Genomic DNA, 112,520 nt, shown 5'->3' on the forward strand with positions numbered 1-112,520 from the left:
CAGCGCGTTGCGCTCGATGCAGGGAACCTGAACGAGGCCGCCCACCGGGTCGCAGGTCATGCCGAGGTGATGTTCCAGCGCGATTTCGGCGGCGTTCTCGATCTGCTCGGGCGTGCCGCCCATGACCGCCGCGAGGCCCGCCGCCGCCATCGCGGAGGCCGAGCCGACCTCGCCCTGGCAGCCGACCTCGGCGCCGGAGATCGAGGCGTTGTGCTTGATGATTCCGCCGATCGCGGCCGAGGTGAGCAGGAACTCGCGCACGTCGTCCTGGTCCGCGTCGGGGAAGAAATGCTGCCAGTAGCGGATGACGGCCGGTATCACGCCGGCGGCGCCGTTCGTCGGCGCTGTGACCACGCGGCCGCCCGCCGCGTTCTCCTCGTTGACCGCCATGGCGTAGACCGACAGCCAGTCATTGGCGAGCAGCGGGTTCGGCCGGTTCTCCTTCCAGTCGTTCTGCATGCGCTCGAACAGCATTTTGGCGCGGCGGCGAACCTTCAGGCCGCCGGGCATGATGCCGTCCTTGTTCAGTCCGCGCTCGATACAGGCGTTCATGGCATTCCAGATGCCGTCCAGCCCGGCATCGAGTTCGTCGCGCCCGCGATGCGCCTCCTCGTTGGCGCGCTTCATCTCGGCAATGGAAAGACCGCTCTTCTTGGCCATCGTCAGCATTTCGGCCGCTGTCCGGAAAGGGTGCGGCACCGCCGCTCCGGCTTCCGGCTCGCTGCGCGTCTGCAGGCGCTGCAGTTCCTCCTCCGAGACCACGAACCCACCGCCTACGGAATAGTAGATGCGCCGCAAGAGCAGCCGGTCGTCGCCATCATAGCCGGCGAAGGCCATGCCGTTGGCGTGGCCCGGCAGCGGCGAGGACTTGTCGAACACGAGATCGACTGCGGGATCAAAGAGATAGGACTTCCGACCTTCCGGATGGACGGCCTTCTCCGCAGCTATCCTGCCCAGGATCTCGTCGATCCGATCGGGATCGATGGTGGTGGGCTTCTCGCCGGCAAGACCAAGGATCACCGCCCGGTCGGTCCCGTGCCCGACGCCGGTGAAGGCCAGCGAGCCGTGAAGGCTGACGCCGATGCGCACCACCTCGGCACCACTCGGCCGCGGCCAGTCGCCGCTCTCGATCTCGTCCAGGAAGCGCGCGGCTGCCGTCATCGGTCCCATCGTGTGGGAGCTCGAGGGCCCTATGCCGATCTTGTAGAGGTCGAAGACCGAGAGAAACATTCGCGAGGTCCGATGCTGCTGGCCGCATTCTTCGGCATTTCACCGCGTCGAGGACGTATCTGGGCCGACCAGCCCTGCTCCGCAAGCGACACGCGCATGCGCGGCTCTCCAAAATGAAGAGGGCGCGGCATTGCCTGCCGCGCCCTCGAAAGTCCGTCATGTTCCGGCTGTCAGTTCGCCGCGATGACCGCTACGGTCTCGGCCCCACCGATCAGCCACGCAAGGAGGATCACTCCCGCAAATCCCAAAATCGCCTTGGCGGTCACGCCCCAGCACGATTTCTGAACAGTATCGTCCATGATTTTCCGTTGTTTGATTGCCCCCGGCGCGCCGTCTTCTTGTTACCGTCCGCGCCGCATTCACGTCCCGCATGTAACCTCTCCGTCCCCCCTTCGCAACAGCAAAAAAGGCCGGATCAGGGCGCGCGGGAGATGCCCACCCTGCGGACCAGCATACCCCTGCAAGGTAAAACAAGCACTTAACGGAACGAATGAGAGGTAACATTTTTAATCGATTTGACCAAACTATGGCGGAGGCGCATGGCAGCCGTGAACTTTTGCCGATGCCGGAGTATTCTCGGTCCCATGGATGCTGATTCCCTGCACTGGCACGACGCCTTCGCACTCGGCGTATTCGTCGTGGCGTGGGCGATGTTCTCGCAGGCCGCGTCGGGCCGGTTCGTGCGCCGCATGTCGTTGACGAAGCTCATGAATCTCCAGCGCGAGGAATGGATGCGGACGATGGCGCAGCGCGAGTTGCGCATGATCGACACCGGCATCATGACCGGGCTTCAGCAAGGGACCGCCTTCTTCGCCTCGAGCGCCCTGATCGCGCTTGGCAGCTGCTTCGCCCTGCTCCAGTCGTCCGAGGAAGTCCTTTCGCTTCTGCGAGACATTCCTTTCGCCGGGCCGCCGGACAGGGCGGTCTATGAAATGAAGGTCCTCGGGCTGATGGTGATTCTCGCCTACACCTTCTTCAAGTTTGGCTGGGCCTACCGGCTGTTCAATTATTGCTCGATCCTGATCGGGGCCGTCCCGATGGCCAGGGACGCCGAGCCGGGTTCGATGGAGTCCGGCCTGTTGCACGCGGCGCGGATGAACGTGATCGCCGGCAAACACTTCAATTCCGGGCTGAGAGGGCTGTTCTTCTCCATCGGCTATCTCGGCTGGTTCGTCGGTCCCCTGGTCTTGGTCGCGACGACGATGCTCATCCTGTTCGTCCTGGTCCGGCGCCAGTTCTTCTCCGACGCACGCGCGGCCCTGCTGGCGGCATGAGGCCCTGACTCGGCGGGCCGCTCAACCGGGAGCGGGAAGCAGCACCTTCGTCCTCCCGGTCAGCCGGTAGGCGATGAGGCCGATCCACTCGCGCATGGCGATGGCGGTGTTCTGCAGCGAATCGAAGGCGTTGTCGCGCGCCAGCCCGAAACCCTCGTCGCCGGCCGTGCGGTAGTCGGCCGGCCAGGGCACGACGGGAAAGCCGGCTTCGCGGAAGAGCCCAACCGAGCGCGGCATGTGGAACGCCGATGTCACCAGGAGCCACGTCTCCCCTTCCTGCGGGTCGGCGAGTTGCCTGGAAAAGACCGCGTTCTCGTAGGTGTCGCGTGACTGCCCCTCCAGAACGAGACGCTCGCCATCGACACCCAGCGCTTCGAGAAGCCTCGGAGCGGTCTCGGCATCGGCCTCGCCCTTCAGCAACAGCGCGCCCGTTCCGCCCGACACCAGTACCGTCGCCTGCGGATAGCGCCGCGCCAGGATAGCCGTCTCGACGAAACGATCAGCCGCTGAATTCAGCTCGTACCCGCCCCTCGCCCGGTTCACGCCTCCCTCGAAGCCGCCGCCGAGCACTACGATGCCGTCGACCCGTTCCGGCATCTCGGCGGGCCGCGCGAACCGATCCTCGAGCGGATGCAGCATGACGGCGCCCAGCGTCGTCCAGCCCGAGAGGCCGAGGACCAGAAGCGCGAGGCCGGTGGCCATCGCGGAGAGCCGCTTGAAACCTCCGATCGCCAGCAAAATGCCTGCCAGGACGAGAAGAGCCGTCAGGCTCAGCGGATTGGCGACCGCCCAAAACACTTTCGAAGCGATGAAGAACAAGTCGCGGTGCTCCTGTGGAAACCGGGCAGCGGCGGCCGATCCGGAATCAGGCCGTGGCGGCGGCCTCGCCGGGCTCGTCTGCGGGCGAAGCTTCTACCGTGTGCCGTTCGATGAAGCGGCGCATGAGGTCGACGACCTGCCCGGCCTCCTTGTCGTCGAGCTCGATGCCGAAACCTGCCGGCTTGCCGTCGACCATGAACTTCACTTTTCCGCGCGACAGGAAACCGTCGGCGGCGCTTTTCGCGGCAGGCGGGGCGTACCCGACCTCCGTCACCTTTTCGACGGGAAAGACCTTCCGACGCGTGAAAGGTCCGAAGCCGCGCTCGGTGACGATCGCCCCGCCATCGATCAGGAACAGCTTTTCGACACCGAACAATTGCCAGGCGACCACCGACCATACGACGAGGCCGCCGAAGGTCCAGGCGGTCACCCACACCAGCAGGAACAGGTCGACCGCGAACGGGCTGCTGCTGCCGAATAGCCCCCAGAGGGCAAAGAATTCGCCGACCGACCAGCCCGCCAGCCACACGATCAGGAACAGCACCAGCGCGATCTTGCGCCGGGTGGGATTGTAGACGCCGATGCCGTCGGCGGTCTTGCGGATGGTCATGCGCGCCGGGCCGCCCGCCGGCCGATCGCTCAAGTTCTGCAAGTCGTCGACCGCCATCCGCCTCTCCCCTCCAGCAATGGCCGCAGGCTAGCAACTGCACCGGTGCCGCGCAAACCTGTCAACGCGCAGCGGCGTCACCGCCGGGCGATGGCCAGGTAGTTCATCGGCATTCCGCCGCGATTGTAGCGCGATTTCGCCGCCGCGCGCGCCGCCAGTCCCGCCATCATGCGGGCGAGCAGGCGAAAAGGCGTGAAGGCCAGCATGAAAAGGACGCCCGCAATGCCCGGTGCATAGTCCGTCGGTTTCCACGGCAGGCGGCGCGAGACGAAGCGCAATTGATGCGCCACCGTCGACAGCGTCCCGTCGAGGGGCCGCAACTCCTCCACCGAGAATCCAGCGCCGGTCAGCAGGTGGCGCACGCCGAACTGGGTATAGCGATAGAAATCATAGGGAACCTCGTGTTCCTCGTAGACGAGCGGGCCAGTGTAGAACAGAACGCCACCCGGCTTGGTCACCCGGTAGAGTTCGCGTAGCACCGCGGCCGGGTCGGGTAGGTGCTCCATCACTTGCGTGAACACCACCGCGTCGAACCGGCCGTCCTCGACGGGAATGGCAGCGAGATCGCAGACATAAGTGCTGGACGCGTAGGTCTTGTCGACCTGCTCGAAGTCCGTCGATTCGTAGGTGCAGTGCGCGAACAGGCCGCGATAGGGTTGCCGCCCCGCGCCGGCGTCCAGCACCATCGAACCGGCCGGCAGCGTGCCCGCGAACCGCTCCAGTTCGCGCTCCAGCCAAAGGCGCGGGGCGTTGATCAATGTCGGAACCTCGCGCCGGAAATCGCTACCACCACTTCTCCGGCTCGAACCGGCCGGCCGCCTGCTCGATGACGTGCGCGGTGCGGAACAGGGTCTCCTCGTCGAAAGGCTTGCCGATGAGCTGGAGCCCGAGCGGAAGGCCCTTGGCGTCGAGGCCCGCTGGGACCGCGATACCCGGCAGTCCTGCCATGTTCACCGTCACGGTGAAGATGTCGTTCAGGTACATCTTCACCGGATCCGCCGCCATGTCCTGATCGGCGATACCGAAGGCGGCGGACGGCGTGGCCGGCGTCAGGATCGCATCGACGCCCGCTGCGAAGACCTCCTCGAAGTCGCGCTTGATCAGCGTGCGCACCTTCTGCGCCTTCAGGTAGTAGGCATCGTAGTATCCTGCCGAAAGCACGTAGGTGCCGATCATGATACGCCGCTTCACCTCGCGGCCGAAGCCTTCCGCGCGGGTCTTCTCGTACATGTCGGAAATGTCCTTGCCGGGCACGCGCAGGCCGTAGCGCACGCCGTCGTACCGGGCGAGGTTCGAGGAGGCTTCCGCTGGCGCGACGATGTAATAGGCCGGCAGGGCATACTTCGTGTGCGGCAGCGAGATGTCGACGATCTCCGCGCCCGCGTCGCGCATCCAGGCGATGCCCTTCTGCCACAGCGTCTCGATCTCTTCCGGCATGCCGTCGACGCGGTATTCCCGAGGAATGCCGATCCGCATGCCCTTGATGGACTGGCCGAGCGCCGCTTCGTAATCCGGCACCGGCCGGTCGACCGAGGTGGTGTCCTTCGGATCGACCGAGGCCATCGACTTCAGGAGGATCGCCGCGTCGCGCACGTCGCGGGCGATCGGGCCGGCCTGGTCGAGCGACGAGGCGAAGGCCACGATGCCCCAGCGCGAGCAGCGGCCGTAGGTCGGCTTGATGCCGACCGTGCCCGTCAGGGCCGCCGGCTGGCGGATCGAGCCGCCCGTGTCGGTCGCGGTCGCGCCGGCACAGAGCCATGCCGAGACGGACGCCGCCGATCCGCCGGACGAGCCTCCGGGCACCAGGTCGAGATTCGATCCCTGCGCCCGCCACGGGTTCTTCACCGGGCCGTAGTAGGACGTCTCGTTGGACGAGCCCATGGCGAACTCGTCCATGTTGAGCTTGCCCAGCATCACCGCACCGTCGGCCCACAGGTTCGACGTCACGGTCGATTCGTAGCGTGGCTGGAACCCGTCGAGCACGTGGCTGCAGGCCTGCGTGTGCACGCCCTCGGTGCCGAAGAGATCCTTGATGCCGAGCGGAATGCCTTCGAGCGCACCGCCCTCGCCCTTCCCCAGCCGCTGGTCCGAGGCTTTCGCCATCCCGCGTGCCTTCTCGGGAGTGACCGCCACATAGGCGTTGAGCTGCGGATTGGCCGCGTCGATCGCCGCGAGATAGGCGTCCGTCAGCTCGGCCGCCTTGATCTCCTTGCCGCGCAGCTTCTCGCGCGCCTGCGAAATCGTCAGTCTGGTCAGATCGGTCATCGGATGAGGTTCTTCTCGTAGAATCGGGAATAGCCGGAATCGGGGTAGTCGAGAACGGCGCCGCAGACCTTGAAGCCGCCGCGCTCGTAGACGCGCCATGCAGGCTCGAAACCCGGCGCCTCGCCGGTCTCGAGCACGAGCCGGTTCAGCCCCTTCTCGCGGGCGAGCGCCTCGATCCGCCGCAGGAGCAGCGAGCCGACGCGCTGTCCGCGCACCTCCGGCATGGTGTACATGCGCTTGACCTCGCCCAATCCCCCGCCGTGGTCCTTGAGCGAGGCCATGCCGACGGCCCGACCGTCCGCGTCCCGCGCGATTAGAACGGTCACCGTCGGCTCCGCCATCTGCTCGACGGTCAGCTGAAACTGGAACTCGCGCGGCGTGAGCGGCATCATGTACGCGTTGAGTTCGGCGACCATCACGCGCACCGCGTCCTGCAGCGGGCTCTCCACGGAAATCGCGATCGCCATGCCGGCTACTCGACCACCTTCGGCACGAGGAAGAAATTCTCGTCGGTGGCGGGCGCGTTGGCGACGATGTCGTTCGCCTTGTCGCCATCGGTCACGACATCCTCGCGCTTCTTCATATCCATCGGGATGACCGACGTCATCGGCTCCACGCCCGAGACATCGACCTCGTTCAGCTGCTCGACGAAGCCTAGAATGGCATTGAGTTCGCCCGTCATGCGCTGGGCGTCCTCGTCGGTGACGGCGATGCGGGCCAGATGCGCGACGCGCTTCACGGTGGCGATATCGACGGACATGGAACTCTCCGGAACGGCTGGAAACGGCCGCTCCGGGCTATAACGGTAGGGCGGGCGCCGCGCAACGCCCGACAAGCACCGCAAGCCCCGGACGCGAAGCCCGCCGCGTAGCCGGGGCTCCTTCTCGTCGGCCGCGGGAGGCTATGCTTCGAACGCCTCCCCGACCTTCGGCGTCAGGACCTTCGTGCCCGATCCCTCCATGCCCGAGATGAACTTGTCTGCGCTCTGGTCGACAATCGGGAAGGATGCGTAGTGGCAGGGGATCACCGTCTCGAACTTGAAGAAGCGGCGGCAGGCGAGCGCGGCCACCGCGCCGCCCATGGTGAAGCGGTCGCCGATCGGAACCAGTCCGATCTTCGGCTCGTGCAGTTCGTTGATCAGCCCCATGTCGGAAAAGATATCCGTATCGCCCATGTGGTAGAGGGTCTTGTCGGCCGGGAAATGCAGCACCAGGCCGAGCGGGTTGCCTAGATACGTGTTCTGTCCACCCTCGCCGCCGAAGGACGAGGAATGCAGCGCCTGAACGAAGGTCGTGGTGAAGCCGCCGCAATCCACCGTGCCGCCGGTGTTGCCGGGGTTGATCTTGTTCTGGTCGACGCCCTTGCCGACCAGGAACATGCAGATCTCGAAGCTGGCGACCAGCATCGCCCCCGTCTTCTTCAGGATTGCCTCCGCGTCCCCGACGTGATCGTTGTGCCCGTGAGTCAGGAGCACATGCGTCACGCCTTCCGATATCTGCTCCCAGCCCTTGTCCCAGGACGGATTTCCGGTGAGAAACGGGTCGATCAGGATCTTGGCTTCGCCCGCCTCGATGCGGAATGCCGAATGTCCGAGCCAGGTGATCTTCATTCTGGTCCTCCTTGAGAATGGCTGCCGTCAGGATAGAACGCGACGGCGCCGAAACGAAAGAGCCCATCGTGCCGATCATCTCTGTCGAGGAACTTCCCGGCCTGCTCACGGGCGGAGCGACGCTGGCCGCGCTCGATCTGGGGGAAAAGACGATCGGCCTCGCCGTCTCCGACAGGGGGCTGCTCTTCGCCCATCCTCGCCCCGTCATCCTGCGCAAGAAGTTCGGGGTGGATGCGCAGCGCCTGCTGCTCGCCCTCGGCAAGGAAGGCTGCGCGGCCGTCGTCATGGGATTGCCGGTAAACATGGACGGCAGCGAGGGGCCCCGCGTTCAGGCAAGCCGCGCATTCGTGCGCAACATGCAGCCCCTGACCGACCTGCCGTTCCTCTTCTGGGACGAGCGCCTGTCCACCGTGGCCGCCGAACGCGTGCTGATCTCGATGGACGTGTCGCGGCGCAAGCGGGGGGACCGAATCGATTCGGCGGCCGCCGCCTTCATTCTCCAGGGCGTTCTCGACCGGCTTCAGGCGCTCGGCGCGGAGCCTTCGAGATAGCGCAGGCGCAGCGACCGCGCCCAACCGATGATCTCGCGCCGGCGGCGCAAGGCCAGGATGCCGAAGATGATCGCCGTGTCGACCACGCACGCACGCGCGACAAGCGGCGGAAGCGAGGCCGGATCCATACCGAGCACATGACCGTACAGGTCGAAGACCTGGTCGTGGATCTGGCGGCTGAAGAAGAGCATGCCGAAATTCATGTCGTTGACCGACAGGAAGTACCAGGCCCAGAAAGTGCCCATCGGCAGGCCCCAGAAGAGCAGGATGTAGCGCATCAGAATGCCTCGTTCCTGTTGCCTGGCCGACGCGAGAAGCGTGTCAGCATGGAATTGTGCGCCGCCCCGATCGCCATCAGGCGTGCGGTGATCTCCGCCGCGTCGCCGACCTCGCGCGGCGCATCGGCGGTCCGGCGCTGCTCGGCCTGCAGGGCCATGTAGGAAACGAGCAACGCGAGCAGCTGCAGCGACGCCGAGGCGAACAGCCCCCGCACGAGGAAGATTGCCCCGATCGCGAGCAGGACCGTCATCATGGCCGTCGCCACGCCGAACGCCGTGCGCGCGATCTCGTCGCTCTCCCGCTGGGAGCCGCGGATCTGCGCGATCGCGGTGACGATCATCCAAAGGAACAGAACGGAGGTGAGCGAAAAGCCGAAGGCGAGCGCGGTCGAAAGCACCGGACCCGCCGGGATCTCGTTGCCGAGGAAACCGCCCGGGAAGCTGAGCGCCTGGAAGATCGCGAAGACCTCCCCGGTCGCCTCGGCCATGGCGGCGAGCGCCAGGAGGCCGAAGAAGGCCATCCAGTAGGCCGGTACGAATATGCCGATAATCCGTCGCATCGCTCTTCCGTTTCACTGACAACGATGGAGCGGTGGGCGGGTCAGGGCAAACGAAACCATTCGTTAAGGTTAACGAAATCCCTGCGATCTGGATAAAACTTGAGGCGCGCCGGATCGGTCTTCCTCCCCGGCGCCGCTGTCGGCAGGACCGATCAGAGCGCTTCGGGGTAGAGCGTGTCGATGATCATGCGACTGTCGTGGCGCGAATCGAGCATGCCGTAGGTCGTGCGCCACTGCCCGGCGAGCCGGGTTTCCATGAAGGCATCGGCGATGCGCCCAGCTCCCAGCCGCTTCAGTTCGGCCGCCGCGGCCGCAAGCGCAAGCTGCTCGGTCAGGATGCGCGCCGACCCCTCGTCCGACTGCGCCACTTCCAGTGCCGCCCGCAATACTCCGGACGTCCCCTTGCCGTTGGGGCCGAGATCCCGCTCGATCGTGCCCATCACCTCGTTGAAGAGGCTCGGCGCCTGCACCAGCACCCTCAGCACGTCGAGCGCCATGACGTTGCCCGAACCCTCCCAGATCGCGTTCAGCGGCGACTCGCGGAAGTATCGTGCCAGCGGCGCTTCCTCGACGTAGCCGTTGCCGCCGAGGCACTCCATGGCCTCGTAGACGACGCTCGGACAGATCTTGCAAACCCAGTATTTGACGACCGGCGTCATGGCGCGCGCGAACGCCGCCTCCGCCCGGTCCTCGGCGGCTTGGTCGAAGGCGCGCGCCAGGCGGAAGGCCAGCGCGGTGGCGGCCGCGACGTCCAGCGCCAGGTCCGCCAGCACGCGCTGCATGATCGGCTGGTCGACCAGAACGTTGCCGAAGACCATGCGATGCCGCGTATGATGGACCGCCTCCGCAAGCGCCGCCCGCATGATGCCCGCGGACGCCAGCGCGCAGTCGAGCCTTGTCAGCGTTACCATGTCCATGATCGTCTTGACCCCGGCGCCCGGCGCCCCGACCATCTCCGCCATCGCACCGGCGAACTCCACCTCCGAAGAGGCGTTGGAGCGGTTCCCGAGCTTGTCCTTCAGCCGCTGGAAACGGAACCCGTTATTGTCGCCGTTGGAAAGAATGCGCGGCAGCAGGAAGCACGATAGCCCCTCGGGCGCCTGCGCAAGAACCAGGAACGCGTCGCACATCGGCGCCGACATGAACCATTTGTGGCCGGTGATCCGATAGAAGCCGCTTTCCGTGCGCTCGGCGCGCGTCGTGTTGGCGCGCACGTCGGTGCCGCCCTGCTTCTCGGTCATCCCCATGCCAAGCGTCAGGCCGGCCTTCTCGACCGGCGGCTTCTGCGCCGGATCGTACTTGCGCGTGGTGATCCGCGGCGCCCACTCGCGAAACAGCTTCGGCGCCGCCATCAGCGCCGCGAGCGAAGCGTTCGTCATCGTGATCGGGCAGAGATGGCCACATTCCAGTTCGGCCGTCATGTAGAAGCGCGCCGCCCTCACCTGGTGGCGGCGGCCGGCTTCGTGCTCGCCGTTCTCCCACACCGATGAATGGAGGCCCGTCGTGACCGACCGCCGCATGAGCGCGTGGTAGGCGGGGTGAAACTCGACCAGGTCGGCCCGGTGGCCCTGCCGGTCGTGCGTCCTGAGCTTGGGCGTTTCGGTATTGGCGAGCCGGGCGAGATCCTGCGCTTCGGCCGACATGACGAAGCGGCCGACCGAATCCAGCTCCTTGCGCACTTCCGGGGAGAAGTCTTCCGACAGTTGCACCAGGAGAGGATCGCCGCGCCATGCATTCGTGCCCGACAGCAGCGGCGGCTGGTTGGTTACGTCATGCGTCAACTGCGATACCCCGTCGGCCCTGATTTGCCCGTTTATAGCGCATCGCAGGGCCGGTGCGCGACGAAATCACCGTTTTCCTCATGCAATCCAGGCACGACGCGACGAAGCCCGGCCAAGGCCAGGCTTCACGATCTTCTCGAAAAGCTGGTGCCGGAACTTACCGGTAGGGCGACCGGCAATAACGGCGCGGGCCGTGATACGGCTGGAACGTGTCGGAGTGGACGTCGTAGGACCGGTACCGGCGCAGGCACCAGTCGGCATGGGCGTCGTAGCCGCGGTAGTACCGCTGGCGATAGACCGGCGCCGGTTGCTGGCTCGCAATGATGCCGGAGATGATCGCGCCTGCAACCAGCTTGCCGACGATCGGCCCGAAATCATTGTGCCGATGCCGGTAGTAATGCCGCGGACCGTGGTTGCGCCAGTGGCGACGCTGACCGTAACGCCTGTAGTCGACCTTAACGACGCCGTCCGACGCGCCTACGGTCGAAACGCTCGGCTTCGAAGGCACGGACATGGCGGAAGCAGGCGACATCGCTCCCATGGTGAGCGTGATCGCCGCGACGCACATCGCCGACAGTATCCTGTTCATCCCTACCTCCTCGGGTTCGTGAACGGAACCATACTATCAAGCAACAGCACCTCGCGGAAGCAACGGAAGAAAGAATATCCTCTGCCGCAAGAGCCCTCTTAGAACTGCGTTCAACTGAGCCTAATCGGCCGGGACCACGCCGGCTGCCGGATGTTTAGGGGAGCAAAACTCCACCGACCGAACCTGCACGTTTTATTCCCGTGAATTCTCCGCCGACCAATGGAAAAAGGGCCGCGACATGCGGCCCCTTCTCGATCCGGATAAGACTGCAATTACAGCGTAATACGGTACTTCGCAAATCCGTCGGCGCCCTCGCCCGCCGGCTCGATGTTCACGCCCTTGACGTCGCTCAGGTACTCCTTGGCGCGCGGTCCCGTCTCGAAGACCACGGTCGTGTTCTCCAACGGGGCGAAATGCCAGTTGGCGTCGGCCGACGGATTGATGGTGCCCTGATCGATGATGTACCGCACGATCACGTCGCGGTTGGTGTCGGGTGCGGCGAAGACGACCTTTTCGCTGGTGATGCCCGGGAAGTTTCCGCCGCCGCCGGCGCGGTAGTTGTTAGAAGCGACCACGAACTTCTGCTCCGGATCGATCGGCTTGCCGTCGAACTCGAGGTTCTTGATGCGGTTGGCGTCCGCGTTGATGACCGCGCCGGTCTTGTCGTACTTCATCGGCTCCGACAGGTCGATCTCGTAGGTCACGCCGTCGATGATGTCGAAATTGTAGGACGGGAAGTCGGTGTTGAGCAGCGGGGCGTCCGTCGCGCCGGGCTCGACCTGGTTGAACATGCCGGCCGACATCTCCAGCCAGTTCTTCACGTCCGCGCCGGTGATCACCACAGCCTGGACCGTGTTAGGGTAGAGGTAGAGGTCGGCGACGTTCTTGATCGCCACGTCCCCCGCCTTCACCTCGGTGAAATACTCCGGACCGCCGCGGCCGCCGGCCTTGAAGGGCGCCGCCGCCGAAAGCACCGGCAGGTCCTTGTACTCGGTCTCCTTCAGCATGTCCTTGATGTACCAGGTCTGCGCCTGGCTCACGATCTGTACCGACGGATCGTCGGCAACCAGCGCGAAGAAGGAATGCAGCGGCGCCGAGGTCTGGCCGACCGAGGTGCGGACGTATTCGAGCGTCGCCTCGTGCTCGTCCTTGGCCGCGGCGAGGACCGCCTCCTTACTCTCGACCAGCGGGACGATCTTGCGGTCCTCGGTACGCTCGTAGATCGGCCGCGCCTCGGTGGTGAAGTCGGCGATGCGCCAGCTATTGCCGTCCTTTTCGAGCAGGAGGTCGATGAGGCCCATGTGCGACCCCCAGAATCCGCCCATCACGGCCGGCTTGCCCTGCAGCGTGCCCTTGACGGGATCAACGCCCTCGATCGCGTCCCAGGATTTCGGTCCGGGGAAGACGAGGTGCTGGTGGCCGGTCATGACGGCATCGATGCCCTCGACGCCCGCGAGATAGAGCGAGGCGTTCTCCATCCGCTCCACCGGGCCGCTGCCGTCGATACCGGAGTGCGAGAGCGCGATGACGATGTCGGCGCCCTCCTCCTTCATCGCCGGCACCCAGGCCTTGGCGGCCTCGACGATGTCGCGGGTCTGCGCCTTGCCTTCTAGGTGGCGGACGTCCCACACCATGATCTGCGGCGGCACGAAGCCGATGAAGCCGACCTTGACCGGGCTTTCGTTGCCTGCGCCATCCTTCACCATCTTCTCGAGGATGACGTAGGGCTTGAAGAACAGTTCGTCGTCCTTCGGATCGGAGGCCAGCTGGCCCTTGGTGAGGTTGGCGCAAACCCATGGGAAACCCGCGCCGTTCACGACGTTGAACATGAAGTCCAGGCCGTAGTTGAACTCGTGGTTGCCGAGCGTGCCGACGTCGTAGCCCAGCACGTTCATCGCCGCGATCACCGGGTGCGTGTCGCCTTCCTTCATGCCCCGCTCGTACGCGATGTAGTCGCCCATCGGGTTGCCCTGCAGGAAGTCGCCATTGTCCACCAGCATCGAGTTGCCCGCCTCGGCGCGGACCGCGTCGATGAGCGATGCCGTGCGGGCAAGGCCCATCGTGTCGTTCGGTTTGTCGGCGTAATAGTCGTAGGGATAGACGTGGACGTGGATGTCGGTCGTTTCCATGATGCGCAGGTGCGCCTGGTTGGCCTGGGCGCGCGCCGCGAACGGGTGCAGCACGACGAGGCCGCCGACGGCGGCCGCGCCCGAGAGGAAGGATCGCCGCGACATGCGATGGATGAGGGTGGACATGGTTGCCTCCTGGAAGCGCTCTACATTCCGATGATGAGCCGGCTTTGCGAGCGGAAATTGTCGCGCCGGTAGCATTCCGAGTCCAGCAGATTCAAACGACACGTTCATGACGATGCGGCAGCGCCGGTTTGTCGCGCCGCCGGGCGCGCGCTAAGTATCTCAGGGCGGCGGCAGAGCAGGCCCGCCGCGGTTGCGGCAGGAACGGGACCACGAATGGATCTGGACGTCGGGGCCATCGCCGAACGAATTGCCGCCTACCTCGATCGGTGGGCGGTGTATGCGACCGACCCTTGGCTCGCGTATCAGGTCGCGCTGATCGTTGTCCTCTTCATCGCCGCGAAGGTATTCGGCCGGAAGATCGAATCCCGTCTCGAGAGCCGGGCACGCTCCATCCGCGGTCATCCCGGTCTGCTCCGCGTCGTCGTGGCGACCATGCGCCGATCCGACTGGATCCTGTTCGTCGTTTTCATGTTCGTGGCGATCACGGTCATGCGCGCCGCGACGTGGCCGAGCCGCAGTTGGCTTCTGGCCATCGCGCTGTGGCTGGCGCTCACCTGGGTCGTTGTCGCCATCCTCTCGCGGGTGATCCGCAATCGCCTCGCCGCGCGCGCCGTCGCGTGGATGGTCTGGATCTACGCCGCCCTCGCCATCCTCGGGCTCCACGATCGCGCCGCGCTCTTCCTCGACAGCCTCGCCATGCCGGTCGGCGAGGCCCGGATCTCGGTGCTCACTGTCGTCAAGGTCACGGTCCTTCTGACCGCCGCCATCTGGATCGCCACCGTGGTCGGCAACTACTTCGACGAGCGGGTCCAGAAATCGGCCGATCTGACGCCCTCCATCCGGGTGCTGATCGGCAAGGTCGCCAAGTTCGGCCTGATCATCATCGCCGGCCTCGGTGCGCTGACCGCCGTCGGCGTCGACCTGACGGCGCTGACGGTTTTTTCCGGCGCGGTCGGTGTCGGCCTGGGCTTCGGCCTCCAGAAGGTGGTGTCGAACTTCATCTCGGGCGTCATCATGCTCATGGACAAGTCGATCAAGCCCGGCGACACCATCTCGCTCGGCGAGACCTTCGGCTGGATCAGGGAGCTTCGCGCCCGCTTCGTCTCCGTCGTGACGCGCGACGGGCGCGAATACCTCATCCCAAACGAGGACTTCGTCACCCAGCAGGTCATCAACTGGTCCTTCAGCGACGAACTCGTCCGCCTCGACGTGGCGTTTGGCGTTTCCTACGACGCCGACCCGCACGTGGTGTCCGAACTCGCCATCAACGCGGCGATGACCGTCGGCCGCGTCGAGGCCGCGAGGCGCCCGGTCTGCTGGCTCACCGGCTTCGGCGAATCCTCCCTCGATTTCGTCCTGCGCTTTTGGATCCACGATCCCCAGCAGGGCCTCACCAACGTCAGGGGCAAGGTGCTGCTTGCCCTGTGGGACGCGTTCAAGGAGAACGGCGTCCAGATCCCCTACCCCCACCGCGAAGTCATCCTGACGCGACGCGGCGCCGGACGGACGGGCGACGGAAATTTGCCGAACGATTGAGAACTGCCTGGCGACCCAGGGAGACGGCACAAGCGGCGCGCGCCCGTTCGATCGGCGCGCAGATGCCATTTTTCTGTGCAATTTCCGCAACATAAAGGCAGTCGTGCTGCGCTGCGATACACCCTTGGTTAATCCGAATCCGCTAATCTTGCCGCGGGTGGCATGGGGCAAGGGCAATGACGGTTGGCGCTTCTGCGGTCGCGGGTTTCCGCACGGTCTCCACGATGATCTTTATGCTGGCGGCGGCTGCCCCGGCGTCGGCGGCGGAGCTGACGCTGGAAACGCTCCAGAAGAATCTCGATCTCGTCTGGACGCTGCTGGCAGCCAGTCTCGTCCTGATGATGCAGCTCGGCTTCCTGCTCCTCGAAGCCGGGATGGTCCGCTCGAAAAACTCCATCAACGTCGCGCAGAAGAACCTTCTGGACTTCGCCGTTTCGGTCATAGCCTTCAGCGCCGTCGGTTTCATGATCGCCTTCGCTTCCGGCAATGGTTGGCCCTTCGGTATCGATGGCGACTTCCTCTTCCTCGGATCGCTCGATACCTGGCACGTCGGCTTCTTCGTCTTCCAGGTCATGTTTTGTGGAACGGCGGCCACGATCGTCTCGGGCGCGGTCGCCGAGCGGATGCGCCTCGTCTCCTACCTGCTCTGCGCAGCGGTCGTCGCGGGGGTCATCTATCCGGTTTTCGTCCACTGGGCCTGGGGCAATGCCGTCACCCCCAATTCATCCGCGTTCCTGGCGAACATGGGCTTCGTGGATTTCGCCGGCTCCACCGTCGTTCATGCGACCGGTGGCTGGGTGGCGCTGGCGGCATGTCTCGTGCTGGGACCCCGGCTCGGCCGGTTCGACAGTGCCGGAAAGCCGATACGCATTGCCGGGCACAGCCCCGTCTTGGCGGCTGCCGGTGCGTTTGTCCTGTTCGTGGGATGGATCGGCTTCAACGGCGGCTCGACGATCGGGGTAAAGCCGGCGATCGCCCATATCATCGCCAACACCGTCCTGGCCGCCGGCACGGGCGGTCTCGCCGGCTATGTCGTCGGCTGGTACAAGGACGGCGTCGTGCTTCCGGAGCAGACGCTCTCCGGGATGCTCGGCGGGCTCGTCGCAGTCACCGCCGGCTGCATGGTGCTCGATCCTTTCGGTGCGCTGGCGATAGGTCTCATCGGCGGACTGGCGGCCATATGGGGCAACAGCGTCCTCGAGAACGAACTCGGGATTGACGACGCTGTCGGCGCGATTGGCGTCCATGGCTTTGCCGGAATGGCCGGAACCATCGGCCTCGCGCTCTTGGCGCCGCTCGAGAACCTGCCGCTGGCCTCCCGGTGGGACCAGTTGCAGGTTCAGGTGACGGCGGTGACGGTCAACTTCTTCTGGACCTTCGGAACCGGCTACGCCTTCTTCTGGACTCTGAACCGCTACTTCCCCATCCGCGTCACGCGGGAAGCCGAGCTGATCGGGCTCAACGAGGCCGAGCACGGCACGCGCATGGGGGTCGTGCACGTCGAACGCGCGCTCCAGACGCTGGTCAGCGGCAATGCGGATCTTAACATGCGGCTCGAACTGAAGCCCGGCGACGAGTCCGAAACCCTGACCCGCCTGTTCAACGACCTCATGGAAAACATTCAGGCCGAGGAAGCCGCGCGCGCCCGAGCCAAGTCGATGATGCGCGACGCCGAGGAAGCGGAGCGCCTGTCCGCGCTGGCCGCCGCGACCTTCGAGGCGATCTGGATCCTCCAGGACGGCCGGATCGTCGACGGAAACGTCAAGCTCGAGGAACTTCTTGGCGAACCTATCGCCACGCTGCGCGGTCGCCCCGTCATCGAACTCTTCGCTCCGCAACATCGTGCATCCGTGCGCGAAGCGATGCTGAAGCCGGTCGCCGATCCCTACGAGGCCGAGATTGTAATGGCCGACGGCACCTCGATTCCAATGGAACTGCGCGGTCGCGAGATCGTCTATCGCGGCGAGCCCTCCCGCATCGGCTGCCTTGTAGATCTGCGCGAGCGCAAGAACGCGGAAGCCCGCATCCGCCACCTCGCCCTGCACGATCCCTTGACCGGTCTGCCGAACCGCGCCCTGTTCAACGAACGGCTCGCCTCGATGGCGAAACGCGCCAGCGACGCCAACGGCCAGGGCGCCGTCGTGCTCATCGACCTCGACCGCTTCAAGGACATCAACGACATCTACGGCCATCCCGCCGGCGATCTCGTGATCAAGACGTCCGCCGACCGTATCTTGGCCCTGGCGGGGAACGACGGCGTCACGGTGGCGCGACTGGGCGGCGACGAGTTTGCCGTGCTGATGTCCGGCCTGGCATTCGGAAACCTGGCGGCGGACTTCGCCTTCCGCGTCGTTACGCAACTGATCCAGCCGATCACGCTGGAGGACGGCCGCCCGGTTCGTGTCGGCGCCAGCGTCGGCGTCGCCCTGTGTCCCCGCGATGGCAACGACCCCGCGCTGCTCGTCTCGCGCGCCGACACCGCCCTCTACCATGCCAAGAACACCGGCCGGAACAACTACTGCCTGTTCGAACCGGGAATGGACGCCTTCCTGGAAAAGCGCAAGCTGCTGGAAACCGACCTCGGCCTCGCGCTCGAACGGGACGAGTTCGAACTGCATTTCCAGCCGCGCGTCAGCGTCGAGCAGAGCCGCATCGTCTCCTACGAGGCCCTCGTCCGCTGGCGGCATCCAGAACGCGGCCTCGTGAGCCCCGCGGACTTCATTCCGATCGCCGAACAGGGCGGCAAGATCGTCGCCATCGGCGATTGGGTGCTGCGCACCGCCTGCCTCGCAGCGCAGAATGAGTTCGGCGCAGCGCGCGTCAGCGTCAACGTCAGCCCCGTCCAGTTCCGTCAGAAGAGCTTCGTCGAGAGCGTCGCCGCGATCCTGGAGGAAACCGGGCTGGCGCCGGGACGGCTCGAGATCGAGATCACCGAAGGCGTGCTGATCGACGACGACAACCGCGCCGGTCTCATCCTCAAGCAGTTGAAACAGCTCGGCATCACGATCGCCCTCGACGACTTCGGCACCGGCTATTCCTCCCTCGGCTATCTCAGCCGTTTCCCCTTCGACACCATCAAGATCGATCGCTCCTTCGTGCGCGAACTCACCTCGTCCGAAAACGCCCGCGCCATCATCAATACCATCGTCGGGCTGGGCTGCGGCCTCAGGATGAAGGTCGTCGCGGAAGGTGTCGAAACGGTGGAGGAGGCCGCCATTCTCGCCATGAGCGGATGCAACGAGCTGCAGGGCTTCCTTCTGGGACGCCCCCTGCCCATCGGTGAGATGTCTGCGGACGCCGATCAGGAAGTCGCTTCGATCATCGCCCAGGCCCGAGACATGCAGCCGGAGATGGCGAACCGGCTACGCTCCATCGCGCAGGACATGAGCACACGGTCCGCCGAGACACCGATCCGCAAGGCGGGCTGACCCTCAGGCCGTTTCGGGCCTGATCCCCATAGATGTCCGGTCGACGACCTCGCGCAACGCGAAAGACGAGTTGATCTTGATGACGTGGGGCATGGCGGTCAGCCATTCCTTGTGGATGCGCTCGTAGTCCTCCAGATCCTTGGCGGCGATGCGCACGACGTAGTCGTATTCGCCCGACATCAGGTGGCAGGAGAGCACGTTCGGGCAGCGTTTGATCGCGGCTTCGAATTCGGCCAGCGACTTCTCGAACTGTCCCGAGAGCGAGATGTGCACGATCGCCGTCATCCTGTGACCCAGCGCCCCGTTCGACAGCCGCGCGTGATAGCCCTCGATCACGCCGCTCTTCTCCAGCTGGTCCAGCCGCCGCGAACAGGCCGACTGCGACAGGCCGATCTTCTCGGCGAGCGCGGAATTCGAGATCCGGCCGTCCTTCTGCAGCGTATCGAGGATGGCGAAATCGATCCTGTCCAGCGCCATTGCCCCCATTTCCTTCGAGATTTCGCTTCCCTTCCGCAATTATTAGCGAAAACGGGATGCCCGGACAACCATCTTCGCAAACACATTCGGCGCGAGCCGTGTTCTAATTGTTGCATTCATCAAATTCGCCCGTCCCGAGGAGGAAATCATGCGCGTCGGCTGCCCGAAAGAGATCAAGAACCACGAATACCGGGTCGGCCTGACGCCGGGTTCGGTTCGGGAATATGTCGCGCACGGCCATGAGGTCCTGGTCGAGACCGGCGCGGGCGCCGGCATCGGCGCCGACGATAATGCCTATCGCGCCGCAGGCGCCTCCATCGCCAAGACGGCCGAGGAGGTCTTCGCCAAGGCCGACATGATCGTGAAGGTCAAGGAGCCGCAGCCGGGCGAATGGGTGCAGCTGCGCGAAGGCCAGCTCCTCTACACCTATCTCCACCTCGCCCCCGATCCGGAGCAGACAAAGGGCCTCGTCGCCTCGGGCGTCACCGCGATCGCCTATGAGACCGTCACCGACGACCGCGGCGGCCTGCCGCTGCTCGCACCGATGTCGGAAGTCGCCGGACGCCTGTCCATCCAGGCCGGCGCCACCGCGCTGCAGAAGGCCAATGGCGGTCGCGGCGTGCTCCTCGGCGGCGTTCCGGGCGTGCTGCCGGGCAAGGTCGCCGTCATCGGCGGCGGTGTGGTCGGCCTGCATGCGGCCAAGATGGCGGTCGGCCTCGGCGCCGACGTCACCATCATCGACCGTTCGATCCCGCGCCTGCGCCAGCTCGACGACATCTTCAACGGCCGCGTCCACACCCGCTATTCCACCGTCGAGGCGCTCGAGGAAGAGTGTTTCTCCGCCGACATGGTGGTCGGCGCGGTGCTCATCCCCGGCGCCGCGGCCCCCAAGCTGGTGACGCGCGAAATGCTGTCGGGCATGAAGAAGGGCGCTGTGCTGGTAGACGTCGCGATCGACCAGGGTGGCTGCTTCGAGACCTCGCATGCCACCACCCACGCCGAGCCGACCTACGAGGTCGACGGCGTCATCCACTACTGCGTGGCCAACATGCCGGGCGCCGTTCCGGTCACCTCGGCCCACGCGCTCAACAACGCCACGCTCTACTACGGCCTCCAGCTCGCCGACAAAGGCATGAAGGCCCTGGTCGACGATCCGCACCTGCGCAATGGCCTCAACGTCCACAAGGGCCGCATCACCAACCGCGCCGTCGCCGACGCTCTCGGCTACGAGATGGCCGAGCCGCAGGCGGCGCTCAAAGCGGCCTGATCCCGAAAAGAATCTTCCGCGAGACACCTCCCCTCGCGGAATTCTCGCCCGCCGGTCGCACCACCGGCGGGCTTTTCTTTGCCCGCTCCGGCCGACCGCTCAGCCCCTGTCGATGCGGCACTGGTAGCAGTTGTTGCGCGCCGAGCGCATGTGCAGATAGGCGATCTCCGGCCGCGCCAGCAATTCATGCACGCGCTGGCAGATGCGGTTCGAGGCGACCACGCCGCCAGTGCCGTAGACGATTCGGTCGTCATGGCCGTAGCCGCGCACGATGTAGTCCGGCGTCGCCTTAAAGAGGTCGGGCAGGACGTCCGTTTGGGCGGCCGGCGCGCATCGTTCCGCATGCAGGAAGATCGGACCGGTTTCGGCATAGGGCTGCAAGGCCGGAAACGGACGGTAGGCGAGCACGAGATACGGTTCGCCCTTGGCGACGTTTCTCAGGCAATGCCGGCAAGGCACGCCGTCGCCGTCGGAGATGCGCCGCTCGGGCGGCAAGCCGTAGGCATCCGGCGCACCGTCCTGAAGCGCGCGCACTTCGTCGGTTGGAAGCGGTCTGAAGCGGATCGTCATGGGAACCTCGTCTGTCTTACGAGGCTCTCCATCTATCGGCACGGATAGCGGCCGGCCACCCGAAACCCGCATCGGCCGGGTTGGCCAAATGCCCGGGTAGCTAGTCCCACGCCTCGATCTGCTCCTCCGACCAGGCAACGGGAACGAAGCCCATCTTCTGGTAGAGCTGCAGCGCGCGCGGGCTGTCGAGCGAGTTGGTCTGGATGATGACCCTGCGCGGATCGTGGACCCATGCGCCGTAGATCGCGCATGACAGGAAGAAGCGGGAGAGGCCCCTGCCTTGGAACTCCGGCACCAGCCCGAAATATTCGATCTCGGCCTGATGCGGCAGGCGCGACAGGTCGAGTTCGAAGAACCCGGCCGGGCTGCCGTTGGCATAGAGCACCTCGATCTCGGTCGACTTCGCGTGGATCGCGGAAGCCAGCGCGGCGTCCTTCATCGTGCGGCGCATCTGCCAGTGGTGCGGCCGCCCCACCTGTTCGTAGAGATACCGGTAGAAGTGCAGCGGCATCTCTACGGCGCGCATGACCGCAAGCGCGTTGCCCATCGGCGCCGGTACCCGGCGAGACGGTCTCTGCGTCATCTCCAGATGCGTGATGCGCGCGGTCAGCATGCGGGGTTGCCCGTGCATGGTTACGCCTTTCCCGTCACGACGGGCGTATCGCCGCGGCTGCCCCATTCCGTCCAGGACCCGTCGTAGAGCCGGTTGTCTTCATGCCCGAGCGCGCTCAGCGCCAGAACCAGCGTCGCCGCCGTCACGCCGGAGCCGCAGGAAGTGACGACGGGACGTGACAGGTCCACCCCGGCTTGCTCGAAAGCGGCCTTCAGCTCTTCGGCCGGCAACAGGGCGCCGTTTCGCGAAAGCGCCAGCGCGGGCACGTTCCTGGCACCCGGCATGTGGCCGGACCGTATGCCGGTCCTGGGCTCGGGATCGGTTCCCTCGAAGCGGCCCGCCGGACGCGCGTCCACGACCTGCGCCGTCCCCTCGTCGACCACGGACCGCATCTCCGCGAGCGACGCCACCTTCCCTCTGTCAAAATCGACCTCGAACAGGCACGACGCAATCTTGGTCGGCTTGGCGGTCACCAGCCGCCCCTCGGCCTTCCAGCGGTCGATCCCGCCCTCCAGGATGAAGACCTTGTTCGCCCCCATCACCTTGAACATCCACCACACGCGCGGCGCCGAAAACACGCCCGGTCCGTCGTAAACGACGATCGTGTCGTCCTGCGAAATTCCCATCGATCCGGCAAAAGTCGCGAAGATCTCGGGCGACGGCAGGGTATGCGGCAGCTTCGAGTCCGGCTCGACCACCAGATCCTGGTCGAAGAACACCGCGCGCGGAATATGCCCCGCCTCGTACTCGCCCTTCGCGTCCCGCCCCTGCGCCGGCAGGTACCACGACCCGTCCACGACCGACAGGCCGGGATCGTTCAGGTGCTCGGCGAGCCATTCGGTGGTGACGAAGAAGTCGGTTCTGTCGGAGGCCATTTGTATCTCCCGGTCGTTCGCCCGCATATCGAGGTTTCGCAACCGGAAGATCAAGGGTCTGCCCGACTTAATCGTGCCGCCTCTCGGCAAGGCCTGCTCAGTTGGCCGGCATCGCCCCGAACCTGATCCTGAACCTGCGGTTCTCGCGGCCCTTCTTCTCGATCTTGCCGATGTGGATTTCGCCAACTTCCTGGGTCTCGGAGACGTGGGTGCCGCCGCAGGGCTGGCTGTCGATGACCGCGTTCTCGCCGATGCACACGAGCCTGATCCGCCCGGCGCCCAACGGCGGGCGAACGTTCTTCGATTTCACCAGGCCCGGATTGGCGTTCAGTTCCTCCTCGGTGATCCAGCGCGTGAAGATGGGGTGGTTGGCCGCAACGAGCTTCATCAGCTCTTCCGTCACGCCTTCCTTCGTCACGCCCGTGTCCGGAAGGTCGAAGTCGACCCGCGAATCATCCTCGCTCACCGCCGCGCCGGTGATCGGGAACGGGCACACGACGCTCAGCAGATGGCAGGCCGTGTGCATGCGCATCAGTCTGTAGCGGTGCGCCCAGTCGATGTGGAGGACGAGCGTCTCGCCCACCGCCGGAAGCGCCTGGTCAGGTGCGGGCACGTGGACGATCTCGTTCTTGGTCTCGCCGGTGATCGTGCCGGAAATGGCGATACGCGATCCGTCGGGCCGCTCGAAGAAGCCCGTATCGCCCGGCTGTCCGCCGGAGGTGGCGTAGAAATTGGTACGGTCGAGAAGGATCCCGCCACGGTCGTTGAGCCCCACGACCGTGCCTTCGGCGGTGGAGAGATAGGCGTCCTCGCGGAACAGGGCCTCGGTCGGAGCCGCCATCACGCCACCGCCTCGAACGGGACCGAAATGTCGGGCGTCCGCTCCATCCACTCGGGAACCGGCAGATTCTTGTCGCGCAGGAATTCCGGATTGAAGAGCTTCGACTGGTAGCGCGTGCCGTAGTCGCACAGGATCGTCACGATCGTATGTCCCGGCCCCAGTTCGCGGGCGAGCCGGATCGCGCCGGCGATGTTGATGCCCGACGATCCACCCAGGCAGAGCCCCTCCTCCTGCACGAGATGGAAGATGATCGGCAGGGCTTCCTCGTCCGGGATCTGGACGGAGAAATCCGGATCGAAGCCTTCGAGGTTGGCGGTGATACGGCCCTGGCCGATGCCTTCGGTGATCGAGCTGCCCTCCGACTTCAGGACGCCCTCGGTGTAGAAGGAATGGAGTGCCGCCCCGAGCGGATCGGCGAGCGCGATCTTCACCGCGCCGCTCTTGGCCTTGAGCCCTTCCGCGACGCCTGCCAACGTCCCGCCGGTGCCGACGGCGCAGACGAAACCATCCACCTTCCCGTCGGTTTCGCGCCAGATCTCCTCGGCCGTCGTCTCGACGTGGCCTTGCCGGTTGGCTGTGTTGTCGAACTGGTTCGCCCAGATCGCGCCGCTCCCGCTGGTCCTGGCCAGCTGCTCGGCCAGGCGGCCCGAGACCTTCACGTAGTTGTTCGGGTTCTTGTAGGGCACCGCCGGCACCTCGATCAGTTCGGCGCCCAGAAGCCGCAGCGCATCCTTCTTCTCCTGGCTCTGGGTGTCGGGGATGACGATAACGGTGCGGTAGCCGAGCGCCTTGCCGACCACGGTGAGGCCGATACCGGTGTTACCGGCCGTCCCTTCCACGATGATCCCACCGGGCTTCAATAGCCCCTTCTTCTCCGCGTCCCGGATGATGAAGAGCCCGGCGCGATCCTTCACCGACTGTCCCGGGTTCATGAACTCGGCCTTGCCGAGGATCTCGCAGCCGGTCTCCTCCGATGCCCGCTTGAGCCGGATCAGCGGCGTGTTGCCGATAGCGTCGATCACCGAGCGGTACATGGGATTTCCTTTTTCCTGGGCGCGCTCTGCGGCGCGCTCGAAGCTGTTGGTGGCGGCGAACCTTGGTCTAAGGAGCCCGGGCGTGCCTTTCAAGGAGCGATTTTCCGCCATTTCGCCTCCGGCGGCACGATCGTTTCCGATCCGCGCGGCGTGGGCGAAAAAAGGAGACATGCCCGCTTCGCATCCGCCCGCTTCCATGGCACATCCCAGCGGGAGAAATCATCGTTCATGGCCCGCACGCCGGGCTCATCGCCACGAGGACATATGAGACGGGTGGGTGTCGTTCTGATCGTCATCCTGGTGCTTGCCGCAGCTGCGACGGTCGCCTGGTTCGCGGGACCGCGTGTGTCACGCGACACCACCGTGACCTTCGACCCGGCCGCGATCGGCTACGATCTGGAAGCCTGGCTCGCGTCGCGAGAGGCGGCCGTTCCCGACATCCGGGAGGGTCATGCCAAGGAGGTCGTGTGGGCCTTCCCGGCCTCCCGGGCTCGCACGCCGCTCGCGATCGTCTACGTCCATGGCTTCTCGGCTTCGAAGTACGAGATCCGCCCGGTCCCCGACGAGGTCGCGAAGGCCCTCGGCGCCAACCTCTTCTACACGCGCCTGACCGGCCACGGCCGTGACGGCCCGGCCATGGCTGAAGCCTCCGTCAACGCCTGGGTCAACGACTTCGCCGAAGCTCTCGCGGTCGGCCATGCCATCGGCGAGAAGGTCGTCGTTATCGCGGTTTCCACGGGCGGTTCCATCGCGACATGGGCTGCGACCCGGCCGGAGTTCCGCGACCAGATGGCCGGGCTGGTGATGATCTCGCCGAATTTCGGCGTCCAGGCTGCAGGTGCGGGATTGCTCGCCGGTCCGTGGGGATTGCAGATCGCCCGGCTGGTCGCGGGCAGCGAGCGTGGCTTCGAGCCGGCCAACGAGGCGCAGCGGCGCTACTGGACGACGCGCTATCCGATCGAGGCGACGCTTCCCATGGCCGCGATCGTCGACATGGCCGCCTCCGCGCCGGTCGGGACGATCGACGTCCCGGCGCTCTTCATCTTTTCCGACAAGGACCAGGTGGTGCGGCCCGAGGTCACGCGCGCTATCGCCGAACGTTGGGGCGCTGCGCACGAGATCCTCGCGGTGGAAAGGAGCGACGACCCGTCCAACCACGTCATCGCCGGCGACGCGCTGTCGCCCTCCAACAACGACATGGTTGCCAAGGCGATCACCGAGTGGATCGCATCGCTGCCTGACTGATCAGCGGGCCATCAGCGTCAGGCAGGGCGGCTTGTCGATGATGGAACGGGTCGTGCCGCCGAAGAACATTTCCTTGAACCGCGAGTGGCTGAAGGCGCCCAGCACGAGCAGGTCCGCTTTCCTGTCCTCCACCACTCGCGACATCGCTTCGGCGACAGATCCCTTGCCGGAACTCGCGTCCTCCACCGTCACCGTGGCGCCGTGACGCGCCAGCGCCGCGGCGATCTGGTGGCCGGGACGCGCGCCCGGATCGACCGACCGCGCGGCCGGATTGACGGTCAGCACGATCGTCTCCTCGGCCGCCAGCATGAAGGGCAACGCGTCGAATGCGGCGCGCGCGGCCTCGCGCGATCCGTTCCAGGCGAGCATGACCCGCTTTGCCCGCACGTTCGCCGGCCGCTCGCTCGGCACGATCAGCACGGGGCGGCCGGCGCTCTGGATCAGCGTGTCGATGTCCGGCGCGCCGCCGTCGCCCTGTGCATTGCCCGCCACGACGATGTCGCCGCAACGCGCGCTCTCGAGTGCCGAGAGTGCACTGTCACCCGAAAACGTCCGCAGCGACCGCCATTCGGACGAGACGTCCTCGCGCCGCATCCGCTCCTCGAAAAGCTTGCCCAGCTTCTCCTCTCGGTCACGGTTCACGTCCTCGCCTGCGCCGATGATGGTCGCGTCCGGAAAACCCATCGGCGATGCGATCGGCATCGGCAGCGGTTCGGCATGCACGCCGACCAGATGGCCCTGCGAATCGCCGGCAAGGGCGACGGCCACGTCGAGCACCGCGGTGGCGCCCTTCTCGTCCTGCAGCACCGCAACGATCGTCTTGTAGCCCATGGCCTTCACTCCTCGCCCCCAACGCGACGAGCACCATAGCGCAATTCTCGGCGCGACAGAATTGTGGACGATCAGCGGGTCACGCGCGGCGCGCCGATGCCGGCGGAGGTGTCGGCCAGCCCCCCGACCATCCGTTCGATCGCCGCGCGCGCCGGCTCGAGGATTTCCTCCGACCGGGCCCGCACCACGAGTTCGGTCCAGAACGTTCCGTCCTGATACTTCGGGTAGGAGCCGATGATGGTTTGCGGGTGCTCCTTCTGGATCTTGCCCAGCGCGTCGCCGATGACGCCCTCGCCATAAGGGCAGTGGACGGTCGCCGAAATCAGCTTCGCACCCGTCTTCAGTGTCGGCACGACGTTGTCGAGCATCGCCTGGAAGATCGCAGGCACGCCTGCCATGACGTGGACATTTCCGATCCGGAAGCCGGGCGCCAGCGAGACCGGATTGTCGATGTGCTCGGCGCCGCGCGGCATGCGCGCCATGCGCTTGCGGGCTTCGGTGAACTCCATCTCGCGCTTGGCGTAGTTCTCCTCCAGCATGGCATAGGCCCGGCTGTCGTATTCGCACGGCACACCGAAAGCCTTCGAAATCGAATCGGCGGTGATGTCGTCATGCGTCGGCCCGATGCCGCCGGTGGTGAAGAGGTAGGTGTAGCGCTCACGCAGCGTGTTCACCGCCGCGACGATCTCGTCTTCCTCGTCCGGAACGATACGCACTTCCTTCAGGTCGATGCCGATCGCGCTCATGATGTCGGCGAGGTGGCCGATGTTCTTGTCCTTCGTCCGGCCGGACAGGATTTCGTCGCCGATGACGATCATGGCGGCGGTGACGATGTCGGTCATGACGGCTCCTCGCGGCGGGACGAACCGACATACAGCCGGCACCGGCCGACGGCAATGGCGCTCGATCTGTGAACGAACTGTGCGCCCGATGGGCCGTTCCTGTTGACGGCCACGTGCCCTAGATCAGGTGGATCGGGCGATTGCGGCCACTCCGGTCCGCCGGCCGCATCATTCAAAACGACACCACCGTCGAAGGAGAATTCTCATGGCGAAAGTACTCGTGCTTTATTATTCCAGCTGGGGACACATGGAAGCGATGGCGAAGTCCGCCGCTGATGGCGCCCGGGAAGCCGGCGCCGACGTCACCATCAAGCGTGTTCCCGAACTCGTGCCGGTCGAGGTGGCGAAGGCCGCCTACTACAAGCTCGACCAGGAAGCCCCGATCGCCGATCCCCTGGAACTCGAGAATTACGACGCCATCATCTTCGGCATCTCGACGCGCTACGGCGCAATGTCGGCCCAGATGAAGAACTTTCTCGACCAGACCGGGCCGCTCTGGGCAAAGGGGGCGCTGGTCAACAAGGTCGCCTCGGTCATGTCCTCGACGGCCACGCAGCACGGCGGCGCGGAGTTCGCGATCATCTCCGCCCAGGTCTCGCTCCAGCACCACGGCATGGTGATCGTGCCATTGTCCTACGCATATCAGGGCCAGTCCGGCAACGACGTCGTGCGCGGCGGTTCGCCCTACGGCATGACAACGACCTCCAACACCGACGGCTCGCGCATGCCTTCCGAGCAGGAGCTCGAAGGCGCGAAGTTCCAGGGCAAGCGCGTGGCAGAGATCACCGCCAAGCTGCACGGTTGAGCGTAGCGCGGCTGGGTGGCCGCGATACACAGCTCCCCGTCGTTCGGACGCGAAGGGGGTGGCCAACCGGCTGCCCCCGAAGGTCGCGGTCTACCGGATACCATGACCCCGGCAGTAACGCCCGCGGGCCCCGTCGCTTCCGGTTGCTGCAGGTTCAGTCTCGGCTCAGGAGCGGTCCGATAATCTCGATTCGATTGGTCCAGACGTAGCCGTCGAATCTCTCGGGAACGAAGTCTACCTGTGAGGGATCATCGATCCCCGAGGTGAATCCGCCGCCGCCATAGGGGCCGAGCAGGATAACTTCGCTACCGGCATCGCGCATGCGCTCGGAGAATCGGTACGGCCAGCCCCACATCATCCAGGCATAGTTCGCCGGCACGATCACCAGGGTGTCGGAGCACGCCCGGGGAACGATACCCGTCCATCCATAAGTCAGATACTGGGCGAGGCAGGAAACCACCGCCCTCTTGTCGTAGCCTCGCAACCCCTTGACGAGGCGAAGGGTCTCGCGCGTCGGGACGCCGCCGCCATACACCCCGAAAATCGCCTCCTGCCACTCCGGATGGCTGTTCAGCATATCGGCGAGGGCGACCGCCTCTTCCGGCCGTTCGCTCTTGAAATTGATCAGGAAGCGGCCTTCCGGAAACGCCAGCAAAACCTCTTCGAGAGACGGCATCAGCCCGACGCCCCTGCCCCTGAACGGATGGGTCTTGCCGCCATCGGCCGTGTAACCGTACCCGATGTCCAGCTCCTTCAGCCTTGCCATCTCCGTTTCCTGGGTGATGCCGGATCCATCCGTCCTGCAGTCGAGGGTCCAGTCGTGGAAGATGGCGAAACTGCCGTCCGGCGTCAGATGGACGTCGAGTTCCACGACGTCGGCGCCATAGTCCAGTGCGGCGCGCATGGAAGGCATTGTGTTCTCCAGGTACTCATGTGTCGGAGGCTCGATGAGTTTCGCCGTACAGGTGTCGTTCTCGAGGTTTTCGGACGCAAATGTCTGGTGGACGCCCCGGTGGGACAGGAGCTTGATCTCGCCTGCCTCCGGCACAGTTGCCAGCAGCGTCGTGTTCCAGGCCCAGACCGCGGCGACGAGGATCGCCGCTGCCGCCGACACTTTCCCGAGCACGAAATGCCTCCTCTTCGATCGGTCTCGATTCTAAGGCTCAATGAGGCCGGAGTTGGGGCATCGGCGAATTCCCTCCGCGAGCATACCGGGCACGAACCGTCGTCTGGCTCGCACCTCCGGGTGAGTGTTAACCTGCGATCCGGACGGTCTGGCGATATACCGCCGGGCCATCTTGCCTCCGCTTGGCCGTCACCGCGCGCGCGATCAGGCTATTGATCTCGGCGCCCCGGCAAGGCAGAGCTTGGTTCATCGACCCCGTGCCGCGCCGGCGCCCAGCCTGGAGACAGAGCCTATGGCCGTGCTGTTCTATGTCCTGCTCGCTGCCCTTCTGGCCGTCCTCGGATGGCTCGGCTGGAACATGCTGGCTTCGGGGAGGATCGCGGCGCGCTCCGAAAGCCAGATTCCGATGGCCGGAAAGACCATCTCGATCGGCGGCGACCGCATCCACTATGTCAACCAGGGCGCCGGCCGGCCCATCCTGTTCGTGCACGGGCTCGGCGGACAGCTGCACCATTTCCGCCATCCGCTCTTTCCCGCCATCGGTGACGGCTACCGTCTCGTCGCTATCGATCGTGCCGGTTCGGGCTATTCCACGCGCGTCTCCAGCGGCGCGCGCATTCCGGAGCAGGCCGAACTCATCGCGAAATTCATCGACGCGCTCGGACTTGAAAAACCGCTTCTCGTGGGCCACTCGCTCGGCGGCGCGATCGCGCTCCGCGTGGCGCTCGACCATCCGGAGAAGATTTCGGGGCTGGCGCTGATTTCCCCCCTCACCCACTTCATCCCGACGCCGCCGAAGGAATTCGGCGGCCTCTACATCCGCTCGCCGCTCATGCGGCGCGTGATCGCCGGTACGCTGGCCGTGCCGGCCTCGCTGAAGAACGCGCAGCAGACGCTTGATTTCGTCTTCGGACCCCAGCCGGTGCCGGCCGACTATGCGATCGCCGGCGGCGGCTATCTCGGCCTGCGCCCGAGCCATTTCCACGCCACCTCCTCCGATCTCGTGGCGGTGGAGCAGGACCTGCCGCAGCAGGTCGGCCGCTATGGAGAGGTCCGCATGCCGGTCGGCGTTCTGTTTGGCAGCCGCGACCGTGTCCTGAACCACACCCAGCACGGCCTGTCGATGCAGGGCAAGATCGAGGGCATCGAGATCGAGATTCTCGACGGCATCGGCCACATGCCGCAGTTCGTGGAGGCCGAGAAGGTCGCCGCCTTCATCCGCCGCATCGCCGATCGCGCCTTCGCTTGAAGATCGCGTGGCCGGCCGGCCGCTGGGGAGACACGTTCCGCGCGCATTTCCGCTTGGCTATCCGCGTCCCACCCATTAAGCCTCTGGGCACACGCGGGCGTGGCGGAATGGTAGACGCAACGGACTTGCGCGGAGGCTTGAGTGCTCGCCGGGAAACCGGCGATGCAGAACTGCTCAAAGTCGGGGAAACCTGTCAGATGGCGATCCCGAGCCAAGCCCGAGGGTCCTCGGGAAGGTGTAGAGACTAGACGGGCAGCACCTACCCCCCGCTCCCGCGGGGCACGGTGAAGGGATAGTCCAGACCACAAACGCCCTTCGGGGCGGCGGCGAAAGCCGTAGCTGGTACGAAAATCCGTAGGGGGCAACCCCGTGCCGGTTCGAGTCCGGCCGCCCGTACCACCCTCCAATGCGCGATTCACTCGCCTCCCGATGGCCTGATTATCCGAGGAGCTTCAGAGCGTCGGTCAGAGCTTCCCCATCGCACAGGCGAGGTAGAGCATTGTCTGCTCGACGGCCCTCTGCCGGTGCGCGCCCGAACGGCGCAGCGCGGCCAGGCGGTTGCCGACGGTCCCCTCGCGGGCTTGCTTGAAGTTCGAGAGGACCTCGCGCGCGTCGTCAGTCAGCATGTCGGCGATCGCCTCGAGCGCCTTGATGTTGATCGTGTTCCAGTTCCGAAACCGCCCGGCCGCGATGCGCCGGACCCGGTCGTAGCGCGCCCTCCAGGTGCTGTTGTCGCCGACGAGGTTGGCGCCGTGCTGCCGGTAGCCGAGCCCCGGCGTGGCGGAGTAATGGACCGTACCGCCGATCCCCGTGACGACCTGATAGCACCACCAGTCGTGGCTGACGAAGGCGGCCCGCCTGGATGCGGCCTGGACGACTGTGAACGCGGCGCGATTCATGACCATGGTGTTGCCGCCCGCGATGCTCTGGACCATGGCATTGCGGAAGCACGGCTCGCGCCGGAAAAGCGGGGAATAACCGATCGTTTCGCCGCTCTCGTCGATGAGCCGCGTGCGGGTGCAGAACAGCGACGGCCGCGCGGGATCCTGGGCGGTCAGCCAGGAAAGTGCAGCGGCGAGCTTGCCTTCCTCCCAGATGTCGTCCTGGTCGCTGAAGGCGAAGTAGTCGGCCTCGCTCCCGGTCGAGACGATGAGGCTGCGGAAATTCTCCGCGAACCCGCCCTGCGGACCGTCCTGCACGTGAACCTCGCCACGCTCCCAGGATTTTTCGAGACGTCCCAGAATCCGCGGCGTTCGGTCCGCCGACCCGTCGTCGGATATCCAGAGGTCGAGAGTGGACCCGTCCTGATAGGCGATCGTCTCGAGTTGCTGTTGAAGGAAGCGATCGCCGTTCCGTGTTGCCATCAGGATGGCGACATGATGGCCCATAGGGATCTCGCTTTCGACACTGCACTCATATTCCCGAACTGCGGCGCTCATTATATATTAGCCTTCGCCAATACAAAGGCGGCAAAATCGTGACTCTTCACGATACGGCGTGAATGAGAACCGATCCGGGCTCCTGTGAACTCCAGTGTACTCCGTCGCGTCAAGCACGGGTTTGTATAGGCCGGTGTTTTTCTTCAAGCGAGCTGATCTCGATCAATCCCGGGCCGGGCCGGAGATGAAGCGGGCTCGATCGTCACGAAAAACCTTTCTCGCCTGGCGGACATGGTTCGAATCGGCGGAAGATGCCCGCCTACACGCTCGCCGCCCGCCATGCAATGATGATGCCTGCGCGGCTGATCGTCGGGATGCCGGGGCATCTCTCCCGAAATGGGATCCGGTTTCACGAAAGGGAGCAGACCTGGAAGATCGCGGCGCGCTTCAGCCCGGACGCATGTGCGTCCACGGACGTGCACGCTCAATCTGGCCTGCCAGGGCGAAAAGAAGCCCTTCCTCGCCGCTGCGCGCGGCGAAATGGATGCCGAGCGGCAGCCCGTCTCGTGAAAGCGCGAACGGGACGGACATCGCGGGCTGGCCGGTCACGTTCGATATCCAGGTGAAGGGGATGAACTCCATCAAGCGCTGCATCCAGACCCCGACGTCGGTGATGTCGGAATCGTAGTAGCCCGTGCGCGGTGGCGGCGTCGCCAGTGTCGGCGTCAACCAGACGTCGTGATTCTCGAAAAACGCGGCAATGCGGCGGCTCTCGCGATGGATCGCCTGCAAGGAGCGGATGTAGTCGGGTGCCGGCATCGCCAGGCCGCGCTCGGCGACGGCGCGCGTCAGCGGCTCGATCAGTCCTTCCTCGGGCAGGACGCCGCCGGTCGCCCGTCCGACATTGACCATCGTGTTGGCCTGGAAGACGGCCGCGAACCCGGCCTCCGCCGCCGCGACGTCGAAATCGGGAGAGGCTTCCTCGACATGGTGGCCCAAACCCTCGCAGAGCCGCGCCGCCTCGCGCACCGCTTCGGCGCATTCGGGATCGACGTTCGCGCCGTTGGGCGCTGTCGTCGAGAACGCCACCCGCAGGCGCGCCGGGTCCTCGCGAGCCTCCTGGAGATAGGGCCGCGCGGGCGGCGCCGGGGCATAGGGGTCGCCCGGCAGCGGACCGGCGGTGGCGTCCAGCAGTGCCGCGCTGTCGCGCACCGACCACGTCACCGCGTGCTGGCTCGCCAGGCCGGCCATGCCCTCGCCCCCTTCGGGCCCGGCCGTGATCCTGGCGCGCGTCGGCTTCAAGCCGAAGAGCCCGCAGCAGGAGGCCGGGATGCGGATGGAGCCGCCGCCGTCCGTCGCGTGCGCCATGGGAAGAATTCCGGCCGCCACCGCCGCGGCCGAACCGCCGCTCGACCCTCCCGGCGAGTATTCAAGGTTCCACGGATTGCGCGTGGGGCCGAACAGATGCGGCTCCGTCACCGGCTGCAGCCCGAATTCCGAAGAGTTGGTCTTGCCGACGACGACCAGGCCGGCCGCCCGGCACCGGCGCACGAGTTCGCTTTCGGCGGTCGAGCGGTTGTGCTCATAGAGCCGGGAGCCGAGCGTGGTGGCAGCGCCGCGCACGGAGACCACCAGTTCCTTGAAGAGATACGGGACGCCTCGGAAGGGTCCGTCAGGCAACCCTGCCCCGATGGCCTCCCGCGCCTCGTCGTAGAGCGTCGCCACCACGGCGTTGAGTTGCGGGTTGCGGGCCTCGATCCGCTGGATCGTCGCGTCGAGCACTTCCGTTTCCGTCACATCCCCGGCCCGGATGCGCTCGGCGACGCCGAGGGCGTCCATCTCTTCCAGTTCGTCGGACATGAAGCCCTCCCCTCAGACGCTGTTCTTCCCGCCCCAGGCGGACTGCGGCATGGTTTCGGCGCGATCGAAATCCGGGTCGAGGTTCGCCCCGAAGCCGGCAGTGTCCAGTGAGGCAATGGAAAACGCACCGCCGTCCACGCGTGACCGGATGCGTCCATCCTGCCGGTGATAGAGGTCGGGATGGGCGTCGAGGAATCGCTCCGCCTCCGCGTCGCGACCTCCACCGAACCCGTCGATGAAATGGTGCGCGTTGCGCTCCACATGCGTGAGGCCGAGCAGGTTGACCAGCGCCAGATCCTGCTGGAGCGAGATGCCGGGCTCGCAGGTCAGGTCCTCGGCCGACATGAAGAATCGGCGCTCGCCCCCGGCGTTCCAGGCGCGGCACCGCGCGTGATTGAGGATGGACTTCCAGATCCCCTTGCAGGCCTTCGAGGAGACGCCGGAATATCCGAGCCGGCGCGCCTCGACGAAGGCGGAGAGTTCACCGTCGGACTCGTCGATGATCACGGGAATGCGCCGCGCCAGCGCCTCCACCGATGTCGACAGCGCCCTGGCGCGTGCGATCGGCTGCTCGACATAGAGTGTCGAGGAGACCAGCCGGGAAAGCGCGGGCATTTCGGCGATCCGCTCCCAGAAGTCGGCGATCGCTTCGGCATCCGCATATTGCTCGTTGCCGTCGAGCGTCACGGCATACGGTTCCGCGATCCGGTCGAGCACGCTCGCAATGCGCGTCAGCCGGTCGATGTCTGCTTCCGCGTCGCCGCCGATCTTCAGCTTGAAATGCCGGTTGCCGTAGAACGCGACGATTTCTTCCAGCGTCTCCGGCAAGCCGTCGTTCACGCGAGCCTCGGGCGCGAGATCGCTCGCCAGGATCGGATCGACCAACCCGACCGTGTGGCGCACGGAGATGCTCCCGGCCGGAACGAAATCGTCGAAGAGCCCGGAGAGATCGGCGTCGCCGAGGTCCGGGGCCGTGCTGGCGGCGCGCAGGCCCACGGCGTTCGTCCGCAGCGCCTCATAGAACGAGATCCCCAACGCCCGGCAGAAACCGTCGAGCAGCGCCCGGTCGACGAGGGACTGGCCGTAACTCGCGATCAGCGGGTTAAGGTCTTGTGCCGCGCAGGCGGCGATGTGCGGCCCGTATCCGGCGGCGAAGTGGCCGAACGGCGTATCCGCTCCAGCGGCGAGCCGGGCGTCGGAGGCAAGCTCCAGTGCGCGGCGAAGCTGGTGGTGGTTGTCGTCGTCGCTGAGCGCGAGGTTCTTGTCGAACCATTTGGCGCCGAGCGCCTCCGCCGACCAGCCGAAAGCCTCCCGGCCGTCTTCGAGCGCCACCCGCGCCCGCACGATCGCCTGGCGGCCGTGGGTTGCCGTGGTCACGCCGAAGCGGAACGGCATTCTCAGGCGGTAGGGCCGTTCGCGGCGTTCAATTTCGAGGAGACGAACCTTCATCGTCTCAGGACAATGCCTGGAGCGGACGGCCCGGCGCGTCGGCCCGGCGTCCGGTCAGCAGGTCGTAGATGCGAAGCGACAGGGCACCGAACTCGGCGGTCGCGCGCGATTCCACCGTGCGCGGTCGCGGCAGGTCGACGGTCACGACGTCCGCGATCCGGCCTGGACGCGGCGACATGACCACCACCCTGTCGGAAAGGAACACCGCCTCGGGGATGGAGTGGGTAACGAACAGAACCGTCTTGCGGCCTCCCTCGCCCGCCTCGCCCCAGACGCGCAGCAGTTCCAGGTTCATGTCGTCCCTGGTCATAGCGTCCAGCGCGCCGAACGGCTCGTCCATGAGCAGTAGCGGCGGATCGAGCAGCAGCGCGCGGCACAGCGCCACGCGCTGCTGCATGCCGCCGGAGAGCTCGCCCGGCCGCTTCGTGGCAAAGCCCTCGAGCCCCACCAGCTTCAAAAGGTCGTTCGCCCGGTCGCGGTAGCGCCGGGGGTTCAGGCCCGCGAGTTCGGCCGGAAGGAGCACGTTTTCCAGCACGGTGCGCCATTTGAGCAGCACCGCGGCCTGGAACACCATGCCGACTTTCGAGATCGGCCGCGTCACCGGCTGGCCATCGACGATAATGGAACCCGAGGTGGCGGGCCTCAGGCCCGCCAGCACGCGCAGCATCGTCGATTTCCCGCAGCCGCTGGGACCGACGAGGGAAACGAATTCCCCGTCGGCCACCGACAGCGTGATGTCGCGCAATGCCTCGACCGGGCCGCTTCCGGTCTCGTAGACCATGCCGACCCGATCGAGATTGATCATATCCTGCGTCACGTGAGAGCCCCGCCGATGACGTGTCTGCTCAAGGCATCTCGATCTTGGGCAGGAACTCGGTCGTGTAGGTGTCGGCGCAGGCCACTTCGCTCGGCAGGCCCATATAGGTGTTCACCAGGTCGACGGAGGCGCACATCTTGGCTTCCTCGATCCAGCCGATGCCGTTTTCCTTGTAACGGTCGGTCTTCAGCAGTTCGAGGCCCATCTTCATGTTGGCGGCGATCAGGGTCTCGTCGATTTCCGGCACGCGCTTCTTGAAGATCGCCATCGCCTCGTCCGGATTGGCGAGCACGTCGCGCCAGCCCATGTAGGCGGCTTCGAGGAACGCCTTCAGCACCTCCGGCCGCTCGGTCATCGTCGCTTCGCTCGCCATGATCGACATCGAATACATGTCGAAGCCGTGATCCGCCCAGGGCATCATGACGACATTGCCTTCGCCCATCGGCTTCTCGTAGAGCGGCAGGCCGGTCGTGTAGTCCGCCACCGTGTCGACGCGCTTTTCGGCCAGCGCGGCGATCTTGGCCGCCGGCTCGATGTTGACCCAGGTCACCTTGCTGTCGTCGATGCCGTTCGCCTTCGCGAAGGCCGGCCACATCTGGCGCTGGCCGTCTCCGGGAGGCGCGCCGATCGTCTTGCCCTCGAGCTGCTTCGGTTCGGTGACCGGGTTCTCTTTCGACGAGAAGATGTTGAGCGGGGTCTTGTCGAACACCATGCCCACCACCTTGACCGTCGTGCCCCTCGCCCGCGACGCGATCACGACCGCGCTGTCGGCCAGGCCCGCATCGGCGCCCCCTGTGTCGACCTTGGCGATCGAATCGGCCGAGCCCTTCGAGTTTTCCAGCGTCACGTCGAGGCCCTTGTCGGAGAAGTAACCCTTGTCGAGCGCCACCCAGTAGGCCGCATGGTCGCCGACCGGGAACCAGTTGAGCGAGAATTTGAACTTCTCCTGGGCGAATGCCGGTGAAGCCATCAGGCCGGCCAGGGCCGCAGTCGCAATCAGTCTTTTCAGCATGTCCAGTCTCCCATTGTGTGCCCGTTTTCGGGCGGTTAATTCGCTTCTTGTCCCTCGGCCCAGGGGGCCAGCACGCGCGACAGGGCCGCGACGGCGCCGAACAGGACCAGTCCGATGACCGAGATCCAGACCAGCGCCCCGAAGGCCAGCGGCGTGTTCATGCTGCTCTGGGAGGTGATGATCACGTAGCCGAGCCCGCGCTGCGAGGCCACGAACTCCCCCACGATGGCACCCACGACGGCCGCCGTTGCGGTCACCTTCAAAGCGGAAAGGATGTAGGGATAGGCATTGGGTATGCGGATCTTGGCGAACACCTTCCATTTCGGTGCGTTGAACACGCGGCCGAGGTCGAGCATATCGCTGTCGATCTGCGACAGGCCGACGGCCGTGTTGATAACGACCGGGAAAAAGCCGATCAGCGCGCCGATCAGCATGTTGGGGAATATGCCGTAGCCGAGCCACAGCAGGAAAAGCGGTGCCACGGCCACCTTCGGCAAGGTGTTGACGAAGACCAGGAACGGCATCAGCGCGCGGCTCATGACGTCGGACCAGGCGATCACGACGCCGAGCGCGATGCCGCCGACCGCCGCGATCACGAAGGCGCCGAAGATTGCCGCCGCGGTCACCGCGATGTGCCCTGCCCAGTCGATCTGGCCAGACGTCATCGCCGCCAGCACCGAGGCGGGGCTCGGCAGCAGGTACTGGCGTATCCCGAACACCGACACCGCCATCTGCCACAGGAGGACGAGCGCTCCGAAGAGCACCAGCGCCGGCAGGTAGTCCATGAACTTGCGCGTCAGGACGTTCACAGGCTGACCTCCACGGCATGGCTGCGCACCCAGCCTTCGTCCACGTCGACGCCCAGGCCCGGACCGTCCGGAAGACGGACCGTTCCGCCTCCCCGCCACACCCGCTCGGCCAGGAACGGCGTCTCGATGTATTGCGGGCCGTTGAGCTGAAGGGGCGAGATGTCGAACGCCGCCGCGAGATGAAGCCCCGCCGCGAGGCCGAGATCCGTTTCCGTCAGGCCCGACAGCGACAGGCCGAGCCCCGCGGCCTGCGCGGTCTCGCAGAGCTGCCGCGACCGGTAGAGGCCTGAATTGCGCTGGACCTTGGCAACGGCCACGTGGATGGCGTCCGCTCGTACGTACTCGATGAGATCGGCGGTCGAACGCAGGCTCTCGTCGATGCCGATTTCGACCGCGCTCGCGGCGCAGAGCGCGCGGTAGCCGGAGAGATTGAAGCCGTCCAGCGGCTGTTCGAACAGCGTCACGCCATGGTCAGCGAAGCGCGCCGCCTGGCGCCGGGCCGCAGCCAGCGAGTAGCCGCGGTTGGCGTCGACCTGGACGACGCGGTCGCCCACGACCGCCCGAGTGGCCCGCACGAGTTCGAGATCGCCGGCTTCGCCGTGCATGCCCACCTTGACGTCGAAGACCTCGTAGCCGGCTTCGAGCCCCTCCTCGGCGAGCCTTTGCGCTCCCGCCGGCTCGGACACCGAGATCATCCACGACAGCTGGAACTCTTCGCGCCGGCGCCCGCCGAGAAGCTGGTGCACGGGAACGCCGAGCGCCCGCCCGAGCGCGTCGTGCGCGGCCACGTCGATTGCCGATTTCGCCAGCGGCGAACCCGTCGTCACGCCGGGGCTGATCGCCCGGTCCATGGCGCGATGCAGGGCGTCGAAGTTCCAGATCTCGATGCCTTTCACCGCGGGCGCCAGGTATTTCCGCAGGGTCGAGACGATGCTCTCGGTCGTCTCGTAGGTCCAGCGCGGCGTCGGCGTCGCCTCGCCCCAGCCGACCGCCCCGCCTTCGGTCTCCAGCCTGACCAGCACCCGAACCGAAGGCTCGCCCGGCCGCCCGGCCACGCCGCCGGCGATCAGGAAAGCGCTCCTGAACGGAAACTCCAGCGGGAAGACTTCGACGCGGGCGATCTTCATCAGGCCAACCACCGCTCCAGGTTGGCCGCCACGAAGGCGTCGTCGGAGAGATCGGCGTGCTGGCGCAGCACCCGGTCGATCTCGGCCGACTGGCCAGGACTCAGGCCCTCTTCCGGATCGAGACACCAGGTCCCCTCGAGCAGGCCCTGCCGGCGCAGCACCTCGTGGCATCCCGCGATGCAGCCGTGGAAATCGTTGGCCACGTCGAAGAACGCGCTGTTGCAATCTGTAACGCGGGCATCCAGTGCCAGCAGTTCCGCCGTCACCGCGTTTTCGCCCGCCTCGGCGCGGCACCTGTCGAAGATGCTGACCGCCGCCTTCGTCCACACTGACCAGTGGCCAAGCAGCCCGCCGACGAACCGCAGCGTGACGGGCCGGCCTTCCACCACCACCTGGAACGGTGTGACGAGGTCGAGCACGATGTGGTCGTCATTGCCGGTGTAGAGCGCGATCCGGTCCTGCGCCCCGGCCTCGGCCACGCCGCGCATCACGTCCAGCGTCCGGTAGCGGTTGAACGGCGCCACCTTGATCGCCACGACGTTGGGGATCGACGCGAACCGCGTCCAGAACGCCGCGTCGAGGTGAATGCCGCCGACCGCCGGCTGAAGGTAGAAGCCGACCAGCGGCATCCGTTCGGCCACGGCCTCGCAATGTTCGATGATGGCGTCGTGGTCGTTGCCCTTCATCGCGGCGAGGCTCAGGAGCCCAGCATGATAGCCGAGCGACGACGCGGTCTCGGCCTCCTTCGCGGCCTGCGCGGTGGCGCCCGCCAGGCCAGCGACCATCACCGGGTCGCGATCTGTCCATGCCGCCGCCGTCTCGGCGGCCAGTCCGAGTACGTCCTCGTAGAGGCCGGCCTCGCGGATCGCGAACTGCGTCGTATGCACGCCCACCGCCAGCCCGCCCGCCCCGGCATCGAGATAGTACCGCGTCAGCGCCCTTTGGCGGCGCCGGTCGAACGTGCGCGACGCGTCGAGCGCCAGCGGATGCGCCGGTATGACCGTCCCAGCCTTCAGCGCCGCCATTGCATCTGTGTGCGCCATCATCCGAACTCCGGTCCGGCCACGGCGAACAGACGCTCGGGCCTTCCGAAAGGCGCCTCGCGACCCAGTGCCATGCGGGTGAAGCTGCGCTGGATGGTGAAGCCGCGGGCCGCCAGCCAGTCCCCCACGCGGCTCCTGCCGGCCAGCACGTCGATGAACACCGGACCACGTGTCCCGGCGAAAAGATCGCCGAGCAGGTCGATGGCCGCGTCTTCGCCCGCGGCGACCACGGGTCCCGCCTGGAGAGCCCTGCGGCCGTTGCGCAACAACGCGAACCGGCCTGAATTGCCCCGCGCGGATGTGCCCGGGCGCGACAGGAAATCCGCCAGCAGCTTCCCCCGACGTGCCCCGAATGCTTCTGCGTCCAGTTCCACCGGGTCCCCCGAGAGCGAACCGAGACGACCGTCCCCTGGCGCGGACGGCTCCAGCTTTCCTTCCCAGCGGTCGAACCCGAACTGGCCCACGAAACCCTGGCGGCGATAGACTTCCGCTCCGGCGGCCGTGGCGTCGAGCACCGGCACCAGGCCCCTCCCGCGGAGTTCGGCCACGCATTGGTCGACCAGGCGGGTGGCGATCCCCCGCCGGCGCCAGTCCGCGGTGACCAGCACCATGCCGACGAAGCCGAACGGGCCGTCGTATGGCAAGGCGGCGGCGCTCGCCACGAGCCTGCCGTCCGGCGCCCGCATCCCGATGGCATGACCCTCGACGATGAAATGCCGCCAGTCGGCCTCCGTCTGGTTCCAGCCGGCCTCCGTCGACAGCGCCATGCCAGACGCGATGTCCGCCGTCGTCAGCCTCTCGATCGTGCCGGCCTCAGAAACCGCCATCGCGGACCTCGTACTTGGTCGGCTTGCCGAAACTCTGCATGTCGCGCGCCACCCAGTCGGCCACCCAGTCCAGCATCCGCATCAGCGGCACGCGCGGATAGCCGAAGAGCCGCGTCGCCTCAGCGCTGTTGGTCAGCCAGGCGGTCGGCGCCTCGTCTCCGACGATCTTGGCCTCGACGCCGAGACGCGCGCCGAACTCCTCGGCCAGCCATCGCACCGACAAGGTTTCGGGGCCGCTGACGTTGAGCGGGCTGGTCGGCGTCGTGCAGTGGAGCAGCGAACGCAGCGCGAAGGCATTGGCGTCGCCCTGCCAGATCACGTTGACGTGCCCCATGAGCGACAGGTCGATGGGAGTGCCGGCCTTCACTCGGCTCGCCAGGTCGTGGAGCACGCCGTAGCGCAGGTCGATCGCGTAGTTCAGACGGAACAGCCGCCCGGGCGTGCCGTAGAGCTCGGAGAAGTATTCCACCATGCGCTCGCGCCCGAGACAGCTCTGCGCATATTCGCCGCGCGGTCCCGGCGGCGTCGATTCCAGCGCGCCCTGCCGCATCACGTCGACAAGCGGATAGATGTTGCCCGTGGAGAACGCCACGATGCGCGATTCCCTGAACACCGATGCCACGATCGACGGCGAGTGGACGTTCATCGCCCAGGTCAGCGCCGGCGCGCCCCTCGCCCCGAATTTCCGTCCGGCCATGAAGATCACGTTCTTCGTCCGGGGAAGGTTTTCCACCTGCGCCTGGTCGAGGAGATCGGCCTTGATCGTCTCGATGCCGTGCGCGCGCAATTCCTCCTCAAGCCCGGCCTCGCTGAACCGCGCGACCCCGATAACCCGCTTGTCCGGTGCGGCGCGCCGAGCGAGCCGCGCCAGCGTCGGCCCCATCTTGCCTGAAACTCCGAGGATCAGGATGTCGCCGTCGAGCCTGGCCATGTCCGCGACCAGCGCATCGTCCGGCGTGGTGAGGAAATCGTCGAGCGTCTCGATGTCGGGGAAGGAGTCGGGCGGGCTTGACGGGGCAGCGCCGCGAGGCGCCTGGGACGCGGCCGAACCTTCATCCGGCGTCTCGTCCGCATCGGCTCGCTGGGCAGTCGAAACACGCATCCTCGTTCCCCTTCAGACGCCTTGCCGACCGAACGCTAGACCGTCCCGCGACAGGTTTCAACTACCTGGTTGATTCTTTTCTCGCCTACCCTCGGCCGCGGCGATCAGCCGCCGCAGTCGTTCGAGCGCGCGCCGGGTCGAGGCCACCGAAGGCGACAGATGCGGCTCGACCCCGATCGCGCCGGCGTAGCCCTCCTCGAGCAAGGCGCCGATCTGCCCTTCCCAGTCGACGCCGCCTTGCTCGACGATGCGCCAGGTGCCGGACGGCTCGACGCGGACGTCCTTGAAATGAACGTTGCGAACCAGCGGCCGCACCTCGCTCCACCCGTCGGGATACGGTACGTCGCCGTCGATCAGCGCATTCGCGGGATCCCAGTTCACACCGAGATTCGCTGGTCTCCCGGCCGCTGCGATCAGCGCCGCTGTTCGCGCCCCGGTGTTGGCCCAATGGCCCTCCTCGGTCTCGACCAGCAGGTCCAGGCCCGCTGCGCCCGCGCGTTCGGCCGCCCGCGCGACAGCCTCGACTACCGTGCCCGGAATGCCGTCCCCGACCATTCCCTCCCGCCGGAAGCTGAAGGCGATGACGCTCCTCGCGCCCACTTCGCCGGCGAAGTCGAGCGTCTCCGGCAGGAGCGCGTCCAGATGATCGGAGAGCATGGCGCGCGCCTGCGACCACGCGCTGTCGAAGCCGGCATCCATCCAGTGGAGGTTCGACCGTTGCGGCGCATCGGACGGAAACGGCCCCTTGAACAGCCCCGGCGAGACCGCGGTGATCGTCACACCGAACTCCCGCACCGCGCGAACCAGGCGGCGCCGGGCATGCGGCGATATCCGCGGCAGCCGCCCCTCGTGGACGCCGCGCAGTTCGAATTCCGTCACGCCCCATTCGAGCCCGAGTTCGAATGCGGTCTCGGGATCGGCCGAAAGTTCGTCCGTGACGATGCTGATCCTCATCCGGATGGCTCGGCAATGGGATCCGAGGCATTACGAAGCCCGGCCTCGATGCCACGCAGATAGCCGATCGCGCGCGCCGCGCAGGCGGGTCCATCCGGCAGGTAGACGAACGGTTCGACCGCCGCCGCGCCGGCATAGCCGTGGCGCTGCAGCGCGACGAGCACCGCCGCGAAATCGATCCCGCCTTCGCCTGGACCGCGCTTGTCGTCGTCGTTGAAATGGACGTGGAATATCTCTGACGACGCGAGATGCCGGTCGAGCAGGCCTGGAACGTCTTCGCCATTGGCAGCCGCTGCGTAGCAGTCGACCATCGTCTTCAGTGCCGGCGAACCGATCTCCGCGATGATGGCGAGTGCTTCGTCGACGGTGGTCACGAAGGCTGTGTCCAGCCGCGACAGCGGCTCGATCACGTAGGCGAGCCCGGCGGCCTGCGCCTCCCCGGCCATCGCGGCGAAGTACGCGATCCCGCGCGCGCGAGCCTCTGCTTCCTTTCCGGGCGGAAGCGTTCGCTGCTGCGGCGAACCGTGCACGAGATACGAGCCGCCGAGTTCGGCGCAAAGACCGATGAGGCGCCGCCCCGCCTCGCGCGTCAGCCGCGAGGTACGCTCGTCCGCGGCCGTGATGGACAGCCCCGCCGGCGCGGCCAGCAGCCAGTGGAGACCCTTGATCGCCACCCCCTCCCCCTCGGCAATGGACCGGAACTCCCGCGCCTGCGCCGGCGTCAGGCGCGTCGGGTCGTCGGCCAGGGTGAACGGTGCGATCTCCAGCCCGTCATAACCCGTCTCGCGCGCCAAGCGGCATTGTGCGGGAAAGTCGAGATCGCGAACGACCTCGTTGCAGAGATAGATGTGAAGCGGCGTCATTCCCGACGCCATGCCCGCCTCGCTTTGCTTCGCGAACCGGCGTTTCGGGCCGGTGCCTGCCCGCCTTCATCCATCATCGCCTCGCAGCCCCCTCGACGTTGCCGGTTGCCCGAGGAGGATGCGGTAGGGTAGAAGGCAAGTCAATGAATTCCAACTATCCGGTTGATCTGATGGACGCAGATGCAGCAACGGTGTCGGGCCGCAAGCGCGGCGATCTCGCCAAGGCGTCGTCGCGCGACGTCCTGTTGCGCGCGGCGCGGCAGGTGTTCGCCGAGCGGGGACTGGAAGGCGCCCGCGTCGACGATATCGCCCGCCGGGCGCAGGTGAACAAGCAACTCGTCTACCATTATTTCGACAACAAGGACGGCCTCTACGCGGCGGTCCTTGAGCACGTCTACAAGGAGATCCGGCAGCGCGAGCAGGCGCTCGACCTGAGCCGCTTCCCGGCCGAGGAAGCCATGCGCCGCCTGGTGGAGTTTTCCTTCGACTACCTGGCCGAGCACCCCGACTTCGTGGCGCTCATCGCGGACGAGAACGCCCATGGCGGCCGGCACCTGCAAGGGGCTGCCGACGTGGAGGCGGTGAACCGTCCGATCGTCGAACTCCTGGCCGAAACGCTGAAGCGCGGCGAGGCGGACGGCGTCTTCCGCAAGGGGCTCGATCCCCTGCACGTCTACCTGTCGATCGCCGGCATGGCGTTCTTCTACTTCTCCAACGTCCACACGCTAAGCCGCATTTTCGAGCGCCCCCTCGCCTCGCCGCCCGCCAGCGCGGAACGCCGCGCCCACATCATCGACTTCACCCTCAACGCCATCCGGGCCCGCTGAGGCCGCCGGAGCAGGTTTCGCAATGACGGGAATGGTCTCGGGAAACAGCGCTCTAAGGGCTGACACTTTTTAGAGACTGAATAGGTTACTCTTGGTCAGGCTGGGGCGGCTGATCCGCGTTTTTCGACTCTCGTCTTACGCACGGATGATGCCGATCGCAGCGGTAGCCAACTTGGCAGTCCGGCAGCACGCTCTGCAGCAGCACTCGGCATAGGGCTTAACCCAAGCATCGGGCGTTTTGTCATGATATCCTGGGCCCCGACTGTGAGAGAAGAGTTGGTGAAAGCTCATATCGGTAGCAAGAGCCATTGTCGGTGACGCCCGCGAAAGCTCTCGTCGCGTGGCCTGACCGACCGCTTTTTCGCCAGGAAGTCATGGCAAACCTTCGCGGAAGGACCGCAAACGTGCCGCCTCACTTAAGGCGGCGGGGCCGGACGGTTCCAAATCCGTGCCGGATGTGGTTACGTCGCGGCCGCAGATCGCGAGGGAGAGAGCGAGTGACGAAGTCCGTCATGACGGCAGCCGTCATCGGCGCCGGATTGCTGATATCGGCAATCCAGGGCGCCGTCGCTGCCGGCTTCACCATCGAGGGCGACCTCGACGCCATGAGGCTCGAGGCGAACCAGACGCCGTCGAAGGACATCATCGCCGAAATCGCAAAACGCTTCTCGCTCGGTATCCAGAACGCCGCCGGCGGCACGGCGGCGATCAGCGGTAAGTTCAACGGCGATCTGAACCACATCCTGAAAGCCATTCTGCCCCAGCACAACTATGCCATCGCCTATCGCGACGGCCGTCCCAGCCGCATCACCTTCATCGGCGGCGGCGGTGGACGTGCGGCCACGACCGCCAACGCGGTCACCGCCGTCATGATGGGACAGGAGGCGAATCCGGCGGAAGGCATGTTGAACGCCTTCCCCGATGGAGTGAGCGCTGCTGATGTCGGCAACGACCCGCGCTTCACGGACGCGGAAGAGGGCGCCGTAGCCTCCCGGGAAGCGGAACCCGCCCGGCAAGCCGTTCCGATCAGTCCCGAGCAAGTCCCGGCGATGACGGATGCCGGGGCCGACGCCGCCTCGCAAGAAGCAGCGGCCACCGAGGTCGCGCCGCCGGCTCCGATCGGCTGGGACCCCGACGCCCCGGTCGTGGCCGATCCCGACGAAACCGTGAGCGCCGAAGCCGCCGCGAGCCCCGCGCCGTCCCCGGAAAGCCCGGTACCCATGATGGAGACGGCACCCGCGGCACCCGAGGACCCCGCGCCGTCGCCAGCAGGGCCCGCAGCCATGGCCGAAACCGCTCCGGCGGCACCCGGCGGCCCCGTGCCGTCGGTCCCAGAAGCGACGCCCGCCGCGCCGGGTCAAGCCGGCGATGCGCCACCCGCCTCGCCGGGCTGAAGCACCTCAAGTCGGGCTGGAAAAAAAAATGTCAGCCCGTCAGGCCAGTTTCGAGAGCAGCCGCATCAGAGCGGCGGCGTCGCGAGAATTCAGCGGCGCCAGCGTCTCCGCTGTGATCGCCTCCGCGAGCGGCAGCAGCTTTTCGATCGTCTGTCGCCCCTCGTCCGTCAGGCTGACGACGATGCGCCGCTTGTCGTCCTTGTGACTATCCAACGCGACCAGTCCGCGCGCCTTCAGCCGATCGATCACGCCTTTCACCGTCGCTGCGTCCATCGCGATCTGGCTGCCGAGCTGGTTCTGCGACGTCTCACCGATCTCGTAGAGCTTGGCGAGCGCGGCAAACTGCGGCGGCGTCATGTCGGAAATGCGCGAAGCGAAGATCACCATGTGCCGCTGGTTGGCCTTGCGCAGCGCAAAGCCGACCTGCTCCTCCAGCCGGTAGCCGCCGGGCGCGGCCTCGCCAACCACCGCCAGCGGCTTGCGCGCGCTCATCTAAGGCCGTCCTCGCCCGTGACGTCCTTCGCTTCCAGGCCGCCCATGCGCGCATGCACGCGTCCGCCACAGCTCATGACCAGGCAGAACAGGATTTCGTCGGGGCGCGGCCCGTCCGGCGCGCTGACGGGTATCGCATCGAAATGGCTGCGAACATAGGCTGCGTTGACGTGGCCAAGCGGCACGTCGAGCGAGGCGCCGAAGCCGCCGACCTTCATCGCCGATGGCACGATCGCCTTCGACGGCGAAATCCTGTCGCGCATGGCATAGCCGCCCGGCACGTGCCACAGCGCCCCGTGCTCGATCTCGCCCGCCGTCCCCACGATCGCGCCCTTGCCATAGGCGTCGATCAAGCCGGCCTGGTCGCCGAAGGCCGCGATCAGCCGCTCCGTCAGCATCGACCCGAGCGGCTTCAGGTCTTCCATGGCCGCTTGCAGGTCCGGCTCGTAGCGCCCCGCGAACGGGTTCTTCACCAGCGCGAGCGCGGCACCCCGCCGCCGGGGCCTTTCCGCGACGGGCCCGCCATCGTGAAAGACGTCCTCCATCGCAACCACGATCTTGCGGATGGGAAATTCAGGCATGGGCGGGAACCTTCACGTCGAAATAATGCCGGGATAAAATGGAAGACGGAAATGCGCCGCAGAAACGCGATTCTTCCGCGAGGAACAGCGCTGCCGCGACGATCAGCCCACGCCGGTGAAAATCCCGGGCCACCGCCAGCCCCCTCTCCAGCGCCTTGGAGACCTCTCCCGCAGTCAGCGCGCCGACCGCCGTGGTCACCAGCCGCTCCCCCAGATCGCTGTCGGGGGACAGCTCGATAGCCGGCGTCCGCCCGATCGCCGGATGGCGCGGAAGGTCGACGGCATTGGCGATCAGCGTCGCGGCAACGTCGGCGCTCGCCCCGTCGCGGGCAAGTACCGTCACCGCGTCGGCGATGCCCAGCGAATGGCTGCGTCCGCGCCAGCCCGAGGTCGCGATGCCGCGCACCGCGTCGTGGTCATGCACGAGGATCCGGTCGTCGAAGCCATTGCTCCTTCCGCCGATCGCCAGCCGCAGGCTCGCGCCTTGCGACAGATGGATGGCGATGTCGCCGCCGTCGTTGACGTAGGCACGATCCAGTGTACGTCCCTCGGTCATCGCCGCGAGCACGTCGTCGGCCACAGCACCCGCTACCGCCGCCATGGGCGTGACGAACTCGGCACCGTTCGCAAATCGGCAGGCCGCGCTCTCCATCCGCCGCGCCGTCGGCCCGGAGAAGCGCCGCGGCTCGCCGCCCGACGGCCGCCGAAGCTCCGGTAGCTCCTCGACCAGTTCGCCGAGAACCATCTCGAACCGCGCCGCTGCCTGCCCATATGCCGCCTGGCATTCGTCCGCCCTGCCCCACGCTTCCACGATCAGGTCGATCGGCCCGTGGTTCATGTGCAGCCGTCGCCCGTCCGGCAGCCAGGCGATGCGCGGGCCGTTCACGGCTGCCCGTTCCGGCGCAGTTGCGCCAGCGGCGGCCAGAGGTTGCGCGGCGGCGCCGCCGAGGCACTGCGCGCGTTCCGGTACTCTCCGCCGCGCGCCAGCACGTCGTCCACGGAACGGATCTCGCTCTCGTAGCCACCGAGCCGCACGTAGTCGTCGCGCCGCAGCGTGAACTCGATCGGCGCCACGAGCGCCGGCGTCGGCACGTAGCCGAACGCGTTTTCCGGCATGCGCATAACGTCGACCATCAGCGTGATGCCGCCGCCCGGCCACACGTAGACCGGCGCGCCGCCGCACGTCACATAGGTCGACAGCCCCTGCACCGAGCGTGTGAGGTTCACCGGGTTCTCCGTCACCCCCGCCCGCAGCGAGCCACCGGCACCGGCCATGAACAGCACTGTGCAGAGCGCCGGTTCGCAGTTATCCTCAATCAGATCGACCGACTTTCTCAACCTTTGCGGGAAAGGCTTCTCGACCGGTTTCAGCTCATCGTCGAGTTCGAAATAGGCGAACTGCTCGCCCGTGGTCGACACCATCATGAGCGACAGCCCCGGCCGCGCCCCCTTCTTCGGGTTCCAGTCGCCGAGTATCTCCAGCGGGTCGGAAATCGTCGTGCCGCCCCAGCCGAGCCCCGGCTCGGAGACCTTGAAGTAGCGGCCCGGCGTCGAGCGCCGCCCGACGATCTTGATGCCCGTATCCTCCCAGCCGAGCACCTTCCCCGCCTGATGCTCCGACACCACCCCGGTTATGTGGTCGTCCACCACCACCACCTCGTCCACCAGCCCGCGCCACTGCGTGGCGAACATGCCGATCGTCGCCGACCCGCAGCCGACCCGCATGCGGTGCTCGGTCTTGCCATCGATCACCGGCGCCTTTCCTGCCTCCACGATCACGGTGGCACCGCCGTCGATGGAAAGCTCCACCGGCTTGCGGTTGCACAGATCCATCAGCGTCTCGCAGGTGACGCGCCCTTCCGCTTTCGACCCACCGGTCAGGTGATGCACGCCGCCGAGCGACAGCATCTGCGAACCGTATTCGCCGGTGGTGACATGCCCGACCGCCTCGCCCTTGGCGCGCACGGTCGCGGTCTCCGGCCCGATGTGCCGGTCGGTGTCGATCTTCACCTTGACGCCGCAGTAGGAAAAAATGCCTTCGGTGACGACCGTTACCAGGTCCACACCCTCGACCTCCTGACTGACGATGAAGGGCGCCGGCTTGTAGTCGGGATAGGTCGTGCCGGCGCCGATAGCACTGACGAAGCGCCGCCCGCCATTGACCAGATCGCCGCCCCAGTCCTCCGCCGCGTCGAGGAACGGCACCACCGCCCCGCCCTCTTCTTCCGCATGGTGCAGGATCGTCAGCGCATCGAGCCGCACGATATGCCCCTCGCGGTTGCCGTAGCGATCGCAACCCCCCGTCCGCCCCTCGGCGATGTAGCACATCACCGGACACGCATCGCACCGGATCTTCTCCCCCGCCGGCTTCGCCACCCCCGGCTCGAACCGCTCCGAAAGCTCGCTCATCGCGCTACCCTCGCCGGCCTCATCGCGTCCAGCACCCGCGTCGGCGTCGCCGGCAGCTGCGTCACCAGCGCTCCGGTCGCGTCGCGGATGGCGTTGAGGATCGCCGGCGCGGTGGGGATCAGCACGTGCTCGCCGAGCCCCTTGGCGCCGAACGGGCCTTCCGGATCGGGCACTTCGACCAGGATCGTATCGATCTCCGGCACGTCGCCGATGGTCGGAATGAGGTAGTCGTGCAGGTTTTCAGTGCGGCCGGGAACGTAGTCCTCCATCAGCGCCATGCCGATTCCCTGCGCGATGCCGCCCTCGATCTGTCCTTCCGCCAGCACCGGATTGATCGCCCGCCCGACGTCGTGCGCCGCGGTGATCTTCACCAGCCGCACCGTGCCGAGCGCCATGTCGACATCGAGCTCGACGATCTGCGCGCCGTAGCCGTAGACCGCGTAGGGCTCGCCCTGCCCCTGCGCGTCGAGCGGCCTGGTCGGCGGATCGTAGCTTTCCGCCACCGCCAGCACGTAGCCGTCCGCGTCGGCCGCGAGCCCGGAAAGGTCGATGCGCCGCCGCGCCTCGCCTTCGCTGACCACGACCGCACCCTCCTCCAGCGCGATCGTCGCCGCACCCGAAACGTTCGCCGTCCGAAGGATGCGCTCGCGCAGCGCCCTCCCCGCCTTCTCGGCCGCCTTGCCGGAAATAAAGGTCTGGCGCGAACCGGAGGTCTTTCCCGCATCCGGCGTGATGGCCGTATCGGCCCCTTCCAACTGGATCTCTGACAGCGCCAGGCCGAGCGCGTCTGCAAAAATCTGCGCGATCACCGTGTTCGAGCCCTGCCCGATGTCGACCGCCCCCTGGTGCAGCACGACCTCGCCCGCCGCCGTCACGCCCGCCTTGATCGTCGAGGGGTTGGGGATGCCGGTGTTGCCGCAACCGTACCAGCACGACGCGATCCCGACACCGCGGCGCGCGACGCCGTTGGACCCCGCGTTGAACCGCTCGGCCTCGGCGCAGGCGCGCTCCCACGGCCCCTCCAGCGCCTCCAGGCAGGCGGCGATCCCCACGCCGCTTGCCATCACGTGGCCGCTCACCGTCGGCATGCCGTCGCGCAGCGCGTTCTTCAGCCGGAAGGCCAGCCGGTCCATGCCAAGCTTGGTGGCCAACTCGTCGTAGAGCGTCTCCTGCATGATCGTCGCCTGCGGCACGCCGAAGCCGCGGAAGGCGCCCGAAATTGGCCCGTTGGTGTGGACTGCCCGACCGACCGCCCGGTAGTTCGGCGTGAAATACGGCCCCGATGCATGGACAGGCACCCGCACTGCCACTGTCGGCCCCCAGCTCGCATAGGCGCCGGTGTTGAAATCGCCTTCGAACACCATGCCGGTGACGCGGCCCTCCGCATCCGCGCCGATCGTGGCGCGCATGTCGGCCGGATGCCGCTTGGTGGTCGACATCATCGATTCTGCCCGCGTGTAAGCGAGTGCTGCCGGCCGTCCCGTCTTCAGCGCCACCAGCCCGATCAGCGGCTGTAGCGAGAGGTCGAGCTTGGAGCCGAAACCACCCCCGGTGGCGGTCGGCACGATCCGCACCTTGTCCGGCGCCAACCCCAGCACCTTCGCCGTGTCGTCCCGGTCCATGAAGGGCGATTGAGTGCAGGCCTTGATGACCAGCGTGTCGCCGTCCATCGCCGCGTATCCGGCCTCGGGCTCGATGTAGGCGTGCTCGACATAGGCGGTCCTGATTTCGCCCGACGCCGTCGCGTGCGCGGCCCCGAGCGCTGCCTCCGGGTCGCCGCGTTCCACCTTGCCTTCGATAAGGAGATTGTTCCGGCGCGCGGCGTGGACCGGTTCCGCCGCCTGCTTCGCCTCGGCCTGTTCGAGAACATGCGGCCGTTCCCGCCATTCGACCGGAAACGACGCCGCGTCGAGCGCCTCGATCGCCGCGCGTTCCCCGGCGATCAGCGCCACCGCCTCGCCGCGGAAGCGCGCCGTACCGTCGGCGAGCGCCGGCTGGTCGGCAAAGGCCGGAATGACGCCGAACCGGTTATCGCCCGGAATATCCCTGGCGGTATAGACGGCGACGAGGCCCGGACGGTTCGCGACGAACCCCTCAATATCGCCGAAGGAAAAATCCGCGTGCCAGTGCGGAGAGCGGATCACCAGCACCGATAGCGCGTCCGCCGGCCGCTCGTCGGCGCCAAAGGCTTCGGCGCCCGTCACCTTCGGCAGCCCGTCCAGCCGCGGTGCGCGCGCGCCGACCGCGAGCCCCGCTTCCGGCGGCGGATTGTTGTGCAGCCGGTCCGGCAGATGCGCGTTCATCACCGCCTCGATCACCTTGCGGTATCCGGTACAGCGGCAAAGCACGCCGCCGAGCGCGTCCTTCACCTCCGCCTCGCACGGCCGCGGATTGCGCTCCAGCAGCGCCGTCGCCGCCATCAGGAAGCCGGGCGTGCAGATGCCGCACTGGGCTGCGCCATGGCGCAGGAAGGAATCCTGCACAGCCGCGAGGCTCCCGTTGGCGAGCCCTTCCACCGTCCGCACCGCGCGGCTGGCGACGCCTGCCGCCGGCATCAGGCAGGCGCAGACCGCCGCGCCGTCGACCAGCACCGTACAAGCACCGCAGTCGCCGGCGTCGCAACCCACCTTCGTTCCGGTCTGGCGCAACTCGTCGCGCAGCACCGCCGAAAGCCGCGCGACGGGCGAAACCGAGACCGACACCGGGCTGCCGTTCAGGTCGAAGGCGATCGCCTGTCGCTCCAGCGTCACGCTGCCACCTCCCGTATCCGCGGCGTCCCCAATGCCTCGAAAAGCGCGCGCAAAACGAGCTCCCGCGCGGCCTCCTTGCGATAGCCGGCGCTGCCGCGCACGTCGTCGATCGGCGTCAACTCCTCGAAATGCCGGGCCTCCACGCGACCCGCAATCTCGTCCGGCGCCGCCCCGGCAAGCACCTGTTCAAGCCCGCCCAGACGCCGGGCGACCGGCGAGCAGGCCCCGACCGCGACCGCCGCGCTTCCGATGCTTCCGTCCCCGGCAAGATCGATCCGCACTGCGACCATGGCGATCGAGATCACCAGGTATCGCCGCGCGCCGAGCTTGAGGAAATGCGAGGTGCCGGTCGTGGAGGTCTTCGGGATGCGAATGGCCGTGAGGAGTTCATCGGGGCGTCGGGCCGTCCTTCGGTTCCCGAGAACGAAGTCGGCCAGCGCGAGGTCTCGCACGCCGCCCTTGGAGGACAATTCCACCTCGGCGTCGAGGATCATCAGCGCCGGCACCCCGTCCGCCGCCGGCGAGGCGTTGCAGAGGTTCCCCGCCACCGTGCCGGCATTCTGGATCTGCACCGACCCCACCTCGCGCGCGGCCATTTTCAGCGCATCGAAGGCTGGTGGCAGATCGTGCCGCAGCACGTCTGTCCAGGTCGTGCGCGCGCCAATGACGATATGCCCGTCCGTCTCGCGAATGCCGCGCAACGCGTCGATGCCGTTGATGTCGAGAACGTCTTCGGTGATCGGGCGCGCGCCCTGGGCCGGATAGAAATCGGTGCCGCCGGCAAGGACGCGCCATTCCCCTTCCGAAAGAAGGGCCAGTGCTTCGTCGGACGATGCGGGCCTTGCGTAGCGTGCCAAGACGGCGGTTCCCTGCCCGCGCGCGGCCCGGATTTCGGCCGTCGCGCGGCTGCGAAATTCATTCGTATGCAAATGATATCAGCAAGCGGCGGCTTGTCAAAGCCGGCCTTCGTGCGCACGATGGCCTGGTTTGGCAACGAGGCGGAGCAGGCAATGGCGACACAGGCGCTGATCGTTATCGACGTGCAGAACGATTTCTGTCCCGGCGGAGCGCTCGCCGTGTCTGGCGGCGACGCCATCGTGCCGCTGGTCAATCGCATGATCGCGGACGCCCCCCACGTGATCCTGACGCAGGACTGGCACCCCGCCGGCCATTCGAGTTTCGCCTCCACCCATGCGGGCAAAAACCCGTTCGAAACCGTCGCCATGCCCTACGGCGAGCAGACGCTCTGGCCCGACCACTGCATCCAGGGCTCGCAGGGCGCCGCCTTCCATCCCGACCTCGAATGGACCAAGGCCGAACTCGTCATCCGAAAGGGTTTTCGCCCCTCGATCGACAGCTACTCCGCTTTCTACGAAAACGACCACAAGACCCCGACCGGCCTCGCCGGCTACCTGCGCGAGCGCGGCATTTCGGAACTCACGATGGTCGGCCTCGCGACCGATTTCTGCGTCGCCTATTCGGCGCTCGACGCCGTTCGCGAAGGCTTCTCCGTCACCGTCACCCTCGAAGCCTGCCGCGCCATTGACCTCGGCGGCTCCCTCGAAGCGATGACGCAGCGCATGAAGGAAGCCGGCGTCAGCCTCGCCTGAACTGGAGGCGCGACTTCCGCGTCCACGAATGTTGGTCGAGGGCAGACGCAGCAAGATGAAGCAACCGCCCGCTTCTTTCTTCCCGAAAGATGCGCGGAAAGCGGGAGCGCCAGGTGGGGTCGTGGACGGACCCGCCTCTCATACCGATACGCATCGCCTTCTGGTCGCGTTGGCTGCCTCGTCGGCCACGCTTCCTCGGCAACATCTACCAAGACGCGCCAGTCGCGCGACACTGACAACTGGGGGCGCGTCAATAGTTGCCATGGATATTGTTTCCATGTAATCTATTTGCATGTCCCGTGAAACCCGCACCACCGGCTCACTCGTCTGGCACCTCGCGATGCGTTGGCGGACCGAGGTTGATCGCGCGGTGGCGCATCTCGGGCTCACCCATGCGCAATACTCGCTACTCGCATCACTCCACGTCATGGCGGCCCGCGGCACTGAGCCGACGCAGCGCGAACTCGCCGGCTACGCCACGCTGCAGCCGATCTACGTCTCCAAGCTGGTTCGCTCTCTGGAATCGCTCGGCCTGGTGACCCGGCGGCCGGACGGACGCGACAGCCGTGCGCTGCGGCTCACGCTTACCGGTGCCGGCGCCGCGACCGCGTCGGAAGCGCGCGCTGTCGTGGCGGCTCTGGATCGTCAGCTGACGGCGCCGCTCGGTGGCCCCCAAAGCCGCGACACCGTACAACTCGCGGCCGCGCTCGCCACGCTTCTCGACGCTGCCGGTCTCATCCCCCCCGATCCCGCCTGCGAAGGATCCGATTCATGACCACGCCACCTCTCACCCGCGCGATCGGCGCCACGGAGCGCACGCTGCGCGACCTGCTCGACAGCCGACTCGCGACTGCCGGCCTCTCCTTCCCCGAATGGACCGTTCTGGTTTTCCTTCAATCAGGGGCGCCAATGCCCGTTCCCGGCCTGCTCGCGCAGCTTGCGGCGGGCCGCATCGCGGCGGGCGCCGAGGCAAATAGCCTTCTCGCCCGTATGGCCGCGGCCGGGCTGCTAGCGGTCCGCGGCGAGGAGCGCAGCGAGACGGTGCGACTGACCGCACGGGGATTGGAAACGGCGCGGCCACTGCTCGATGAGGTCGGGGCGATCACCCGCGGCCTGGAGGAGGGCCTCGACGCCGCCGACCTCGCCGCCACCCGCCGTACGCTCGCTGCCATTGCCCACCGCGCGGCAGATCTCCTCGCGCCGGTCTGACGGACCGCTGTGCCGCCTCAGCCCACCCCCACATAGTGGCGGACCATCGCCGGGTCGTCCTTCAGTTCCGCGACGTCCACGGTCCTGCGGTTGCGCCCGTTTTCCACAAAGGCGACGCGGTCGGCGACCGGCAGAACGGCGTCCACCCGCTGCTCGACCAGGATGGTCGAGACGCCGCGCGCGCGCAGCGCCGTCACCGTCTCGCGGATCCGCGCGATCATGGAAGGCATCAATCCCTCCGTCGGCTCGTCCAGCAGCAGCACGTCCGGTTCCAGGCAGAGCGCCCGCGCCATCGCCAGCATCTGCTGTTCGCCGCCCGAAAGCGTCCCGGAGCGCTGCGAGAGCCGGTCCCTCAGCACCGGAAAGAGGTCGAGAACGTCCTTGCGCGTGGCAGCACCCTTGCCGCGCGCCATAAGCCCGATCTCGATATTTTCCGCCACCGTGAGTTCTGAAAACAGCCGCCGTCCCTGCGGCACGTAGGCGACGCCTGCCTTCGGCACCTCGTGTGCAGGCAACCGCGAAATGTCGGTCGCGCCGAGCAGGATTGCGCCCGAGCGCACCGGCACCAGCCCCATGATGGCCTTCAGCGCCGTCGTCTTGCCCGCCCCGTTGCGCCCCAGAAGGCACAGTACCTCGCCCTTGCGCAGGTCGAGCGAGAAATCGCGCAACACCTGAACGTCGCCATAGAAGCAGTTGATGCCATTGATCGTCAGCGCGTCAGGCATCTTCGGGCGATCCCAGATAGGCGTGCTGCACGTGCGGGTCGGCGCGGATCTCGTCCGGCGTGCCTTCCGCCAGCACGGCTCCGGTGCTCATGACGGTGATCCGGTCGGCCAGCGCCATCACCACCGGCATGTTGTGCTCGATCAGGAGCACGGTCGCGTCCCGCGCGATCTCCTTCACCAGCGCGATGAAGCTTTCGATCTCCGCGTCCGACAGCCCCTGCGTCGGTTCGTCGAGGATCAGCAGGCGCGGCTTCAGCGCCAGCCCCATCGCCACTTCCAGCAGCCGCTGATGGCCGTAGGCGAGCTTGCCGGCCGGCATGTCCGTGCGGTCGGAAAGATGCACCCGCGCCAGCGCCTCCTCCACCCCGCGCGACAGCTCCTTGCCGGAGAAGCGGCCACCGCCGCCGGTCTTGCCGTCGATCAGGCTGCGCTGCACCGACAGCGCGACGTTGTCGAAAACGGTGAGGTTGGGAAACACCGAGGTGATCTGGAACGTATAGGCGATGCCGCGCCGCACCCGTTCGTGTGCCGGCAGCGCGGTGATGTTCTCGCCGTCGAAGACCACCTCGCCGCACGTCGGCATGATCCGGCCGCAGACGAGGCTGACGAAGGTCGTCTTGCCCGCCCCGTTCGGGCCGATCACCGCCCGGATCTGGCCGGCCGGCAGTTCGAAATCGACATGGTCGACCGCGGTAAGCCCGCCGAAGCGGCGCGTCAGCCCGCGCGTGACGAGCAGCGGCGTCACGGCAGCCATGGCAGCCACCGTTCGCGCACCGTGCCGAGCACGCCCTTGGGAAAGAACAGCACCAGCAGGATCAATGCCACGCCGACGATCAACAGCCAGGCCGAGGTGTAGCCGGACGTCACGTCGATCACGTAGAACATGAAGAGCGTCCCGAGCAGCGGCCCAAGCGTCGTCGCCGCTCCTCCCAGAAGCACCCACAGCAGCGGCAGGATCGAGTACTGGATCGAGGCGAAGGTGGAACCGACATATCCGAAGAGCAGCGCGTACGCCGCCCCCGAAGCGGCGCAGAACAGGCCCGACAGCACCATGGCCGACAGCTTGTTGCGCTGGACGTCGTAACCCAGCATGCGCATGCGCTCCTCGTTCTCGCGGATCGCCACCAGCACCCTGCCGAACGGCGCCCGCGCGATGGCCATGGTCGCCAGAAGCACCACCGAAAAGAGCGCCAGAGCCGCGAAATAGCGGACGGTCGGGTCCCAGAGTTCAAGCGTGAAGGCAGCCGACGCGACCGTCCGCATCTCCGGCCCGAGCACCAAACCCTCCTCCCCCCGCGTCCACTGCGTGAAATAGAGCGTGGTGAGATAGAACACCTGCGAGAACATCAGCGTCACGATCATGAAGGCGACACCCGTCGTGCGCAGCGCCAGCAGGCCGACCACCAGTGCCAGCACCAGCCCGCAGGCGAGGCCCGTCGCGAACCCGGCAACGATCCCCCAGTCGAGGTAATAGAGCGCCAGCCCGGCACCGTAGAGACCGGCCGAAAAGAACATGGCGTGCCCGAGGCTGAGCAGCCCGGCATAACCGAACAGCAGATTGTAGCCCATCGCGAAGACCGCGAGCACCAGCACCCGCGACATGACCCCCCGGTGGTATTCGGGCAGGACGAACTGCAACAGGACGAGAACGGCGATGACGCCGAGATGCAGCAGCACCGCCCGTGTCCCCGCCCCCGCCATCATCGCGGCGCGGTTCCGAACAGGCCTTGCGGCCTGAAGACGAGCACCATCGCGACCGCCAGCGTGGCGATCATCTTGGCCAGCGTCGGCGAGAAGAAGACGGAGATCACGCCGTCCGACACGCCGATCAGAACCGCAGCGAGCACGGTGCCGCGCAGCGATCCGAGCCCGCCGATGATGACCACGATGAAGGACAACAAAAGCGGGTCAAGCCCCATCAGGTAGTGCGCCTGGCTGATCGGCACGACCAGCACGGCTGCCACGGCGGCCAGCACCGCGCCGAGCGCGAACACACCGGCATAGACCCGGTCGACCGGAATGCCGAAATTCTGCGCCGTCTCGCGGTCGTACTGCGTCGCCCGCATGACGAGCCCAATGCGCGTCTTGGTCAGCACGAACCAGGTCGCAGCCACCAGCACCGCCGAGGCGCCGATCACCGCCAGCTTGTAGCCCGAATAGCCGAACCAGGGCAGGACGACACGGTAGTTGAACGGCGCCTGTACCGGCCGCGCCTCGGGGCCGTAGAAGGTCAGCGCCAGCTGCTGGATGATGTAGAGAAGGCCGATCGTGGCGACGATCGTCGCCTCGGGATCGTAGTTCAGCCGCTTCAGCACCAGCCGTTCCGACACCAGCGCCACCGCGCCCACCACCAGCGGGCTGAGCAACAGCGCCAGCAGGAACCCGAGCGCCGGATTGCCGGTGACCATCGTGGAGAAGAACCAGGCCAGCACCGCGCCCAGCATGAAAAACTCGCCATGCGCCACGTTGACGATGCGCATCACGCCGAACACCAGCGACAGCCCTAGCGCCATCAGCGCCAGCACGGCCGAGGTGACGAGCCCTTCGAGGGTGGCGAGCAGGAGATGCGGACCGAGCGCCATCAGGACGTCCCGTCGCCCGCCGGCGGCCACTGCCGCGCAGTGTGGATGATGCCGAGAATCCAGACGGCTTCGCCCTTGATCTGGTACACTAGTCGGTAATGGGGATGCGGAATCAATTCACGCGTTCCCGGGACATCGCCTGCTCGCGCTGCCATCGGAAAGGTTGCAGCTCGTTCGGCCGCGAGCTGAAAAACCCTGTTCATCCGAAGAGCGGCGGCCGGATCGTCCACAGCAATGTAGTCGAGCACGTCCAGTCGATCTTTTTCCGCCTCTGGCGTCCAGATCAACTTCACTCATCATTCTCACTGATCCGGCGTGACCAAACGGCGGCGCGCTCCGCAAACGATCTTTCCACATCCTCGCCTGACCGCCCCCGCTCCGCGTCCATGGACCGTCTTGCAATCTCGACTTTTCTCGCGACGAAGTCGCGATAACCACGATCGTGGCGTCGTTTCTCCACGTAGTCCCGCATCAACTCGCGGACGATCTGCGACGCCGGACGATCGACCGCCTCCGCTTCGGCCATAAAGGCGTCGCGCAGCTCCGGCTCCAGCTTCATCGTGAAAACCGCTTCCTTCGCCATGACAGTCTCCCGCTATCGGTACTGACGACGTATATACCTCGTCAGTACCTGAAAGGCGATCCCTCGCCTCGCTCAGAGCGGCTGCGTCGTGTAGTCCGCCTCCGGCTCGTACATCCCGTCTTCGATCGACGAGGTGTGCACCACCTTCAGCATGCCGCCTTCCACCAGCGAGATGTTCTGGTGGCCGTAGGTCTGGTGGTTCTTGCCGTTGAAGATCTTGTCGCCCTGCGGGTGCTCCGGGCCGGCCGGGAATTCGGTCAGTGCCTCGGTTGCCTCGATCAGCTTGGCCCGATCGTCCGGCCCGGCATAGCCGGCCGCTTCCATCGCCTGCTTGATGATGTAAAGCGTCTCCCAGCAGCCGAACATGTGCGCGGCCGTCGAGACGTCCTTCGGATCGTCGACGGAGGCGCCCTGTTCGTTGATGCCGACCGCGTCGCGATAGGCCTTCACATAATCCGGTGCGTCCGGTTGCAGGTAGCGCGGCATGCCTTCCCAGAAATGGCTGCCCTGGAGGAACTCCAGGCCCGGGCTGTTGATGTCCACAGCCTCCAGAGAATCGACGAACCCGAACAGTTTCGGCGCCGTCGGTCCGTAGAACTCGCCGAGCTCCTTCACGAAGGTGAGCACGGCCGGCCCCACCATGACGTGGTAGAGCACCTCGGTGTCGTGCGGGATGTTCGGGAAGTAGCGCGTGAACGAGCTTTCCGTCGGCGGGATCGGCACCTGCGCGATCACCTCCCCGCCGGCGTTCTTCATGGCTGGCGTGAAGAAGTCGCGGTGGTCGTGGCCGAACGCGTAGTCCGGGTAGATCATCGTGACTTTCTTGCCGAGGTTCTGCGAAATCCACGGCGCCATGGCCGTCACCTGCGAGCGTACGTCGGTGATGCCGGGCTGGAAGACGTAGCGGTTCAGCTTGCCCGAGGCGACGTGGTAGCCCTCGCTCACCACGTAGTACGGCATCTTCAGTTCGCCCGCGACCGGGGCGGAGCCGGCGACCACGTGGCTGAACAGCGTGCCGAAGACGACGTCCGTCTTGTGCTGGCTGGCGAACTTCTCCACCACCTCGGCACCCCGCTTGGGGTCGGTGCCGTCGTCCTCGATGATGATCTCGATGGGCCGGCCGTTGATCCCGCCGGCATCGTTGATCCGCTTGGCCGCGGCGTTGGTGACGCGTTCGTACCAGCGGCCATAGGCGGCGCCGATGCCGGTGCGGTGGCACTGGAAGCCGATCCTGATCGGCTCCGACGACTGCGCCTGCGAATAGCGCACGAAGCCCGGCGCCAGCGTCGCGCCGGCGGCCGCGCCGATGCCGACGAGGGCGGAGCGGCGGTTGATGGACTTCCGCAAGAAACTGGTTTTGTTGCTGTTTTCAGTCATGCCGGTTCCCCTGTGTGTTCGTTGTAATTCGACCGAAGCACTGCCTTTCGCGCCGCCGCCGTGGCACGAGATTTTGCATGTGTACAAACTAAATCATCAATGCCCGACCGTGGCAACAGGAACTGCCGCTGGGGAAGACACGGGCGGCCGAAAGGCGCTCGCTCAGTAGCCGGTGGGCGTCGAGAGCAGCCACAGGCCGAACACCGTATAGGCGACCATCAGCACGGCGAGCGGCATCTGGCTGATCGTCGCCAGCCGGGCCGATCCGTGCCGCCGCCAGGCGATCACATGCGCGCTCACCACCGCAAGCACGTGTCCGGCGATGATGGCGGTCGCCTGAAGGTTCCAGATCACCCAGGCCGACTCGGCGCCGAGCACCGTCCCCGCCGACACGTGGTATCCGGCCGTGCCGAAGAGGTTCCAGCCGTTGGAGAACGGATCGGAGATCGCGGCAAGCGCGTATTGCCCGTTCACCGCCAGTGACGTCAGGTAGTGCGAGAAATGGTAGGCGAGCGCGATCGGCATGATCGACCAGACGAGCGCGCCAGCGGCCTCCACCGCCGAACCCTTTCGCCCCGCCAGCCGCTCGCCCGAGGCGACCGCAAGGAAGAACCCGGCGCCGAGTACGCAGAACGTCGCGGTCAGGCCGAGCGTGTTGGCCGTCATGACCGCGCTGCGGCCGGGAAACTCCAGCGGATTGATGCCGATCATGCCCAACCAGGAAAAGGTCCGCATCAGCCCGTCGAAGGAAACCGAGGCGAGTGCCAGCAGCAGGAACGCCGTTCCGGCAACCGGCAGCGAAGGCTGCTCCGCCAGCCGGGCGCCCGGAAGATTGAGGCGCAGTTCCTTTGGACCCGGCAGCCCTTCGCTGGCGAGGATCCCGATCCGGGAGATCATGCGCAGGAAGACGGTCAGGAACTCGCCGTCCCGGCTCCACCGGTCGAAGCCGAAAAGCACCATCAGCACGAACGTACCGGCCCAGTAGACCGCGACGATCGCGGCGAGCCGTGCAGGGTCGTCGGGTGCCGGATAGACCAGTTCGAACCACGCGAAGCATGCCAGTCCGACGAAGGCCGGCCAGCGGCCGAGCTTTTCCGGATAGGCCAGCCATCCCGTCTCCCCCCTGCCTGCGGCCAGCACCAGGAGACGCCAGGGCCCGTACCAGGGATTGATCCAGCGCCACAGGTCGCCAAACAGCCCCTGCGCCAGCACGATCGCCACCCAAAGCACGGTCCAGACCATCAGCGGCAACGGGTTCGACAGCGGGTCGCGACTGCCCCAGAACCCTGCCGCCACGAGGCCGGCCAGCACGAGGAACGACGCCGAACTCGACACCGGCACACCGCTCCTCGGCATCCGCGCGATGGTCGCCCGCGATTGGGCCAGCCGGTCGAGCGAACGCGGGTCGATGAAGAAAAGCACGAGAAAACTGAGCGCTACGGCGACGGCTCCGCCCAGAAGGTAATATCCCGTCGGCAGAAGCATGACGTATCCGCGATCCGACGCATGCGCGAAAGCCGCGTCGAACCCCAGCGTGGCCGGAACGAGCAGAAAGATGACGAGTAGGACGAATCGGACGTGAAATCGGGTGAGTCGCATGCCTCTGGCCGACCTGAAATCGCCACAGACTTGCACGCGAAAGCGCCGCCGCAAAGTCCCGGCCGTGTTTCCGGGCACGAGACGTGCAGTTGCAATTTTGGCGGGCAGGTTCGGCACATCTGCCCTGAAACTATTTTAGGCCAGACGAGTTCTCGACTTGAATGGATGGCGCTCATGCGTCTATCCATTTGATATACCAAATAGCAGGCTGGAATGGATGCTGACGAGCGGTGACAGCGGTATTGCCGACGACGACGAGGCGCCTTCCCTGGATCAGGGCATGCTTCTCGGGCTCATGGGGCGCGAACTGCGTGTTACGTATCTCGCGGTGTTCCGGAGGGTCGAGGACCAGCTGGAAAAAGTCGGCATAACCCCGCAGCAATTCGCGCTCCTGGTCGTCGTCGAGCGCAACCCCGGCGCCCGCCAGACCTTGCTGGCCAAAGCGCGCGGGCTGGACAAGTCCACGCTCGTTCCGATGATCGACCGGCTCGAACGCGACGGCCTGCTGGAGCGGCGTCCGCTCGCCAACGATCGCCGCGTCCGCGCGATCTGGATCACCGAACGCGGCAAGCAGATCCTCGACGCAGCCATCCCGGTGGTGCGCGAAAGCGACGATCTCGTCCGCGGCAGCCTGACCGAATCCGAAAGGGCGCAACTCCTGAAGCTGATGGAAAAGATCCGCATCGGCATCGAGGACAGTGCGGCCTCTGCGCGTGGGAACGACGCCGCCGCTTGAAGACGCGGCTTGGAACCGGACTGCCACCGCGCTAGGCTCGGCCATGCTCCCCTCCCCCTACATCTCCCGCCTTCTTGAAATCATGACCGCCCTGCGCACCCCCGGCACCGGATGCCCGTGGGACCTGGAGCAGGACTTTGCCACCATAGCGCCCTATACTCTGGAGGAAGCCTACGAGGTCGCGGACGCGATTGAGCGCGGCGACATGGACGACCTGCGCGAGGAACTGGGTGACCTCCTGCTCCAGGTCGTCTTCCACGCGCGCATGGCCGAGGAGGCCGGTGAGTTCTCATTCGGCGACGTCGTCGATGCCATCACCACCAAGATGATTCGCCGACATCCGCACGTGTTCGGCAACGCCGAGGCGCGCGCGGCCGGGTCCGCGAAGGGAATGTGGGACAGCATCAAGGCCGAGGAGAAGGCCGAGAAGCGCCAGAGGCGCCTCGCCCGCGGCCTGTCGGCCGAAGACAGCGGCGACGGTTTCCTCGACAGCGTGCCGGTCGGGCTGCCGGCGCTCGTTCGTGCGAAGAAGCTCCAGGAGCGCGCGGCGAAGGTCGGTTTCGACTGGAAGGAGGCCGGACCCATCCTCGACAAGATCGAGGAGGAGATCGCAGAACTGCGTAAGGCGATCGCCGACGGCGACCAGGCGTCCACGCAGGACGAGTTCGGCGACGTGCTCTTCGCGCTGGTCAATTTCGGCCGTCACGCCGGCATCGACGGCGAGACGGCGCTCCACGGGACGAACGCAAAGTTCCGCCGCCGCTTCCACTACATCGAACGGGCGCTGAACGCGTCCGGAAGCCGTCTCGAAGACGCCTCGCTCGATGAGATGGAAGATCTCTGGCAGCGCGCGAAAGCGGCCGAGTAGTATCGCTACTCCGGCGCCGGCCCAGCGGTCGTTAGCCGGCTTTCCAGTTCGGCGCGTGTTGCGCGCGTGACGCGGATCGTCAGTTCCGCGCCGCCGTCATCGAGGTCCTTGCGCGTGATGATCTCGGCGTTCCGGTAGATCCAGTCGAGGTGGCGCAGGCCGTCCGGCGGGACCTGCACCGTCATCGTCTCCAGATCCCCCGAGACGCGGCTTTCCACGATGGCGAGAAGGTTTTCCAGCCCCTCCCCGCTGATCGCCGACACCGCCACGGGCGGCGCCTGCGGGTCGCGCGCAGCCTGCTGCATCAGCCGCTCGCGGTTTTGCGCGTCCAGCTGATCGATCTTGTTCCAGACCTCAACCACCTTGCCGTCGGGCGCGGTGTCGACGCCGAGGTCGGAGAGAATCCGCTCGACGTCCTCGGCCTGCGCGGCCGTGTCCGGATCGGAAATGTCGCGCAGGTGGATGACGAGATCGGCCTCGACCACTTCTTCCAGCGTTGCCCGGAACGCTGCCACCAGATGCGTCGGCAAGTCGGAGATGAAGCCGACGGTGTCGGACAGGATGACGATCGTGCCATGCGGCAGCCGCACACGACGCAGGGTCGGGTCGAGCGTGGCGAAGAGCATGTTCTCGGCCAGCACCTCGGCGCCGGTCAGCCGGTTGAACAGCGTCGACTTGCCGGCATTGGTGTAGCCCACGATCGCCACCACCGGGAACGGAACCTTGCGGCGCTTGGAGCGGTGCAGTTCGCGCGTGCGCCGCACGGTTTCGAGCTCGCGCTTCAGCTTGGTGATCTTGTCCTGCAGGATGCGCCGGTCGGCCTCGATCTGGGTTTCGCCGGGACCGCCAAGGAACCCCGCGCCGCCGCGCTGGCGTTCAAGGTGCGTCCAGCTGCGCACGAGGCGGCCCTTCTGGTAGTTCAGATGGGCGAGTTCCACCTGCAGCGCGCCTTCCTTGGTGCGCGCCCGTTCGCCAAAGATTTCCAGGATGATGCCGGTGCGGTCCAGCACCTTGGCGTTCAGCGCCTTTTCGAGGTTGCGCTGCTGCACGGGGGTCAGCGGATGGTCGATGATGACCAGCGACGCTTCCGCCTGCTTGATGTGTTCGGCCAGTTCCTCGATCTTGCCGGTTCCAAGAAGCGTCGCCGGACGCGGCACGTTCACCGTCACGATTTCCGTGTAGACCGGATCGAGATCGATCGCCCTTGCAAGCCCGATCGCCTCCGCGAAGCGCGCTTCGGGAGACCGCGACAGCCGCGGACGGGCCTTGCTCTCGTCGTCCTCGCGGGAAAATCGCGGCAGCACGGGCACGACGATCGCGGCGCGCGCCGTCTTGCCCTTCAGTGCCTCGTCGGCCTGCCGGTCCTTCGCCCCCTGCTGGCGCCCGCCCGGATTGCTAGCGTCCAATCAGCTTTCCCGGCTGCTTTCCTCGCCATCGAACATCTGAACCGGCTGGCTCGGCATGATGGTGGAAATGGCATGCTTGTAGACGAGCTGCGAGTGCCCGTCGCGGCGCAGGAGAACACAGAAATTGTCGAACGATGTCACCACGCCCGTAAGCTTCACACCATTGATCAGGAAGATCGTAAGAGGATTCTTGCTCTTGCGTACTGAATTCAGGAACAGATCCTGAAGATTCTGCGAACGTTCCGCCATTTTTCTTTTCTTTCGCCGTTCCCCGTCCCCCGTACACGACGGCGTCAACACGTAAACGCCCGTTCCAAATGTACGAAAAACTACCCACCTCGGAAGGGTTGGCGCAATAGCTCGCCCCACTCCCCCTCAATGCGGTTATCAGGCTTGGCTTTTTTCCGCAACGTCAAAAAAAGCCTCGCGCAGCGAAAGTACCACCGAACCCGGGTGGCCGTTAGCGATCACATGGCCGTCGATCTCGACCACCGGCATCGCGATGGTCGTCGCCGAACTGATGAAGGCTTCCCGGGCGTCCTTCGCCTCCGCGACCGTGAAGCCGCGCTCCTCGATCGCGAGGCCGAGCTTGGCGGCGACCTCGAACAGCGTTGTGCGGGTGATGCCCCGCAGGATGCCGTGGTCGGCCGGCCTGGTGACGAGACGGCCATCCTTCGTGACGATCCAGGCATTCGAGGATCCGCCCTCCTTCACCATGCCGTCGGTGTCGACGAACCACGCCTCCTGCGCGCCCGCGTCCCTGGCCGCCTGCTTGGCCAGTACGTTGGGCAGGAGGCCCACCGTCTTGACGTCGACGCGGTCCCAGCGGTTTTCCGGCACGGTGATCACCTTGATGCCGGTTCCGGCCCGCTTGGCACCAACGGCGGGATCGACCTTGCGCGCCGTGACGACGAGAGACGGCGCGGTATCCTTGGGAAACAGGAAGTCGCGCGGGGCAACGCCGCGCGTCACCTGGAGATAGACAAGGCCGTCGCGCACCCGGTTGCGCGCCACCACCTCGCGAATGATAACCTCCAGCGCCTTGCGGCCGAGCGGCCAGTCCATCGCCAGTTCCCGCAGCGACCGATCGAGCCGGTCGAGATGCCCCTTCATGTCCACGATGAAGCCGCGCGCCACCTCGCACACCTCGTAGACGCCGTCGGCGAACTGGTAGCCGCGGTCCTCGATGTGCACCGCGGCCTCGGCATGGCGCACGTAGCGCCCGTTCACGTAGGAAATTCTCGGCATTGTCCCCTCGGCTCCGACCGGCGCGCTTCTAGAAGAACTCGAGACTGACGCGGAACATCTGTTCGACCTGGCGCACCGCGTTCGCCATGGCGAAGATCACCACCCGGTCGCCGGGGCGGATGAGCAGCGAGCCGCTCGGCTTGATCACCTGTCCGTCGCGATAGACGATGCCGAGCCGCATGCCGTCGGGAAGGTCGAGATCGCGCAACGGCGATCCGACCAGCGGCGAGGTTTCCAGCGCCTCTGCCTCGATGATCTCGGCAGCACCCCGCTGCACGCTGTGGACCGCCCGGATGCGCCCGCGCCGCACGTGCTGGAGCACGCGCGAAATCGTCACGGAGCGCGGGTTGACGTGCGCGTCGATGCCGAGTGTCTTGGTGAAGTCGTGATAGGTCGGATTGTTGATCAGGACCAGGTTGGACTTGCAGCCGAGCCGCTTCGACATCACGCTCGACAGGATGTTCACCTGGTCGTTGTTGGTCAACGCCACCATCAGGTCGGCGTCCTGGATGTCGGCCTCCAGGAGCAGCTTCTGGTCCAGCGCGCTGCCGTGCAGCACGACGGTGCGGCGCAGCTTGTCGGCGATCGTCACCGCGCGCTCGCGCGTATCCTCGATGATCTTCACCTTGGTGCGGGTCTGCCGCGCCTCCAGCGCCTTGGCGACGTAGAGCCCGATGTTGCCGCCGCCGGCGATCACGATGCGCAGCGCCTCCGATTCCTCGTGTCCGAAGAGGCCGAGCGTGCGCCGCACCTGGTCCTTGCGCGTCACCACGTAGGCGAGGTCGCCCGCGACCAGCTGGTCGGCCGAATGCGGGATGAACAGCCGTCCGTTGCGCCACACGCCGACCACGGTCGAGGGCAGGTCCGGGAAGAGGTCCGAGAGCTGCGACAGCGGCGTGTTGATGACCGGGCATTCCTCCAGGCACTCGATCGCCACCATCGCCACCTGGTCGTCGGCGAAGCGCACGACGTCGGTGGCGCCCGGCAGGGCGATGCGCCGCAGCACCATCTCGCCGACTTCGATCTCGGGCGAGATGATCACGTCGATCGGCAGGTTCTCGCGCGAGAACAGGTTCTGGTAGTGCGGCAACAGATAGGACTGCGCCCGGATGCGCGCGATCTTGGTGGGGATATTGAACAGCGAGTGCGCCACCTGGCACGCCGTCATGTTGACCTCGTCGTAGAGCGTCACGGCGATGAACATGTCGGCCTGCTGGGCACCCGCCATCTCCAGCACGTCCGGATGCGCGCCGTGCCCGACGAAGCCGCGCACGTCGAGCTGGTCGCGGATCGTGCGTACCAGTTCCGGCGATGTATCGATGACGGAAACGTCGTTCTGTTCGGCGGCGAGCCGCTCGGCGATGCCGTAGCCGACCTGGCCGGCACCGCAAATGATCACGCGCATTCCTTGCTGCTCCGATCCGTCAAACGCCGAGCGACTTCAGCTTCCTGTGCAAGGCGGACCGTTCCATACCAACGAACTCGGCCGTGCGCGAGATGTTGCCGCCGAAACGGTTGATCTGGGCGATCAGATATTCCTTCTCGAACATCTCGCGCGCCTCGCGCAGCGGCAGGGCCATGATGTGCTGGTCCGACTGGTTGGGCGCGCGCGGCATCACGTCGCCGATCTCCGCCGGCAGGAGGTTGGTCGTGATCGGAGCGTCCACGTCGTCGCCGCGCGACAGGATCATCAGCCGCTCGACGTTGTTGCGCAGCTGGCGGACGTTGCCCGGCCAGTTGTGCGCCTGCAGCACGGCCAGCACGTCGTCTCCGATGCGCCGGTTCCGGATGCCCGACTGGCGCACGACCTGCTTCATGAAGTGGTCGACGAGGTACGGAATGTCCTCGCGCCGTTCCGACAGCGCCGGCACGATCACCGGAACAACGGCGAGCCGGTGATAGAGGTCCTCGCGGAATCGACCCTCCGCGATCATCGCCTCGAGGTTCTGCGCCGTGGAGGAGATGATCCTGACGTCGACCTTCACGCGCTTGGCCCCGCCGACCCGCTCGAACTGCTGGTCGACCAGCACGCGCAGGATCTTGTTCTGCGTCTCGCGCGGCATGTCGGCCACCTCGTCGAGATAGAGCGTCCCGCGATGCGCCTCTTCCAGCGCCCCGACCTTGCGTTCGGCCCCGTTCGGCTCGGTGCCGAACAGCTCGATCTCCATCCGGTCGGGCGTGATCGATGCCGCGTTCATCGACACGAACGGCGCGTCCTTGCGCGCCGAGAGCGCATGGATGGCGCGCGCCGCCGCTTCCTTGCCCGAACCCGAGGGGCCGATGACCATCACCCGGCTGTTGGTCGGCGCGATCTTCTCGATCGAATGACGCAGATGGTTCATTGCCGCCGAATTGCCGATCAGGTCGAACGTGTCGGCAGTGCGCTTCTTGAGTTCCGTCACCTCGCGCCGCAGCTTCGAGGTTTCCAGCGCCCGCTCGCAGATGAGGATCAGCCGGTCGGTCTTGAACGGCTTCTCGATGAAATCGTAGGCGCCGCGCTTGATCGCGGAGACAGCGGTCTCGACCGTGCCGTGGCCCGAGATCATGACGACGGGCACGTTCGGGTGGATCGTCTTGATCTCGTCCAGAAGCGCCAGTCCGTCCAGCCGCGATCCTTGCAGCCAGATGTCGAGCAGGATCAGCCGGGGCACGCGCTCCGCGATCGACGCCAGCGCGCTGTCGCTGTCGAAGGCTGTGCGGGTCTCATGCCCTTCGTCGCTCAGGATACCCGCGACGAGTTCCCTGATGTCCTCCTCGTCGTCGACGACAAGAATGTCAGACGCCATTTTGAACCTTCTCTTCCTGCTTTGCCGTGGTGTCCGGGAGTTCGGCGGCGGACCCGCCCTCGGAAGCCGGCAGGATCACGCGGATCAATGCCCCCTTCCCCCCGAAGAAGTCGGCCGGAGCATCGTGGAGCTCCAGCCGACCTCCGTGATCCTCGATGATCTTCTTGACGATAGCGAGACCGAGCCCCGTACCCTTCGCCCGCGTGGTCATGTAGGGCTCGAGCAGTTTCTGCCGGTTTTCGGCCGGCAGCCCTTTGCCGTTGTCCACCACGTCCACGGTGATCCAGTCGTCCTTTCGCGAGGCCGCGATCATGATGACGCCGGACTGCCCGTCCTTCGTCTCGTTCGATTCGATCGCCTCGGAGGCGTTCTTGATCAGGTTGCCGAAGGCCTGGCTCATCAGCCGGCTGTCGAACCGGCCAACGAGGGGCTCGCTGCCGAAGGCCCTGCGGAACTCCACGTCGGAATTGCCGACCTCGACCAGGAACGACGCCTCCCGCAGCGCCTCGCGCAGATCCATCGGTTCCATCGCGGGCTTGGGCATGCGCGCGAAGGCGGAGAATTCGTCGACCATGCGTCCGATGTCCCCGACCTGGCGGATGATCGTGTCGACGCACTGGTCGAAGACCCCACGGTCCTCGGTGATCACCTTGCCATAGCGCCGGCGGATGCGTTCCGCCGAAAGCTGGATCGGCGTCAGCGGGTTCTTGATCTCGTGGGCGATGCGCCGTGCCACGTCCGCCCATGCCGAGGATCGCTGCGCCTGCACCAGGTCGGTGATGTCGTCGATGGTGACGACGTAGGACGGCAGTTCGGATTTCTTGTCGCCCTCCTCGATCGTCACCTGGACGTTGAAGGTGCGCTCCACGCCGCCGCGGCTGAAGGCGACCTGCTCGCGATGCACCGCCCTGCCCGAGGAGCGCGACACCTCGAACACCCGTCCGATGTGCGGCAGGATCGACGACAGGCGCTCGCCTTCCGAACTCGTCGCCCGGATCCCGAGCATGGTCTCGGCCGACCGGTTGACGATGGTGATCATGCCGTCTGCGTCGACGCCTACGATGCCGGCACTGACGCCCGCCAGCACGGCCTCCGAAAAACGCCGCCGCTCGTCGATCTGGTCCTTGGTCGAGAGGATCTCGTTGCGCTGCGACTTCAGCTGCAGCAGCATCTTGTTGAACGTGTCGCTGAGCGAGGCCACGTCGCCGTCGGAATTGCGGACCGGAACCGACACGTCGAGGTTTCCCGTCGCGACCTCGTCCGCCGCGCCGATCAGGCGGCGAATCGGCCGCACCAGCCTGTCGGCCACCGCGATGCCAGTCCAGATCGCCGACAGGATGATGATCAGCGTCAACCCCAGATAGATTAAGGCGAACGCGACCTGCACCGTCGTGCGGCTGTCTTCGAGCGCGCCGTAGTCGTCCGCGTTGGCCCGCACGATCTGCCGCGCCCGGATCACCTCGGGGTCCACCAGCCGGATCGTGTAGAGATAGACGTCCTCGATCTCGCGCAGGCGGATGATGGCGCCGACGATGTTGCGGGTGCGCGGCTCGATCAGCACAGGCCGTCCGTCCGCGGCTTCCTCCACGGCGCCGGCCGGCGCCTCCGGCATGTCGAAATCGGCGGGCGTCTCGGCCTGCATGATGAAATTGCCGTTAGCGTCGATCAGCGCGGCGTGGGCGAGCGCACGGCCCACCGCCTGCTGGGTCAGGAGCGCCTGGAAACCGATGCGGTCGAGCCCGTAAAGCGAGCGCCGCTGATCGAGGTCGATCGCCATCGACAGCGTAGTGCCCTGAAGGTTGCGCGCGTTTTCCTGGATATAGGCCTCAGCGATCGACAGCGACGAACTGACGATCGCCTTGGTCTTCACCTCGAACCAGCGGTCGAGCCCGATGTCGAGCGTGATCGACGCCACGATGGCGATGATGATGGCCGGCACCGCCGCGATCAGCGAGAACAGCGTCACGATGCGCACGTGCAGCCGCGAGGCCGCCTTGCCGCGCCGCCGCGCCAGCGCGATCTGCTGCACTTCGCGGCCGATCAGGAAGACCAGGAGGAGGATCAGCGCGACGTTGATGCCGATCAGCGTCAGCATCACCTCGTTGGTCGGCGCGATCGGGCCGAGCCCGACGAGGATGACGAAGGAGACGGCGGCGCAGACGAGCGCCGCGATCACCGTCATCATCCCAGGCAGCACCGAATGCCGGCGCCCTTCGGCGGACGCAGCCTCCTCCGGCGGGTCCCCCCCGGCCCCGTCGGCCATATCGGTATGTGCTGCCATAGGCGCGGTGCCACTCCGAATCGTACGTGGCTATTGTGCAACGCATTGTGGCTTTTCTGCAACAAAACGGCGATGCAGCCATTTTCAGTCGGCGTTCTCGGAGCCCGCCTAAACAGCCTCTTCGAAGATCGCAACCGGTCTGGGACGGAGTAGAAGGCGGACGGCACGAATGGCCGCCACGTCCGTCAGGGATGACTTTCTTGTGAGAATCAGGAGGTGCGCGACGTCCGGTAGACGTTGACGCCGAGTTCGCGGATCTTCTTGCGCAGCGTGTTGCGGTTCAGGCCGAGCAGTTCGGCCGCCCTGATCTGGTTGCCACGTGTGGCCGTCATGGAGGCCAGCACCAGCGGATATTCCACTTCCTCGAGGATGCGCTGGTAGAGCCCGGCCGGCGGCAACTCGTCGCCGAAGGAGGCGAAGTAGCGCTGAAGATAATGCTCCATCGCCTGGCCGATGGTCAGGTCCTCCGGCATCATCACGCCGTTGGGCGGCGAGGATGGCCGGTCGGAGGTCTGGAGTTCGGATTCGATGATCTCGGCCGAAATCTCGTCCTGTGGATACAGCGCGGCCAGGCGCCGGACGAGGTTTTCAAGTTCCCGCACGTTGCCCGGCCAGGAATAGCGCTTCATCAGGTCGAGCCCGGCCGTCGAGATGCGCTTGGCCTGCAGCCCCTCGGCCTCGACCTGGATGAAGAAGTGCCGGACGAGGTCCGGGACGTCTTCGGAGCGTTCGCGAAGGGCGGGCAGGCGAAGCGGAACCACGTTCAGCCGGTAGAACAGGTCCTCACGGAAGAGCCCCTGGTTGATCAGCGTGCGCAGGTCCTTGTTCGTCGCCGCGACGATGCGCACGTCGGTCTTGATCGGCGTGCGGCCGCCGACGGTGGTGTATTCGCCCTGCTGGAGCACGCGCAGCAGCCGCGTCTGCGCTTCCATCGGCATGTCGCCGATCTCGTCGAGGAACAGCGTGCCGCCCTCCGCCTGCTCGAATCGCCCGGTGGAACGGTTCTGGGCGCCGGTAAAGGCGCCCTTCTCGTGCCCGAAGAGTTCCGATTCGATCAGGTCGCGCGGGATCGCGGCCATATTGATCGCCACGAACGGCCCGTTGCGGCGCCGGCCGTATTCGTGCAGGGCGCGCGCCACCAGTTCCTTCCCGGTGCCCGATTCGCCGGTGATCATCACCGTCAGATCGGTCTGCATCATGCGCGCGAGCATCCGGTAGATGTCCTGCATCGCGGCCGAGCGTCCGACCAGCGGCATCGATTCGGGCTGCTCCTCGCTGCGCTGCTCCGACGAGGTGCGTTTCGGCTCCGACAGAGCCCGGTTGACGATGTTCAGGAGCTCGGTGAGGTCGAAGGGCTTGGGCAGGTATTCGTAGGCCCCCTTCTCCGACGCGCGGATCGCCGTCATGAAGGTGTTCTGCGCGCTCATGACGATCACCGGCAGATGCGGGCGCGCCTTCTTGATGCGCGGCAGCATGTCGAAGGCGTTCTCGTCCGGCATCACCACGTCGGTGATGACCAGGTCGCCATCGCCCGCCGCGACCCAGCGCCACAGCGTGGCGGCGTTCGATGTCACGCGCACGTCATGACCCACCCGCGACAGGGCCTGGTTCAGGACCGTCCTTATCGCCGCGTCGTCGTCCGCAACGAGGATGCTGCCGCGGTTCATCGGGTCTCGTCTCCATCGATCTCGTAGCCGGGCCGAACGGGATCGTCCTTCCAGGCGGGCATGAGGATGCGGAAGGTCGTTCCGCGCGGCGAGGAATCGCATTCGATCACCCCGCCGTGTTCGCCGACGATCTTGGCGACGAGCGCAAGGCCGAGACCCGAGCCGTTCGGCTTGGTGGTGATGAAGGGATCGAACAGGATCGGCCTGATGTCCTCGGGAACGCCGCCGCCATTGTCGTGCACGCAGAACTGGAGCGGCAGCGAGACGCGATCCTGCGTCCCCGGCACCGAAAGCCGTATGCCGGGCCGGAACGCCGTGGATAGCGTGATCTCGCCGGCCGGATCGCCCGAGATCGCCTCCGCCGCGTTCTTCACCAGGTTGAGGAACACCTGCACGAGCTGGTCGCGGTTTCCCAGCACCGGCGGCAGCGAGGGATCGTAGTCTTCGACGATCCGAATGCGGTTTGCAAAGCCGGTGCGCGCGATCGCTTTAACGTGGTCGAGCACGACGTGGATGTTGACCGGATCTCGGTCGATCGGCCGCTCGTCCGAAAACACCTCCATCCTGTCGACCAGAGCGACGATGCGGTCGGTCTCGTCGGTGATCAGCCGCGTCAGCGCGCGGTCCTCGTCCGAGACCGCGCTCTCGAGCAGTTGCGCCGCGCCGCGGATGCCCGACAACGGGTTCTTGATCTCGTGCGCAAGCATGGCTGCGAGGCCCGTCACGGAGCGGGCGGCACCCCGGTGCGTCATCTGCCGGTCGATCTTGTCGGCCATGGATCGCTCCTGGAACATGATCACGACCGACCCGGCAAGCTCGGCGACAGGCGCGACATAGATGTCCACCAGCTTGTCGGAGCCGATCCTTGGAGAGGAAATGTCGACGCGGTACTCGTTCACCGGCGACTGGCGCTCGCGCACCTGCTCGATCAGCGTCAGCAGCGGGCTGCCGAACGGCACGAAGTGGTCGATCGCGTTTCGCGCCAGGATCGACGCGCTCGACCGGAAGAAATCCTCCGCGTCGGCATTGGCGTAGGTTATGCGCCCCTCGCCATCGACCATGACGACCGGATGCCGGATCGTGTTCAGCACCATCTGCGCCGCATCTGCGCCCGCCGGTTTCGACATCGTGTCGGCGCTCATGCTGCTTTGCCCAGAAACTGCGATGCGTTCCCCGCATCGCCACCGGCAAGCAGCGCAGCGCGCAGATGCGCCGTCACCTGCTTCGGGTCGGTCGACGTCATCACGGCGCGGCGGTCGGCTGCCGAAACGTCGCCCGCATGGCGGTCGAGATACCAGCCAAGATGTTTTCGCGCATGCCGCACCCCTGGCTCCACGCCATAGAGCGACAGCATGTCCTCGTAGTGCGCCTGGACATAGTCGGCGAGCGCCTCCGGCGTGCTCGGCACCCCCGGCGCGACCGTACCGGCGGCCTCCGCCGCGATTTCGCCCGCCACCCAGGGCGCCCCGCAATGCGCCCGGCCGATCATGACGGCGTCGGCGCCCGACTGCGCCAGCGCCCGGCGCGCGTCCTCCGCCGAAAGGATGTCCCCGTTCGCGACCACCGGAATGCCGACCGCCTGTTTCACAGCCGCGATGGCCTTCCAGTCCGCCTGCCCCTTGTAGAACTGGCAGCGCGTGCGCCCGTGCACCGTCACCATGCGCACGCCGGCCTGCTCGGCGCGGCACGCCAGTTCCGGCGCGACCAGCTCCGTCTCGTCCCATCCGAGCCGCATCTTCACCGTCACGGGAACCTCGACCGCGCCCACGACGGCAGCGATGAGGCTCTCGGCGAGGTCGAGGTCGCGCATCAGCGCCGACCCGCAATAGCCACCCGTCACCTTCTTGGCCGGGCACCCCATGTTGATGTCGACGATGTCGGCTCCCTCGCCCACGGCGATGCGCGCGCCCTCGGCCATCCAGCGCGCGTCGCGCCCGGCGAGCTGCACCACGTGCAGCGCCGCGCCCGAGCGGCCGATCCGCCGCTGCGAATCCACCCGTCCGCGCGCCAGTTCGCCGCTCGCCACCATCTCCGACACAACCATGCCGGCGCCGTGCATGTATGCACGGCTGCGGAACGCACGATCGGTGATCCCCGAGAGCGGCGCCAGGAAGACCCGGTTGCGGATCACCGCGCCGCCGATATCGAGTGCTTCGGCCAGCTTTTCAAACTCCAACATGCACAAAAACCGCGCAGCACCTGAATGTGCTTATCTATTAGCCATCCTGCGGAGTTGTTGCAACGCAAAAACGACGCAAAAACTCCACTTATACAAATGTCTGGCCATTCCGGACCCGCCTGGGCTAGACGCGTCGCCAGGACACGAACGGGCGAGGTATACCCATGACCGGACCGGACTCCCAGACCAAAAGCGTCGCAGTGGTTATCGTGGCCGCCGGTCGCGGCGCGCGCGCCGGCCAGGAGAACGGTCCCAAGCAGTACCGCCGCATCGGCGGCCGCGCGGTGCTCTCCCACACCCTCGAGGCTTTTCGACGGCACCCCGCGATCGGCGACATCGTCGTCGCCATCCACGCCGACGACGAGGCACTCTGCCGCGAAGCCGTCGGCCCGATCGACGACCGGATCGTCCTGGTCACCGGCGGTCCGACCCGACAGGATTCGACGCTGCGCGCGCTGCGGGCGCTGGCCGACCGCCGCCCGGCAAGCGTCCTGATCCACGACGGCGTACGCCCCTTCGTCGATCCGGACCTGATCGGCCGCGTCGTCGCCGCGCTCGGTGACCACGATGGCGTCCTGCCCGCCCTGCCCGTCTCCGACACCGTCAAGCGCGCGGATGGCGCGGGGCTCGTCGAGGCCACCGTCCCGCGCACCGGCCTCCATACTGCGCAGACCCCGCAGGGCTTTGCCTTCGACGCCATCCTCGCCGCGCACGAGAAGGCCTGCGCCGACGGCCTCCTCGACTTCACCGACGACGCCGCGATCGCCGAATGGTCCGGCATTCCGGTGAAGATCGTGGAAGGCGCGGCCGGCAACGTGAAACTCACCTATGCGAGGGACATCGCCATGGCGGACGAAAGGCTGAACGGAGCGTCGGCATCCTTCCCCGACGTGCGGACCGGAAACGGCTACGACGTGCACTGCTTCGCGCCGGGCGACCACGTCACCTTGTGCGGCGTCGAAATCGTGCACGACCGCCGGCTCCTCGGCCATTCCGACGCCGACGTCGGCCTGCACGCGCTGACCGACGCGCTGCTTGCAACCTGCGGCGCCGGCGACATCGGAACCCACTTCCCTCCCTCCGATCCGCAGTGGAAGGGAGCGGCCTCGCGCCTGTTCGTCGAGCACGCCGCCGGCCTCGTGCGCGCCCGCGGCGGGCGCATCGCCAATGCCGACGTGACCCTGATTTGCGAGGCCCCGAAGATCGGCCCGCGCCGCGAGGCCATGGTGGATGCCATGGCGGCGATGCTCGGCATCGCCCGCGACCGGGTCTCGGTGAAGGCCACCACCAACGAGAAGCTCGGCTTCATCGGGCGCGGCGAAGGCATCGCCGCGATCGCCACCGCCACCGTCGTCTATCCCGGCGGACTGCCGGCATGAGCCCGCACGAAGACCTCGCGCGGCAGGTGCTCGCCGCTTGCGACCGTCAGGGCATCATGCTTGCGACGGCCGAATCCTGCACCGGCGGCATGATCGCCGCAGCCCTCACCGACATTCCCGGCTCGTCGAGCGTGGTGGATCGCGGCTTCGTCACCTATTCCAACGAGGCCAAGCAGGAGATGCTCGGCGTCACACCTGCGACCCTCGACGCTCACGGCGCCGTCTCCCGCGAGACGGCCCTCGAGATGGCGGCGGGCGCTTTGGCCCGCTCGCGCGCCGGCATCGCGGTCGCCGTCACCGGCGTCGCCGGCCCCGGCGGCGGCAGCGCCGACAAGCCCGTGGGCCTGGTCTGGTTCGGTGTGGCGAAAAAGGGAGAGGAACCGGAAGCCGAGTGCCGGCGGTTCGAAGACCTAGGCCGCGATCACATCCGCCAGGAGACTGTCCGCACCGCGCTCGATCTCATGCTCGCGAAGCTGACGGCTCGCTGATCCGGTCGGCCGGTGCGCCGTAGATCGCATCCGCGCGCCGCTCGAACGCACCGGCAAAGGTGCGGAAGGCACGATCGAACATGGCGCCCATCAGCATGCCCAGCATCCGGCTCTTGAACTCGTAATCGATGAAGAAGCAGATGTTCGTGCCGCCCTCCCCATCGGGCTCGAAGCGCCAGCGGTTTTCGAGATAGCGGAACGGCCCGTCGAGATACTTCACGTCGATGGCAAGCTCGCCGATGCGCGTGACCACCTGGCTGGTGAAGGTCTCGCGGATCGCCTTGTAGCCGACGGTCATGTCCGCCACGATCACCTCGACCCCGTCGCGCTCCTTGCGCGAGCGCACGCTCAGCGCCTCGCACATCGGCAGGAATTGGGGATATTTCTCGATGTCGGCCACCAGCGCGAACATGCGCTCGGGCGAATGGCGGACGTGGCGGACGGTCTCGTGTTTCGGCATCGTTCGGGCGGCTCAGGCGGCGGATGCGAGCTTCTTTTCCCGCGCCGCCCTCAGCCGCGCGAAATCGTCGCCGGCATGGTGCGACGAGCGGGTGAGCGGCGAGGCCGAGACCATCAGGAAACCCTTGGTGTAGGCCACCGCCTCGTAGGACTTGAACTCATCCGGCGTCACGAACGTCTTCACCGGATGGTGCTTCTTCGTCGGCTGCAGATACTGCCCGATGGTCAGGAAATCCACGTCGGCGACCCTGAGGTCGTCCATGAGCTGCAGCACCTCGTTGCGCTCTTCGCCCAGCCCCACCATGATTCCCGACTTGGTGAAGATCGAGGGATCGAGTTCCCGCACCCGTTGCAGGAGCCGGATCGAGTGGAAGTAGCGCGCGCCGGGCCGCACTGTCAGGTAGTTCGACGGCACCGTCTCGAGATTGTGGTTGAAGACGTCGGGCCTGGCTTCGACCACGATCTCCAGCGCCCCGTCCTTGCGCAGGAAGTCCGGCGTCAAAATCTCGATCGTCGTGCCGGGCGCCGCCGCGCGGATGGCTTGGATGACCTCTGCGAAATGCCGCGCCCCGCCGTCGTCGAGATCGTCGCGGTCGACCGAGGTGATCACGACGTGGTTCAGTCCCATCTTGGCCACCGCCCGCGCGACGCTTTCCGGCTCCGAGCGGTCGAGCGCGTGTGGGCGCCCCGTCGCCACGTTGCAGAACGCGCAGGCGCGTGTGCAGATCTCGCCCATGATCATGAAGGTGGCGTGCTTCTTGTCCCAGCACTCGCCGATGTTGGGGCAGCCGGCTTCCTCGCACACCGTGACCAGCCCGTGCGAGCGCACGATCTCGCGCGTCTCGGAATAGCCTTTCGACACCGGCGCCTTCACGCGGATCCATTCCGGCTTGCGCAACACCTCCTGGTCGGGGCGGTGCGCCTTTTCGGGATGGCGAAGGCGCGGACGCGCTATCGTGTCGATGACGGTGACCATTGTGCTCCCGCTCGCTGTTCTCCCGCGCCCCGGGCTGCGGGGCACAGGGGATATCTAGGCGCTTCGGGCACAAAACGAAAGGCCGCCGGGCGAATGCCACGGCGGCCATTTCTGCATGGGTGCTGCGCCTGTCAGCGTCGGAACATGCGTGCGATGGCGATCAGGATGCACGCGCCGATGAAGCCGGCGATGAGGTAACCGATCCAGCCGCCGAGCGCGACGCCGAAAATACCCAGCAGGGCATTGGCGATGATCGCGCCGACTATGCCGAGGATGATGTTCATGAGCACGCCCATGTTGCTCTTCATGAACTTTTCGGCCAGCCATCCGGCGATGCCGCCGATGATGATCGCTGCAATCCAGCCTACGCCTGCGTCTTCCATGTCATTTTCTCCGGTTGCCTGTACGGTAAATCCGCCGCCCAACAACGCAACCCCACCCCGCCGGGTTCCAGAAGAACCCACACGCGTCGCGCTTCGCAACCCAGATGGTGGACCCGCCCTGCGACAGCCATGTGTCAGCCGGCGAGCCGCCCCGTCCTCACCGCCGCACGAGCTTGACCACGAAAAGCAGGATGCATGCGCCCATGAAGCCTGTGATGAGATAGCCGAGCCAGTCGCCCTCCACGAACACCCCGAACCGCGCCAGCACCGCGTTCCCGATCACCGCGCCGACGATGCCGATGATGATGTTCATGATCACGCCGAAGCGCATGTCCATCAGCTTGCCGGCCAGCCATCCCGCGAGCCCGCCCACCACGATCGCCACGAACCACCCAACTTCCATCGCGCCAAAGCTCCCGAGATTTCGATGCAACGCATTCTGCGACGCGTGGCAACCGGCGACAAGGGCGACGAGACCAGCGCAGCAGCGCGGGCGCCGGCACGCGGCACGCGGCACGAAAGCGGGTGATGGGGAAGACCGCGTAAAATGGTAGTGCGAATCGGGCACCTGGAACAGGTGCGCAATGGCAGGAATCGACGCCATCCTGGTCGTTTAGCTTGGTCCGCCCGCGTCCCGAAACCTGCCATTCGAGACCTCCTTTCCGAGTTCAAGGAAGGGCTTCCAAAGCGGCGAATGCTCACGATGCTGAACCGCCATGGCAACCACCGCTGCCGGCCCTGCCTATCGATTCTTAACGTTCCAGCGCTTAGGTGCAGTTCTCGACTTGGAGAATGCGAGAAATGAACTGGCTCGATGAGACCCATGTGGAGCGATCCATAGTTGATGCGCTCACGGCAAGCATCTGCATCATCGACCAAGAGGGCATCATCCGCGCTGAGAACGATGCTCGGCGAAATTTTTCCAAGCGCAACGGCGGAAAGGACTCCTACATCGGGGAAAGCTATCTGCCGGTCGTTACCAAGGCCATCGATGGCGAAAGTGAAGGAGAGGCTGAATTCAGAAAGGCGATAAGGGAGGTCTTGAACGGGGAGTGCCATGGCTTCGAGATCGAATACCCTTGCCACTCGCCTGACGAACAACGGTGGTTTTTGGCGCGGGTCACGCCGCTGCAAGCGCAACCCCGGAACAAGTTGGGCACCGAGGTCCTGGGAGCCGTTATCACGCATCAGGATATATCGATCAGGAAGCTGCTTGAACTAAGGCTGACGAGGCTCGCAGAGACTGACGAGCTTACCGGGCTAAAGAACCGCCGCTACCTACTCGAAAAGATCGAAAGTTCGGCCACCAAATTGCAAGCCGGTTCGACGCTTGCTCTGTGTCTGCTCGACCTAGACAATTTCAAAGAAATAAACGACACGGCCGGGCACGACGCGGGCGATCACATCCTCCGACAGGTCGCCGAGCGCATTTCATCCGTTACGTCGCACTTGCAGTCGGTGGTTCTCGCCCGCATGGGGGGAGACGAATTCGCCGTTCTTCTTGAGGTCCCGCGACCATGGAGTGTCGTTCCTATCGCAGAGGAAGTCTTCGCCCTGCTCAGTGCGCCCTACTCGATCGGTAGCGAAAAGGTGCTATCCGCAGCCTCAATCGGGATTGCCTTCTACCCGATGGATGCCGGGACGCCGGAGTCTCTCATGAAGGCTGCTGATCTCGCGCTTTATGGAGCCAAGGAGGGGGGACGCAGCCGCTACGTCTTCTTCACAACGAGCCTGCGCGAGGAGATTGAGCAGCGGACGGCGTTGTTCACCGAAACGCGCGCTGCGCTCGCTAGGAACGAGTTCGAGACACATTTCCAGCCGATCGTGCGCTTGAAAGACAAGTCTTTGGTCGGGCTTGAAGCGTTGGTGCGTTGGCGACACCCCACAAAAGGGCTGATCTCCCCCGCCCACTTCCTCCCCGTCTTGAAAGACCGGCACCTGGGCACGGCAGTCTCTCAGGCGGTGATGCTCAACGTAATCGAGCATTTGTCGGCATGGGAAGGCGATCGGATACCCAGTGTTCGGGTGAGCGTCAATCTCACTGCCGATCAGTTACAGAACGCAAACTTCGTTGAATTCCTCTCAAGAGAGACTTCCGCCCGCGCAGTGTGCGCGGATTAGATCAAGCTGGAGATTACCGAGGATGTAGTCATTGGCGATACGGACAATCACATCTGCTCTGTTCTGAATCGCCTTCGAGAGTCAGGGTTCTCAGTCTCTCTGGATGATTTTGGAACGGGATACGCCTCACTATCCCACATGTCGCAATTTCCTCTCGATGAGATCAAAATCGACATGTCGTTCGTGAAGGAATTGAAGACCAGCCGAAAAGCCCGCGCGGTCGTCCGCGCAGTCACTCATCTTGCGCATGAGCTTGGTTTAAGCGTCGTGGCGGAAGGCATTGAAGATGCGGAGACCGAAGGCATCGTTGCGGCCCTCGGATGCGATCATGGTCAAGGGTATCTCTTTGGAAGGCCGCAGCCCGCGTCGATCATCCCAGATCTGATACGGCAGTGGGACTACGCCTCTCGTGCTCCGAGCGCGTTGCCCGCGTCGAACTTGAGAAGAAGTTCCATATAGCCGGCGGCAATTCGCATGTCCGCAGGTGTGATATTTTTCTGATCCGTTCGAAACCGCTCCGCCAGTGCGATCAGTTCGTCTGCCACGTGGGGTTCGGCGGCTTGGAGGTCTGATCCTGCCGTTCGGCATGCCGACAGCAGTACCGATGCCAATTCCCCCGCTTGATCGACGGAGAAATGCATCTGTGCGTGCAAGGAGCCATTCTCCGAGACTTGGACGATAACCCCATCCAACGTCGACCAGCCGACGTTTATCGTGCCACTGTCGGTCTCGATTATCGCTGACCGATCTGTCATGGAGTATCTCCTCGCCGGGGTCACCGATGCAATCTTGCTGAACATTTCGGAATGAATTGCGCCGACGACAGGACGTCGGCCAATGTCAGAACAACATGTCGGTGACCTGCCACTGAACTTTCATCCAGCGGCGGTTAGAGCCTTGGCCGTTTCTGTTACGCCGTAGGGCGCGGTTCGAGCAACCGGTGGAGACGCGAAGCCCTTATCGAGCGAAGCGTCGGAGGCGGTTGCGGCGAGAGTTCCGGCGAAGGCCGCCGGGGTCTGGTATCCGAGCGAGGAATGAGGTCTCGCAGAGTTGAAGTCCTGCCGCCACTCGGCGATGGCGTTGCGGGCGTGGTCGAGGCCGAAGAACAGGCTCTCGTTCAGGAGTTCGTCGCGCATCCGGCCGTTGAAGGATTCGACGTAACCGTTTTGCATGGGCTTGCCCGGCGCGATGTAGTGCCATTCGACGCGATGATCCTTCGACCAGGCGAGGATCGCGTTCGAGGTGAACTCCGTGCCGTGGTCGGAAACGATCATGTCCGGCTTGCCGCGACGGCTGATCAGATCGGTCAGCTCACGGGCCACCCGACGACCGGAGATCGACGTGTCGGGGATGGCGCCCAGGCATTCGCGGGTCACGTCGTCGACGATGTTGAGCACGCGGAACCGCCGCCCGCAGGCAAACTGGTCGTGCACGAAGTCCAGCGACCAACGCGCGTTCGGCCTCGCCTCGACCAGGATCGGCGCCCGCGTGCCCACCGCGCGTCGCCGCGCCCGGCGCTTGCGCACTGTCAGCCCCTCCTCGCGGTAGAGCCGATAGATGCGGTTGATCCCTGATGGCTCGCCCTCGCGCCGCAGCAGGATGAACAGGCGCCGATAGCCGAAACGCCGGCGCTCGTTGGCGAGATCGCGCAGCCGGCCGCGCAGTTCGGTCTCCGGCGCCCGGCACGACTGGTAGCGGATCATCGTGCGATCGGCACCGACGATGGAACAGGCCCGACGCTCCGACAGACCCATGACGGCCTGCAGATGCGCGACGGCTTCGCGCTTGGCGGCGGGCCCTACCATTTTTTTGACAGGAGCTCGCGAAGGGCCGAGGCTTCCAGCATCTGCTCGGCGAGCAGGTTCTTCAGCCTCCCGTTCTCGTCTTCCAAAGCCCTCAGGCGCTTGGCGTCGGACACGTCCATGCCGCCATACTTCGCCTTCCAGTTATACAGCGTCGCCTCAGAGACCCCGTGCTTGCGGGCCAGGTCACCTGCCTTCGCACCCGCCTCGTGCTCGCGTAGAACCCCGATGATCTGCTCTTCCGTAAATCGCTTTCGCTTCATCTGTCCGTCCTTCGATCGAGAGCCGGACTCTAACTCCAGGTGGAGGAAAAACTCAGTGGCAGGTCAGCGGTGACGGATGTAACCGACGCTCGTGCCGAGGCTCGGATAAAAGATGATCTGGTTCGCGATAAGGAGAACCTTCTGTATGAGGTCCAACATCGAGTGGCAAACAGCCTCCAGATCATCGCGAGCGTCCTCATGCAGAGCGCACGCAGGGTTCAGTCCGAAGAAGCGCGCGGGCACATCCAAAATGCCCACCACAGGGTCATGTCGATCGCAGCCTTGCAGCGCCAGCTCTCCACCTCCAGAGGCGGCAACGTCGAGCTGCGCAACTATTTCACGCAGCTGAGCCAGAGCCTTGGCGCGTCGATGATCGAAGACCCGAACCGCCTCTCGATATCGGTAACGGTCGATGGCAGCGCCGTGGACGCGGACATTTCCGTCAGTCTGGGGCTTATCGTTACCGAACTCGTCATCAATGCGCTAAAGCACGCCTTTCCCCATGAACGAACGGGCACGATCACCATCGACTATCGCTCGGCGGGCAAGGACTGGTCCCTTTCGGTCACCGATGACGGCATCGGTATGCCAAAGGGAAGCGATGCACCCAAGGCGGGCCTCGGCACCGGCATCGTCGAAGCGCTGGCAAGAAATCTACAGAGTGAGATTCAGTTAAGCGATGCCGACCCGGGTACCGCCATAACGATAAGCCATCAGGAAAACACCGGTCTCCGGGCCGACCTTCCAGAAGCCGCGTAGGAACCTAATCTCCTCCGAAGCACTACGTCTAGAGCCGAGCCCGGCCTGCAATCTACGCAACCTGAGTGGCCAATGAACAACGGCAAAAAGGTCGTCCTCGTCGTCGAAGATAGCCCCCTCATTCGCATGGGTGCAGTCGATCTGGTCATATCGGCAGGTTACGAAGCGCTGGAGGCGCGCGACGCGGATGAGGCAATCCGCATCCTGGAGTCGCGCGCCGACATTGATTTGGTGTTCACGGATGTCCAAATGCCCGGCACCATGGACGGCATCAAGCTATCCCACTACATCCGCGAGCGATGGCCTCCCGTGAAGCTGCTCGTCGCGTCGGGCAACGCGATTCTCGAAGAAAGCAGTCTGCCCACCGGGAGTAGGTTCTTCTCAAAACCGTACGATGACCACGCCATCGCCGACGCCATGGCCCGCCTCATGGCGTAGCGATCAACCGTCCGGTCGATGGTCAAGCGGCACACGATGAACAGAATTCGAAATTCTGATGAATGGCCGCCATCGCGGGCTGCTCTACAAAACCTGCCCGTCCCCTTTCCACCCCATTACGGCTTCAAGCGTTGGGCACGCGGCCAAGAACGACGCCGACTCAAGCGAGATCGATGTTCACCCCGCCCGGTCCGCCTCAGGAATCGTGGGCAGAACCCGCCCCCACCCCCAGACAAACCAACGCCTTGCACGAAATCCGCCCGCCATCCATCCACGCCCCCACGCCCTCCCCCACAATGGTCGCCGGTTTTGTCGAAAGGCGCGGACATGCACGGTGCGGAAAGGGAGGGGCGGAGGCTGCGGCAGGTCGTGACGCTGCTTGTCTCGCTCGCCGTCCTTGCCGAGCGGGCCGGCCGCCGGTCGTTTCCGGTCCGCTGGTTCGTGCTCGTCCTCCTGCGCCACGCGGAGGTCGTCGCGCGCGATTTCGTCGTCGAGACCACCGGCGCCGCGCCGCTTTGCCCGGAGGCTCCGCTCGGCACCAGACCCGCGGATGCCGCGCTCCTCGCCGGGCGCCTGCGCATGCTCGCCGCCCTGCTCCGCGCCGTTCTGCCGCCCGATGGCCGCATGGACCCGCGCCTCATCTCCGCCCGAGATCCTCGCCGCGTCGCGATCGAACCGATCGCCGCTGCGTGCGGCGGCCTTATTCATCCGGCGTTCGACACGTCCTGAGGCCGGCGCTCTCCGCCGGATGTCCCGTTCGCCGTCACCCGCCCGGACTTCGTCCGCCGGCGGGCGCGCCCGCACGCCTGCCTTCCGGTCAGGCGTTCAGCGCCCGCCCGTAGGCGTCCAGCACGCTCTCCTTCATCATTTCCGACAGCGTCGGGTGCGGGAAGATCGTGTGCATCAGCTCTTCCTCGGTGGTCTCCAGGTTCATGGCGACGACGAAACCCTGGATGAGTTCGGTCACCTCCGCCCCCACCATGTGCGCGCCGAGCAGCTGCCCGGTCTTGGCGTCGAACACCGTCTTCACCAGCCCTTGGTCCTCGCCCAGCGCCACCGCCTTCCCGTTGGCCACGAACGGGAAGCGGCCGACGCGCACCTCGTGGCCTGCCTCCTTCGCCTTCGCCTCGGTGAGCCCCACCGAGGCCACCTGCGGCTGGCAGTAGGTGCAGCCGGGGATGAGCGCCTTGTCGAGCGGGTGCGGATGGAGCCCGGCGATCTTCTCGATGCAGATCACACCCTCGTGCTCGGCCTTGTGGGCGAGCATCGGCGGCCCGGCGACGTCGCCGATGGCGTATATGCCGGGCACCGAGGTGCGGCACCATTCGTCGATGACGATCGTGCCGCGCTCGGTCTTCACGCCGAGCTCTTCCAGCCCGAACCCCTCGACGTTGCCGACCACGCCGACCGCCGAGATCATCCTGTCGGCGGTGATCTTCTCCACCTTGCCGTCCTTGGTCTCGACATGCGCCGTGACACTGTCGGACCCCTTCTCCACCTTCGTCACCTTCGCCTCGAGCAGGATCTTCATGCCCTGCTTCTCGAAGCGCTTGCGGGCGAGTTCGGAGATCTCCGGATCCTCCACCGGCATCACCGTCTTCATCACCTCGACCACCGTCACCTCGACGCCCATCGTCTGGTAGAAGGACGCGAACTCGATGCCGATGGCGCCGGACCCCATGACCAGCAGGGACTTCGGCATCTTGTCGGGCACCATGGCCTCGAAATAGGTCCAGATCAGCTTGCCGTCCGGCTCGATGCCGGGCAGCGCGCGCGGCCGCGCGCCGGTCGCCACGATCACGTGCTTGGCCGTGTACGTCCCCTCGCCCTTGGTGTTCTTCGGCGCCGGATGCTGCGGCTGCATCGGCTTCTTCGACGGCTTGGACACGACGATCTCGGCCGGCTGGTCGCCCTTGCCCGCCTTGGAAATCTTCGCCTCGCCCCAGATCACGTCGACCTTGTTCTTCTTCATCAGGAAGCCGACGCCGTTGTTCATCCGCCCCGCCACCCCGCGCGCGCGATCGACAACGGCCTTCAGGTCGGGCGAGATGCGGCCCTCCAGCGTCAGCCCGTAGTCCTTGGCGTGTTCGGCCAGATGAATCACCTCGGCCGAGCGCAAAAGCGCCTTGGTCGGGATGCAACCCCAGTTGGAGCAGATGCCGCCGAGATGCTCGCGCTCCACGATCGCGGTCTTTAGCCCCAGCTGCGCCGAGCGCACCGCAGTGACGTAGCCGCCGGGCCCGGCGCCGATGATGATGACGTCGTAGTTCTCAGCCATGAGCGCTTCCACTCCTTTCGTTCCCGGCAGGGGCGTTCTGGCCGCCCGCCTTCAAGGGGAAGAGTGGAAGCGTCGGCCTCACCCTTCCGCGATCGGCTCCAGCACAGGCTCGTGCTGCACCAGCATCCGGTATATCTCGTCCTTCAGCCGCATCCGCTCTTTGCGCAGGTCGGCCAGATGGAAGTCGTCGAGCGGCTCGACGTTGGTCTCGCCCCGGTGAACGGCCCGGTTCACCTCGTGGTATTCGTTGGCGATCCGGTGGAAGTGCCCGTCGGTCTCCCGCAGATGGTGGATGAGGGCGACGTGCTCCGGGAATTCCTCGGCGATTTCGTGTGGCGTGTGCGACATGGTCCATTCTCCTGTCCGAATGCCCCCACGCTAGCCCGCCAGCTTCTGGCCTCCTTGATTTCGATCAACGTCCATGGCCTCACAGCCCGAGCATCATGCGCACGATCGGCTCCAGCGCCTTTCCCACCGCGCGCGTGCTCTTGGCATCAAGATGCACCCCGTCGAGCGGCGTCGTCGGCGCCACAGATCCGGCGTCGAAGAAGCCGCAGCCGGTGTCGTCGGCGAGGTCGGAATAGAGGCTCGCCAGCATCCTCGACTCCCCGATCATGCCTTCGAACATGGCGGCGAAGTCCGGGTCGGCCGTCTCGCAGAGCGGCGGCGGGGCCACCAGCAGGATCTCCGGCGGCTCCTGCTCCAGCGGATAGGCCGTGCCACGCACGATGTCGACCAGCCGCCGCATCCCCTGCACGGCCCCGACCGCCCGCCCGCACACGAAGGGCTTCATGTCGTTCGACCCGAGCATGATGATGACGAGGTCGAGCGGCGCGTGCGTGACCAGCAGCGTCGGAAGCACCCGCGCGCCGTTGCGGTCGGACGACGCCAGATGGTCGTCGAACGCCGTCGTGCGCCCGTTCAGCCCTTCCGCGATCACCTGCACGCTCTGCCCGAGGCTCGCCTGCAGCACGTTCGGCCACCGATCCTCATGCGCATGCCGCGCCGGCCCCTCGGCCGAATAGCCCCAGGTAAGCGAATCGCCGTAGCAGAGGACGGTTTTCATGCGGGGCTCCGCTCCACCCCTCCCCCTTCAGCCATGCTCACACCAACATCCCCATCGGCTTCTCGATGTGCCGCTGGAACGCCGCCGCCAGTTCCGCGCCCAGCGCGCCGTCAATCACCCGGTGGTCGAAGGCGAAGGTCGCGGTCATGATGGTGGCTACCTTGATCTCGCCGCCCTTCACCACCGGCTTCTCCACGCCAGCGCCGACCGAGACGATCGAGGCGTGCGGCGGGTTGATGATGGAGGTGAAATTCGACACGCCGAACATGCCGAGGTTTGACACCGCCGTCGTGCCGCCCTGGTATTCCTGCGGCTTCAGCTTCTTGTCGCGGGCCCGTTTGGCCAGGTCCTTCATCTCGTTGGAAATCACCGACAGGGTCTTTTCCTCCGCCTTGCGGATGATCGGCGTTATAAGCCCGTCGGGGATCGCCACCGCGACGCCAACGTCGGAATGCCGGTGCCGGACCCGAGCCGTCGACGTCCAGGAGGCGTTCGCCATCGGCACGTCGCGCAGCGCCAGCGCCATCGCCTTGATGATGAAGTCGTTGACCGAGAGCTTGTAGGCCGGCACGTCGCCCTTTTCCGTCTTGCGCATCGGCGATGCCGCGTTGATCTCGGCGCGCAGCTTAAGCAGCGCGTCGATCTCGCAATCCATGGAGACGAAGTAGGCCGGCACGGTCTGGTGCGATTCGGTCAGCCGCGCCGCGATCGTCTTGCGCATGCCGTCGTGCGGCACGAGTTCGTAGGAGCCCTCCTCGAAGAGCTTCAGCACCGCGTCGTCCGACATGGTCTTCGGAGCGGATGCAGGGGCGGCCGCCGCCGGCTTCTCCTCCGAAGCCTTGCCTGCTGGCGCCGCCTTCGCCGTGCCGCCGGCCGACGCGGCCTCCACGTCGGCCTTTACCACGCGCCCGTGCGGCCCGGACCCTTCTATGGCCGACAGGTCGATGCCGGCGTCCTTGGCCAGCCGCCGCGCCAGCGGCGAGGCGAAGGTGCGGGAGGTGTCCGCGCCGTTGCCCTGCTTCTTCGAGGGCCGGTCGGATGAGGCCGTGTCGGACACGGGTGACGCCGCTTGCTCGGACTTGGCGGCGGAGCCGCCGCCCTCCGCGGGCTTCGCTGCGGGAGGAGCGGATGGCGCCTCCGCCTTTTCCGGCTTCCCCTCGGCCTTCTCTGCCTTCTTTTCGGCTTTGGGCGCCGCGCCGTCCCCGCCGCCCTTCGCGGCCTCGGAAACGTCCTCACCCTCTTCCGCCAGCACTGCGATCAGCGCATTGACCTTCACGCCCTCCGTCCCGGCCGGCACGACGATCTTGGCCACCGTGCCCTCGTCAACCGCCTCGACCTCCATGGTCGCCTTGTCCGTCTCGATCTCGGCGATTACGTCGCCGGGCGCCACCAGGTCGCCTTCCTTGACCAGCCACTTGGCGAGATTGCCCTCCTCCATCGTGGGCGAGAGGGCCGGCATGGTGATGTTGATCGGCATCTATCGGTCTCCGGCGTAATAGGGCGTGGGGTCTTCGTTCAGGCCGAGCGGCCGGTCGAGGGGCCACAGGTCGGCGAGCGAGAACACGATGGCATCGAAGGGCGCGGCGCGGACGATATCGGCGGAACTCCAAGTCCCGATCAAAAGCCACTGACCATCGATCAGTTCAAACGCTTCCAGAAGCTGTTGGCGGGGGTCGATCAGCCAATAATGTGAGACACCCAGCTCGGCATAGATGCGAGACTTCACCGTCCTATCCCGTCGTTCGGTCGACGCGGACAGCACTTCGCAGATCCAATCGGGAACAACGTCGAGATAGGCAGTCTCGGGCAATGCCGGCAGGCGCTCGCGACGCCAGCCCGCCAGATCCGGTACCAGGACATGTAGCCCTATGTGCAGTTCCGGCTCAGCAATGAACAGCCAGCCGCCCGGACCGCCTGAGCCATTCTGAAATGGCTCGGATAGCTTTGTGCCGAGCGCCAAGGCGGACAAGCCATGCCTCGGAGACGGCCGCGGGTGGGTCCGCAGCACGCCGTCGATGATCTCCGCCACGAGATGGTCCGGCACGGCCTCCAGATCGGCATAGGTCGCCGGTCGCTTGCTGTCCGTCGCTGATGCATTCATCGGACGATCCTCCGGTCCGCCATCAGCTACGGTAGCACACCGCCTTCACCGCCTCGACCACCTCGCCGACATTCGGCAGCGCCAGCTTCTCCAGGTTCGCCGCGTAGGGCATCGGCACGTCCTTGCCGCAGATGGTGATCACCGGCGCGTCGAGCCAGTCGAAGGCGCGCTGCATCACCTGGCTGGCGATGTGGTCGCCGACGGATGATTGCGGAAAGCCTTCCTCGACCGTCACCAGGCGGTTGGTCTTCTTCACCGACTCGATCACCGTATCGAGGTCCATCGGCCGGATGGTCCTGAGATCGATGAGCTCGACGTCGATGCCCTCGCTCGCCAGCGCGTCCGCTGCCTTCACCGCATAGGTCATGCCGATGCCGAAGGAGACGATGGTGGCGTCCTTGCCCTTTTTGTGGATCCGCGCCTTGCCGATCGGCAGCACGAAATCGTCGAGCTTCGGCACGTCGAAGGTCTGACCGTAGAGGATCTCGTTCTCGAGGAAGATCACCGGGTTCGGATCGCGGATCGCGGCCTTCAGCAAGCCCTTGGCGTCGGCGGCGGTGTAGGGCTGTACCACCTTCAAGCCCGGAACGTGGCTGTACCAGGCGGCGTAGTCCTGGCTGTGCTGGGCCGCCACGCGCGCCGCCGCGCCGTTGGGGCCGCGGAACACGATCGGCGCGCCCATCTGGCCGCCCGACATGTAGAGCGTCTTGGCGGCCGAATTGATGATCTGGTCGATCGCCTGCATGGCGAAGTTGAAGGTCATGAACTCCACGATCGGCTTCAGGCCGGCCATGGCGGCACCCACCCCGACGCCGGCGAAACCGTGCTCGGTGATCGGCGTGTCGACCACGCGCTTGGCACCGAACTCCTGCAACAACCCCTGCGTGATCTTGTAGGCGCCCTGGTACTCGGCCACCTCCTCGCCCATGACGAAGACGTCGCCGTCGCGGCGCATTTCTTCCGCCATGGCGTCGCGAAGCGCCTCGCGCACGGTGGTCGGCACCATCTCGGTGCCGGAGGGAATGTCGGGATCGGCCGCGGTCTCGACCTTGGGCGCGGCCGGCGCCTTGGCGGCCTCCTTCTGCGCACTCGGCTCGTCCGTCGCCCCCCGCGCCTTTCCGCCTGCGTCCTTGGCCGTTTCCTTCGGCGTGTCGGCGTCGGACTTGTCGGAGGCTTCCGGCTTGGGCGAAGCCGCGGGCTTTTCCGAGCCGATGTCGTCCGCGCTTTCGCCTTCCTGGAGCAGCACGGCGATCGGCGTGTTGACCTTCACGCCCTCAGAGCCCTCCGCCACGAGGATCTTGCCGAGCGTGCCTTCGTCGACCGCCTCGACCTCCATGGTCGCCTTGTCGGTCTCGATCTCGGCGATGACGTCACCGGCGGCGACCGTGTCGCCTTCCTTCTTCAGCCATTTCGATAGGTTGCCCTCTTCCATGGTCGGCGAGAGGGCGGGCATGAGAATTTCCACAGGCATGTCCGTCTCCCTCAGCGCAGAATGTCGGTATAGAGTTCGGACACGTCGGGTTCGGCGTCGTTCTGCGCGAACTCGGCCGCATCGGCCACGATGTCGCGCACCTCCTTGTCGATCGCCTTCAGCTCGTCCTCGCTCGCCCATTTCTTCTCGATCAGGCGCGCCTTCACCTGCTCGATCGGGTCGTGTTCGGACCGCATCTTCTGCACTTCGTCCTTGGAGCGGTATTTCGCCGGGTCGGACATGGAGTGCCCCCGGTAGCGGTAGGTCTGCATCTCCAGGATGATCGGCCCCTTGCCGGACCGGCACCAGTCGAGCGCCATCTCGCCCGCGGCCTTCACTGCGCGCACGTCCATGCCATCGATCTGCACGCCGGGGATCTTGAAGGAGAGCCCGCGGTGGGAAAAGTCCGTCTCGGCCGAGGAGCGCGTGACCGAGGTGCCCATGGCGTAGCGATTGTTCTCGATGACGTAGACAACCGGCAGCTTCCACAGCGAAGCCATGTTGAAGCTCTCGTAGACTTGGCCCTGATTGGCCGCGCCGTCGCCGAAGAAGGTCAGCGACACGTTGTCGTTGTCGCGGTAGCGGTTGGCGAAGGCGAGCCCCGTCCCCAGTGGTACCTGCGCGCCGACGATGCCGTGGCCGCCATAGAAATTCTTCTCCTTGGAGAACATGTGCATGGAGCCACCCTTGCCGCGGGAATAGCCTCCTCGGCGTCCGGTCAGCTCCGCCATGACGCCGCGCGGCTCCATCTCCATGGCCAGCATGTGGCCGTGGTCGCGATAGGCGGTGATCATCTGGTCACCGTCCTTCATCGCCAGCCTGAGGCCGGTGACGACGGCCTCTTGGCCGATGTAGAGGTGGCAGAAGCCGCCGATGAAACCCATGCCGTAGAGCTGGCCGGCCTTCTCCTCGAAGCGCCGGATCAGAAGCATGCCGCGATAGGCGGCGAGTTCCTGGTCCTTGTCGAACTCGGAGGGTTCGGGGGCCTTTACCGCCGCGGCGCTATCGGCAGCGGCCTTCGGTTTCGCGGACGTCTTCTTCGTCGCGGCCTTCATGCGTCACTCCCTGTTCCTGTCTTCTTACGGACGGCGGGGAGGCTGCGTCTTGGCGTTCCTCCCCAGGATGGAAGGAAAGCTAACACGGCTTCACGCTTTCAGCCACGCGGAAAAGTGCATGGCAGTCATGCAGCTAAGCACTTATGATCGCACGGAAAATGCGCTATTAACCGGTATTCGGTTAATTTGATTTGCCAAAGGCGCGCATGATGGTGAGCTCGTCCGGCGCCGACATGTTGAGCGCACGGCGCGTCTGCTCGTCCAGCATGTCCTTCTCAAGCGTCCCGTCTCGCAGCAGCGCGATGCGCTCTTCGAGTTCCTCCCGCCGCTCCCGCTTCGAGGCGAGCGTGGAGGTCAACTCCGCGGTCCGTTCCTCCAGCCTGTACTTGGCGTAGATGCCGAACTCGCCATGGAAGGCGTGATAGCCGAAATAGCTCAAAAACAGCGCCGTAAGCGCCGGGACGATCAGACGGCCGGTGTTTCGTTTCTTGTGCTGGCGGGTCCACATGGAGGGCGTAAATCCTTTGCCCCCTTATGGCCCGATCGTGCTTAACGCGCGGTTACGCGGTCATCCCTTCAGGATGCCCTTGCCAGCATAACGCGCCTGCTTGCCGAGCTCCTCCTCGATGCGGATGAGCTGGTTGTACTTGGCGAGCCGGTCGGAGCGCGCCAGCGAGCCTGTCTTGATCTGCCCGCAGTTCGTGGCGACGGCGAGATCGGCGATGGTGGAATCCTCCGTCTCGCCCGAGCGGTGCGACATGACAGCCGTGTAGGCCGCCCGGTGCGCGGTATCGACGGCGTCGAGCGTCTCGGTCAGGGTGCCGATCTGGTTGACCTTGACCAGGATGGAGTTGGCCACGCCCATGCGGATGCCGTCGCGCAGGCGCGCCGAATTGGTGACGAACAGATCGTCGCCGACGAGCTGGCACTTCTGCCCGGCGATGTCGGTCAGGATCTTCCAGCCCTCCCAGTCGTCCTCCGCCATCCCGTCCTCGATCGAGATGATCGGGTAGTCGGCCACGAGTTTCGCCAGGTACTTGGCCTGGGCCTTGGCGTCGCGGGTCTTCTTCTCGCCCTCGTAGACGTAGTTGCCGTCCTTGAAGAACTCGGTCGCGGCGCAGTCGAGCCCGATGCCGACGTCCTCGCCCGGCTTGTAGCCGGCCTTCTCGATCGACCCCATGATGAAGTCGAGCGCCGCGTTGGCGTTCTTCAGGTTCGGCGCGAAGCCGCCCTCGTCGCCGACATTGGTGTTGTGGCCGGCGTCCTTCAGCCCCTTCTTCAGCGTATGGAATATCTCCGAGCCCCAGCGCACGGCGTCGCGCAGCGTCGGCGCGCCGACCGGCATGATCATGAATTCCTGGAAGTCGATCGGGTTGTCGGCATGCGCCCCGCCGTTGATGATGTTCATCATCGGCACGGGAAGCACGTGCGCGCCGGCGCCGCCGACATAACGGTAGAGCGGCAGACCGGCCGCTTGCGCCGCGGCCTTCGCCACGGCCATCGAGACGCCCAGAATGGCGTTGGCGCCGAGCCGGCTCTTGTTCTGCGTGCCGTCGAGTTCGATCATCGTCTGGTCGATGTGAATCTGGTTCTCGGCGTCCATGCCGCCGATCGCCTCGAAGATCTCGCCGTTGACGGCCTCGACGGCCCGCTCGACGCCCTTCCCGAGGTAGCGCGCGCCGCCGTCGCGCAGTTCCACCGCCTCGTGCGCGCCCGTCGAGGCGCCCGAAGGCACCGCGGCGCGGCCCATGGACCCGTCCTCCAGAACCACGTCGACCTCGACGGTCGGATTGCCGCGGCTGTCGAGAATCTCGCGGCCGATGATGTCGACGATGGCGGTCATGGAACGTCCCTCTTTGCTGTCCCGAAAGGTCGCGCCTCTCTTAGCGGACGCCGGGCAAAAGGCAATCCGATCGGGGCGTCCGTGTCGCCGCGCCTGGCGTTTTCCGGGTTCAGGCCGCCTTCACTGTCGAGCGGAACTTGCCCATCAGGTACGGGCCGGACCTGACCGGCGCATATTTCGGCTGTTCGCCGGGCGCCAGGCACGAGGGAATGCAAGCGATCTCCTGATGCCAGTTCGGTTGGTGGAAGAAGGCGAAGGACTGGCGACGGCTGGTGCCGCCCGAGTCGGCTGCCGGGTTAACGACGCGGTGCAGAGTCGAGACCCAGCGATCGTTCGTCCACAGCGCCATCAGGTCGCCGATGTTGATCACGAAAGCACCCGGCACCGGCGGCACGGGACGCCAGACCTTCTCGGGCGTGAAGATCTCGAGCCCGCCGGAACCGGCCTGTGGCAAAAGGATGGTGAGGCTGCCGTAGTCGGTATGGGCTCCGGCCCGCAGCTGCCCCGGCTTCGGTGGCACCGGCTGCTGCGGATAGTTCAGCGCGCGCAGCGCGCTGATCGGCTTGTCGATGGTCGGGGCGAAGAAATCCTCGTCGAGCTTCAGCGCCACGGCGAAGACGCGCATGATGCGTGCCGCCAGATCCTCCATGGCCTGGTAATAGGCTTCCCACGCGTCGCGGAAACCGGCCAGCGCGTCGGGCCAGATCGTCGGCGCATAGCAGAAGGCGAGAGCGTCCGGATCATCGACGCCTTCCGGCACGCCGAGCGGCCCGCCGTTGAAGCTCTCCTTGAGGTCGGGCGGCGTGTCCTCCCCTTTCGAACGGGCGAGCGCTTCCGAGTCCGGACCGAGGTATCCGTAGGGATAGCCAGGATAAGGCGCCTTCGCCTGCTGCTTTCGCTCGGCCGGAAGATCGAAGAAATCGTGCGCCGCTGACCATGCGCCGTCGATTATCGCTTGCGGCACGCCGTGGCCGCTGACTGCCAGGAAGCCGGTCGATCGGCAAATCGCGTCGACCTCGCCGCCGAGCCACGCCCGTTCCTCCGTCCCGGCCGCCTCGAAACGCGACAGGTCGAAGATCGGGAAGTCGGCTCGGGGCATCGGTGTTCCTCTGGTGCTTCCGCCTCAGATTACCTCCAAACGAGTCACGTGTCGAAACCTTCGGTTTAGAATGTTTATTCCGGAGCGCTGTCCATCAGCCGCGATTCCGCTACCTTGGTCATGCGCGTGGGGCGAGACGGAAGGGAGTTTCGCCATGACCGATATCGCGGGCATCGTCTGCCTGTTCTTCTTCGCCGCGGCACTGCTCACGTCCTGCGATCCGGTGGCGCAGCAGCAAGCTGTCCTGATCATGCCTGCCCGGTGACCCGACGAAAAAAGGCGGAGGCGCATACCTGCGCCCCCGCCTCGTCCGTTCCGGATTTGCACCGGTCACCAGTAGGGTTCGACCTTGTAGTACTCGTAGGACTCGTTGCGCGCGGCGGTGCCGTCGCTGGCGGTCAGGTCGCTGATCGAATAGGAAGGCGCGGCCTCCAGCTGCTGGCGTGAGAAGGGCACGACGTAGCCGCCTTCCGACGCCTCGTAGTCGAGCGACGACCAGGGCACCGCATGGTACTTCTCGCCGATTGTGAGAAAACCGCCGAAGCCGATCACCGCGAACATGATCCTGTTCGACATCTTGTCGAGGACGATGTCCTTGATCTCGCCGATCTTCTGGCCGGCCGTGTTGTAGACGTTGGTGCCGAGAACTTTGGAGGCGGTGATCGCAGTGGTGTGGCCGGATGGCGTTGTCATGTCCGTCGCTCCTTTTGTGCGGAAGTGTCGGCGGATAATGGTGAGCGCCAGACGAAGGTTCCACCGTGGAGCGGCGGCCCGAGACCGCCCCGAATGCTAGGGTCGATCCGCTCCCTTGGCGACGCGATCGAATGCCATGAGCCGCTCCAAGAGACCGCGCATGTCGGCCAGCCTGATCATGTTTGGCCCGTCGGAGGAGGTCGAATTGTCCGGATCGTCGTGCGTCTCGATGAAGACCCCCGCGACCCCCACCGCGACCGCTGCGCGGGCGAGCGTCTCCACAAAGCGCCGCTCCCCGCCCGACGAACCGCCCTGCCCTCCCGGTTGCTGCACGGAATGGGTCGCATCGAAGATCACCGGTGCGCCGATCTCCGCCATCACCGGCAGCGCCCGCATGTCCGATACCAGCGTGTTGTAGCCGAAGGAGACGCCCCGCTCGGTGACGAGCACGTTCGGATTTCCCGAACCGGTGACCTTCGCCACCACGTTCTTCATGTCCCAGGGCGCTAGGAACTGCCCCTTCTTCACGTTGACGACCTTGCCGGTCCTTGCGGCGGCCACCAGCAGATCGGTTTGCCGGCACAGGAAGGCCGGGATCTGCAGGACGTCCACCACCTCGGAAACGACGGCACACTGCTCTTCGGTGTGGACGTCGGTCAGCACCGGAACGCCGAGCGTGGCGCGCAGATCCGCGAAGACCGGCAGGGCGGCATCGAGCCCCGCTCCCCGCGTCGCGCCGAGCGAGGTGCGGTTGGCCTTGTCGTAGCTCGTCTTGTAAACGAACCCGATGCCGAGTTCGGCCGTGAGTTCCTTCAGCGCGCCGGCCATGTCGAAGGCATGCTGACGCGATTCGAGCTGGCAAGGCCCGGCGATAAGCGTCAGCGGCAAGTCGTTTCCGAATGCCGCGTTGCCCACGGCCACGAGCGTGTTCGCAGAACTCATGTACTTTCCTCGAAAATGAAGTCGGCGCCCTGCCCCGTCGTCTTCGACACCGCCAGGCGTCCGTCGCGTTCCTGCCAGGCGATCCCGCGATCCTCGAACAGCGCCCGGGTGGCGGCAAGATCGCGAACCGCGAACGTCACGCTCTCGAAGGCGAAACTTCCGCTGCCGCCTTCGGCACCCTCCTGGGCGCTCGGGAGGATGTCGATCCGCGCATTGGCCAGGTCGATCCGGGCGCCAGCCGAAGTATCCTCCGCCCGCGCGCTGCTGATCGATGCGACCAGGGCGCCCGTCGCAGCCGGATTGGCCGCGGTGATCGTCACCGCCGCAATGCGCGAGACGCCGTTCTCGTGATTTTCCAGCCGGGACCTGTCGACCGCCGGCGCGTTGACGCGCTCGCAGGCGAAGAAGAAGGGCACCGCATCGCGCGCAGCCGCGAAGGCAAGCCTGAAGGAGGCCACGTCGCTCTTTCCCACAGCATCGACGAAGGGCCGCGAGAAGAACAGCTCGTCGCCCGCCGACAGCCCCGCATCGCGGAACCGACGATGGTCCGCTGCAGCGTCCCCGGTCGCGAAGACCAGCGCGGAAAACCCTTCCGCGCCGATCCTCTCCCGAAAAAGCGAATCGCGCTTAACGAAGACGTTGCCGTCGCGCTCCGCCTCCGCGCGAAGGGCCGCGTCGCCCCGCTCCAGCGGCTCCAGAAACGTGCCGTCCGCGAAATAGACACAGGCGTTGCGCGTGCCGAACGGATGGATGCCGTCCGGCGCGACGGTGAAACCCAGCGAATCAAGCCGCCCACGCGCATCCGCGAGCGATTGAGCGGGAAGGACGAGATGATCGATCGCGAGCGGTTTCTTGGAGGCAGAAGACATCGCCGCCATGTGCAACAAGTCTTCACGCCGCGCAAGGACGTGAGGCATTCGCCGCTCGAGATCCGGCTCGCCGGCACGCCGCCGAAACAGCAGCGGGCTAGCCTGACGCAAGTTTCCGGGTATAGCCGCTGCGGCTGTTGCAATCGGTTTTCTCCCGAATAGGCTTGAAACGAGGCGGCCGTGTTCCAGATGCGGCACGGGGATCACAGGGCGGAGTGTGCGGCTTCCATGTCGTCGACAGTATTTTTCGGCTCGTCCGCGGGCATGATGCATCACGGACGAGCAATGGCGGCTGACAGGCTCCGCCGCTTTTTCCTCTCGTTTTCCCTCATGCTTATAGCCGTGGCGCTCGGTGCCTGTTCGACATCGGAGGTGATGCGTACTTCGGCCCCGGTGCCGACCTCGGCCTCCTCGAAATACGCCGCCATCGTCATCGACGCCAACAGCGGCCGAACGCTGCATGCCGTCGCTGCCGACGAACCGCGTTATCCGGCCTCGCTCACCAAGATGATGACGTTGTACATGGTGTTCGAAGCGATCCAGCAGGGGCGCATGACGCCCTCCACGCAGATCCCGGTGTCGGCCTACGCGGCATCGCGGCCGCCGACGAAGCTCTACCTCAAGGCCGGACAGTCGGTGGATGCCGACACGGCCATGCGCTCCCTGGCCACCAAGTCGGCCAACGACGTCGCCACTGCCGTCGCCGAGTATCTCGGCGGCAGCGAGACCCGTTTCGCCGACATGATGACCGCCAAGGCGCGGCAACTGGGCATGACCCATACAGTGTTCCGCAACGCGTCGGGCTTGCCCGATGCCCAGCAGCGCACGACCGCCCGCGACATGGCGGTCCTAAGCCTTGCGCTTCGCCGGCACTTTCCCTCGATGTATGGCTATTTCGGCCTGCGCGGCTTCGCTTACCGCGGCAAGACCATCAGGGGCCACAACAAGGTGCTCGACATGGTCTCCGGCGCCGACGGCATCAAGACCGGCTATACCCGCGCCTCGGGCTTCAACCTCGCGACCTCCGTCAGCCGCGACGGCAAGCGCCTCGTGGCCGTCGTCATGGGCGAAAAGACCGCCCGCGAACGCGACGCCCTGATGGCGCAGCTCGTGGAGCGGTTCCTTCCGGAGGCGTCGCGGCGGTGACGCGGTCGCACCGAGCTCACCTTTCTCGGTAGCTGAACCGGGGATCGAGGAACGAGCACGTTGTGGGTTAAGGTGTCGAAAACCCTCAGTACCAGGATCGTTCTGGCCGTCGCGAGATGAACGTGAACGCTCCATGGCTCATATGTCGTTCGGGCTTACTGCCTCTTGCTGGTCGTTACGCAGCTTCGCCCTTTCACGCCGCTTCGGCGTCTTGTTCCTAAAGCACATCCGGGGATCGATGAAACGATTGTGATGTGACGCGTGTCCTGGCTACTGATTCAATCATCGATTCCGATGGAGGTGGACGATGGCGAAGGCATTGGGTGAGGACTAAACCGGACGCGCTCCAGGTTGCAAACCAGGTCCCTGCAAATGCGCTAGTTTCGCTTCAGGTTGATGTTTCTTGCGCTTCAGAAGGACGTGGAAACGCCAGTATCCGTAGCGCACGCGTGTTGCGCAGATCTCATTGATCTGAAACTGGATGCCGACCTCATCGCTGAGATGACGGTGGAGCATGACATGCGAGGAACGCTGCGCGGCGGTTCGGAGAGGCGTGGAAACGCGCGAGATATCCCACGATAGGTTCAACGACTGCGGAACCGCGAAAGAATGCTTTTAAAAGAGCCGCAGCAGACCAATGTTCGAGAAAACACAGGCGGAACCGATGGCCAAAATCACTTCGTGACCGATCCAACCAGTTTCGCGACGATGGACAGCATCGCCCGCTCAAAGTCCGAGACTGCCACTGGCGGGCGTTCTGGCACAACATCCGACGAGCACACTACCGTCGGACGACCGCGAACGAATTTGTTGACGTATTCGACAGCAGGCGCGAACTTTTTCTGCAGAAACGCCGCTTCATCCCGGGTTAGCACCATTGGCTCCCGCTTCCGCTCGAGTTTCATGAGCGCATCACTGATGTAGGTGGCGAAGGCTACGTTGTTAGGTGCGAATGCGTTCATGAGCCGCTGCAGTTCCGTTTCCTTGGGAGAAAGCGACCGGTTGACCACGACCTTTTCGTCTGGCGTGAAGCCGGCGCCTAGGATTTCGGAGAAGAACAGCTCCGAGAGCCGATCTCGCCATTCCTCGTAATTGTAGGCGACGATACATTCGTCTCCGAAACCCTTCTCGGCGTTTAAGATCGAGTGTCGATAAAGTGGTTCCCAGTTCACGATGTACTCGCCGAAGGATTTCGTTTCGCCCGATCTCTTCACCTGCTGAGAATAGGTGGAGAAGGCCGCCTGGTCGATATCGCGGACTAGGTAAACGTACTTCGGCGTATAGTTGTATTGGGCCGCTGCAGCGGCGACTGCCGCGGTCTTCGGTCCATCCGGAAAAATCAAGTACTCCGACGAAAACAGGACGTGCTTTCCACGAGCTGATTGGAGAATTCGGCTGAATTGTCTAATGTATCCTTCCTTGTCTGCGATCTGGTGTGGCAGGTTTGGCCGCAGATAATTCGCAAGCTCGACGCCGTTCCCGGACGTGATCTCGCCTGCCTTCGCCTCATCGAACATATGTCCCCTCGGATAGAGGATTCCGGCCTCGTCAAGGCGATCGGCATGCCTTGCGAAAAGCATCTGCAGGAACGATGTACCGGTCTTCGGAGCGCCAGCATGTAGATAGAGATCAGGCATTCATGTGTCCGCTAAATTTCTCGTCGCGTCGAACTGATGCAAAACAAATATTCTAGACGATGTTCAAAACAGTAAGTCTAGTCACTCACGTCCACAGTTGAGTTCCAACAAAGAAATATTCCGACGAAATTTCTTCATTTCTCGTATCCGGCACGCGTTTGCGCTGCATGATAGACATCGCTGTATGCTTCGATCATTCCGTCCATCGTGTACTCCGCATCGAAGCGGGCTTTGGCACGCTCGCCGGCACCGCGGCGGCTCTTGGGATCCATGAGTGACCGGATCGCGGCGACAAAGCCATCGACGTCCACCTTGCCACCTTTCAACGGGACGATGATTCCCCCGCTGTCCGACCCGGTCCCGAGCATCGCGGGGATCTCACCGACATCGGTTGCAATCACCGGTCGCGACTGTGCAATCATTTCGAGAAGCACGAGAGGCATCGATTCACCGACGAAAAAGCTCGGCAGGATTCCTATGTCGGCGACTGCGATATAGTCCTGCAGATTGGCGACCTGTCCGTAGAGATGGACATGCTCGGGCACCTTCCGCGCGATTTCGTCGGCGGCCGGCCCTTCTCCTATCAGCATGAGATCGACCTTGTCTCCAGCGAGGTTCAGCCGTTCGACCATTTCCAACGCAGCAAACCAGCCTTTTTCCGGTATCGCGCGAGTTGCTAGGCAAAGTACGATCGCGTCGTCACGCAAACCGAGCGACCTTCGCGACAGCAAGCGCGAAGGCTTGATTGCCACACCGTTGGCAATGGTCAGTTCCCGCTCCGGCATCCCGTACACATCGAATACTCGCCGATTCTTCCGGGCCGTTGGAATCCACGTATCTACCCGCTCCAGCAAGGGCGGCATCCGGTCGGCAAAGCTGAGGTCGATCTGCGGATTGTCGAGATGGGTCTCGTAGCAGCCATGCATCGTCACCACCCATGGCAGGTCCCGGAGATCGGCGATGTGATCCTGCACATAGCGGTCGGCCCACCAGATCGAGGAGTGAACCACGTCGACGTCGTAGCGGCGCACCATCTCGGCGAAGGTCTCGGGCATCTCGTCGGCGTGGAGCAGGGCAACGCGGTCGTCGATCTGCGAGACCACCTGGGGATGGTCCGTGAACGCGCGCACGTTCAGGAGCACGGCGCGGCCACCGCGTTTCGTCCAGGCGTTCGCCAGCCGGATGCCGAACATCTGGCCGCCGCCGGGGGAAAGATCCGAGACGACGACGAGCACGGTCGGCAGTTCCTTCCGCACTCCGTTCATCTCCGCCTGTTCCAGGATGCGGGTACGGACCGCCATGTCCTCGACGCCAAACCGGTCGAGATCCTCGGTGGTGAACCGCTCGATCGCCTCGCGCGTCTCGTCGCCGATGCTGTAGGTCCTGCCGACGTAGTCCCTGACCTTCGCGAACTCGTCGAAGTATCGCGTCGATCCCTCCGTCGACTTCGTCACCGTCTCGGGATGCCGGCGGTGGAGGTTGAGCGGCTGTTCGCAGTAGGCGACCTTGCCGCCGCGCATCGCACGCAGATAGAAATACCAGTCTCCGCAAAGCCGCATCGATTGCAGCGTCTCGGCGAAGTTCGGCTCGGGATCGATCCGGCGGAAGACGAGGCTGCTGGCGTTCGGGATGCAGTTCGCGATCCCCAGCCCCGCCTGCGCCTCCTCGTGATCGGTGGCAACGTAGGGACGCGACCAGCGGCCGTGGTTGATCCGGTTGAGATAGATCTCCTCGTAGTCGCCATAGACCTGGCCTTCGGTGCCAATCGGCACCGATTTCACGTAGGCGAGGAAAACGTTCCTGTCCTCCAGCGCGGGGATGAGCGCCGACAACAGCCCCGGCTCACAGGAATCGTCCGCCTCGGCGATCCAGATCAGATCGCTCTGCGCCAATTCCATACCGCGCAGCCACTGGGCGAAGGGCGACCCGCTGTTCTCGTCATTGACGACCAGACGCGTGCCGGGCCGCCTCCGCACCCAGTCCTCCAGAATCTTGACCGAGCCATCCCTGGAACGGTCGTCCAGGAGGATGAGCTCGAAATCCTGGTAGGTCTGCGCGGCGATCGTCTCAAGCCGTTCCGGCAGGAACTTTTCGTAGTTGTAGTTCGGCACCACGACACTGACATGGGGCGCCAGCCCGGCCGCCTCGCGAATGTGGTGCAGCAGCTTGGGGCCCGCCGAAGCCACCGTGTACTCATTCTCCACGAGTTCGCGCCCCGCTTGCCCCTCGGCGCGGAGGCGGTCTTCGTCCTGCATATATGCGAGCACGGCGTCCGCCATCGCCTCGGCGTCCATGAAGGGCACGGACATGCCGCATCCCTGCCCCACGAACTCCGGCATGCCGCCGGCCTTCTCGAAACAGACGATCGGGGCGAGCGCAGTCGCGGCGTCGAGGCAGACGAGCGGGAACGGATCCTCCTGCGAGGTCAGCAGGAAGAGATCGGCCGCGCGCAGATAGCGCATGATGTCGGGTTCGTAGCCGGTGAAGACCACCTTGCCCTCAAGGCCTTTCTCCGACACCAGCTTCTCGCACTGTTCCTGGTCCGGTCCGCCGCCGACCCAGAGAAACCGCACTTCGCGAACTCTTTCCTTCAGGACGCGTTCGGCCACATCCACGAATGTCTCGGGAGACTTTCTCCAGTGCAGAACGCCGCACGCGGCGACCAGGAACGCGTCCGGGTCCAGGCCGAGTGCCTCCTTGATCGCGCGTTTGGAATCGAAACCGAGCGAGTTGTCGCGCGGTGAAGCGTCGACGAAGCCATGTACCGTACGCAGCCGCTCCGGTTGGAAGCCGTAACCATCCTTGATCGCGGTAGCGACGGCCTCGCTTCCGGCGATGATGGTGTCCGCCCTGTCGAGGATAAGGCGGAATTCGCTTTCCAGGGACGCGAGCAGCTTCGGAAGTTCGTGCACGAATGCGAGAACCGGCGTCTTCTCCCGCCAGTATGAAAGGAATTTGCCGCTGGCGGCGGAATTCAGGAACACAGCCTGGACCGAGGGACCGGCAAACGCCTCGAGCCGGCGTGACACGTCCTCCGGCGTCGCGCCTTTCGCTTCTGCTTCCAGGTCGAAGGTCTCGGCGATCCGGCGGAAATGGTCGAGGAAGGGGCCGCCCTTCGCCGTGACGAACTTCACCTCGAACTTGGTCGAGGTCAGCAGCCACTCTGCGAAGACCCGCGCCACGCGCTGCGCACCGCCGAGTTCGGCGTCATGACTGACGATGAGGATCGTGCCGCGGTCCCGCGCTACTCCCCCGCTCAGTCCGGCCGCCCCGGTCGGCGAACGCCCCTCGGCGCGGCCTGAACTCAGGAAGTGATGCAACGGAGATAGCCCTGCGGCCGCGACATCCGGATTGCGCGCGAGATAGTATGCCGCATCGAAAAGCGGTCCGCATTCGCGACCCTCGCGCCAGCCGAAGAGCGCATAGTGGACCAGCGGATCGAATCCGTAGTCGATCACCTCCGGATAGCGGGCGGCATAGAAGAGCGGATCGAAAAAAGGGTTTGCCCGAAGACCGCCCGGAAGTCCGTATTTGAGATAGTGGTCGAGCGGCGTGATGCCCGATCCGCCCTTCAGGTAGGTGTCGGAATAGAACCGGTCGTCGAAGAGACTGTACTTGCGCAAGATGTGGCAATGAACCAGACGCAGCCTCTCGAGGTCATCGTGGATTACGTCGATGACCGTCAGATCCTGCGCGAACGGCAGGAGTTCGCTTAGCAGCGACCGGTAGTTCCGCTTCGCGTTCTCGCCCACCGTCGACAGCTTTCGCGCGACGTCCTCCTGTAACCGCCGATCTCTTTCCTGCTGCGCGGCAACCCCGCCCAGCGTCCTAAGCCTGCTGCGTAGCTCCGCCGTCCCGCCATTGGCGAGCAGCCGGAAAGCCGTGGCGAAATGGCGGCCGGCGAGGCTCGGGCGCCGGGCATAGAGCCCGAGGAGTGAGAGGGGAAAGCTCATTCGGCTTGCGCGCTACATGAAACGTATCGGTATCCGGGCATCAGCGGGGCTGCCGCAGTGCCGGCGAGAACTCCGCCAGCGTCCGTTCCAGACCCACCCTGAACGGCGTCTTCGGCCGCCAGCCCAACAGCGACGCCGCCCGGCTTATGTCGAGCTGGTTCACCGCCACGTCGGTCTTCCTGACATCCGCATACTCTCGCTCGATCCGAACGCCCAGGATTTCCTCGATCGCCCCGAGAATCTCCGAGACCGAACGCGCTTCACCGCTGCCTATGTTGATGATGCCGCGCGCTGCCCGAGCCTCCCCTAAGGCAAGCTCGATAGCATCGATCACGTCGTCGATGAAGACATAATCACGGCGTGCGCTGCCGTCTCCGATGACCTTCACGGGGAGTCCGTCCTGATGCCGACCAAGTATCGCGGGGATGAGACCCTGCGCCTTCCGATAGTGCTGCCCCGGCCCGAACGGATTGGCGAGCCGCAGGATCACGTAATCCAGCCCGTCGACCGAGCCATGCATCTGGATGTACTTTTCGACCATCAACTTGGTGAGGCCGTGCGAACTGATCGGATTGGTTTCGCTGTCCTCTCGGATCGGCACCTCGTTCGTGGGGCCGTAGACCGTGCCGCCGGAGGAAAGGAAAACGTATCGCCTGACGCCTGCGGCGACGCAGTTCTGCAGGAAGGCCACGTGCGGGATCACGTTGTCGCGGATGTCGGCAATGCTGTGCAGGTTCTGCATTCCAGGGCTGGAGGTGCTGACGAGCTGGACCACGGTGTCAAGGCCGTCCAGGGCCGAGACCATGGCGAGTGGATCGGTGAAGTTCGCCTCCACGAGTTCCGCCACGCCGCCATGGGCGGCGACGAAGTCGGGGCCGAAATGCCGCGAGACCGCCATGAACTTCCGTCCTCGGGAATGCAGTCGCTGAGCGAGATGGCGCCCGATGAATCCATTGGCGCCGAAAATGCCGATCATCAATTCCCCACGCTAAGTTATCTGATCCCTTGGCCGGACCCATAGCCGACAGATGTGCGAAAGACCATGTTTGTTTGACGGAGATCGATCCATGCGATCCTCCCGCCGCTCTCGTCAGCTACGGCAAGGGAGGGAATGGTCTACGCCATGCTTTTGACGAACGGGAACTTGACGACGTCTGAAACGACTGGCGGTAACCGGGTTCGGGAGCTGCAAGGAACAGACGCGCTGCGGTTCGACTGTTGTGTTTACCGCGGATTTCAAGGAAACGCGCCGCAACGGTCTCAGGTCGACGAGTATCCGTAGATGTTGCCGCCGCGCTCGACGGCGCGCTGGTAGGCGGGCCGGGCGCGAATCCGGTCCATCCAGTTCCGGATGAGGTCGATGTCCTGTCCTTGCGCGATCCGCGTCACGCCGGCTTCCACGGGATAGCTCATGATGATGTCGGCGGCCGAAAACGCATCGCCGGCGAACCAGCCGCCACGGGCGAGTTCCGCTTTCCAGAGTGCCACGTGATCGGCAAGTTGGGGATCGATTAGCCTTTCGCTGACAGCCTTCGAGATCGTCCGCGCCATGGGGCGCAGGAAGAACGGCATGCGCGACGGCAGGCTGGAAAAGATCAGCTTCATCACCAGCAGCGGCATTGCCGAGCCTTCGGCATAGTGCATCCAGTAGGTGTAGCGCAGGCGCTCGTCGGTCCCCGCCGGTGGTCGCAGCGTTTCGCCGCCATAGCGGTCGACCAGGTACTCCATGATCGCGCCGCTTTCGGCGATGACGCGGCCGTCGTCCTCGACCACCGGCGATTTCCCCAGCGGATGGACCGCTTTCAGGCTATCCGGCGCGCGGAACTCACTGGTGCGGCGATAGGTCTTGACGTCGTAGTCGACGCCGAGTTCCTCCAGCAGCCACAGGACGCGATGGGCGCGCGATTTCTCCAGGTAGTGGACGATGATCATGACCGAGTGCGCCTTCTGTGATGGATCGCGCATCATTAGCAGCCGTGGCCGGGAACGCGAACCCGCCGGTTATCCCGCGACGAGCTCTCACGTCGCGAAAGCCGATTTACTCCCGGCGCAATTCGCGCTTTGATCGCGCCACCGATCGCAAACAATGGGAGCAACAAAATGACGATGTGGAAATCCGTCCTCGCCGCCGCAGCGGTGGCACTGGCATCGAGCACCTCCGCCATGGCGCAGCGGACCGATCTCGTCCTGGGCGTGGTCCTCGAGCCACCGCATCTCGACCCGACCGCCGGCGCAGCCGCCGCCATCGACGAGATCGTCTACGCCAACGTGTTCGAGGGCCTGACGCGCATCGATTCGGGTGGCGAGGTACAGCCCGCGCTGGCCGAAAGCTGGGAAGTGTCGGAAGACGGCAAGGTCTACACCTTCAAGCTCCACGACGGCGTCATGTTTCACGACGGCACCACGTTCGACGCCGAGGACGTGAAGTTCTCGCTCGATCGCGCCCGCGCGGACGATTCCACCAATGCGCAGAAGCCCCTGTTCGAGGCCATCAACACCGTGGAAGTGGTCGACCCGACGACGGTCAAGGTCACGCTGAAGCAGCCGCAAGGCTCCTTCCTCTACAACTTGGGCTGGGGCGACGCCGTCATCGTCGCGCCCGAGAGCGCCGAGGGCAACAAGGAAAGCCCGGTCGGCACGGGTCCGTTCAAGTTCGACAACTGGGCCAAGGGCTCTTCCGTCACCATCGTCAAGAATCCCGACTACTGGGGCGATCCGGTCGCGCTGGACAAGGCCGAGTTCCGCATCATTCCCGATGCCGCAGCCGCCATTCCCGCGCTCCTGTCGGGCGACGTGCAGGCGTTTCCGAACATGCCGGCCGGCGACGCGCTGCCGCAGATCCAGTCCGATCCGCGCTTTTCTGTCGTCATCGGCGCGACCGAGGGCGAGACGATCCTCTCCACCAACAATGGCAAGGAGCCGTTCAACAATCTGAAGGTCCGTCAGGCGATCGCCCACGCGCTCGACCGCCAGGGAATCATCGACGCCGGCTCGTCGGGCCTCGGCGTGCCGATCGGCTCGCACTTCTCGCCCGCGAACGCAGCCTATGTCGATCTCACCGGCACCTACCCGCACGACGTGGAGAAGGCCAAGGCGCTGCTCAAGGAAGCCGGCTTCGAGAACGGCATCAAGGCGACGCTGAAGCTGCCGCCGCCCGCCTATGCCCGCGACGGCGGACAGGTGATTGCCTCGCAACTGCGCGAGGTCGGCATCGAACTCGAGATCATCCCTGTCGAATGGGCGCAGTGGCTCGACCAGGTGTTCAAGACGAAGGACTACGATCTCTCCATCGTCTCGCACACCGAACCGAATGACATCGGCATCTATGCGCGGGACGACTACTACTTCGATTATCACAACCCTGAGTTCAACAAGGTCATCGCCGATCTCGACGTCACCTCGGACCAGGCAAAGCGCAACGAGCTCTACGGCCAGGCGCAGAAGATCCTCGCCGACGACGCGGTCAACGGCTTCCTGTTCGAACTGCCGAAGATCGGCGTGTGGGACGCCAAGCTCGAAGGGATGTGGGAGAATTCCCCCATCCAGGCGACCGACCTGACCGACGTGAAGTGGGGCGATTGAGCGAGCTTCCTCCCTCCCCCTCGCGGGGAGGGAGACACTCTCGATAGATGACAGCTTTCCTCGCCAAGCGCCTCGCGGGCGGCCTCGTGACTTTGCTGGTTGCGTCCGTCGTAGTGTTTGCCGTGCTGGAGATCCTGCCGGGCGATCCCGCGCAGCTCATGCTCGGTATGAACGCGACCGACGCGACGCTGAACGCCCTGCGAGAGCAGATGGGTCTCAATGATCCCCTGCTGGTGCGCTATTTCTCCTGGGTCGGCGGCCTGCTGATCGGCGATTTTGGCCGCTCCTTCACCTATTCCTCGCCCGTCATCGAACTGATCGGCGAGCGCGCCGTCGTATCGCTTCCGCTCGCCATCATGGCTCTCCTGCTCTCGACCGCGATCGCGATCCCCGTCGGCCTGTTTGCCGCGGCGCGGCGCGGCAAGGCCGCCGACACGATCACCATGGGCACGGCCCAGATCGGCGTCGCCATCCCCAATTTCTGGTTCGCTTTGATCCTCATCTACGTCTTCGCCGTCTGGCTGCGGCTGGTGCCGGCGGGCGGCTTCCCCGGCTGGGGCAACGGCATCTGGCCCGGCATCAAGTCGCTCATCATGCCGGCGGTCGCGCTGGCCCTGCCGCAGGCGGCGATCCTGGCGCGCATCACGCGCTCCGCGCTCCTGGAGGTGCTGGGCGAGGACTACATACGCACCGCCCGCGCCAAGGGCATGCCGCGCCGTGCCGTCCTGTGGCGGCATGCGCTGCGCAACGCCATGATCCCGGTGCTGACCATCCTGGGGCTGCAGTTCGCCTTCCTGCTCGCCGGCACCATCATCATCGAGAACGTCTTCTATCTGCCCGGCCTCGGCCGCCTCGTTTTCCAGGCGATCACGCAGCGCGACCTGATCGTGGTGGAAGGCGTCGTCATGCTGCTCGTCGCCTCGGTCGTTCTCGTCAACATCGTCGTCGACGTCTTCTACGCCGTCGTCGATCCGCGCCTGAGGGCGAACGCATGAGCGTCGACGCTTCCCCGCCGCCGCTGGCGCAGCGCTCCTTCCTGTCGGCGGCGTTCTCGAACGGCTCCTTCACCGCAGGCATCGTCATCACCGGGCTGATCGCGGCGATGGCGCTGGTCTCCTTTGTATGGACGCCCTACGACATCACCCGTCTGGAGGTCGCCGATCGGATGCAGGGCCTGTCCTGGGCGCATCCCTTCGGAACCGACCATTTCGGCCGCGACATCCTGACGATGATCATGATCGGCTCGCGCAATTCGATCGCGGTGGCGATCGTCGCCGTCGTCATCGGCATGGGCGTCGGCGTGCCGCTCGGCTGCTGGGCGGCCGCGCGCGGCGGCTTCGTCGACGAGGCGCTGATGCGCTTCAACGACTTGGTCTTCGCCTTCCCTGCCCTGCTCTCGGCGATCCTCATCACGGCGATCTTCGGCCCGTCCGCTATCAATGCCATCATCGCCATCGGCATCTTCAACATCCCGGTCTTCGCCCGCGTCGCCCGCGCCGGCGCGCTCGCGATCTGGCCGCGCGAGTTCATCCTCGCGGCGCGGGCCGCCGGCAAGGGCAAGGCGCTCATCACCGTCGAGCACATCCTCCCCAACATCGCCTCGATGCTCCTGGTGCAGGGAACCATCCAGTTCGCGCTCGGCGTGCTGGCAGAAGCCGCGCTTTCCTATGTTGGGCTCGGCGCGCAGCCCCCCATGCCGTCCTGGGGGCGCATGCTGTTCGATGCGCAGACGCGCATGATGGTGGCGCCGCATCTGGCGCTGTTTCCCGGCATCGCCATCGTGGTGACGGTGCTGGGACTGAACCTCATGGGCGACGGACTGCGCGACGTGCTCGATCCGAGACTGCGGCGCGAACGCTGATGGCCCTGCTCGAAATCGAAAAACTCTCTCTGTCGATCGCCGGGATGCCGATCCTGAAGAACGTCGACCTGTCGATCGGCGCGGGAGAGACGATGGGGCTCGTGGGCGAGAGCGGGTCGGGCAAATCGATGACGGCGCTGACGATCATGAAGCTCCTGCCATCCGCCGCGCGCGCCACCGGCCGCGTCACCTTTGACGGCATCGACATCCTCGCGGCACCCGAAGCCGCCATGTGCCGGCTACGGGGCGACGACATCGGCATGGTGTTCCAGGAGCCGATGACCGCGCTCAATCCGGTCAAGACGATCGGTGAGCAGGTCGCCGAGGGCATCCGCTGGCACACCGGCGCCAGCCGCGCCGACGCAGAGGCTTCCGCCCGCCGCATGCTCGACCGCGTCGGCCTGCCGGAAGCAAAATTCCCACTTTCGCGCTACCCGCACCAGCTCTCCGGCGGCCAGCGCCAGCGCGTGGTCATCGCCATCGCCTGCGCGCTGAAGCCGAAGCTGCTGATCGCCGACGAGCCGACGACCGCGCTCGACGTCGTGCTGCAGGCGCAGATCCTCGACCTTCTGCGCGACCTCGTCGACGAGATCCGGATGGGCCTGCTGCTGATAAGCCACGACCTGGCCGTCGTCACCGACATGGCCGACCGCATCACCATCCTTCGCCACGGCGATGTGATGGAGGAAGGTGAGACGGCCCGGACGCTGTCGGAACAGGTGCATCCCTACACGCGCCAGCTGGCCGAAGCCTCCATGCATGTGCCGGCCCGTCCCAACCGCCACGCCGCCTCGGCTGCCGGCGAGAACCTTCTCGAAGTCGACCGCGTCGTGCGGGACTATCCGGGCCGGCGGCGCTCGCTCTTCGACAGGCCGGCGCCGTTCCGCGCCGTCGACGGCGTCTCGTTTTCCATGAAACCCGGCCAGTCTGTCGCACTCGTCGGCCGCTCCGGCTGCGGAAAGTCGACGCTGGCGCGCATGATCCTGGCGCTCGACCGGCCGACCGCGGGGGAGATCCGCTTCCTCGGCGAGACGCTGACTGGCAGGGGCGAGGCCGAGCTGAAGCCCGCCCGGCGCAACATGCAGGTGGTTTTCCAAGACCCCTACGGCTCCTTCGATCCGCGCCACAAGGTGGAGCGGCTCGTCTCCGAACCGCTGCACGTGCTGGACCGGCAGCCTTCCACCGCCGAGCGCCGCGACATGGTCGCCGCCGCGCTGCACGAGGTGGGGCTCAGACCCGAGGACATGGACAAGTACCCGCACGAGTTCTCCGGCGGCCAGCGGCAGCGCATCTCGATCGCCCGCGCCATCATCACCCGACCGAAGCTGGTGGTGGCCGACGAGCCGGTCTCCGCCCTCGACGTCTCGATCCGCGCGCAGATCCTCGACCTTTTCGCCGACCTGAACCAGCGCCTCGGCGTCGCCTACCTCTTCATCACCCACGACCTGACGGTGGCCCGCGCCATCACCGACGAGGTGATGGTCATGCATGACGGCCGCATCGTCGAAGAAGGCCGCACCGGCGACGTACTCGACAATCCCCAATCGCAGGCCGCGAAAGACCTCGTCGACGCCGCCCCCGACCTTCGTCGCGCGATCAGGCGGAGGCTGGTGGAGCAGGGCTGAGACGTTCCCTTCTCCCGGTTCACGGGGGTCCGAAGGACGGGCGAGACGAGCGGCTCGCCCCGGCAATGTGGCCCGAAGGGCAGGATGTGGGGCCTCGCAGCGTCCTGCGCCTCGTCTCCTCAGGCCGCGCCGCCCACGATCTCCCGCGGATCCAGTTCCAGCACTTCGAGCGTGCGCCGCAGGAGCCGCACCTCATGCTCGCTGATGTTGCGGTCGGCCTTGGCGATCTCGGCGAGGTGCCGTCCGAGTTCGACGCGGCGCTCGCGCGGAAGCGTACGGAACAGCGCCAGCGCCTGGGAGCCGGTCGTCTCGTAGCCGAAATCCTGCAGATAGCGGATGACGCCGCCGAGACTGTCCTCCGGAATGCCGAACGAATCGCGGCAGATGCGGCGGAACGTCTCCAGTTCCTTCTCCTCCACCGCACCGTCGGCGAGAATCATCCTGAAGAGGAGCAGGAGCTCCGCCGTCAGCACCGGATCGTCGGCAACGCGGCGTATCGCCGGATCGCCTTCGAACAGCATCCGGACCCGCGACAAGAAACCTTCAGGCATACCGAATCCCCCGCGCCAGATGTCCCGAAGCTACAGGGATTCCATCCTCGCGCAATCCGGGCCGCCGCCCGCCCTTCCGGCGGCCCTCGCTTTGCCCTATTTTGCAGGCCACGAACCGGAAGCGGCGCATGGACGAGACGAGGACGCGGCAGAACGCGACGGTGCCAGCGGGATACGCCCCACTGATGCTGCGGCGGCCGGTTCGGCCGGACCTCGCGGCCGACGTCTTTTCCATCGTCGGCTACCGCGAGAACGGCGACCGGCTCCGGGGCTCGCTCGAAATGGCGCCGCTGGTGGTGCCGCTCATCATCAGCTTCGGCGAGCCCTTCGAGATCGCGCTCGGCCGCGCGCCGACACCCCGGGACCGCTACGGCAGCTTCACGTCGGGGCTCTATCCCGGCTTCGTCATGATCAATTCGACCGGCGGCGCAGAGTGCATCCAGGTTGATTTCACCCCGACCGGCGCCTTCCGCTTCTTCGGCCTGCCCATGTCCGAGATTGCCAACCGGATG

The 112,520-nt window shown here is 65.7% G+C and carries 108 protein-coding genes and 2 pseudogenes (2 of these 110 only partly in view); 28 read left to right on the plus strand and 82 right to left on the minus strand.

From position 1 onward, the window contains the following. Together BSQ44_RS14875 and BSQ44_RS27760 are read right to left on the minus strand one after the other, a co-directional pair. On the minus strand, positions 1–1,230 hold the 5' portion of the coding sequence (locus BSQ44_RS14875) for an L-serine ammonia-lyase (protein ID WP_072605524.1). Its footprint begins 171 nt before the window's first position; only the first 1,230 of its 1,401 coding nucleotides appear in the window; the start codon lies at positions 1,228–1,230; the stop codon falls past the left edge of the window. A 170-nt stretch (positions 1,231–1,400) separates the two neighbouring features. Beyond that, the gene (locus BSQ44_RS27760) at positions 1,401–1,529 is read right to left on the minus strand and encodes a hypothetical protein (protein WP_256381700.1); all 129 of its coding nucleotides are present in this window, start codon (positions 1,527–1,529) and stop codon (positions 1,401–1,403) included. A gap of 285 nt (positions 1,530–1,814) precedes the next feature. Here BSQ44_RS27760 and BSQ44_RS14880 point away from each other — a divergent pair, with 285 nt between their 5' ends. Then, a complete protein-coding gene (locus BSQ44_RS14880; RefSeq protein WP_072605526.1) occupies positions 1,815–2,504 on the plus strand; it encodes a DUF599 domain-containing protein in 690 nt (229 codons plus the stop codon). Between the two features lie 21 nt (positions 2,505–2,525). On the opposite strand, the gene BSQ44_RS14885 is transcribed toward BSQ44_RS14880, so the two are convergent. The 7 genes from BSQ44_RS14885 to BSQ44_RS14915 form a co-directional block, all read right to left on the minus strand. Continuing rightward, positions 2,526–3,323: a YdcF family protein gene (locus BSQ44_RS14885; protein ID WP_072605528.1), complete on the minus strand. Its 798-nt coding sequence runs from the start codon at positions 3,321–3,323 to the stop codon at positions 2,526–2,528. 46 nt (positions 3,324–3,369) lie between these two features. Further along, positions 3,370–3,990: a hypothetical protein gene (locus BSQ44_RS14890; RefSeq protein ID WP_072605531.1), complete on the minus strand. Its 621-nt coding sequence runs from the start codon at positions 3,988–3,990 to the stop codon at positions 3,370–3,372. Between the two features lie 77 nt (positions 3,991–4,067). Further along, positions 4,068–4,748, minus strand: coding sequence for a class I SAM-dependent methyltransferase (locus BSQ44_RS14895; RefSeq protein ID WP_072605533.1), 681 nt, complete (start codon positions 4,746–4,748; stop codon positions 4,068–4,070). 25 nt (positions 4,749–4,773) lie between these two features. Further along, positions 4,774–6,255 (minus strand): Asp-tRNA(Asn)/Glu-tRNA(Gln) amidotransferase subunit GatA, encoded by a 1,482-nt coding sequence (gene gatA / locus BSQ44_RS14900; protein ID WP_072605536.1) that lies wholly within the window; start codon positions 6,253–6,255, stop codon positions 4,774–4,776. Next, entirely contained in the window at positions 6,252–6,722 is a 471-nt protein-coding gene (locus BSQ44_RS14905; protein ID WP_072605538.1) for a GNAT family N-acetyltransferase, read from the minus strand. The genes gatA and BSQ44_RS14905 overlap by 4 nt, the downstream gene beginning before the upstream one ends. Positions 6,723–6,727: 5 nt before the next feature. Continuing rightward, entirely contained in the window at positions 6,728–7,015 is a 288-nt protein-coding gene (gatC, locus tag BSQ44_RS14910; protein WP_072605540.1) for an Asp-tRNA(Asn)/Glu-tRNA(Gln) amidotransferase subunit GatC, read from the minus strand. Between the two features lie 141 nt (positions 7,016–7,156). Next, a complete protein-coding gene (locus BSQ44_RS14915; RefSeq protein ID WP_072605542.1) occupies positions 7,157–7,864 on the minus strand; it encodes a metal-dependent hydrolase in 708 nt (235 codons plus the stop codon). A gap of 17 nt (positions 7,865–7,881) precedes the next feature. Between BSQ44_RS14915 and ruvX the strand changes: the two genes are divergently transcribed. Further along, positions 7,882–8,415, plus strand: coding sequence for a Holliday junction resolvase RuvX (gene ruvX, locus BSQ44_RS14920; protein WP_418202140.1), 534 nt, complete (start codon positions 7,882–7,884; stop codon positions 8,413–8,415). Here ruvX and BSQ44_RS14925 read toward each other — a convergent pair. From BSQ44_RS14925 to BSQ44_RS14945, 5 genes are all read right to left on the minus strand, one after another. Next, complete coding sequence (locus BSQ44_RS14925; protein ID WP_114579977.1) at positions 8,385–8,693, minus strand: DUF6105 family protein; 309 nt, start codon at positions 8,691–8,693, stop codon at positions 8,385–8,387. The genes ruvX and BSQ44_RS14925 overlap by 31 nt on opposite strands. Further along, complete coding sequence (locus BSQ44_RS14930) at positions 8,693–9,253, minus strand: hypothetical protein (protein WP_072605544.1); 561 nt, start codon at positions 9,251–9,253, stop codon at positions 8,693–8,695. The genes BSQ44_RS14925 and BSQ44_RS14930 overlap by 1 nt, the downstream gene beginning before the upstream one ends. A gap of 152 nt (positions 9,254–9,405) precedes the next feature. Continuing rightward, complete coding sequence (locus BSQ44_RS14935) at positions 9,406–11,034, minus strand: acyl-CoA dehydrogenase family protein (protein ID WP_072605546.1); 1,629 nt, start codon at positions 11,032–11,034, stop codon at positions 9,406–9,408. A gap of 157 nt (positions 11,035–11,191) precedes the next feature. Then, positions 11,192–11,623, minus strand: a complete 432-nt coding sequence (locus BSQ44_RS14940; RefSeq protein WP_072605548.1) for a BA14K family protein — start codon at positions 11,621–11,623, stop codon at positions 11,192–11,194. 272 nt (positions 11,624–11,895) lie between these two features. After that, the gene (locus tag BSQ44_RS14945; RefSeq protein ID WP_072605550.1) at positions 11,896–13,878 is read right to left on the minus strand and encodes a bifunctional 2',3'-cyclic-nucleotide 2'-phosphodiesterase/3'-nucleotidase; all 1,983 of its coding nucleotides are present in this window, start codon (positions 13,876–13,878) and stop codon (positions 11,896–11,898) included. Positions 13,879–14,091: 213 nt separating this feature from the next. Between BSQ44_RS14945 and BSQ44_RS14950 the strand changes: the two genes are divergently transcribed. Further along, the gene (locus BSQ44_RS14950; RefSeq protein WP_072605552.1) at positions 14,092–15,414 is read left to right on the plus strand and encodes a mechanosensitive ion channel family protein; all 1,323 of its coding nucleotides are present in this window, start codon (positions 14,092–14,094) and stop codon (positions 15,412–15,414) included. 176 nt (positions 15,415–15,590) lie between these two features. Then, a complete protein-coding gene (gene amt, locus BSQ44_RS14955) occupies positions 15,591–18,842 on the plus strand; it encodes an ammonium transporter (protein WP_210187879.1) in 3,252 nt (1,083 codons plus the stop codon). Between the two features lie 3 nt (positions 18,843–18,845). Here the strand turns inward: amt and BSQ44_RS14960 are convergent, their stop codons facing one another. Beyond that, positions 18,846–19,319, minus strand: coding sequence for an Lrp/AsnC family transcriptional regulator (locus BSQ44_RS14960; protein WP_072605554.1), 474 nt, complete (start codon positions 19,317–19,319; stop codon positions 18,846–18,848). Positions 19,320–19,467: 148 nt separating this feature from the next. Here BSQ44_RS14960 and ald point away from each other — a divergent pair, with 148 nt between their 5' ends. Continuing rightward, a complete protein-coding gene (gene ald, locus BSQ44_RS14965; RefSeq protein WP_072605556.1) occupies positions 19,468–20,586 on the plus strand; it encodes an alanine dehydrogenase in 1,119 nt (372 codons plus the stop codon). Positions 20,587–20,685: 99 nt separating this feature from the next. Here the strand turns inward: ald and BSQ44_RS14970 are convergent, their stop codons facing one another. The 5 genes from BSQ44_RS14970 to BSQ44_RS14990 all read right to left on the minus strand — a co-directional run bounded on the left by BSQ44_RS14970 (position 20,686) and on the right by BSQ44_RS14990 (position 24,519). After that, on the minus strand, positions 20,686–21,156 hold the full coding sequence (locus BSQ44_RS14970; RefSeq protein WP_072605558.1) for a DUF1203 domain-containing protein: 471 nt from the start codon (positions 21,154–21,156) through the stop codon (positions 20,686–20,688). A gap of 100 nt (positions 21,157–21,256) precedes the next feature. Next, positions 21,257–21,787 carry a GNAT family N-acetyltransferase gene (locus tag BSQ44_RS14975; RefSeq protein WP_072605560.1) on the minus strand — a complete coding sequence of 177 codons (531 nt, stop codon included), beginning with the start codon at positions 21,785–21,787 and terminating at the stop codon, positions 21,257–21,259. A gap of 2 nt (positions 21,788–21,789) precedes the next feature. Beyond that, positions 21,790–22,644, minus strand: a complete 855-nt coding sequence (sseA, locus tag BSQ44_RS14980; RefSeq protein WP_072605562.1) for a 3-mercaptopyruvate sulfurtransferase — start codon at positions 22,642–22,644, stop codon at positions 21,790–21,792. Positions 22,645–22,741: 97 nt separating this feature from the next. Beyond that, positions 22,742–23,485 carry an alanyl-tRNA editing protein gene (locus BSQ44_RS14985; protein WP_072605564.1) on the minus strand — a complete coding sequence of 248 codons (744 nt, stop codon included), beginning with the start codon at positions 23,483–23,485 and terminating at the stop codon, positions 22,742–22,744. Continuing rightward, positions 23,485–24,519, minus strand: a complete 1,035-nt coding sequence (locus BSQ44_RS14990; RefSeq protein WP_072608084.1) for a cysteine synthase A — start codon at positions 24,517–24,519, stop codon at positions 23,485–23,487. Before BSQ44_RS14990 ends, BSQ44_RS14985 begins: the two co-directional genes overlap by 1 nt. Before the next feature lie 264 nt (positions 24,520–24,783). Between BSQ44_RS14990 and BSQ44_RS14995 the strand changes: the two genes are divergently transcribed. Beyond that, a complete protein-coding gene (locus tag BSQ44_RS14995; protein ID WP_114579978.1) occupies positions 24,784–25,764 on the plus strand; it encodes an alpha/beta hydrolase in 981 nt (326 codons plus the stop codon). On the opposite strand, the gene BSQ44_RS15000 is transcribed toward BSQ44_RS14995, so the two are convergent. Then, positions 25,765–26,595 (minus strand): universal stress protein, encoded by an 831-nt coding sequence (locus tag BSQ44_RS15000; RefSeq protein WP_072605566.1) that lies wholly within the window; start codon positions 26,593–26,595, stop codon positions 25,765–25,767. It abuts the gene before it with no gap. Between the two features lie 71 nt (positions 26,596–26,666). After that, positions 26,667–27,437 carry a competence/damage-inducible protein A gene (locus BSQ44_RS15005; RefSeq protein ID WP_072605568.1) on the minus strand — a complete coding sequence of 257 codons (771 nt, stop codon included), beginning with the start codon at positions 27,435–27,437 and terminating at the stop codon, positions 26,667–26,669. 205 nt (positions 27,438–27,642) lie between these two features. Here BSQ44_RS15005 and wrbA point away from each other — a divergent pair, with 205 nt between their 5' ends. Beyond that, positions 27,643–28,242 (plus strand): NAD(P)H:quinone oxidoreductase, encoded by a 600-nt coding sequence (wrbA, locus tag BSQ44_RS15010; RefSeq protein WP_072605570.1) that lies wholly within the window; start codon positions 27,643–27,645, stop codon positions 28,240–28,242. Between the two features lie 154 nt (positions 28,243–28,396). On the opposite strand, the gene BSQ44_RS15015 is transcribed toward wrbA, so the two are convergent. Next, positions 28,397–29,368, minus strand: coding sequence for a glycerophosphodiester phosphodiesterase family protein (locus tag BSQ44_RS15015; protein ID WP_072605572.1), 972 nt, complete (start codon positions 29,366–29,368; stop codon positions 28,397–28,399). A gap of 292 nt (positions 29,369–29,660) precedes the next feature. Here BSQ44_RS15015 and BSQ44_RS15020 point away from each other — a divergent pair, with 292 nt between their 5' ends. Continuing rightward, positions 29,661–30,617 (plus strand): alpha/beta fold hydrolase, encoded by a 957-nt coding sequence (locus BSQ44_RS15020; protein WP_072605574.1) that lies wholly within the window; start codon positions 29,661–29,663, stop codon positions 30,615–30,617. A 464-nt stretch (positions 30,618–31,081) separates the two neighbouring features. Here BSQ44_RS15020 and BSQ44_RS15025 read toward each other — a convergent pair whose 3' ends face one another. The 12 genes from BSQ44_RS15025 to BSQ44_RS15080 form a co-directional block, all read right to left on the minus strand. Continuing rightward, positions 31,082–32,005: a glycosyltransferase gene (locus BSQ44_RS15025; protein ID WP_072605576.1), complete on the minus strand. Its 924-nt coding sequence runs from the start codon at positions 32,003–32,005 to the stop codon at positions 31,082–31,084. 438 nt (positions 32,006–32,443) lie between these two features. After that, positions 32,444–33,856 carry an amidase gene (locus BSQ44_RS15030; protein WP_072605578.1) on the minus strand — a complete coding sequence of 471 codons (1,413 nt, stop codon included), beginning with the start codon at positions 33,854–33,856 and terminating at the stop codon, positions 32,444–32,446. Between the two features lie 12 nt (positions 33,857–33,868). Next, positions 33,869–35,305: an enolase-like domain-containing protein gene (locus tag BSQ44_RS15035; RefSeq protein WP_072605580.1), complete on the minus strand. Its 1,437-nt coding sequence runs from the start codon at positions 35,303–35,305 to the stop codon at positions 33,869–33,871. A gap of 4 nt (positions 35,306–35,309) precedes the next feature. Continuing rightward, entirely contained in the window at positions 35,310–36,122 is an 813-nt protein-coding gene (locus BSQ44_RS15040) for an ABC transporter ATP-binding protein (protein ID WP_235633242.1), read from the minus strand. A gap of 28 nt (positions 36,123–36,150) precedes the next feature. Continuing rightward, positions 36,151–37,134, minus strand: coding sequence for an ABC transporter substrate-binding protein (locus BSQ44_RS15045; protein ID WP_072605582.1), 984 nt, complete (start codon positions 37,132–37,134; stop codon positions 36,151–36,153). A gap of 35 nt (positions 37,135–37,169) precedes the next feature. After that, complete coding sequence (locus BSQ44_RS15050) at positions 37,170–37,943, minus strand: ABC transporter permease (protein ID WP_235633243.1); 774 nt, start codon at positions 37,941–37,943, stop codon at positions 37,170–37,172. Further along, complete coding sequence (locus tag BSQ44_RS15055) at positions 37,940–39,070, minus strand: mandelate racemase/muconate lactonizing enzyme family protein (RefSeq protein ID WP_114579979.1); 1,131 nt, start codon at positions 39,068–39,070, stop codon at positions 37,940–37,942. The genes BSQ44_RS15050 and BSQ44_RS15055 overlap by 4 nt, the downstream gene beginning before the upstream one ends. Beyond that, positions 39,070–40,116 carry a dihydrodipicolinate synthase family protein gene (locus tag BSQ44_RS15060; protein WP_235633244.1) on the minus strand — a complete coding sequence of 349 codons (1,047 nt, stop codon included), beginning with the start codon at positions 40,114–40,116 and terminating at the stop codon, positions 39,070–39,072. Before BSQ44_RS15060 ends, BSQ44_RS15055 begins: the two co-directional genes overlap by 1 nt. Then, complete coding sequence (locus tag BSQ44_RS15065; RefSeq protein ID WP_072605588.1) at positions 40,113–40,940, minus strand: GNAT family N-acetyltransferase; 828 nt, start codon at positions 40,938–40,940, stop codon at positions 40,113–40,115. Before BSQ44_RS15065 ends, BSQ44_RS15060 begins: the two co-directional genes overlap by 4 nt. Beyond that, positions 40,927–42,042, minus strand: a complete 1,116-nt coding sequence (locus BSQ44_RS15070) for an NAD-dependent epimerase/dehydratase family protein (RefSeq protein ID WP_083534763.1) — start codon at positions 42,040–42,042, stop codon at positions 40,927–40,929. Before BSQ44_RS15070 ends, BSQ44_RS15065 begins: the two co-directional genes overlap by 14 nt. Before the next feature lie 57 nt (positions 42,043–42,099). Next, positions 42,100–42,996, minus strand: coding sequence for a sugar phosphate isomerase/epimerase family protein (locus BSQ44_RS15075; RefSeq protein WP_072605590.1), 897 nt, complete (start codon positions 42,994–42,996; stop codon positions 42,100–42,102). Then, positions 42,993–43,859 (minus strand): sugar phosphate isomerase/epimerase family protein, encoded by an 867-nt coding sequence (locus BSQ44_RS15080; RefSeq protein ID WP_072608089.1) that lies wholly within the window; start codon positions 43,857–43,859, stop codon positions 42,993–42,995. The genes BSQ44_RS15075 and BSQ44_RS15080 overlap by 4 nt, the downstream gene beginning before the upstream one ends. A 143-nt stretch (positions 43,860–44,002) precedes the next feature. Between BSQ44_RS15080 and BSQ44_RS15085 the strand changes: the two genes are divergently transcribed. Then, positions 44,003–44,686, plus strand: coding sequence for a TetR/AcrR family transcriptional regulator (locus BSQ44_RS15085; protein WP_235633245.1), 684 nt, complete (start codon positions 44,003–44,005; stop codon positions 44,684–44,686). A 497-nt stretch (positions 44,687–45,183) separates the two neighbouring features. Then, on the plus strand, positions 45,184–46,080 hold the full coding sequence (locus tag BSQ44_RS15090; protein ID WP_072605592.1) for a hypothetical protein: 897 nt from the start codon (positions 45,184–45,186) through the stop codon (positions 46,078–46,080). Positions 46,081–46,119: 39 nt separating this feature from the next. On the opposite strand, the gene BSQ44_RS15095 is transcribed toward BSQ44_RS15090, so the two are convergent. From BSQ44_RS15095 to BSQ44_RS15120, 6 genes are read right to left on the minus strand one after another with little or no spacing between them, the layout of a single operon-like run. After that, the gene (locus BSQ44_RS15095) at positions 46,120–46,572 is read right to left on the minus strand and encodes a MarR family winged helix-turn-helix transcriptional regulator (protein ID WP_072605594.1); all 453 of its coding nucleotides are present in this window, start codon (positions 46,570–46,572) and stop codon (positions 46,120–46,122) included. Continuing rightward, on the minus strand, positions 46,569–47,153 hold the full coding sequence (locus BSQ44_RS15100; protein WP_072605596.1) for an amino acid synthesis family protein: 585 nt from the start codon (positions 47,151–47,153) through the stop codon (positions 46,569–46,571). Before BSQ44_RS15100 ends, BSQ44_RS15095 begins: the two co-directional genes overlap by 4 nt. After that, the gene (locus BSQ44_RS15105) at positions 47,146–48,039 is read right to left on the minus strand and encodes a UPF0280 family protein (RefSeq protein ID WP_072605598.1); all 894 of its coding nucleotides are present in this window, start codon (positions 48,037–48,039) and stop codon (positions 47,146–47,148) included. The genes BSQ44_RS15100 and BSQ44_RS15105 overlap by 8 nt, the downstream gene beginning before the upstream one ends. Then, positions 48,036–49,562 (minus strand): 6-hydroxynicotinate reductase, encoded by a 1,527-nt coding sequence (locus BSQ44_RS15110; RefSeq protein WP_072605601.1) that lies wholly within the window; start codon positions 49,560–49,562, stop codon positions 48,036–48,038. Before BSQ44_RS15110 ends, BSQ44_RS15105 begins: the two co-directional genes overlap by 4 nt. Next, a complete protein-coding gene (locus BSQ44_RS15115) occupies positions 49,559–52,312 on the minus strand; it encodes a molybdopterin-dependent oxidoreductase (RefSeq protein WP_072605603.1) in 2,754 nt (917 codons plus the stop codon). Before BSQ44_RS15115 ends, BSQ44_RS15110 begins: the two co-directional genes overlap by 4 nt. Then, the gene (locus tag BSQ44_RS15120; protein WP_072608091.1) at positions 52,309–53,169 is read right to left on the minus strand and encodes an FAD binding domain-containing protein; all 861 of its coding nucleotides are present in this window, start codon (positions 53,167–53,169) and stop codon (positions 52,309–52,311) included. Before BSQ44_RS15120 ends, BSQ44_RS15115 begins: the two co-directional genes overlap by 4 nt. Positions 53,170–53,322: 153 nt before the next feature. Here BSQ44_RS15120 and pncA point away from each other — a divergent pair, with 153 nt between their 5' ends. From pncA to BSQ44_RS15135, 3 genes are all read left to right on the plus strand, one after another. Further along, positions 53,323–53,922, plus strand: coding sequence for a bifunctional nicotinamidase/pyrazinamidase (pncA, locus tag BSQ44_RS15125; RefSeq protein ID WP_072608092.1), 600 nt, complete (start codon positions 53,323–53,325; stop codon positions 53,920–53,922). A gap of 292 nt (positions 53,923–54,214) precedes the next feature. Next, positions 54,215–54,697, plus strand: coding sequence for a MarR family winged helix-turn-helix transcriptional regulator (locus tag BSQ44_RS15130; protein ID WP_072605605.1), 483 nt, complete (start codon positions 54,215–54,217; stop codon positions 54,695–54,697). After that, the gene (locus BSQ44_RS15135) at positions 54,694–55,131 is read left to right on the plus strand and encodes a MarR family winged helix-turn-helix transcriptional regulator (protein ID WP_072605608.1); all 438 of its coding nucleotides are present in this window, start codon (positions 54,694–54,696) and stop codon (positions 55,129–55,131) included. Before BSQ44_RS15130 ends, BSQ44_RS15135 begins: the two co-directional genes overlap by 4 nt. A 17-nt stretch (positions 55,132–55,148) precedes the next feature. On the opposite strand, the gene BSQ44_RS15140 is transcribed toward BSQ44_RS15135, so the two are convergent. The 7 genes from BSQ44_RS15140 to BSQ44_RS15170 form a co-directional block, all read right to left on the minus strand. Further along, positions 55,149–55,856: an ABC transporter ATP-binding protein gene (locus tag BSQ44_RS15140; RefSeq protein ID WP_072605610.1), complete on the minus strand. Its 708-nt coding sequence runs from the start codon at positions 55,854–55,856 to the stop codon at positions 55,149–55,151. Beyond that, positions 55,849–56,601, minus strand: coding sequence for an ABC transporter ATP-binding protein (locus BSQ44_RS15145; protein WP_072608093.1), 753 nt, complete (start codon positions 56,599–56,601; stop codon positions 55,849–55,851). The genes BSQ44_RS15140 and BSQ44_RS15145 overlap by 8 nt, the downstream gene beginning before the upstream one ends. Next, positions 56,598–57,557: a branched-chain amino acid ABC transporter permease gene (locus BSQ44_RS15150; protein ID WP_114580075.1), complete on the minus strand. Its 960-nt coding sequence runs from the start codon at positions 57,555–57,557 to the stop codon at positions 56,598–56,600. The genes BSQ44_RS15145 and BSQ44_RS15150 overlap by 4 nt, the downstream gene beginning before the upstream one ends. Further along, the gene (locus BSQ44_RS15155; RefSeq protein ID WP_072605614.1) at positions 57,557–58,438 is read right to left on the minus strand and encodes a branched-chain amino acid ABC transporter permease; all 882 of its coding nucleotides are present in this window, start codon (positions 58,436–58,438) and stop codon (positions 57,557–57,559) included. The genes BSQ44_RS15150 and BSQ44_RS15155 overlap by 1 nt, the downstream gene beginning before the upstream one ends. After that, positions 58,438–58,731, minus strand: coding sequence for a type II toxin-antitoxin system RelE/ParE family toxin (locus tag BSQ44_RS15160; RefSeq protein WP_072605616.1), 294 nt, complete (start codon positions 58,729–58,731; stop codon positions 58,438–58,440). The genes BSQ44_RS15155 and BSQ44_RS15160 overlap by 1 nt, the downstream gene beginning before the upstream one ends. Continuing rightward, a complete protein-coding gene (locus BSQ44_RS15165) occupies positions 58,728–59,021 on the minus strand; it encodes an antitoxin of toxin-antitoxin stability system (protein WP_072605618.1) in 294 nt (97 codons plus the stop codon). Before BSQ44_RS15165 ends, BSQ44_RS15160 begins: the two co-directional genes overlap by 4 nt. Positions 59,022–59,093: 72 nt before the next feature. Beyond that, the gene (locus BSQ44_RS15170) at positions 59,094–60,398 is read right to left on the minus strand and encodes an ABC transporter substrate-binding protein (RefSeq protein ID WP_072605620.1); all 1,305 of its coding nucleotides are present in this window, start codon (positions 60,396–60,398) and stop codon (positions 59,094–59,096) included. On the opposite strand from BSQ44_RS15170, the gene BSQ44_RS27170 reads away from it, so the two are divergent. Then, positions 60,355–60,567 (plus strand): hypothetical protein, encoded by a 213-nt coding sequence (locus BSQ44_RS27170; RefSeq protein ID WP_162276724.1) that lies wholly within the window; start codon positions 60,355–60,357, stop codon positions 60,565–60,567. The genes BSQ44_RS15170 and BSQ44_RS27170 overlap by 44 nt on opposite strands. On the opposite strand, the gene BSQ44_RS15175 is transcribed toward BSQ44_RS27170, so the two are convergent. After that, positions 60,561–61,997 carry a hypothetical protein gene (locus BSQ44_RS15175; protein ID WP_072605622.1) on the minus strand — a complete coding sequence of 479 codons (1,437 nt, stop codon included), beginning with the start codon at positions 61,995–61,997 and terminating at the stop codon, positions 60,561–60,563. The two genes, BSQ44_RS27170 and BSQ44_RS15175, sit on opposite strands and share 7 nt — an antisense overlap. A gap of 217 nt (positions 61,998–62,214) precedes the next feature. Here BSQ44_RS15175 and BSQ44_RS15180 point away from each other — a divergent pair, with 217 nt between their 5' ends. Together BSQ44_RS15180 and mazG are read left to right on the plus strand one after the other, a co-directional pair. Beyond that, complete coding sequence (locus BSQ44_RS15180) at positions 62,215–62,733, plus strand: MarR family winged helix-turn-helix transcriptional regulator (RefSeq protein WP_072605624.1); 519 nt, start codon at positions 62,215–62,217, stop codon at positions 62,731–62,733. A gap of 43 nt (positions 62,734–62,776) precedes the next feature. Further along, the gene (mazG, locus tag BSQ44_RS15185; RefSeq protein WP_072605626.1) at positions 62,777–63,601 is read left to right on the plus strand and encodes a nucleoside triphosphate pyrophosphohydrolase; all 825 of its coding nucleotides are present in this window, start codon (positions 62,777–62,779) and stop codon (positions 63,599–63,601) included. Between the two features lie 5 nt (positions 63,602–63,606). Here the strand turns inward: mazG and hflX are convergent, their stop codons facing one another. The 9 genes from hflX to dusB all read right to left on the minus strand — a co-directional run bounded on the left by hflX (position 63,607) and on the right by dusB (position 75,168). Beyond that, complete coding sequence (gene hflX / locus BSQ44_RS15190) at positions 63,607–65,007, minus strand: GTPase HflX (RefSeq protein ID WP_072605628.1); 1,401 nt, start codon at positions 65,005–65,007, stop codon at positions 63,607–63,609. Next, positions 65,008–65,256 (minus strand): RNA chaperone Hfq, encoded by a 249-nt coding sequence (hfq, locus tag BSQ44_RS15195; RefSeq protein ID WP_072605630.1) that lies wholly within the window; start codon positions 65,254–65,256, stop codon positions 65,008–65,010. A 138-nt stretch (positions 65,257–65,394) separates the two neighbouring features. Further along, entirely contained in the window at positions 65,395–66,255 is an 861-nt protein-coding gene (locus BSQ44_RS15200) for a D-amino-acid transaminase (RefSeq protein WP_072605632.1), read from the minus strand. Positions 66,256–66,283: 28 nt separating this feature from the next. Then, positions 66,284–67,660 carry a Trk system potassium transporter TrkA gene (gene trkA, locus BSQ44_RS15205; RefSeq protein WP_072605634.1) on the minus strand — a complete coding sequence of 459 codons (1,377 nt, stop codon included), beginning with the start codon at positions 67,658–67,660 and terminating at the stop codon, positions 66,284–66,286. A 19-nt stretch (positions 67,661–67,679) separates the two neighbouring features. Continuing rightward, entirely contained in the window at positions 67,680–69,041 is a 1,362-nt protein-coding gene (gene ntrX / locus BSQ44_RS15210) for a nitrogen assimilation response regulator NtrX (protein ID WP_072605636.1), read from the minus strand. Then, entirely contained in the window at positions 69,031–71,304 is a 2,274-nt protein-coding gene (locus tag BSQ44_RS15215; RefSeq protein ID WP_072605638.1) for a sensor histidine kinase NtrY-like, read from the minus strand. The genes ntrX and BSQ44_RS15215 overlap by 11 nt, the downstream gene beginning before the upstream one ends. A 227-nt stretch (positions 71,305–71,531) precedes the next feature. Beyond that, entirely contained in the window at positions 71,532–72,989 is a 1,458-nt protein-coding gene (gene ntrC, locus BSQ44_RS15220) for a nitrogen regulation protein NR(I) (protein ID WP_072605640.1), read from the minus strand. Further along, positions 72,986–74,131, minus strand: coding sequence for a two-component system sensor histidine kinase NtrB (locus tag BSQ44_RS15225; RefSeq protein WP_072605642.1), 1,146 nt, complete (start codon positions 74,129–74,131; stop codon positions 72,986–72,988). Before BSQ44_RS15225 ends, ntrC begins: the two co-directional genes overlap by 4 nt. Next, positions 74,128–75,168 (minus strand): tRNA dihydrouridine synthase DusB, encoded by a 1,041-nt coding sequence (gene dusB / locus BSQ44_RS15230; protein WP_072605644.1) that lies wholly within the window; start codon positions 75,166–75,168, stop codon positions 74,128–74,130. The genes BSQ44_RS15225 and dusB overlap by 4 nt, the downstream gene beginning before the upstream one ends. Positions 75,169–75,332: 164 nt before the next feature. Between dusB and BSQ44_RS15235 the strand changes: the two genes are divergently transcribed. Beyond that, positions 75,333–76,547 (plus strand): bifunctional 2-C-methyl-D-erythritol 4-phosphate cytidylyltransferase/2-C-methyl-D-erythritol 2,4-cyclodiphosphate synthase, encoded by a 1,215-nt coding sequence (locus tag BSQ44_RS15235; protein ID WP_072605646.1) that lies wholly within the window; start codon positions 75,333–75,335, stop codon positions 76,545–76,547. Next, complete coding sequence (locus tag BSQ44_RS15240) at positions 76,544–77,035, plus strand: CinA family protein (protein WP_072605648.1); 492 nt, start codon at positions 76,544–76,546, stop codon at positions 77,033–77,035. Before BSQ44_RS15235 ends, BSQ44_RS15240 begins: the two co-directional genes overlap by 4 nt. Here the strand turns inward: BSQ44_RS15240 and BSQ44_RS15245 are convergent. The 4 genes from BSQ44_RS15245 to BSQ44_RS15260 form a co-directional block, all read right to left on the minus strand. Continuing rightward, positions 77,007–77,495, minus strand: coding sequence for a type II toxin-antitoxin system RatA family toxin (locus BSQ44_RS15245; RefSeq protein ID WP_072605650.1), 489 nt, complete (start codon positions 77,493–77,495; stop codon positions 77,007–77,009). The genes BSQ44_RS15240 and BSQ44_RS15245 overlap by 29 nt on opposite strands. Positions 77,496–77,507: 12 nt before the next feature. Continuing rightward, the gene (gene lipA / locus BSQ44_RS15250; RefSeq protein ID WP_072605652.1) at positions 77,508–78,470 is read right to left on the minus strand and encodes a lipoyl synthase; all 963 of its coding nucleotides are present in this window, start codon (positions 78,468–78,470) and stop codon (positions 77,508–77,510) included. A 131-nt stretch (positions 78,471–78,601) separates the two neighbouring features. Further along, positions 78,602–78,853 carry a GlsB/YeaQ/YmgE family stress response membrane protein gene (locus BSQ44_RS15255; RefSeq protein ID WP_072605654.1) on the minus strand — a complete coding sequence of 84 codons (252 nt, stop codon included), beginning with the start codon at positions 78,851–78,853 and terminating at the stop codon, positions 78,602–78,604. Between the two features lie 157 nt (positions 78,854–79,010). Then, positions 79,011–79,256, minus strand: coding sequence for a GlsB/YeaQ/YmgE family stress response membrane protein (locus BSQ44_RS15260; RefSeq protein ID WP_072605656.1), 246 nt, complete (start codon positions 79,254–79,256; stop codon positions 79,011–79,013). A 398-nt stretch (positions 79,257–79,654) separates the two neighbouring features. Between BSQ44_RS15260 and BSQ44_RS15265 the strand changes: the two are divergent. After that, positions 79,655–81,433, plus strand: a pseudogene (locus BSQ44_RS15265) (putative bifunctional diguanylate cyclase/phosphodiesterase). Here BSQ44_RS15265 and BSQ44_RS26895 read toward each other — a convergent pair. Together BSQ44_RS26895 and BSQ44_RS15275 are read right to left on the minus strand one after the other, a co-directional pair. Further along, positions 81,373–81,729, minus strand: a complete 357-nt coding sequence (locus BSQ44_RS26895) for a hypothetical protein (protein WP_157894603.1) — start codon at positions 81,727–81,729, stop codon at positions 81,373–81,375. The pseudogene BSQ44_RS15265 and the gene BSQ44_RS26895 overlap by 61 nt on opposite strands. A 120-nt stretch (positions 81,730–81,849) precedes the next feature. Next, a protein-coding gene (locus tag BSQ44_RS15275) for an IS3 family transposase (protein WP_114579923.1) occupies positions 81,850–83,039 on the minus strand; the annotation gives its coding sequence in 2 pieces (ribosomal slippage) (positions 81,850–82,787 and positions 82,787–83,039; 1,191 coding nt in all). A 66-nt stretch (positions 83,040–83,105) separates the two neighbouring features. On the opposite strand from BSQ44_RS15275, the pseudogene BSQ44_RS15285 reads away from it, so the two are divergent. The 3 genes and pseudogenes from BSQ44_RS15285 to BSQ44_RS15295 all read left to right on the plus strand — a co-directional run. Then, a pseudogene (locus BSQ44_RS15285) lies at positions 83,106–83,798 on the plus strand (sensor histidine kinase); the annotation flags it as partial. A 72-nt stretch (positions 83,799–83,870) separates the two neighbouring features. Continuing rightward, positions 83,871–84,236, plus strand: a complete 366-nt coding sequence (locus tag BSQ44_RS15290; protein ID WP_072605663.1) for a response regulator — start codon at positions 83,871–83,873, stop codon at positions 84,234–84,236. 327 nt (positions 84,237–84,563) lie between these two features. Further along, positions 84,564–84,965 (plus strand): hypothetical protein, encoded by a 402-nt coding sequence (locus BSQ44_RS15295; RefSeq protein ID WP_072605665.1) that lies wholly within the window; start codon positions 84,564–84,566, stop codon positions 84,963–84,965. 88 nt (positions 84,966–85,053) lie between these two features. Here BSQ44_RS15295 and lpdA read toward each other — a convergent pair whose 3' ends face one another. The 13 genes from lpdA to BSQ44_RS15360 all read right to left on the minus strand — a co-directional run bounded on the left by lpdA (position 85,054) and on the right by BSQ44_RS15360 (position 97,662). Then, the gene (lpdA, locus tag BSQ44_RS15300; protein ID WP_072605667.1) at positions 85,054–86,514 is read right to left on the minus strand and encodes a dihydrolipoyl dehydrogenase; all 1,461 of its coding nucleotides are present in this window, start codon (positions 86,512–86,514) and stop codon (positions 85,054–85,056) included. Between the two features lie 78 nt (positions 86,515–86,592). After that, positions 86,593–86,862 (minus strand): YdcH family protein, encoded by a 270-nt coding sequence (locus BSQ44_RS15305; protein WP_072605669.1) that lies wholly within the window; start codon positions 86,860–86,862, stop codon positions 86,593–86,595. Between the two features lie 79 nt (positions 86,863–86,941). Continuing rightward, positions 86,942–87,580 (minus strand): SGNH/GDSL hydrolase family protein, encoded by a 639-nt coding sequence (locus tag BSQ44_RS15310; RefSeq protein WP_072605671.1) that lies wholly within the window; start codon positions 87,578–87,580, stop codon positions 86,942–86,944. 37 nt (positions 87,581–87,617) lie between these two features. Continuing rightward, the gene (locus BSQ44_RS15315) at positions 87,618–89,057 is read right to left on the minus strand and encodes a pyruvate dehydrogenase complex dihydrolipoamide acetyltransferase (protein WP_072605673.1); all 1,440 of its coding nucleotides are present in this window, start codon (positions 89,055–89,057) and stop codon (positions 87,618–87,620) included. Further along, positions 89,058–89,681, minus strand: coding sequence for a Uma2 family endonuclease (locus BSQ44_RS15320; RefSeq protein ID WP_072605675.1), 624 nt, complete (start codon positions 89,679–89,681; stop codon positions 89,058–89,060). Positions 89,682–89,703: 22 nt separating this feature from the next. Beyond that, positions 89,704–91,152, minus strand: a complete 1,449-nt coding sequence (locus BSQ44_RS15325; RefSeq protein WP_072605680.1) for a pyruvate dehydrogenase complex E1 component subunit beta — start codon at positions 91,150–91,152, stop codon at positions 89,704–89,706. An 11-nt stretch (positions 91,153–91,163) separates the two neighbouring features. Then, positions 91,164–92,207 (minus strand): pyruvate dehydrogenase (acetyl-transferring) E1 component subunit alpha, encoded by a 1,044-nt coding sequence (gene pdhA, locus BSQ44_RS15330; RefSeq protein ID WP_072605685.1) that lies wholly within the window; start codon positions 92,205–92,207, stop codon positions 91,164–91,166. 181 nt (positions 92,208–92,388) lie between these two features. Continuing rightward, positions 92,389–92,715 carry an FtsB family cell division protein gene (locus tag BSQ44_RS15335; protein ID WP_072605687.1) on the minus strand — a complete coding sequence of 109 codons (327 nt, stop codon included), beginning with the start codon at positions 92,713–92,715 and terminating at the stop codon, positions 92,389–92,391. A gap of 60 nt (positions 92,716–92,775) precedes the next feature. Further along, the gene (eno, locus tag BSQ44_RS15340; protein ID WP_072605689.1) at positions 92,776–94,050 is read right to left on the minus strand and encodes a phosphopyruvate hydratase; all 1,275 of its coding nucleotides are present in this window, start codon (positions 94,048–94,050) and stop codon (positions 92,776–92,778) included. A 109-nt stretch (positions 94,051–94,159) separates the two neighbouring features. Continuing rightward, entirely contained in the window at positions 94,160–95,149 is a 990-nt protein-coding gene (locus BSQ44_RS15345) for an isopenicillin N synthase family dioxygenase (protein ID WP_072605691.1), read from the minus strand. A gap of 330 nt (positions 95,150–95,479) precedes the next feature. Then, positions 95,480–95,842 (minus strand): PRC-barrel domain-containing protein, encoded by a 363-nt coding sequence (locus BSQ44_RS15350; protein ID WP_072605693.1) that lies wholly within the window; start codon positions 95,840–95,842, stop codon positions 95,480–95,482. Positions 95,843–95,938: 96 nt separating this feature from the next. Further along, positions 95,939–96,784 carry a 3-deoxy-8-phosphooctulonate synthase gene (kdsA, locus tag BSQ44_RS15355; protein WP_072605695.1) on the minus strand — a complete coding sequence of 282 codons (846 nt, stop codon included), beginning with the start codon at positions 96,782–96,784 and terminating at the stop codon, positions 95,939–95,941. Further along, positions 96,781–97,662: a VOC family protein gene (locus tag BSQ44_RS15360; RefSeq protein ID WP_072605697.1), complete on the minus strand. Its 882-nt coding sequence runs from the start codon at positions 97,660–97,662 to the stop codon at positions 96,781–96,783. The genes kdsA and BSQ44_RS15360 overlap by 4 nt, the downstream gene beginning before the upstream one ends. A 366-nt stretch (positions 97,663–98,028) precedes the next feature. Here BSQ44_RS15360 and BSQ44_RS15365 point away from each other — a divergent pair, with 366 nt between their 5' ends. Then, a complete protein-coding gene (locus tag BSQ44_RS15365) occupies positions 98,029–98,799 on the plus strand; it encodes a D-alanyl-D-alanine carboxypeptidase family protein (RefSeq protein ID WP_378215607.1) in 771 nt (256 codons plus the stop codon). Positions 98,800–99,473: 674 nt separating this feature from the next. Here the strand turns inward: BSQ44_RS15365 and BSQ44_RS15370 are convergent. The 4 genes from BSQ44_RS15370 to BSQ44_RS15385 all read right to left on the minus strand — a co-directional run bounded on the left by BSQ44_RS15370 (position 99,474) and on the right by BSQ44_RS15385 (position 106,321). Further along, positions 99,474–100,436 carry a hypothetical protein gene (locus tag BSQ44_RS15370; protein WP_072605701.1) on the minus strand — a complete coding sequence of 321 codons (963 nt, stop codon included), beginning with the start codon at positions 100,434–100,436 and terminating at the stop codon, positions 99,474–99,476. 134 nt (positions 100,437–100,570) lie between these two features. Beyond that, complete coding sequence (locus BSQ44_RS15375; protein WP_072605703.1) at positions 100,571–104,389, minus strand: glycosyltransferase; 3,819 nt, start codon at positions 104,387–104,389, stop codon at positions 100,571–100,573. A gap of 40 nt (positions 104,390–104,429) precedes the next feature. Further along, positions 104,430–105,365, minus strand: a complete 936-nt coding sequence (locus BSQ44_RS15380) for an NAD-dependent epimerase/dehydratase family protein (protein ID WP_072605705.1) — start codon at positions 105,363–105,365, stop codon at positions 104,430–104,432. Between the two features lie 284 nt (positions 105,366–105,649). Continuing rightward, a complete protein-coding gene (locus BSQ44_RS15385; RefSeq protein ID WP_072608094.1) occupies positions 105,650–106,321 on the minus strand; it encodes a glutathione S-transferase family protein in 672 nt (223 codons plus the stop codon). A gap of 168 nt (positions 106,322–106,489) precedes the next feature. Between BSQ44_RS15385 and BSQ44_RS15390 the strand changes: the two genes are divergently transcribed. Genes BSQ44_RS15390 through BSQ44_RS15405 form a run of 4 tightly spaced genes read left to right on the plus strand, consistent with a single transcriptional unit; the run spans position 106,490 to position 111,457 of the window. Next, positions 106,490–107,971 (plus strand): ABC transporter substrate-binding protein, encoded by a 1,482-nt coding sequence (locus BSQ44_RS15390; protein ID WP_072605707.1) that lies wholly within the window; start codon positions 106,490–106,492, stop codon positions 107,969–107,971. A gap of 47 nt (positions 107,972–108,018) precedes the next feature. After that, a complete protein-coding gene (locus tag BSQ44_RS15395) occupies positions 108,019–108,966 on the plus strand; it encodes an ABC transporter permease (protein WP_072605710.1) in 948 nt (315 codons plus the stop codon). Next, positions 108,963–109,832 (plus strand): ABC transporter permease, encoded by an 870-nt coding sequence (locus tag BSQ44_RS15400; protein ID WP_072605713.1) that lies wholly within the window; start codon positions 108,963–108,965, stop codon positions 109,830–109,832. The genes BSQ44_RS15395 and BSQ44_RS15400 overlap by 4 nt, the downstream gene beginning before the upstream one ends. Beyond that, positions 109,832–111,457, plus strand: coding sequence for an ABC transporter ATP-binding protein (locus tag BSQ44_RS15405; protein WP_072605715.1), 1,626 nt, complete (start codon positions 109,832–109,834; stop codon positions 111,455–111,457). Before BSQ44_RS15400 ends, BSQ44_RS15405 begins: the two co-directional genes overlap by 1 nt. 119 nt (positions 111,458–111,576) lie before the next feature. On the opposite strand, the gene BSQ44_RS15410 is transcribed toward BSQ44_RS15405, so the two are convergent. Then, positions 111,577–112,008, minus strand: coding sequence for a TerB family tellurite resistance protein (locus BSQ44_RS15410; RefSeq protein WP_072605717.1), 432 nt, complete (start codon positions 112,006–112,008; stop codon positions 111,577–111,579). 128 nt (positions 112,009–112,136) lie between these two features. On the opposite strand from BSQ44_RS15410, the gene BSQ44_RS15415 reads away from it, so the two are divergent. Beyond that, positions 112,137–112,520: the 5' portion of a helix-turn-helix domain-containing protein gene (locus BSQ44_RS15415; RefSeq protein ID WP_072605720.1), read on the plus strand. Its footprint extends 453 nt past the window's final position; 384 of the gene's 837 nt are visible here — the first part of the coding sequence; it begins with the start codon at positions 112,137–112,139; its stop codon lies off the right edge, out of view.

This window comes from Aquibium oceanicum, assembly GCF_001889605.1.
Classification (GTDB): Bacteria; Pseudomonadota; Alphaproteobacteria; order Rhizobiales; family Rhizobiaceae; genus Aquibium; species Aquibium oceanicum.

Bases quoted from the DNA above. Each gene is read 5' to 3' on its own strand.
- BSQ44_RS27760 (WP_256381700.1), bottom strand. From the start codon at position 1,529: ATGGACGATACTGTTCAGAAATCGTGCTGGGGCGTGACCGCCAAGGCG.
- BSQ44_RS14880 (WP_072605526.1), top strand. From the start codon at position 1,815: ATGGATGCTGATTCCCTGCACTGGCACGACGCCTTCGCACTCGGCGTA.
- BSQ44_RS14890 (WP_072605531.1), bottom strand. From the start codon at position 3,990: ATGGCGGTCGACGACTTGCAGAACTTGAGCGATCGGCCGGCGGGCGGC.
- gatA (WP_072605536.1), bottom strand. From the start codon at position 6,255: ATGACCGATCTGACCAGACTGACGATTTCGCAGGCGCGCGAGAAGCTG.
- BSQ44_RS14905 (WP_072605538.1), bottom strand. From the start codon at position 6,722: ATGGCGATCGCGATTTCCGTGGAGAGCCCGCTGCAGGACGCGGTGCGC.
- gatC (WP_072605540.1), bottom strand. From the start codon at position 7,015: ATGTCCGTCGATATCGCCACCGTGAAGCGCGTCGCGCATCTGGCCCGC.
- BSQ44_RS14915 (WP_072605542.1), bottom strand. From the start codon at position 7,864: ATGAAGATCACCTGGCTCGGACATTCGGCATTCCGCATCGAGGCGGGC.
- ruvX (WP_418202140.1), top strand. From the start codon at position 7,882: ATGGCTGCCGTCAGGATAGAACGCGACGGCGCCGAAACGAAAGAGCCC.
- BSQ44_RS14925 (WP_114579977.1), bottom strand. From the start codon at position 8,693: ATGCGCTACATCCTGCTCTTCTGGGGCCTGCCGATGGGCACTTTCTGG.
- BSQ44_RS14930 (WP_072605544.1), bottom strand. From the start codon at position 9,253: ATGCGACGGATTATCGGCATATTCGTACCGGCCTACTGGATGGCCTTC.
- BSQ44_RS14940 (WP_072605548.1), bottom strand. From the start codon at position 11,623: ATGAACAGGATACTGTCGGCGATGTGCGTCGCGGCGATCACGCTCACC.
- BSQ44_RS14945 (WP_072605550.1), bottom strand. From the start codon at position 13,878: ATGTCCACCCTCATCCATCGCATGTCGCGGCGATCCTTCCTCTCGGGC.
- BSQ44_RS14950 (WP_072605552.1), top strand. From the start codon at position 14,092: ATGGATCTGGACGTCGGGGCCATCGCCGAACGAATTGCCGCCTACCTC.
- amt (WP_210187879.1), top strand. From the start codon at position 15,591: ATGACGGTTGGCGCTTCTGCGGTCGCGGGTTTCCGCACGGTCTCCACG.
- BSQ44_RS14960 (WP_072605554.1), bottom strand. From the start codon at position 19,319: ATGGCGCTGGACAGGATCGATTTCGCCATCCTCGATACGCTGCAGAAG.
- ald (WP_072605556.1), top strand. From the start codon at position 19,468: ATGCGCGTCGGCTGCCCGAAAGAGATCAAGAACCACGAATACCGGGTC.
- BSQ44_RS14970 (WP_072605558.1), bottom strand. From the start codon at position 21,156: ATGACGATCCGCTTCAGACCGCTTCCAACCGACGAAGTGCGCGCGCTT.
- BSQ44_RS14975 (WP_072605560.1), bottom strand. From the start codon at position 21,787: ATGCACGGGCAACCCCGCATGCTGACCGCGCGCATCACGCATCTGGAG.
- sseA (WP_072605562.1), bottom strand. From the start codon at position 22,644: ATGGCCTCCGACAGAACCGACTTCTTCGTCACCACCGAATGGCTCGCC.
- BSQ44_RS14985 (WP_072605564.1), bottom strand. From the start codon at position 23,485: ATGGCGGCTCCGACCGAGGCCCTGTTCCGCGAGGACGCCTATCTCTCC.
- BSQ44_RS14990 (WP_072608084.1), bottom strand. From the start codon at position 24,519: ATGTACCGCTCGGTGATCGACGCTATCGGCAACACGCCGCTGATCCGG.
- BSQ44_RS14995 (WP_114579978.1), top strand. From the start codon at position 24,784: ATGAGACGGGTGGGTGTCGTTCTGATCGTCATCCTGGTGCTTGCCGCA.
- BSQ44_RS15000 (WP_072605566.1), bottom strand. From the start codon at position 26,595: ATGGGCTACAAGACGATCGTTGCGGTGCTGCAGGACGAGAAGGGCGCC.
- BSQ44_RS15005 (WP_072605568.1), bottom strand. From the start codon at position 27,437: ATGACCGACATCGTCACCGCCGCCATGATCGTCATCGGCGACGAAATC.
- wrbA (WP_072605570.1), top strand. From the start codon at position 27,643: ATGGCGAAAGTACTCGTGCTTTATTATTCCAGCTGGGGACACATGGAA.
- BSQ44_RS15020 (WP_072605574.1), top strand. From the start codon at position 29,661: ATGGCCGTGCTGTTCTATGTCCTGCTCGCTGCCCTTCTGGCCGTCCTC.
- BSQ44_RS15025 (WP_072605576.1), bottom strand. From the start codon at position 32,005: ATGGGCCATCATGTCGCCATCCTGATGGCAACACGGAACGGCGATCGC.
- BSQ44_RS15030 (WP_072605578.1), bottom strand. From the start codon at position 33,856: ATGTCCGACGAACTGGAAGAGATGGACGCCCTCGGCGTCGCCGAGCGC.
- BSQ44_RS15035 (WP_072605580.1), bottom strand. From the start codon at position 35,305: ATGAAGGTTCGTCTCCTCGAAATTGAACGCCGCGAACGGCCCTACCGC.
- BSQ44_RS15045 (WP_072605582.1), bottom strand. From the start codon at position 37,134: ATGCTGAAAAGACTGATTGCGACTGCGGCCCTGGCCGGCCTGATGGCT.
- BSQ44_RS15055 (WP_114579979.1), bottom strand. From the start codon at position 39,070: ATGAAGATCGCCCGCGTCGAAGTCTTCCCGCTGGAGTTTCCGTTCAGG.
- BSQ44_RS15060 (WP_235633244.1), bottom strand. From the start codon at position 40,116: ATGATGGCGCACACAGATGCAATGGCGGCGCTGAAGGCTGGGACGGTC.
- BSQ44_RS15065 (WP_072605588.1), bottom strand. From the start codon at position 40,940: ATGGCGGTTTCTGAGGCCGGCACGATCGAGAGGCTGACGACGGCGGAC.
- BSQ44_RS15070 (WP_083534763.1), bottom strand. From the start codon at position 42,042: ATGCGTGTTTCGACTGCCCAGCGAGCCGATGCGGACGAGACGCCGGAT.
- BSQ44_RS15075 (WP_072605590.1), bottom strand. From the start codon at position 42,996: ATGAGGATCAGCATCGTCACGGACGAACTTTCGGCCGATCCCGAGACC.
- BSQ44_RS15080 (WP_072608089.1), bottom strand. From the start codon at position 43,859: ATGACGCCGCTTCACATCTATCTCTGCAACGAGGTCGTTCGCGATCTC.
- BSQ44_RS15085 (WP_235633245.1), top strand. From the start codon at position 44,003: ATGAATTCCAACTATCCGGTTGATCTGATGGACGCAGATGCAGCAACG.
- BSQ44_RS15095 (WP_072605594.1), bottom strand. From the start codon at position 46,572: ATGAGCGCGCGCAAGCCGCTGGCGGTGGTTGGCGAGGCCGCGCCCGGC.
- BSQ44_RS15100 (WP_072605596.1), bottom strand. From the start codon at position 47,153: ATGCCTGAATTTCCCATCCGCAAGATCGTGGTTGCGATGGAGGACGTC.
- BSQ44_RS15110 (WP_072605601.1), bottom strand. From the start codon at position 49,562: ATGAGCGAGCTTTCGGAGCGGTTCGAGCCGGGGGTGGCGAAGCCGGCG.
- pncA (WP_072608092.1), top strand. From the start codon at position 53,323: ATGGCGACACAGGCGCTGATCGTTATCGACGTGCAGAACGATTTCTGT.
- BSQ44_RS15130 (WP_072605605.1), top strand. From the start codon at position 54,215: ATGTCCCGTGAAACCCGCACCACCGGCTCACTCGTCTGGCACCTCGCG.
- BSQ44_RS15135 (WP_072605608.1), top strand. From the start codon at position 54,694: ATGACCACGCCACCTCTCACCCGCGCGATCGGCGCCACGGAGCGCACG.
- BSQ44_RS15140 (WP_072605610.1), bottom strand. From the start codon at position 55,856: ATGCCTGACGCGCTGACGATCAATGGCATCAACTGCTTCTATGGCGAC.
- BSQ44_RS15150 (WP_114580075.1), bottom strand. From the start codon at position 57,557: ATGGCGGGGGCGGGGACACGGGCGGTGCTGCTGCATCTCGGCGTCATC.
- BSQ44_RS15155 (WP_072605614.1), bottom strand. From the start codon at position 58,438: ATGGCGCTCGGTCCGCATCTCCTGCTCGCCACCCTCGAAGGGCTCGTC.
- BSQ44_RS15165 (WP_072605618.1), bottom strand. From the start codon at position 59,021: ATGGCGAAGGAAGCGGTTTTCACGATGAAGCTGGAGCCGGAGCTGCGC.
- BSQ44_RS27170 (WP_162276724.1), top strand. From the start codon at position 60,355: ATGGACTTCCGCAAGAAACTGGTTTTGTTGCTGTTTTCAGTCATGCCG.
- BSQ44_RS15170 (WP_072605620.1), bottom strand. From the start codon at position 60,398: ATGACTGAAAACAGCAACAAAACCAGTTTCTTGCGGAAGTCCATCAAC.
- BSQ44_RS15175 (WP_072605622.1), bottom strand. From the start codon at position 61,997: ATGCGACTCACCCGATTTCACGTCCGATTCGTCCTACTCGTCATCTTT.
- BSQ44_RS15180 (WP_072605624.1), top strand. From the start codon at position 62,215: ATGCTGACGAGCGGTGACAGCGGTATTGCCGACGACGACGAGGCGCCT.
- mazG (WP_072605626.1), top strand. From the start codon at position 62,777: ATGCTCCCCTCCCCCTACATCTCCCGCCTTCTTGAAATCATGACCGCC.
- hfq (WP_072605630.1), bottom strand. From the start codon at position 65,256: ATGGCGGAACGTTCGCAGAATCTTCAGGATCTGTTCCTGAATTCAGTA.
- BSQ44_RS15200 (WP_072605632.1), bottom strand. From the start codon at position 66,255: ATGCCGAGAATTTCCTACGTGAACGGGCGCTACGTGCGCCATGCCGAG.
- trkA (WP_072605634.1), bottom strand. From the start codon at position 67,660: ATGCGCGTGATCATTTGCGGTGCCGGCCAGGTCGGCTACGGCATCGCC.
- ntrX (WP_072605636.1), bottom strand. From the start codon at position 69,041: ATGGCGTCTGACATTCTTGTCGTCGACGACGAGGAGGACATCAGGGAA.
- BSQ44_RS15215 (WP_072605638.1), bottom strand. From the start codon at position 71,304: ATGGCCGACGGGGCCGGGGGGGACCCGCCGGAGGAGGCTGCGTCCGCC.
- ntrC (WP_072605640.1), bottom strand. From the start codon at position 72,989: ATGAACCGCGGCAGCATCCTCGTTGCGGACGACGACGCGGCGATAAGG.
- BSQ44_RS15225 (WP_072605642.1), bottom strand. From the start codon at position 74,131: ATGAGCGCCGACACGATGTCGAAACCGGCGGGCGCAGATGCGGCGCAG.
- dusB (WP_072605644.1), bottom strand. From the start codon at position 75,168: ATGTTGGAGTTTGAAAAGCTGGCCGAAGCACTCGATATCGGCGGCGCG.
- BSQ44_RS15235 (WP_072605646.1), top strand. From the start codon at position 75,333: ATGACCGGACCGGACTCCCAGACCAAAAGCGTCGCAGTGGTTATCGTG.
- BSQ44_RS15240 (WP_072605648.1), top strand. From the start codon at position 76,544: ATGAGCCCGCACGAAGACCTCGCGCGGCAGGTGCTCGCCGCTTGCGAC.
- BSQ44_RS15245 (WP_072605650.1), bottom strand. From the start codon at position 77,495: ATGCCGAAACACGAGACCGTCCGCCACGTCCGCCATTCGCCCGAGCGC.
- lipA (WP_072605652.1), bottom strand. From the start codon at position 78,470: ATGGTCACCGTCATCGACACGATAGCGCGTCCGCGCCTTCGCCATCCC.
- BSQ44_RS15255 (WP_072605654.1), bottom strand. From the start codon at position 78,853: ATGGAAGACGCAGGCGTAGGCTGGATTGCAGCGATCATCATCGGCGGC.
- BSQ44_RS15260 (WP_072605656.1), bottom strand. From the start codon at position 79,256: ATGGAAGTTGGGTGGTTCGTGGCGATCGTGGTGGGCGGGCTCGCGGGA.
- BSQ44_RS26895 (WP_157894603.1), bottom strand. From the start codon at position 81,729: ATGACAGATCGGTCAGCGATAATCGAGACCGACAGTGGCACGATAAAC.
- BSQ44_RS15290 (WP_072605663.1), top strand. From the start codon at position 83,871: ATGAACAACGGCAAAAAGGTCGTCCTCGTCGTCGAAGATAGCCCCCTC.
- BSQ44_RS15295 (WP_072605665.1), top strand. From the start codon at position 84,564: ATGCACGGTGCGGAAAGGGAGGGGCGGAGGCTGCGGCAGGTCGTGACG.
- lpdA (WP_072605667.1), bottom strand. From the start codon at position 86,514: ATGGCTGAGAACTACGACGTCATCATCATCGGCGCCGGGCCCGGCGGC.
- BSQ44_RS15305 (WP_072605669.1), bottom strand. From the start codon at position 86,862: ATGTCGCACACGCCACACGAAATCGCCGAGGAATTCCCGGAGCACGTC.
- BSQ44_RS15310 (WP_072605671.1), bottom strand. From the start codon at position 87,580: ATGAAAACCGTCCTCTGCTACGGCGATTCGCTTACCTGGGGCTATTCG.
- BSQ44_RS15315 (WP_072605673.1), bottom strand. From the start codon at position 89,057: ATGCCGATCAACATCACCATGCCGGCCCTCTCGCCCACGATGGAGGAG.
- BSQ44_RS15320 (WP_072605675.1), bottom strand. From the start codon at position 89,681: ATGAATGCATCAGCGACGGACAGCAAGCGACCGGCGACCTATGCCGAT.
- BSQ44_RS15325 (WP_072605680.1), bottom strand. From the start codon at position 91,152: ATGCCTGTGGAAATTCTCATGCCCGCCCTCTCGCCGACCATGGAAGAG.
- pdhA (WP_072605685.1), bottom strand. From the start codon at position 92,207: ATGAAGGCCGCGACGAAGAAGACGTCCGCGAAACCGAAGGCCGCTGCC.
- BSQ44_RS15335 (WP_072605687.1), bottom strand. From the start codon at position 92,715: ATGTGGACCCGCCAGCACAAGAAACGAAACACCGGCCGTCTGATCGTC.
- eno (WP_072605689.1), bottom strand. From the start codon at position 94,050: ATGACCGCCATCGTCGACATCATCGGCCGCGAGATTCTCGACAGCCGC.
- BSQ44_RS15345 (WP_072605691.1), bottom strand. From the start codon at position 95,149: ATGCCCCGAGCCGACTTCCCGATCTTCGACCTGTCGCGTTTCGAGGCG.
- BSQ44_RS15350 (WP_072605693.1), bottom strand. From the start codon at position 95,842: ATGACAACGCCATCCGGCCACACCACTGCGATCACCGCCTCCAAAGTT.
- kdsA (WP_072605695.1), bottom strand. From the start codon at position 96,784: ATGAGTTCTGCGAACACGCTCGTGGCCGTGGGCAACGCGGCATTCGGA.
- BSQ44_RS15360 (WP_072605697.1), bottom strand. From the start codon at position 97,662: ATGGCGGCGATGTCTTCTGCCTCCAAGAAACCGCTCGCGATCGATCAT.
- BSQ44_RS15365 (WP_378215607.1), top strand. From the start codon at position 98,029: ATGCGTACTTCGGCCCCGGTGCCGACCTCGGCCTCCTCGAAATACGCC.
- BSQ44_RS15370 (WP_072605701.1), bottom strand. From the start codon at position 100,436: ATGCCTGATCTCTATCTACATGCTGGCGCTCCGAAGACCGGTACATCG.
- BSQ44_RS15375 (WP_072605703.1), bottom strand. From the start codon at position 104,389: ATGAGCTTTCCCCTCTCACTCCTCGGGCTCTATGCCCGGCGCCCGAGC.
- BSQ44_RS15380 (WP_072605705.1), bottom strand. From the start codon at position 105,365: ATGATCGGCATTTTCGGCGCCAATGGATTCATCGGGCGCCATCTCGCT.
- BSQ44_RS15385 (WP_072608094.1), bottom strand. From the start codon at position 106,321: ATGATCATCGTCCACTACCTGGAGAAATCGCGCGCCCATCGCGTCCTG.
- BSQ44_RS15390 (WP_072605707.1), top strand. From the start codon at position 106,490: ATGACGATGTGGAAATCCGTCCTCGCCGCCGCAGCGGTGGCACTGGCA.
- BSQ44_RS15395 (WP_072605710.1), top strand. From the start codon at position 108,019: ATGACAGCTTTCCTCGCCAAGCGCCTCGCGGGCGGCCTCGTGACTTTG.
- BSQ44_RS15400 (WP_072605713.1), top strand. From the start codon at position 108,963: ATGAGCGTCGACGCTTCCCCGCCGCCGCTGGCGCAGCGCTCCTTCCTG.
- BSQ44_RS15405 (WP_072605715.1), top strand. From the start codon at position 109,832: ATGGCCCTGCTCGAAATCGAAAAACTCTCTCTGTCGATCGCCGGGATG.
- BSQ44_RS15410 (WP_072605717.1), bottom strand. From the start codon at position 112,008: ATGCCTGAAGGTTTCTTGTCGCGGGTCCGGATGCTGTTCGAAGGCGAT.